The 113478-nt window shown below is 73.7% G+C and carries 99 protein-coding genes and 6 pseudogenes (1 of these 105 only partly in view); 46 read left to right on the plus strand and 59 right to left on the minus strand.

Annotation, left to right across the window (positions count from 1 at the left end; all coding sequences use genetic code 11):
* Window positions 1-116: 116 nt before the first annotated feature.
* Window positions 117-464, minus strand: coding sequence for a tetratricopeptide repeat protein (locus VKA29_RS24460; RefSeq protein WP_324788118.1), 348 nt, complete (start codon window positions 462-464; stop codon window positions 117-119).
* Window positions 465-612: 148 nt separating this feature from the next.
* Here VKA29_RS24460 and VKA29_RS24465 point away from each other — a divergent pair, with 148 nt between their 5' ends.
* Window positions 613-1578: a pirin family protein gene (locus tag VKA29_RS24465; RefSeq protein ID WP_324788119.1), complete on the plus strand. Its 966-nt coding sequence runs from the start codon at window positions 613-615 to the stop codon at window positions 1576-1578.
* A gap of 19 nt (window positions 1579-1597) precedes the next feature.
* Here VKA29_RS24465 and VKA29_RS24470 read toward each other — a convergent pair whose 3' ends face one another.
* Complete coding sequence (locus VKA29_RS24470; protein WP_324788120.1) at window positions 1598-2086, minus strand: hypothetical protein; 489 nt, start codon at window positions 2084-2086, stop codon at window positions 1598-1600.
* Between the two features lie 236 nt (window positions 2087-2322).
* Here VKA29_RS24470 and VKA29_RS24475 point away from each other — a divergent pair, with 236 nt between their 5' ends.
* Window positions 2323-3153 (plus strand): class II glutamine amidotransferase, encoded by an 831-nt coding sequence (locus VKA29_RS24475; RefSeq protein ID WP_324788121.1) that lies wholly within the window; start codon window positions 2323-2325, stop codon window positions 3151-3153.
* A 174-nt stretch (window positions 3154-3327) separates the two neighbouring features.
* On the opposite strand, the gene VKA29_RS24480 is transcribed toward VKA29_RS24475, so the two are convergent.
* The 3 genes from VKA29_RS24480 to VKA29_RS24490 form a co-directional block, all read right to left on the minus strand.
* The gene (locus VKA29_RS24480; RefSeq protein ID WP_324788122.1) at window positions 3328-3744 is read right to left on the minus strand and encodes a DUF7144 family membrane protein; all 417 of its coding nucleotides are present in this window, start codon (window positions 3742-3744) and stop codon (window positions 3328-3330) included.
* Between the two features lie 59 nt (window positions 3745-3803).
* Window positions 3804-4229, minus strand: a complete 426-nt coding sequence (locus VKA29_RS24485) for an SHOCT domain-containing protein (RefSeq protein WP_324788123.1) — start codon at window positions 4227-4229, stop codon at window positions 3804-3806.
* A gap of 133 nt (window positions 4230-4362) precedes the next feature.
* Complete coding sequence (locus tag VKA29_RS24490) at window positions 4363-5727, minus strand: hypothetical protein (protein WP_324788124.1); 1365 nt, start codon at window positions 5725-5727, stop codon at window positions 4363-4365.
* Between the two features lie 274 nt (window positions 5728-6001).
* On the opposite strand from VKA29_RS24490, the gene VKA29_RS24495 reads away from it, so the two are divergent.
* The gene (locus tag VKA29_RS24495; protein WP_324788125.1) at window positions 6002-6358 is read left to right on the plus strand and encodes a carboxymuconolactone decarboxylase; all 357 of its coding nucleotides are present in this window, start codon (window positions 6002-6004) and stop codon (window positions 6356-6358) included.
* A 138-nt stretch (window positions 6359-6496) separates the two neighbouring features.
* Here VKA29_RS24495 and VKA29_RS24500 read toward each other — a convergent pair whose 3' ends face one another.
* The 5 genes and pseudogenes from VKA29_RS24500 to VKA29_RS24520 form a co-directional block, all read right to left on the minus strand.
* Entirely contained in the window at window positions 6497-6694 is a 198-nt protein-coding gene (locus VKA29_RS24500; protein WP_324788126.1) for a hypothetical protein, read from the minus strand.
* Between the two features lie 156 nt (window positions 6695-6850).
* Window positions 6851-8494, minus strand: coding sequence for an MFS transporter (locus tag VKA29_RS24505; protein ID WP_324788127.1), 1644 nt, complete (start codon window positions 8492-8494; stop codon window positions 6851-6853).
* 181 nt (window positions 8495-8675) lie between these two features.
* Complete coding sequence (locus tag VKA29_RS24510) at window positions 8676-11348, minus strand: LuxR C-terminal-related transcriptional regulator (protein WP_420718554.1); 2673 nt, start codon at window positions 11346-11348, stop codon at window positions 8676-8678.
* Window positions 11349-11501: 153 nt separating this feature from the next.
* Window positions 11502-11822: a hypothetical protein gene (locus tag VKA29_RS24515; RefSeq protein WP_324788129.1), complete on the minus strand. Its 321-nt coding sequence runs from the start codon at window positions 11820-11822 to the stop codon at window positions 11502-11504.
* A 1006-nt stretch (window positions 11823-12828) separates the two neighbouring features.
* A pseudogene (locus VKA29_RS24520) lies at window positions 12829-13260 on the minus strand (MBL fold metallo-hydrolase); the annotation flags it as partial.
* Window positions 13261-13503: 243 nt separating this feature from the next.
* Between VKA29_RS24520 and VKA29_RS24525 the strand changes: the two are divergent.
* Together VKA29_RS24525 and VKA29_RS24530 are read left to right on the plus strand one after the other, a co-directional pair.
* Window positions 13504-14193, plus strand: a complete 690-nt coding sequence (locus tag VKA29_RS24525; protein WP_324788130.1) for a helix-turn-helix transcriptional regulator — start codon at window positions 13504-13506, stop codon at window positions 14191-14193.
* The gene (locus VKA29_RS24530; RefSeq protein WP_324788131.1) at window positions 14190-15176 is read left to right on the plus strand and encodes a pyridoxal-phosphate dependent enzyme; all 987 of its coding nucleotides are present in this window, start codon (window positions 14190-14192) and stop codon (window positions 15174-15176) included. The genes VKA29_RS24525 and VKA29_RS24530 overlap by 4 nt, the downstream gene beginning before the upstream one ends.
* Before the next feature lie 54 nt (window positions 15177-15230).
* On the opposite strand, the gene VKA29_RS24535 is transcribed toward VKA29_RS24530, so the two are convergent.
* From VKA29_RS24535 to VKA29_RS24560, 6 genes and pseudogenes are all read right to left on the minus strand, one after another.
* Window positions 15231-16523: a VWA domain-containing protein gene (locus VKA29_RS24535; RefSeq protein ID WP_324788278.1), complete on the minus strand. Its 1293-nt coding sequence runs from the start codon at window positions 16521-16523 to the stop codon at window positions 15231-15233.
* Between the two features lie 59 nt (window positions 16524-16582).
* Window positions 16583-17440 carry a MoxR family ATPase gene (locus VKA29_RS24540; RefSeq protein ID WP_324788279.1) on the minus strand — a complete coding sequence of 286 codons (858 nt, stop codon included), beginning with the start codon at window positions 17438-17440 and terminating at the stop codon, window positions 16583-16585.
* Between the two features lie 620 nt (window positions 17441-18060).
* Window positions 18061-18714 carry a lactate utilization protein C gene (locus tag VKA29_RS24545; protein ID WP_324788132.1) on the minus strand — a complete coding sequence of 218 codons (654 nt, stop codon included), beginning with the start codon at window positions 18712-18714 and terminating at the stop codon, window positions 18061-18063.
* Window positions 18711-20195, minus strand: coding sequence for a LutB/LldF family L-lactate oxidation iron-sulfur protein (locus tag VKA29_RS24550; RefSeq protein ID WP_324788133.1), 1485 nt, complete (start codon window positions 20193-20195; stop codon window positions 18711-18713). The genes VKA29_RS24545 and VKA29_RS24550 overlap by 4 nt, the downstream gene beginning before the upstream one ends.
* Window positions 20192-20947: a (Fe-S)-binding protein gene (locus VKA29_RS24555; protein WP_324788134.1), complete on the minus strand. Its 756-nt coding sequence runs from the start codon at window positions 20945-20947 to the stop codon at window positions 20192-20194. Before VKA29_RS24555 ends, VKA29_RS24550 begins: the two co-directional genes overlap by 4 nt.
* A gap of 70 nt (window positions 20948-21017) precedes the next feature.
* Window positions 21018-21920 (minus strand): annotated as a pseudogene (locus VKA29_RS24560) (FGGY-family carbohydrate kinase); the annotation flags it as partial.
* On the opposite strand from VKA29_RS24560, the pseudogene VKA29_RS24565 reads away from it, so the two are divergent.
* The 6 genes and pseudogenes from VKA29_RS24565 to VKA29_RS24590 form a co-directional block, all read left to right on the plus strand.
* Window positions 21906-22199, plus strand: a pseudogene (locus VKA29_RS24565) (L-rhamnose mutarotase); the annotation flags it as partial. The pseudogenes VKA29_RS24560 and VKA29_RS24565 overlap by 15 nt on opposite strands.
* Before the next feature lie 355 nt (window positions 22200-22554).
* Window positions 22555-22785, plus strand: a complete 231-nt coding sequence (locus tag VKA29_RS24570; RefSeq protein WP_324788292.1) for a hypothetical protein — start codon at window positions 22555-22557, stop codon at window positions 22783-22785.
* 113 nt (window positions 22786-22898) lie between these two features.
* Window positions 22899-23240 (plus strand): annotated as a pseudogene (locus VKA29_RS24575) (substrate-binding domain-containing protein); the annotation flags it as partial.
* A gap of 101 nt (window positions 23241-23341) precedes the next feature.
* Entirely contained in the window at window positions 23342-24643 is a 1302-nt protein-coding gene (locus VKA29_RS24580; RefSeq protein ID WP_324788135.1) for an alpha/beta fold hydrolase, read from the plus strand.
* Between the two features lie 34 nt (window positions 24644-24677).
* Window positions 24678-25421, plus strand: coding sequence for a PIG-L deacetylase family protein (locus tag VKA29_RS24585; protein WP_324788136.1), 744 nt, complete (start codon window positions 24678-24680; stop codon window positions 25419-25421).
* Window positions 25422-25486: 65 nt separating this feature from the next.
* Window positions 25487-26317 (plus strand): pentapeptide repeat-containing protein, encoded by an 831-nt coding sequence (locus VKA29_RS24590; protein WP_324788137.1) that lies wholly within the window; start codon window positions 25487-25489, stop codon window positions 26315-26317.
* Here VKA29_RS24590 and VKA29_RS24595 read toward each other — a convergent pair.
* The gene (locus VKA29_RS24595; RefSeq protein ID WP_324788138.1) at window positions 26279-27808 is read right to left on the minus strand and encodes a cytochrome P450; all 1530 of its coding nucleotides are present in this window, start codon (window positions 27806-27808) and stop codon (window positions 26279-26281) included. The genes VKA29_RS24590 and VKA29_RS24595 overlap by 39 nt on opposite strands.
* Window positions 27809-27916: 108 nt before the next feature.
* Between VKA29_RS24595 and VKA29_RS24600 the strand changes: the two genes are divergently transcribed.
* On the plus strand, window positions 27917-28525 hold the full coding sequence (locus tag VKA29_RS24600; protein WP_324788139.1) for a helix-turn-helix domain-containing protein: 609 nt from the start codon (window positions 27917-27919) through the stop codon (window positions 28523-28525).
* Between the two features lie 9 nt (window positions 28526-28534).
* Here VKA29_RS24600 and VKA29_RS24605 read toward each other — a convergent pair whose 3' ends face one another.
* The 4 genes from VKA29_RS24605 to VKA29_RS24620 all read right to left on the minus strand — a co-directional run bounded on the left by VKA29_RS24605 (window position 28535) and on the right by VKA29_RS24620 (window position 33519).
* Window positions 28535-29785: a lactonase family protein gene (locus VKA29_RS24605; RefSeq protein ID WP_324788140.1), complete on the minus strand. Its 1251-nt coding sequence runs from the start codon at window positions 29783-29785 to the stop codon at window positions 28535-28537.
* An 806-nt stretch (window positions 29786-30591) separates the two neighbouring features.
* A complete protein-coding gene (locus VKA29_RS24610; protein WP_324788141.1) occupies window positions 30592-31641 on the minus strand; it encodes a hypothetical protein in 1050 nt (349 codons plus the stop codon).
* 28 nt (window positions 31642-31669) lie between these two features.
* Complete coding sequence (locus tag VKA29_RS24615) at window positions 31670-32959, minus strand: FUSC family protein (protein ID WP_324788142.1); 1290 nt, start codon at window positions 32957-32959, stop codon at window positions 31670-31672.
* 65 nt (window positions 32960-33024) lie between these two features.
* Window positions 33025-33519: an FBP domain-containing protein gene (locus tag VKA29_RS24620; RefSeq protein ID WP_324788143.1), complete on the minus strand. Its 495-nt coding sequence runs from the start codon at window positions 33517-33519 to the stop codon at window positions 33025-33027.
* A gap of 212 nt (window positions 33520-33731) precedes the next feature.
* Between VKA29_RS24620 and VKA29_RS24625 the strand changes: the two genes are divergently transcribed.
* Entirely contained in the window at window positions 33732-35021 is a 1290-nt protein-coding gene (locus VKA29_RS24625) for an ROK family transcriptional regulator (RefSeq protein ID WP_324788144.1), read from the plus strand.
* Between the two features lie 114 nt (window positions 35022-35135).
* Window positions 35136-35333 carry a hypothetical protein gene (locus tag VKA29_RS24630; protein WP_324788145.1) on the plus strand — a complete coding sequence of 66 codons (198 nt, stop codon included), beginning with the start codon at window positions 35136-35138 and terminating at the stop codon, window positions 35331-35333.
* Between the two features lie 183 nt (window positions 35334-35516).
* Here the strand turns inward: VKA29_RS24630 and VKA29_RS24635 are convergent, their stop codons facing one another.
* The 3 genes from VKA29_RS24635 to VKA29_RS24645 form a co-directional block, all read right to left on the minus strand.
* Window positions 35517-36545 (minus strand): SDR family oxidoreductase, encoded by a 1029-nt coding sequence (locus tag VKA29_RS24635; protein ID WP_324788146.1) that lies wholly within the window; start codon window positions 36543-36545, stop codon window positions 35517-35519.
* A gap of 368 nt (window positions 36546-36913) precedes the next feature.
* The gene (locus tag VKA29_RS24640) at window positions 36914-37579 is read right to left on the minus strand and encodes an HAD family hydrolase (RefSeq protein ID WP_324788147.1); all 666 of its coding nucleotides are present in this window, start codon (window positions 37577-37579) and stop codon (window positions 36914-36916) included.
* Window positions 37580-37615: 36 nt separating this feature from the next.
* Window positions 37616-38653, minus strand: a complete 1038-nt coding sequence (locus VKA29_RS24645; protein WP_324788280.1) for a PHP domain-containing protein — start codon at window positions 38651-38653, stop codon at window positions 37616-37618.
* A gap of 126 nt (window positions 38654-38779) precedes the next feature.
* Here VKA29_RS24645 and VKA29_RS24650 point away from each other — a divergent pair, with 126 nt between their 5' ends.
* Window positions 38780-39583, plus strand: coding sequence for an SDR family oxidoreductase (locus tag VKA29_RS24650; protein WP_324788148.1), 804 nt, complete (start codon window positions 38780-38782; stop codon window positions 39581-39583).
* A gap of 136 nt (window positions 39584-39719) precedes the next feature.
* A complete protein-coding gene (locus VKA29_RS24655; RefSeq protein WP_324788149.1) occupies window positions 39720-39956 on the plus strand; it encodes a hypothetical protein in 237 nt (78 codons plus the stop codon).
* Between the two features lie 27 nt (window positions 39957-39983).
* On the opposite strand, the gene VKA29_RS24660 is transcribed toward VKA29_RS24655, so the two are convergent.
* The 5 genes from VKA29_RS24660 to VKA29_RS24680 form a co-directional block, all read right to left on the minus strand.
* The gene (locus VKA29_RS24660; protein ID WP_324788150.1) at window positions 39984-41231 is read right to left on the minus strand and encodes a ricin-type beta-trefoil lectin domain protein; all 1248 of its coding nucleotides are present in this window, start codon (window positions 41229-41231) and stop codon (window positions 39984-39986) included.
* A 183-nt stretch (window positions 41232-41414) separates the two neighbouring features.
* Window positions 41415-41978, minus strand: coding sequence for a VanZ family protein (locus tag VKA29_RS24665; RefSeq protein WP_324788151.1), 564 nt, complete (start codon window positions 41976-41978; stop codon window positions 41415-41417).
* A gap of 103 nt (window positions 41979-42081) precedes the next feature.
* Window positions 42082-42744: a DUF4230 domain-containing protein gene (locus tag VKA29_RS24670; protein WP_324788152.1), complete on the minus strand. Its 663-nt coding sequence runs from the start codon at window positions 42742-42744 to the stop codon at window positions 42082-42084.
* Between the two features lie 166 nt (window positions 42745-42910).
* Window positions 42911-43291, minus strand: a complete 381-nt coding sequence (locus VKA29_RS24675; protein ID WP_324788153.1) for an anti-sigma factor antagonist — start codon at window positions 43289-43291, stop codon at window positions 42911-42913.
* 289 nt (window positions 43292-43580) lie between these two features.
* Window positions 43581-44540, minus strand: a complete 960-nt coding sequence (locus VKA29_RS24680; protein WP_324788154.1) for an NADP-dependent oxidoreductase — start codon at window positions 44538-44540, stop codon at window positions 43581-43583.
* Window positions 44541-44611: 71 nt separating this feature from the next.
* On the opposite strand from VKA29_RS24680, the gene VKA29_RS24685 reads away from it, so the two are divergent.
* Together VKA29_RS24685 and VKA29_RS24690 are read left to right on the plus strand one after the other, a co-directional pair.
* On the plus strand, window positions 44612-45562 hold the full coding sequence (locus VKA29_RS24685) for a GlxA family transcriptional regulator (RefSeq protein ID WP_324788155.1): 951 nt from the start codon (window positions 44612-44614) through the stop codon (window positions 45560-45562).
* A 105-nt stretch (window positions 45563-45667) separates the two neighbouring features.
* Window positions 45668-46519, plus strand: coding sequence for a hypothetical protein (locus VKA29_RS24690; RefSeq protein ID WP_324788156.1), 852 nt, complete (start codon window positions 45668-45670; stop codon window positions 46517-46519).
* 4 nt (window positions 46520-46523) lie between these two features.
* Here the strand turns inward: VKA29_RS24690 and VKA29_RS24695 are convergent, their stop codons facing one another.
* A complete protein-coding gene (locus VKA29_RS24695; RefSeq protein ID WP_324788157.1) occupies window positions 46524-47087 on the minus strand; it encodes a TetR/AcrR family transcriptional regulator in 564 nt (187 codons plus the stop codon).
* Window positions 47084-47446: a DUF1304 domain-containing protein gene (locus VKA29_RS24700; RefSeq protein WP_324788158.1), complete on the minus strand. Its 363-nt coding sequence runs from the start codon at window positions 47444-47446 to the stop codon at window positions 47084-47086. Before VKA29_RS24700 ends, VKA29_RS24695 begins: the two co-directional genes overlap by 4 nt.
* Before the next feature lie 447 nt (window positions 47447-47893).
* On the opposite strand from VKA29_RS24700, the gene VKA29_RS24705 reads away from it, so the two are divergent.
* The 5 genes from VKA29_RS24705 to VKA29_RS24725 are packed head-to-tail and all read left to right on the plus strand — an operon-like array spanning window position 47894 to window position 52205.
* Window positions 47894-49579 carry an ATP-binding protein gene (locus VKA29_RS24705; RefSeq protein ID WP_324788159.1) on the plus strand — a complete coding sequence of 562 codons (1686 nt, stop codon included), beginning with the start codon at window positions 47894-47896 and terminating at the stop codon, window positions 49577-49579.
* A gap of 5 nt (window positions 49580-49584) precedes the next feature.
* Window positions 49585-49995, plus strand: a complete 411-nt coding sequence (locus VKA29_RS24710) for a roadblock/LC7 domain-containing protein (RefSeq protein ID WP_324788160.1) — start codon at window positions 49585-49587, stop codon at window positions 49993-49995.
* Window positions 49992-50363 (plus strand): DUF742 domain-containing protein, encoded by a 372-nt coding sequence (locus tag VKA29_RS24715; protein ID WP_324788161.1) that lies wholly within the window; start codon window positions 49992-49994, stop codon window positions 50361-50363. The genes VKA29_RS24710 and VKA29_RS24715 overlap by 4 nt, the downstream gene beginning before the upstream one ends.
* Entirely contained in the window at window positions 50344-50949 is a 606-nt protein-coding gene (locus VKA29_RS24720; RefSeq protein WP_324788162.1) for a GTP-binding protein, read from the plus strand. The genes VKA29_RS24715 and VKA29_RS24720 overlap by 20 nt, the downstream gene beginning before the upstream one ends.
* A complete protein-coding gene (locus VKA29_RS24725) occupies window positions 50946-52205 on the plus strand; it encodes a cytochrome P450 (RefSeq protein ID WP_324788163.1) in 1260 nt (419 codons plus the stop codon). The genes VKA29_RS24720 and VKA29_RS24725 overlap by 4 nt, the downstream gene beginning before the upstream one ends.
* A gap of 95 nt (window positions 52206-52300) precedes the next feature.
* On the opposite strand, the gene VKA29_RS24730 is transcribed toward VKA29_RS24725, so the two are convergent.
* A complete protein-coding gene (locus VKA29_RS24730; protein WP_324788164.1) occupies window positions 52301-53809 on the minus strand; it encodes a hypothetical protein in 1509 nt (502 codons plus the stop codon).
* 836 nt (window positions 53810-54645) lie between these two features.
* Here VKA29_RS24730 and VKA29_RS24735 point away from each other — a divergent pair.
* Window positions 54646-55038: a VOC family protein gene (locus VKA29_RS24735; protein WP_324788165.1), complete on the plus strand. Its 393-nt coding sequence runs from the start codon at window positions 54646-54648 to the stop codon at window positions 55036-55038.
* Between the two features lie 111 nt (window positions 55039-55149).
* Here the strand turns inward: VKA29_RS24735 and VKA29_RS24740 are convergent, their stop codons facing one another.
* On the minus strand, window positions 55150-55452 hold the full coding sequence (locus VKA29_RS24740) for a DUF4235 domain-containing protein (RefSeq protein WP_324788166.1): 303 nt from the start codon (window positions 55450-55452) through the stop codon (window positions 55150-55152).
* Between the two features lie 123 nt (window positions 55453-55575).
* The gene (locus VKA29_RS24745) at window positions 55576-56589 is read right to left on the minus strand and encodes a glutathione S-transferase family protein (protein ID WP_324788167.1); all 1014 of its coding nucleotides are present in this window, start codon (window positions 56587-56589) and stop codon (window positions 55576-55578) included.
* Between the two features lie 167 nt (window positions 56590-56756).
* Here VKA29_RS24745 and VKA29_RS24750 point away from each other — a divergent pair, with 167 nt between their 5' ends.
* A complete protein-coding gene (locus VKA29_RS24750; RefSeq protein ID WP_324788168.1) occupies window positions 56757-57725 on the plus strand; it encodes a cation diffusion facilitator family transporter in 969 nt (322 codons plus the stop codon).
* Between the two features lie 70 nt (window positions 57726-57795).
* Here the strand turns inward: VKA29_RS24750 and VKA29_RS24755 are convergent, their stop codons facing one another.
* The gene (locus VKA29_RS24755) at window positions 57796-58242 is read right to left on the minus strand and encodes a nitroreductase family deazaflavin-dependent oxidoreductase (RefSeq protein ID WP_324788169.1); all 447 of its coding nucleotides are present in this window, start codon (window positions 58240-58242) and stop codon (window positions 57796-57798) included.
* Between the two features lie 295 nt (window positions 58243-58537).
* Here VKA29_RS24755 and VKA29_RS24760 point away from each other — a divergent pair, with 295 nt between their 5' ends.
* Entirely contained in the window at window positions 58538-59737 is a 1200-nt protein-coding gene (locus tag VKA29_RS24760) for a cytochrome P450 (protein ID WP_324788170.1), read from the plus strand.
* A gap of 12 nt (window positions 59738-59749) precedes the next feature.
* A complete protein-coding gene (locus tag VKA29_RS24765; RefSeq protein ID WP_324788171.1) occupies window positions 59750-59944 on the plus strand; it encodes a ferredoxin in 195 nt (64 codons plus the stop codon).
* 2 nt (window positions 59945-59946) lie between these two features.
* On the opposite strand, the gene VKA29_RS24770 is transcribed toward VKA29_RS24765, so the two are convergent.
* The gene (locus tag VKA29_RS24770) at window positions 59947-60498 is read right to left on the minus strand and encodes a TetR/AcrR family transcriptional regulator (RefSeq protein ID WP_324788281.1); all 552 of its coding nucleotides are present in this window, start codon (window positions 60496-60498) and stop codon (window positions 59947-59949) included.
* 114 nt (window positions 60499-60612) lie between these two features.
* On the opposite strand from VKA29_RS24770, the gene VKA29_RS24775 reads away from it, so the two are divergent.
* Window positions 60613-61071, plus strand: coding sequence for a nuclear transport factor 2 family protein (locus tag VKA29_RS24775; protein ID WP_324788172.1), 459 nt, complete (start codon window positions 60613-60615; stop codon window positions 61069-61071).
* Window positions 61072-61080: 9 nt separating this feature from the next.
* Complete coding sequence (locus VKA29_RS24780) at window positions 61081-61626, plus strand: flavoprotein (RefSeq protein WP_324788173.1); 546 nt, start codon at window positions 61081-61083, stop codon at window positions 61624-61626.
* 22 nt (window positions 61627-61648) lie between these two features.
* On the opposite strand, the gene VKA29_RS24785 is transcribed toward VKA29_RS24780, so the two are convergent.
* Window positions 61649-62473, minus strand: a complete 825-nt coding sequence (locus VKA29_RS24785) for an endo alpha-1,4 polygalactosaminidase (RefSeq protein WP_324788174.1) — start codon at window positions 62471-62473, stop codon at window positions 61649-61651.
* A 591-nt stretch (window positions 62474-63064) separates the two neighbouring features.
* Here VKA29_RS24785 and VKA29_RS24790 point away from each other — a divergent pair.
* Window positions 63065-64951: a ricin-type beta-trefoil lectin domain protein gene (locus VKA29_RS24790; protein WP_324788175.1), complete on the plus strand. Its 1887-nt coding sequence runs from the start codon at window positions 63065-63067 to the stop codon at window positions 64949-64951.
* Between the two features lie 41 nt (window positions 64952-64992).
* Here VKA29_RS24790 and VKA29_RS24795 read toward each other — a convergent pair whose 3' ends face one another.
* The 3 genes from VKA29_RS24795 to VKA29_RS24805 form a co-directional block, all read right to left on the minus strand.
* Window positions 64993-66249, minus strand: coding sequence for an SLC13 family permease (locus VKA29_RS24795; protein ID WP_324788282.1), 1257 nt, complete (start codon window positions 66247-66249; stop codon window positions 64993-64995).
* A gap of 371 nt (window positions 66250-66620) precedes the next feature.
* Entirely contained in the window at window positions 66621-67325 is a 705-nt protein-coding gene (locus VKA29_RS24800) for a DUF4232 domain-containing protein (protein ID WP_324788176.1), read from the minus strand.
* A 271-nt stretch (window positions 67326-67596) separates the two neighbouring features.
* Entirely contained in the window at window positions 67597-69981 is a 2385-nt protein-coding gene (locus VKA29_RS24805) for a SpoIIE family protein phosphatase (RefSeq protein WP_324788177.1), read from the minus strand.
* A gap of 724 nt (window positions 69982-70705) precedes the next feature.
* Here VKA29_RS24805 and VKA29_RS24810 point away from each other — a divergent pair.
* The 4 genes from VKA29_RS24810 to VKA29_RS24825 all read left to right on the plus strand — a co-directional run bounded on the left by VKA29_RS24810 (window position 70706) and on the right by VKA29_RS24825 (window position 75884).
* A complete protein-coding gene (locus tag VKA29_RS24810; protein WP_324788178.1) occupies window positions 70706-72949 on the plus strand; it encodes a glycoside hydrolase family 9 protein in 2244 nt (747 codons plus the stop codon).
* A gap of 121 nt (window positions 72950-73070) precedes the next feature.
* Window positions 73071-73316, plus strand: a complete 246-nt coding sequence (locus VKA29_RS24815) for a hypothetical protein (RefSeq protein WP_324788179.1) — start codon at window positions 73071-73073, stop codon at window positions 73314-73316.
* 3 nt (window positions 73317-73319) lie between these two features.
* Entirely contained in the window at window positions 73320-73697 is a 378-nt protein-coding gene (locus VKA29_RS24820; protein ID WP_324788180.1) for a toxin Doc, read from the plus strand.
* 507 nt (window positions 73698-74204) lie between these two features.
* Window positions 74205-75884 (plus strand): RICIN domain-containing protein, encoded by a 1680-nt coding sequence (locus VKA29_RS24825; RefSeq protein ID WP_324788181.1) that lies wholly within the window; start codon window positions 74205-74207, stop codon window positions 75882-75884.
* 179 nt (window positions 75885-76063) lie between these two features.
* Here VKA29_RS24825 and VKA29_RS24830 read toward each other — a convergent pair whose 3' ends face one another.
* Window positions 76064-76168, minus strand: a complete 105-nt coding sequence (locus VKA29_RS24830) for a hypothetical protein (RefSeq protein ID WP_420718555.1) — start codon at window positions 76166-76168, stop codon at window positions 76064-76066.
* Window positions 76169-76706: 538 nt separating this feature from the next.
* Between VKA29_RS24830 and VKA29_RS24835 the strand changes: the two genes are divergently transcribed.
* The 3 genes from VKA29_RS24835 (at window position 76707) to VKA29_RS24845 (ending at window position 81073) form a co-directional block, all read left to right on the plus strand.
* Window positions 76707-76946, plus strand: coding sequence for a hypothetical protein (locus VKA29_RS24835; RefSeq protein ID WP_324788182.1), 240 nt, complete (start codon window positions 76707-76709; stop codon window positions 76944-76946).
* Window positions 76947-76995: 49 nt separating this feature from the next.
* Window positions 76996-77607, plus strand: a complete 612-nt coding sequence (wrbA, locus tag VKA29_RS24840; RefSeq protein ID WP_324788183.1) for an NAD(P)H:quinone oxidoreductase — start codon at window positions 76996-76998, stop codon at window positions 77605-77607.
* Between the two features lie 274 nt (window positions 77608-77881).
* Window positions 77882-81073, plus strand: a complete 3192-nt coding sequence (locus tag VKA29_RS24845) for an ATP-binding protein (protein ID WP_324788184.1) — start codon at window positions 77882-77884, stop codon at window positions 81071-81073.
* A gap of 105 nt (window positions 81074-81178) precedes the next feature.
* On the opposite strand, the gene VKA29_RS24850 is transcribed toward VKA29_RS24845, so the two are convergent.
* Window positions 81179-82348, minus strand: a complete 1170-nt coding sequence (locus VKA29_RS24850) for a lactate 2-monooxygenase (protein WP_324788283.1) — start codon at window positions 82346-82348, stop codon at window positions 81179-81181.
* Window positions 82349-82854: 506 nt separating this feature from the next.
* Here VKA29_RS24850 and VKA29_RS24855 point away from each other — a divergent pair.
* Window positions 82855-83132, plus strand: a pseudogene (locus tag VKA29_RS24855) (SSI family serine proteinase inhibitor).
* A 170-nt stretch (window positions 83133-83302) separates the two neighbouring features.
* On the opposite strand, the gene VKA29_RS24860 reads toward VKA29_RS24855, so the two are convergent.
* The 10 genes from VKA29_RS24860 to VKA29_RS24905 all read right to left on the minus strand — a co-directional run bounded on the left by VKA29_RS24860 (window position 83303) and on the right by VKA29_RS24905 (window position 94328).
* Window positions 83303-83500, minus strand: coding sequence for a CDGSH iron-sulfur domain-containing protein (locus VKA29_RS24860; protein WP_324788185.1), 198 nt, complete (start codon window positions 83498-83500; stop codon window positions 83303-83305).
* The gene (locus VKA29_RS24865; RefSeq protein WP_324788186.1) at window positions 83481-84155 is read right to left on the minus strand and encodes a HemK2/MTQ2 family protein methyltransferase; all 675 of its coding nucleotides are present in this window, start codon (window positions 84153-84155) and stop codon (window positions 83481-83483) included. Before VKA29_RS24865 ends, VKA29_RS24860 begins: the two co-directional genes overlap by 20 nt.
* Window positions 84156-85169 carry an iron-containing redox enzyme family protein gene (locus VKA29_RS24870; protein ID WP_324788187.1) on the minus strand — a complete coding sequence of 338 codons (1014 nt, stop codon included), beginning with the start codon at window positions 85167-85169 and terminating at the stop codon, window positions 84156-84158. It lies immediately after the preceding gene.
* Window positions 85170-85544: 375 nt separating this feature from the next.
* Entirely contained in the window at window positions 85545-85739 is a 195-nt protein-coding gene (locus tag VKA29_RS24875; RefSeq protein WP_324788188.1) for a hypothetical protein, read from the minus strand.
* Between the two features lie 25 nt (window positions 85740-85764).
* The gene (locus VKA29_RS24880; RefSeq protein ID WP_324788189.1) at window positions 85765-86772 is read right to left on the minus strand and encodes a Ppx/GppA family phosphatase; all 1008 of its coding nucleotides are present in this window, start codon (window positions 86770-86772) and stop codon (window positions 85765-85767) included.
* Between the two features lie 418 nt (window positions 86773-87190).
* Window positions 87191-90004 (minus strand): NHLP bacteriocin export ABC transporter permease/ATPase subunit, encoded by a 2814-nt coding sequence (locus tag VKA29_RS24885; protein WP_324788190.1) that lies wholly within the window; start codon window positions 90002-90004, stop codon window positions 87191-87193.
* 1 nt (window position 90005) lies between these two features.
* Window positions 90006-92228, minus strand: coding sequence for an NHLP family bacteriocin export ABC transporter peptidase/permease/ATPase subunit (locus VKA29_RS24890; RefSeq protein WP_324788191.1), 2223 nt, complete (start codon window positions 92226-92228; stop codon window positions 90006-90008).
* Window positions 92225-93031 carry an HlyD family efflux transporter periplasmic adaptor subunit gene (locus tag VKA29_RS24895; RefSeq protein WP_324788192.1) on the minus strand — a complete coding sequence of 269 codons (807 nt, stop codon included), beginning with the start codon at window positions 93029-93031 and terminating at the stop codon, window positions 92225-92227. The genes VKA29_RS24890 and VKA29_RS24895 overlap by 4 nt, the downstream gene beginning before the upstream one ends.
* 216 nt (window positions 93032-93247) lie before the next feature.
* Window positions 93248-93463 carry a type A2 lantipeptide gene (locus VKA29_RS24900; RefSeq protein ID WP_324788193.1) on the minus strand — a complete coding sequence of 72 codons (216 nt, stop codon included), beginning with the start codon at window positions 93461-93463 and terminating at the stop codon, window positions 93248-93250.
* A 451-nt stretch (window positions 93464-93914) separates the two neighbouring features.
* Window positions 93915-94328 (minus strand): PaaI family thioesterase, encoded by a 414-nt coding sequence (locus VKA29_RS24905; RefSeq protein ID WP_324788194.1) that lies wholly within the window; start codon window positions 94326-94328, stop codon window positions 93915-93917.
* 185 nt (window positions 94329-94513) lie between these two features.
* Here VKA29_RS24905 and VKA29_RS24910 point away from each other — a divergent pair, with 185 nt between their 5' ends.
* Window positions 94514-95794: a S1 family peptidase gene (locus VKA29_RS24910; protein WP_324788195.1), complete on the plus strand. Its 1281-nt coding sequence runs from the start codon at window positions 94514-94516 to the stop codon at window positions 95792-95794.
* A gap of 72 nt (window positions 95795-95866) precedes the next feature.
* Here VKA29_RS24910 and VKA29_RS24915 read toward each other — a convergent pair whose 3' ends face one another.
* Window positions 95867-98029 (minus strand): SpoIIE family protein phosphatase, encoded by a 2163-nt coding sequence (locus VKA29_RS24915; RefSeq protein WP_324788196.1) that lies wholly within the window; start codon window positions 98027-98029, stop codon window positions 95867-95869.
* Window positions 98030-98355: 326 nt separating this feature from the next.
* Between VKA29_RS24915 and VKA29_RS24920 the strand changes: the two genes are divergently transcribed.
* Complete coding sequence (locus VKA29_RS24920) at window positions 98356-98964, plus strand: LuxR C-terminal-related transcriptional regulator (protein WP_420718556.1); 609 nt, start codon at window positions 98356-98358, stop codon at window positions 98962-98964.
* A gap of 288 nt (window positions 98965-99252) precedes the next feature.
* Here VKA29_RS24920 and VKA29_RS24925 read toward each other — a convergent pair.
* From VKA29_RS24925 to lanKC, 4 genes and pseudogenes are all read right to left on the minus strand, one after another.
* A pseudogene (locus VKA29_RS24925) lies at window positions 99253-100980 on the minus strand (ATP-binding cassette domain-containing protein); the annotation flags it as partial.
* Window positions 100981-101065: 85 nt separating this feature from the next.
* Window positions 101066-102772: an ABC transporter ATP-binding protein gene (locus VKA29_RS24930; RefSeq protein WP_324788197.1), complete on the minus strand. Its 1707-nt coding sequence runs from the start codon at window positions 102770-102772 to the stop codon at window positions 101066-101068.
* Between the two features lie 104 nt (window positions 102773-102876).
* A complete protein-coding gene (locus VKA29_RS24935; RefSeq protein ID WP_324788198.1) occupies window positions 102877-102990 on the minus strand; it encodes a SapB/AmfS family lanthipeptide in 114 nt (37 codons plus the stop codon).
* Window positions 102991-103056: 66 nt separating this feature from the next.
* The gene (lanKC, locus tag VKA29_RS24940) at window positions 103057-105639 is read right to left on the minus strand and encodes a class III lanthionine synthetase LanKC (protein ID WP_324788199.1); all 2583 of its coding nucleotides are present in this window, start codon (window positions 105637-105639) and stop codon (window positions 103057-103059) included.
* 187 nt (window positions 105640-105826) lie between these two features.
* Here lanKC and VKA29_RS24945 point away from each other — a divergent pair, with 187 nt between their 5' ends.
* The 6 genes from VKA29_RS24945 to VKA29_RS24970 all read left to right on the plus strand — a co-directional run bounded on the left by VKA29_RS24945 (window position 105827) and on the right by VKA29_RS24970 (window position 112485).
* Window positions 105827-108289, plus strand: coding sequence for a SpoIIE family protein phosphatase (locus VKA29_RS24945; RefSeq protein WP_324788200.1), 2463 nt, complete (start codon window positions 105827-105829; stop codon window positions 108287-108289).
* A 181-nt stretch (window positions 108290-108470) separates the two neighbouring features.
* Window positions 108471-108650 (plus strand): hypothetical protein, encoded by a 180-nt coding sequence (locus tag VKA29_RS24950; protein WP_324788201.1) that lies wholly within the window; start codon window positions 108471-108473, stop codon window positions 108648-108650.
* Between the two features lie 119 nt (window positions 108651-108769).
* On the plus strand, window positions 108770-109837 hold the full coding sequence (locus tag VKA29_RS24955; protein ID WP_324788202.1) for a glucose-1-phosphate thymidylyltransferase: 1068 nt from the start codon (window positions 108770-108772) through the stop codon (window positions 109835-109837).
* Window positions 109834-110817, plus strand: a complete 984-nt coding sequence (gene rfbB / locus VKA29_RS24960; protein ID WP_324788203.1) for a dTDP-glucose 4,6-dehydratase — start codon at window positions 109834-109836, stop codon at window positions 110815-110817. Before VKA29_RS24955 ends, rfbB begins: the two co-directional genes overlap by 4 nt.
* Entirely contained in the window at window positions 110814-111695 is an 882-nt protein-coding gene (rfbD, locus tag VKA29_RS24965; RefSeq protein ID WP_324788204.1) for a dTDP-4-dehydrorhamnose reductase, read from the plus strand. Before rfbB ends, rfbD begins: the two co-directional genes overlap by 4 nt.
* Window positions 111682-112485 (plus strand): class I SAM-dependent methyltransferase, encoded by an 804-nt coding sequence (locus VKA29_RS24970; RefSeq protein ID WP_324788205.1) that lies wholly within the window; start codon window positions 111682-111684, stop codon window positions 112483-112485. Before rfbD ends, VKA29_RS24970 begins: the two co-directional genes overlap by 14 nt.
* Here VKA29_RS24970 and rfbC read toward each other — a convergent pair.
* Complete coding sequence (rfbC, locus tag VKA29_RS24975; RefSeq protein WP_324788206.1) at window positions 112475-113143, minus strand: dTDP-4-dehydrorhamnose 3,5-epimerase; 669 nt, start codon at window positions 113141-113143, stop codon at window positions 112475-112477. The genes VKA29_RS24970 and rfbC overlap by 11 nt on opposite strands.
* Before the next feature lie 4 nt (window positions 113144-113147).
* Window positions 113148-113478 carry the end of a glycosyltransferase family 2 protein gene (locus tag VKA29_RS24980; RefSeq protein ID WP_324788207.1) on the minus strand. 1625 nt of this gene lie beyond the right edge of the window, so only the last 331 of its 1956 coding nucleotides appear in the window; its start codon lies beyond the right edge, outside the window; its stop codon occupies window positions 113148-113150.

Genomic DNA, 113478 nt, shown 5'->3' on the forward strand with positions numbered 1-113478 from the left:
TACCCCCCGCTCCTGCTGGCCGGCCTCGGCACCCGCAGCCTCTTCACCGCCTCCACGGTCGACCAGATGCCCAAGCATCCGGGGAACCGCCCCCGCCCCGCCCTGCGATCCGCGGCTCAGATCTCTGTGAAGTCCCCCGCGAGCGCCGCGGCGACGCGCAGGTGCGACGCCGCCTCCTCGTGCCGCCCCTGCCGCTGCAGCGTCCGGCCGAGCATCAGCCGGGCGTAGTGCTCCACCGGGTCGCGTTCGACGATGACGCGCAACTCGGCCTCCGCGCGCCTGAGCTGGGCAGAGTGGTAGTAGGCCCGCGCCAGCAGCAGCCGCGGTCCGGTCTGCTCCGGCACCTCCTCGACCAGCGTGGCCAGCACGCGCGCCGCGGCGGTGTAGTTCCTGGCGTCGAAGAACATCCGGGCGCGCTCCCAGCGCTCCGCGGGTGTTCCGTGGCTGTAGTACGTCGTCTCCACCAGAGACCTCCTTCGACACGGCTGACAACGACACCCGGAGGTTGAATATTCCACCATCCGGCCCTGGCGGCCGCGCTCCGCCGGTCCGGCGCGGATCACCCCCGGTGGGGGACTGACGCGCGCCCGCGGACGGGGTTAGGTTGGCCGCATGAGCAATCTTGATCGCGAGGCGGTTCCCGCCCCGTGCGGTGGCCGGGGTTTCGTCGTGGCGGAGCCGGTGCGTGAACTCCTCAGCCCTCGCCGGGTCAAGCTCGGTGAGTCCTCCGAGGTCCGCCGCCTGCTGCCCAACCTGGGCCGCCGCATGGTCGGCGCCTGGTGCTTCGTCGATCACTACGGCCCCGACGACATCGCCGACGAGCCCGGCATGCAGGTGCCGCCGCACCCGCACATGGGCCTGCAGACCGTCAGCTGGCTGCACGAGGGGGAGGTGCTGCACCGCGACTCGACCGGCAGCCTGCAGACGATCCGCCCGCGCGAGCTGGGGCTGATGACCTCCGGCCGGGCCATCAGCCACTCCGAGGAGAGCCCCAAGGCGCACGCCCGCTTCCTGCACGGCGCGCAGTTGTGGGTCGCCCTGCCGGACGGCCACCGTCACACCGACCCCCGCTTCGAACATCACGCGGACCTGCCGGTCGTGACCGCGCCCGGCCTGACGGCCACGCTGATCCTCGGCGACCTCGACGGCGCGACCTCGCCCGGCACCACGTACACCCCGATCGTCGGCGCGGACCTGGCCCTCGCCCGCGGCGCCGAGGCACGCCTCCCGCTGGAGCCCGACTTCGAGTACGCCGTGCTGTCCATGTCCGGCGAGGCGCACGTCGACGGTGTGCCGGTCCTGCCGGGCTCGATGCTCTACCTCGGCTGCGGCCGCACCGAACTCCCGCTGCGCGCCGAGTCGGAGGCCGGCCTGATGCTGCTGGGGGGCGAGCCGTTCGAGGAGGAGCTGATCATGTTCTGGAACTGGATCGGGCGGTCCCAGGAGGAGATCGCACAGGCCCGCCGGGACTGGATGGAAGGCTCGAGATTCGGGGTGGTCAGGGGCTACGACGGCGACCCGCTGCCGGCCCCGCAACTGCCGACGACGCCGCTCAAGCCGCGAGGAAGGGTGCGCTGACCCGGGTGCCGTCCCGCCTCTAGTAGCGGAGTGCCACCGCGATCTCGGCCCGGAGCTGGCCGGAGAGTTTCCGGTTGCTGCGCGCGGTGCCCTCGGCGGACTTGCCGGCCACCACGTCGTCGATGGTCAGGACGACCGTGTCGAGCAGGTTGCCGCCGGTGTCCCTGAAGTTGACCTGTACGGCGAAGGACTTGGTGGCGTCGGCGGTGTTGTGCGCGGTCACGGTCGCCGTCGCGCGCCCCTCGCTGTCGGTGGTGACACGGCCGATCTTGACCTCGTCCCGCGCGTCGACACCGTTCTTGACCTCGTTCAGTTGCCGCTTCGCCTCCGCCGTGGCCGAGGCCAGCACGTCGGATGCCTCGGAAGCGAGTGAGGAGGCGGCCGAGACCGCGTCGCTCCCGGTGGACGAGGGGGTCCCGGAGTCGTCCGAGCACGCGGCCGTCGTGGTCAGGGCCAGCGCCGCCAGAGCCGCCCCCGCCGCGTCGCGCGTCCAGCGCCGCCCTGCCATGCCGCCTCCAGAGGGTCCGCGAAAACCGGAAGTGTCCGCCTCAGTCAAAGGCGTCTGTTCCCCACCCGCACGCCGGGCAGCGGGCACGGGCCGGTCGTTCACCCGAACAGATCAAGGGGCGCTCACGCAGCGCGGGCCGCGGAAAATACACGGCGGCGAGCCGCGTGCATACTGGTGGGTGGGCGCCCCTGGCCCGACTCGCGATCTCCTATTTCCTTTCGGGAGGGCGGAGCATCATGTGCCGCTGGATCGCCTATTCGGGAACACCCGTCCTTCTCAGCAGAATCCTGTTCGAACCGAAACACAATCTGATCGATCAGAGCCTCCGCTCCCGTCTCGGGGTGGAGACCACCAATGGTGACGGATTCGGAATCGGCTGGTACGCCCAGGATCTGCCCACGCCGGGGGTTCTGCGGGACGTGGGTCCGGCCTGGAACAACCAGAATCTGCAAGAGGTCGCCCATCACGTGTGTTCGGGTCTTTTCTTCGCTCATATCCGGGCCACCACCGGCACGGCCGTGCAGCAGAGCAATTGCCATCCTTTCCGAAAGGGGCGCTGGCTCTGGATGCACAACGGATCCATCGGTGAATTCGCCCGGCTCCGGCGTGATCTGGCTCTGGCCGTCGATCCCGCCCTCTACAGCGATATCGAGGGTTCCACCGACTCCGAGCTGATGTTCTTCCTCTCCCTCACGTTCGGTCTCACGGACGATCCGCCCGGCGCCGTGGAGCGCATGGCAGGTTTCATCGAGCGGACCGGGCACGCGTACGGGGTGCGCCACCCCCTGCAGATGACCGTGGCGGTGGCGGACGGTGAGCGGCTGTGGGCCTTCCGGTACTCGAGCGAGGGCGCCTCGCGCTCGCTGTACTACAGCACCAGGGTGGGTGCCCTGCGGTCGCGCCGTCCGGAGACCGAGTACCTGAGGGACCTCCCGGACACGGCCCGCCTCATCGTCTCCGAGCCTCTCGGAGACTTCCCCGGCGCCTGGAACGAGGTGCCCGAGAGCACCTACGGCATCGTCCAGCCGGGCGGAGACGAACTCCGGGCGTTCCGGCCGCAGCCGTGACGGCCGCCCGCCGGACGCCTTCCGGTGCTGCCGGGGCGGCCGCCGGACGCCTTCCGGGCTGCCGGGGTGGCCGCCGGACGCCGGACACCTTCCGGGGGCGGGGTTTCACCCGCCCGGAAAGCGTCCGGCGCTGTGTGACCTGTCTGTCGCCCCGAGGCGCGCGGTCGAGGGGGATCAGGCGAAATCTTCCTTCCGTGCCACGCACAGGGCCCAGATGATGAACCCGGACATCGCGATCATGATGACGGACCACACCGGGTAGTACGGCAGGGACAGGAAGTTGGAGATGATGACCAGCCCGGCGATGGCCACGCCGGCCACCCTCGCCCAGGTCGCCGCCGTGTACAGCCCGATGCTGACGATCACGGCGACCGCGCCCAGGATCAGGTGGACCCAGCCCCAGCCGGTGAGGTCGAACTCGAAGACGTAGTTGCGGGTGGCGAGGAAGACGTCGTCCTGGGCGATCGCCATGATGCCGCGGAAGACGTCGAGTACGCCCAGGATCGTGAGCATCACGGCAGCGAACACCATCAGGCCCGCGGCCCACGCGTACTTCGTGCTGTGCGCCTGCGGCGCATGAGTGGCGGTCATCGTTCTGCCTCGTTTCCTTGACTGTGCTCGGTGACGGGACGCGGCGGTGCCGGAAGGCGTCAGGAGCTGTGCCCGGTCAGTACGAGGTCCTTGGCCCGGCGGAACTCCTCGTCGGAGATGTCACCGCGGGCCCGGATCTCGGAGAGCTTGGCGAGTTCGTCGGCCTTGCTCGGCTGGCCGCCGGCCGCGGTCTCACGGACGTAGGCGTTGAAGGCCTCCTGCTGTTTCTGGACGTGCTCGATCTCTCGCCGGCCCATCGTCTTCCCCCGGGCGATGACGTACACCAGCACGCCGAGGAACGGCAGCACGATGGCGAACACCAGCCAGCCGGCCTTGCCCCAGCCGCCGAGGGTGTCGTCGCGGAAGATGTCGACGATGATCCGGAAGAGCAGGACGAACCACATGATCCACAGGAAGAACCACAGGAGGGTCCAGAACGCGCTCAGCAGCGGATAGTCGTAGGCGAGATACGTCGTTGTGCCCATTTCTCTGCTCCGTCCCGGGCTCGGTTGCCCCGTATGCCCCAAGCCGTTCCCTTTTCACCTTCAGCGTGCGCACGCCAGTCCCCGGGGGCCTCACCCGGGACGGGTGAGCGTGCCGCCGGGAGGACGTGTCGGCTCACGGCCCGGCCCGGCCCGGTTCACCGGCCGGCGACGGCGCGCCCGGGGCGGTCTCCGCCGTGGCGGCGAGCACGGCCAGGACGGTCATGGCCACCAGGACCAGGCCGAGGACCAGGGCCACGGCCCCGACGGTGGGGTGGTTCCACAACACCAGCACCAGGACTCCGGCCGTGACGACCGCGCCGGTGGTCCACGCCCGGTGGGCGTCCAGCCACCGCCCGGCCGGGCCGGTCCGCAGCCCGGTGCGGCGCAGCGCACGGCCGGCGCCGGTGGTGCCGCGCCCCGCCACGGAGCGCACGGCACGGGCCGCGCGCCCCGGGCCGTACAGGTATGCGGCCAGCGCCGTGATCACGGCGACGACCAGCAGGGTGCGGGTGCTGTCGCGCAGGAAGCGGACGAAGGTGTCGTAGATCGTCGCGGCCGCGTCGGGGGGAAGCGCCGTCGGGGGTACGGCGTCCAGGTAGACGCGGCGGAAGACGGCCAGCGCGACGAGCAGCAGGACCATCATGACGCCGACGCCCGTCGCGGTCACCAGCAGCATCAGCCGGTGGGCCGGGGCGGTCCAGACGGCGAGGGCGGCGAGCACGACGGTGAGCACGGGAAGCCAGCTGCCGACGACGTCCAGCAGCCGCATGCCGGCCTGCGCCTCGGACAGTCTGTCGGCCTGGAAGAGGACGATCTGCCGGTCGGGCGCGGGGATCGCGGTGGCCTTCTCGAAGCCCGCGTCGACGAGACGCTGTTTGACCTGGTCGACCACCGTGCCGAGGTCGAGCACGACCGTGTCGCCCTGGGCGCGGAGGGCGCCCTTGTTCTCGCCGGTGAGCATGTTCACCACCGCCGCGTGGGCGCGCCGGTTGGACACCTCCCACGCCTGCTGGAAGGCGTCGCTGGTGACGACGCGGCTGACGGTGCGGTGCACGACGTCGGTGACGGCGGCGCGCAGCGGCCCGGCGAGGGCCTTCGAACGGTCCACCACGGCCGGCGGGGCCCCGGCGTCGGCCAGCGCGTTGCTCAGCGACGCCGTCACCGCCTCCACGTCCACATTGGCGACCACCCGTTCGGTCAGCCGGTCGGTGACCGCCTTCTGCACGGCCGGATCGGACGCCAGCGGTGCGACCGTCTGCACGTACCGGTCGGTGTCGGTGACCTCGTCGTGCACCCAGGCCGCGACGACCGCCACCGGGGCCAGCAACAGAGCCAGCAGGAGCAGGACCGAGGCCCCGGCCCGGCGCGCCACGCGGTGGCGTGCGGCGGCGGCTCGGCGGAGCCGTTCGTATTCGGCGTGTTCGTCGCCGGTCATGACGTACCGGCCGCCCTCGTCACCGCCGGGGCCCGGGGATGCGGAAGCGTTGGTCGTCCCCATGGAGTCTCCTCGGTCGCTGGTGGCCGCAGCCGCCGGGGTCCGTGCGGGAGTCCGGCCCGCCGGGCCGGGGACCACACCGGGCCAGCGTCACCGCGCCCCGCTCGGGTGCGGGTCACCCCCTGCGGGTGAAAAGCGTCGCGGCCGGCGCCGGCCGGTTCCGCGCGCGGGGCCCGGCGGGTGCGCCTAGGCTGAGACCGGATCGCCGGGGCACCGGGGACCCGCGTCAGGCGGGTGGCGGTTCGCCCTCCCCTACAGCACCGAGAGGCGGTTCACCATGGCCACTGCATCCGACGCCCCCGTTCTCGACACGCTCGCCGCCATGACCATCGACGCCATGGAGCGCTGCAACATGGACGAGCGGTCGGTCGTCCTCACCCGCATCGCCGCTCTGGTCGCCATGGACGCGCCGGCCATCTCGTACCTGGCCCACGTCGACCCGGCGTTCAAGGCGGACTTCACGATCGAGCAGTTGCAGGACCTGCTCGTCGCGATCGCGCCTGTGGTGGGGACCGCGCGCGTCATGTCGGCCGCGGGCCACATCGCCCAGGCGTACGGTGTCGCGATCGGGCTGGCCGAGGGCGAGGCCGAGACCATCGCGCGAGCCGAGGCCCAGAGCCGGAGCGGTTCCTGATCCGACCGGCGGACGGGGCCGTCACCCTGGGGCGTGACCGTCCCGACGGCCGATCACCGCGCCGGTGTCACGAGGTCCCCTCGTGACACCGGCGCTCCGCTGCACCGTTCCGCTGCGCTGGTCCGCTCCGCGCCCGCGTCACTCCGGCAGCCGCCGCAGTTCCACCACGTGCAGCCCCAGCGACTGGAAACGGGCCAGCAGACCGTACAGGTGCGCCTCGTCCACGAGCGGCCCGAACAGCACCGTCTGGCCGGAGATCACCACGTGCTCCAGCTCGGGAAAAGCGCTGGTCAACGTCTCCGACATATGCCCGTCGACGCGGATCTCATACTGCATGGGCTGCTCTCCCGCGGGCGACTTTCCGCCAGGCCAACCGCCTATGTACCGATGGTCCGCCGCGGGGGCGCAGCGCGGCCTCACCCTGCGGAGGTGAGCAGGGCGCCCGGCCGGTGGAACGAACACCGTCGAGGGAGCGCCGCGCCGGCCGGGACATCACCGCCTCCGTCCCCGCTCCGAGCGCTCACCGACGGCGTCCTCGGAGGCAGCCGGCTCCGCTGCGCCCCGGGCCGTGCCGCCGGTGGGCAGGTCCCGGGTGATCAGGAAGCTGGCGAGGGTGATGCCCCCGGTCGCGAGGACGGCCGCCCGCAGGCCGTCGAGCTGGGCCGAGGCGTAGGAGTCGGTGACGGCCTTCACCTCGGAAGGGGGCAGTCCGACCTGCTCGGCAGCCGAACGGACCTGGTCGGTGGAGACGAAACTGACCCCGGCCTCAAGGGCGATGCCGGTGTGCCGGCGTGCCTCGTCCGACACACGGGGGTCGTCCTCGACATGCGTGGTGAAGGCCTGGGCCAGGGCACCGATCAGGAGGGACCCGATGAGAGCGGTGCCCAGCGCGGAGCCCAGGTTCTGGGCGGTGAACTGCAGCCCGCCGACTTCGCTGCGCTCCTCCTCACCGGCGCTGGACTGCACGACGTTGCCGAGTTGCGAGGCGAGCAGACCCATGCCGATGCCGAGGAGCGCCATGGCCCCGAAGAACTGCGCGTCGTCGATGACCGGGTCGATGGTGGCCAGCAGCCACACGACAGCCGCCATCAGCGTCAGCAGCGCCAGGCGGACCACCCGTCGGGGTCCCATCGACCTCCCGAGCCGGGCGGCGCCGAGGGAGGCCACCAGCATCGTCGCGGAGACCGGCAGCAGCCGCAGTCCCGTCTGGAAGGCGTCGAATCCCTGCACCACCTGCAGATACAGCGGAATGGTGAAGAACAGGCCCAGGAGGATGAGGTTCTGGCTCAGCAGCGTCATCAGCCCCGAACGCAGCGGCGGTCTGCCGAACAGGGACAGGTGCACCAGCGGGTCGGCACCGCGGGCCTCCCGGCGCCTTTCCCAGGCCCGGAAGAGGGCGAGGAGGATCACCCCGGCCGTGATCACGAAGAGCGTGGGGGCGAAGCCGAGGACCGTGAACGGCGGATTGCGGGGCTGCAGCCACCCCCACGAACTGCTCTGCAACACGCCGAGCACGCCCAGCCCGAGCCCGGCCGCCGACAGCACGGCGCCGACGACGTCCAGTCCGGGGCGCCGGCCGCTGGGGGCGCCTTCCGCGATCGCCTTCCGGAAGCACAGCACGGCGACCACCACCAGCACCTCGCCCGCGAACACCAGACGCCAGGTGAGATAGGTCGTCACCCAGCCGCCCAGCAGCGGACCCACCGCGATGCCGGCACCGGCCAGACCACCGATGACGCCGTAGGCGACGGAGCGGTCCCGGTCGCGGTAGGACTCGGCGACGAGAGCCGCCATGGACGGCAGCACCAGGGCGGCGCCGAGCCCTTCGACGATCGACCAGCCCAGTGCCAGCACCCACAGGGTGGGCGCGACGGCGGTCACGGCCGAACCGGTTCCGTAGACGGCCATACCCAGCAGGAAGACGCGACGGCGTCCCAGGATGTCCCCGAAACGGCCGCCCACGATCATGAAGGCGGCCATGACCAGCGCGTACAGCGTGATGACGGCCTGGATGGCGGTGACCTCGGTGTCGAAGTCGTGGACCAGCTGACTGATGGAGACGTTCATGACGGAGGTGTCGAGCACCATCAGGAACTGGGCCGTCCCCAGGACGATCAGAGCGCGCCAGTGTTTCACGGTGTCCACCTCGCCGAGTCGGCCCTGCCCGCCGGCATCCGCACCCGGGCCGCGGCCCTCGAGCTCGCCGCCGCCTCCATGGCACCGCGCCCGTCGCCCCTGGCACCTCACCCGCCACGGGGGAGAGCGCCGGGGGCGACGGGCCCTGAGCCGGGCGGCGGCCGTGGCGCCCCGCGGACGGTCACAGCAGGCGCAGTTCGCGTGCCCGTCGTACGGCGTCGCCGCGCCGGTTCACCGACAGCTTCCGGTAGACGCTCTTGAGGTGCGTCTTGACCGTGTTCACCGACACGTACAGGTCGGCGGCGATCTCCTCGGCCGACATCGTCTGGGCGAGCCGCCGGAGGACATCACGCTCCCGTGCGCTCAGCTGCTCCACCAGCACCGGAGCGGCTCCGGTCTCCGGGGGGAGCGACCGGTCTCGGGCGGCGGCTGCCGGCAGGAGCCAGCCCGCTGCCAGGGCGTGCAGCGGAGCCCCGGCGAGCAGGGGACCGGCCCAGGCTCCGGCCTCCACGAAGGGACGCCGCAGCTTCTCACGCCGGGCTTCCGTGAGCGCCCGGGCGACAAGGCGGCGGGCGGTGGCGACGTCGCCTGCCGCGTTCGCGGCCTGAGCCCGCACCAGCGTGGCGCGGACGAGCACCGCCGGTCCGCTGCTCCCTCGGGCCGTCACGTCGTCGAGGAGGCGGAGGGCCGCGTGCCGGTCGCCCGCGGCGAGACGGGCCCGCGCCGCGCCCACGGCGCACGTCGGCTGCCCGGCGGCCACCTGTTCCAGTGTTTCGGCGGCCGCCTGCGGGCGTCCTTCGGCCAGTTGGACGGACGAGGCGATCAGCGCGGCCTGGCTCCTCGCCCAGGGCGAGTCCACGTCGGCGGGAACGGCCGCGTCCGTGGCAGCCAGCGCGGCGCGCGCCCGGCCCCGGGCGAGAAGCAGGCGGGCCGTCGCGATGGACCGGCCCGCGGCCGTGACGGGGTCCGGTGCCGCCGACTCGGACGCCTGCCCGAGGAGGGCCTCGGCCTGGCCCAGGTCGTTCCGGTCGACGGCCACCGCGGCCAGCACGAGCTGTCCGAGTCCGCAGCCGGACGGCTGGGGCAGGCCGAACCGCTCCGTCTCGGTCATCGCCGTGAAGACCTTGCGTTCCGCCCTGCCCGGCCACCCGTCGAGGTAGTCCATGAGCGCGAGGTGCTCCAGCGACTCCTTGCGCGCGAGTGCCGTGGCGGCGCCGCCCGGACTGCGGGCCGCCGCGTCGAGCGCGGTTCGTGCCTCGGCGAAACGTCCGGCCCACAGCCGGGCGGAGCCCAGGTGGGTCAGCAGCAGCGCGGGAAGTTCCGGGTGCCTGTCCAGCAGATCGGCGGGGACCTCCCGCTGCAGTTCCCGGGCCACGTCGGCGGCCTGTTCGGCACGGTCCGGGGAACCGGCCAGCCGCGCCGCCAGGGCCTCCAGCAGGGCGCAGCTCAGCCGGGCGGGCGCGGGCTCGGACGTCCCGGCGGGCAGCCGCCGCTCGGCGTGCCGGAGGTGGACCAGACCCCGGTCCAGGTCGGACCGGGACAGGTCACGCGCCGCACGGACCAGGTCCGTGGCGAGGCTCGTCGTCCCGGGCTCCAGCCCGGCGAACAGCGCGGCCAGGTCCTCGGAGCGCAGGCCGGTGAACAACTGCCCGATCGCCAGATCGTCGACCAGCGCGCGGGAGGTGAACTCCCAGTCCCCGGCGGCGGCGCCGTGGGACAGCATCTCCGGAAGGGAACCGGACCGCCGCAGCCAGTGCGCGGCCCGCCGGTGCAGCTCCGGCTCCAGTCCCGGCGATCGCTCGCGGAGGTGGGCCCCGAGGATCTCCCGGAACAGCGGGTGCAGCCGGTACCAGCCGTGCCCGAGGTCCTCGACGAAGGCGTTCTCGCGGTGCAGTCCGGCGAGGATCGGCTCGGCGTCGTCCCGTCCGGTCAGGGCGTTCGCCAGATCGGCCCGGAAGCGGTTCAGGACACTGACGCGCAGCAGGAGGTCCTGGGTCTGGTCCGGCTGCCGCTTGAGCACCTCGGCCAGCAGGAAGTCGGCGACCGTGCTGTGGCCGGCCTCGAACTCCTTGAGGTAGGCCTCCGGGTCCGGGCTGCGCTGCGCGGCCAGGGCACACAGCCGCACACCGGCCGCCCACCCCCGGGTGCGGTCCACCAGGTCGCGTGCCGCCCGCACGGACAGGCGCAGACCGTGCAGTTCCAGCAACGCGGCCGCCTCCTCCGGTGTGAAGGCCAGCTCGGCGTCCCGGATCTCGGTCATCTCACCGGCTGCCCGGTAGCGGTGCAGCGGCAGCAGCGGCTCGGTCCGCGTGACGAGGACCAGACGCAGCCCCGGCCCGGCATGGCGCAGGACGAACTCCAGCTGCTGCGAGATCTCCGGCGCGGTCATCCGGTCGAACTCGTCGAGCACCACGGTCACCGGCCGGTCCCGGGTGCCGAGCTCCGCGGCCAGCCGGGTCAGCAGTGTGTGGTTCACCTGACCGGCGTCGGCGGGGAAGCCGATCTCACCGGGCACCGGCGCACCGGCCGTGCGCAGCGCCTGGAGCAGATGCGCCCAGAACATCCCGGGGCTCTGGACGGCCGCGTCGAGGGTCAGCCAGGCGACCGGCTGCCCGAGGCCCGAGGCCCAGTCCGCGACCGACAGGGTCTTGCCGGCCCCGGCGGAACCGTTGACCATCGTCAGCGGTGTCAGCAGTGCTTGCCCGAGATGCCTGACCAGCCGCTCCCGCCGCAGGAACGTCGCGGGTCGCACCGGCAGCGCGAAACGTGTCCGCAGAAATGGATCGCCCAGTGGATCGACGCACGGGGCGGCAGATTCGTGCAGGGTTCCGTCGCTTGCTGTCACGACGCTCACCACCGTCTTGCCGGGTCGGGCCCTCCCCTCAAGGACTCAATTCCCCTGGGGCCGCTTGTCACACCGGGCCCATCGGCCCCTGCCGGGTACCCGGGGGGCCCGGCCGGGCGCATCCGCGGCGGCTCCGGCCCCGTCGGCCGGCCTCGGCCGGGCTCAGGAGACCGACGGTGCCGTCCCGGCGGTCGTGGTGATCCGCGCGCGCTGTCCGTGCCGGCAGTGGACCAGGCGGTCGCTCAGGCCGACCGCGTCGATCTCGGCGAGGAACGCCTCCAGCGGGGAGCGCATCACCGTGTAGTCGCCGTAGTGGACCGGCAGGATCGCCCGGGGGTCCAGGCGCCGGGCCAGTGCCGCTCCCTGCGCGCCGTCCATGGTCACCACGAAGCCGCCGGGCAGGCGGGTGCCCCCGAGGTGGAGCACGGCCAGGTCGGCGGCGGGAAAGCGCCGGGCGATCTCGTCGAGACCGTCGTACACCACGGTGTCGCCCGAAACGTACAGCCGGGTCCTGGCCGGGGCCCAAACGGTTGTCCGACCCTCTGGAAGCCGCCGGTCGGGCGTCTGGCGTCATGCGCCCTCGTAGGCGTCGTACCAAGCGATTGGTCTTCGGCCGGCCGGGGGTACGTGCAAGGGGGACTGCACACGCAGGTGAGATCAGAGGCTCGTTGCCGGATGCCGTCGTCGAGGCCGCCGCAACTACACAGGCATGGGACCCCTGTGGCGATTTCTGCAGTGTGCTCCCGCTGGCCGCCGATGACCGTGGTCATGGACGCGGTTGAGCGTCCCGTCCCGTGCGTCTTGATGCCCGTTCATGACTTCCGTGCGACAGGCCGGGCCGGCCCACCCACGCGTTTCCGGACGGTGTGAGATCCCCTTGGTACGCGTTCCGATTGAGGCGATAGGGTCGTGCGCTGTGGCAGAGGGGCTGTGCCGAGGGGTTGGACGGCCCGGCCGGTTGTGGGACTGGGGGATGTCGGTGTGCCGGGCGATGCAGGTGTTTGTCGCGGTGGCTCTGATGATGAGCGTGGCCGGGTACGTCGCGACAGAGGCTCTCAATGCCGATACGCGGCATGCACCGGACCCGATTCCGACGGCGGACCAGGCCGAGGTTCGTCCCTCGCTGCCATGCGATTGGACACCTACTGCCGCGCCCCCGACCGACTCTGTGCCGCGCACGGCTGTCGCAGTCGCGTGTGATCCCTCGTACCACGGGGCGGATGGATAGGGCGGGGTCGCTCAACGCTTCCGAGGGAGCAGGAGTGACGGCATCGCATGAGTGAGCAGGTTCGAGCGGAGGCGGCGTGGCGGCGCATTGAGGGGTGGCTTCAGAAGTACGCGCCGCGGTCGCACGGTTTGCTGCGCGCGCCCGCCACATTTGAGCAGATCGCGCAGAGCGAGCGTGTCCTTGGCTGTGTCCTGCCGCCGGAGCTGAGGGCGCTCTACTTGACGCATGACGGCGTGCACGGGGCGGACCTGGACGAGTTCGGCGAGCAGCCGTTCGCCCGCCGTCCGGCATGGTGCCCATCACCGGCGGCAGCAGCCCGCGAACCAGGGGGTGCCCGGCGTGCCGGCCCGGCAGCGCCGTCACCCGGACCTGTACGTCGCCGTGCCGGAGGGTGAACCCCTGCCAGGTGCGCAGCCCCGCGGTGCGGGGAAGGCGGTGCACGACCCTGAGACGGCGTGCCGCGTGCGGCGTGGTCAGCACCGGCACGCAACGGTCCAGGTGCCTGCGGCCGCGGCGGTCCCAGTGGTCGCCGTGCAGATGCGACAGGACGATCCCGTCGGGCCGCGGCAGGTCGCCGACGTCGACGGCCGGTTCGGTCAGACGGCGGCTGACCAGACCGTGACCGAGGTAGGCGTACTGGCCGCGGTGCGGGACGTTGGGGTCGGTGAGCAGGGTGAGCCCGCCGTACCGCATCAGGACGGTACGCGAGGGGTCGGAGGACGCCCCGTCCGCCGCTGGAGTGTGCTTGGAACGTCCTTCCTGTGAGGTGTCCTGCTCTTCCTCCGGTCCTACGAGGCGTACCCGCGAGGCCCGTGATCACTACGGGCGGGGACGGCGAGGGGAATTGGACTTTTCGTCCAAAGGTTGGACGTGTAGTCTGAAGAGGTGTCCGGGCGGTGGAGGGCCGGCCGGAGCGTCGACGGACGGGGAGCGTTCATGGCGGCCGACCAGGCCCTCGATGCGGAGCGTGACGCGGTCCTCGCCGCGCTGCGCCCGGTCGTCGCCGGGCTGGCGGCGACGTTCGGGCCGGTGTGCGAGGCGGTCCTGCACGACTACCGGCGGCCGGAGCGGTCGGTCGTCGCGCTGGCCGGTGAGGTGACCGGACGCCGGGTGGGCGGTGCGATGAGCGAGATCGGGCTGCGCATGATCGCGCGCGGCGACGACGCGCGGGACGAACTGAACTACGTCACCCGTACCCCGACCGGAGCGCTCGTCAAGTCGTCCACGATCCTGCTGCGCGACTCCACGCGAGCCGTCTTCGGCGCGCTGTGCCTCAACGTCGACATCACCGCAGTGCGGCAGGCCCACGCGCTGCTCGGCGCGCTGGCCGGTGCGGGCGGCGGCGCGCCGGAACCACCGGTCACCACCTTCGCGGGCGACATCGACTCCGTCGTGGAGGCCGTCCTGGACGCCCACCGCCCCGCCGGCGGCGGCGCCTGGGCGGGCCTCGACCGCGCCGGGCGGCTGGACCTCTTCCACAGCCTGGACGAGCACGGCGTCTTCGCCGTGCGCCACTCGGTCGAGCAGGTCGCCACCCGCCTCGGCATCTCCCGCGCGTCCGCCTACAGCTACCTCTCCCAGGCGCGCGCCGCCCACGCCCCGACCACCGATGGAGGACACGCGTGACGACCACCACCCCGCCGGTCACCTTCGACGACGTCCGCGAAGCCGCCGCCCGGCTCAGCGGCGTCGCCCACCGCACCCCCGTGCTGCGCTCGCGCACCCTCGACGCGCTCGTCGGCGCCGAGGTCCACCTCAAGTGCGAGAACTTCCAGCGGGTGGGCGCCTTCAAGTTCCGCGGTGCCTACAACGCGGCCTCCCGGCTCACCCCCGGGCAACTGGCCCGGGGCATCGCCGCGTACTCCTCGGGCAACCACGCCCAGGCCGTCGCCCTGGCCGCCCGCGAACTCGGCACCACCGCCGTCATCGTCATGCCCGAGGACGCGCCGCGCTCGAAGCGGGACGCCACCGAGGGCTACGGCGCCGAGGTCGTGACCTACGACCGCTACACCGAGGACCGTGCCGCCGTCGCCGAGGCCCTGGCCGCCGAGCGGGGCCTCGCCCTCATCCCGCCCTACGACCACCCCCACGTGATGGCGGGGCAGGGCACGGCCGCGCTGGAACTCCTTGACGAATCAGGGGAGTTGGACGAGCTGATCGTGCCCGTCGGCGGCGGGGGACTGATCGCCGGGAGCGCCACGGCCGCCAAGGGGCGGTACCCCGGCATCCGCGTCGTCGGCGTCGAACCGGAGGCCGGGGACGACACCAGGCGGTCCCTGGAGGCCGGTCGGCGCGTCCGGATCCCGATGCCCCGCACGATCGCCGACGGGCAGGTCCTCGACACCCCCGGTGAGCTGACGTTCTCGGTGAACCGGCGCCTCGTCGACGCCGTCGTCCTGGTGTCCGACGACGAGATCCGGGACGCGATGCGGTTCGCGTTCGAACGCCTGAAGATCGTCCTCGAACCCAGCGGCGCCACCCCGCTGGCCGCCCTGCTGACCGGACGCGCGGACCCCCTGCCGCGCCGGGTCGGGGTGGTCCTCTCCGGCGGCAACGTCGCCGCGGACCGCTTCTCCCTGCTGTGCGGCGGCGGCTCCCTGCCCGGCTAGGCGCGCGGTGACGCCCGTCGCCGGGCACCGTCCGGCGCCGTCCTCGCCGCCGGGTCAGACCGGCAGCAGACGGGCGACGATCGCGCCGAGCTGCCGCGCGTTGCGGCACTCGTGCATCTCCACCAGCTCCGCGTACTCGGGCGCGGCGGAGTCGCCCGTGCCCCACAGGGCGCGCGGCTCGGGGTTCAGCCAGTGGAGGCGGCGGGCCCGTCCGGCGATCTGCCGGACGGCCGCCAGGTTCGGGTCGCTCAGGTTCGTCCGGGCGTCGCCGAGCACGAACACCGTCGTGCGGGGGCCGACCGCGTCGCCGTACCGCTGCGCGAACTCGCCCAGTGCGACGCCGTAGTCGCTGCTGCCGTGCCAGCCGGTGAGCGTCGCCTCCGCGCGGATGCGGGCGCCGAGCCCCTCCGGATCGGCCGTGCCGCGCACCAGCAGCCCGGTCACCTCGTCGATCCGGTTGACGAAGGCGAACACCCGCACCTTGCTGAACTGCTCGTGCAGCGCCTGCACCAGCAGCATCGTGAAGTCCGAGAAGCCGGACACCGACCCCGAGACATCGCACAGCAGCACCAGTTCGGGCCGCACCGGACGGCGCCTGCGCAGCACCGGCTTCATCGGCACCCCGCCGGTCGACAGCGATCCGCGCAGGGTGCGCCGCAGGTCGATGCTGCCCCGGGAGGCCCGGCGCCGGCGGGCCGCCAGCCGGGTGGCGAGCTTGCGGGCCAGCGGCTGCACCGTCCTGCGGAGCTCGGCGAGCTGGAGCCGGCCCGCGTAGAGGAAGTCGACCCGGTCCGGGGTCGTCGCCACCGCGCGCCGGGCGATCTCGTCCCGGTCCCGCCGCTCGGCGACCCGGCGCCGCGCCTCCGCCGCCACCATGGCGCGGAACGTCTCGATGCGCCGCCGGATCTCGTCCTCCAGCAACCGGTCCGCGAAGCCGGACCCGGCACCCTGCGCGCGGACCCCGTCCCGTACGCGCGCGAGCAGCGTCTGCGGGCGCAGCCTCTCCAGCGTCTGGTGCGCCGACCAGCCGCCCGACGCCGGCGAGGAGCCGTATGCGCCGAACCCCTCCACCGCCTCCGCCGCCAGCCGTTCCATCAGCGCCCGGTCGTCCGCGGCGAGCGTGGCCGCCAGCCGGTCGCGCAGGTCGTCCCGGCCGGCCGGCTCGTCCAGCGGTCCGCCGACACCGCGCGGGAAGTACAGGTCGAAGACCGGGTCGAACACCTGCCGGCCGGCCGGGTCGTGCAGCAGCGTCGCGGCCAGCCCCTCCCGCAGCAGCTCACGGTCGTCCAGCCCCAGCGCCGCGACCGCCCGGCCCGCGTCCACGGTCTCGCCGGTGCCGATGCGCATGCCGTGCGCGCGCAGCGCGTCCACCAGGGAGGTCAGCCGCTCGGCGACGCCGGGGGCGGTCACACGGCGTCCAGATCGAGCTTGGCGGCCGCCTTGAGCACGTCGTCCTGGTGCTTGAGCAGCACGCCCAGGGTGGCCTGCACGACGCTCTCGTCGAGCGTGCCGGCGCCGAGCGCGAGCAGGGTGCGCGCCCAGTCCACGGTCTCGGCGACCGAGGGGACCTTGCGCAGGTCCATGGCGCGCAGCGCCCCGACCACCCGGACGACGGACGCGGCCAGCGTCTCGTCCAGCTCCGGCACCTTCAGCCGTACGATCCGGCGCTCCAGCTCCTGGTCGGGAAACCCGATGTGCAGGAAGAGGCAGCGGCGGCGCAGCGCCTCGGACAGTTCGCGGCTCGCGTTGGAGGTGAGGACGACGAAGGGGCGGCGGGCCGCGGTGATCGTGCCCAGTTCGGGGACGGTGACCTGGAAGTCGCTGAGGACCTCCAGGAGCAGCCCCTCGATCTCGACGTCCGCCTTGTCCGTCTCGTCGATCAGCAGCACCTTGGGGTCGTCGCCGCGGATGGCGGTCAGCAGGGGGCGGGTGAGCAGGAACTCCTCGCTGAAGATGTCCGTGCGCGCCTCGTCCCACGTCTCGTCGCGGCCGGCGCTGATGCGCAGCAGCTGCTTGGCGTGGTTCCACTCGTACAGGGCCCGGGACTCGTCGACGCCCTCGTAGCACTGCAGGCGGACCAGGCGCGCCCCGGCGACCTGGGCGACGGCCTTGGCGAGCTCCGTCTTGCCGACCCCGGCGGGGCCCTCCACGAGCAGCGGCTTGCCGAGCCGGTCGGCCAGGAAGACGGTCGTGGCGACCGCGGGCGAGGCGAGGTAGCCGGCCTCGGCAAGACGTGCGGAGACGTCGTCGACGGATGTGAACAACGGGGCCTCCCGGTCGGTGCTGGTGTCGCGGGGACTATCTAAGCGCTTGTTCATGGCGTATGTCACCAGGGATGCCGGACAGAACCCCGCGACGGGCCGGCGCCCCGGCGTGACGGCCGGCGCCGTCCGCCCTGTCGACACGGCGGTCGAGGCCACTGCGGCCGTCCCCGACGGGGCGAGCGCCGGTAACCGGCCCACGCCAGGCCACGGCAGGCCCCCGCCGGTGGCGGCCCACGCCAGGACCGGCAGCCGGTCACCGGCCCACGCCAGGAAACCGCCGGCGGCGGCCCACGTCGGGTCGCGGCGACGGTGCCGCCGGTGGCGGCCGGTGGCGGCCGGTGGCGGCCGGTGCGGGGCCGGCGGCGGGCCTGGGCCGATACCCCGCGGGCCTACTCGGCGGCCGGTGACGGCGACGGTGCTGCCGGTTGCGCCGACATGGCGCCGGACGCAGCGACGGTGCTGCCGGTCGTGTCCGGCGAAGGGCGGGCGCGGGCCGGCGGTGAGGCGCGGGGGCCGTTCGCCCGGGCGGGCGGTCGCGGGCGGCGTGGGGCGGAGGAGCGGGGCGGAGGGGCAGCCGGCCGAGCGGCCGCCCCCTCCGGGGTGGTCTCCGGCGGCCCTTCTCAGTCCGTCGGGCCGGTGACCAGCACCACTTCCAGGGTGCGTGGGCCGTGCACGCCCTCGACGCGGTCCAGTTCGATGTCGCTGGTCGCCGACGGGCCGGAGATCCAGGTGAGCGGCCGCGCCGGTTCGAGGCGGTCGAGCGCCTGGGGCACCGAGCCGACGACCTGGTCGGGGACGCGGACGACGCAGACGTGGTGGTCGGGGACGAGCGTGATCCTCCGGCGGCCCTGCTCCGGACCCCCGTCCAGCACGATCGTCCCGGTCTCGGCGACGGCCACCGCGCAGCCCGTGACCACGCTGTCGACGCGGTCCAGCTCGTGCGCGGTGCTCTCCGCCCGGTCCGGCACCCGTTCGGCCTCCGTCGCCGCGAGCCACCGCGGATCCAGACCCGGGGGCACCAGCACCGTCCGGGAACCGTGAGCGGAGAGCAGCCGGCCGATCGTCGCCGCCAGCTCGTCCGCCGCGCAGCGGTGCACGACCGCCCGGTAGTCCGCCAGGTTCTCGGCCAGCAGTTCCACCGTCTGCCCGACGCTCCGGTCGCCGTGCTCGCGCAGGTAGTCCCGGGGGACGGCCTGCTCGTACGGCGTCTCGTCCTGCCCCGCGGCGGCGAGCGCGCGCCGCACCCGCCCCAGGACCCGTTCCCTGCCGCTCACTTCGCGTCCTTCCCGCCGTGCGTACGCTGCCACCAGTCGCGGAACGGTTCCGCCGGCACCGGCGGAAGATCCCGGGTGCCGCTCCACGCCCGGCCCGGACCGGGCAGCGTCCGCGGATGCAGGCGGCGGGTGCGCGAGGCCAGCCGCTGGCCGGTGCGCAGCACGCCGGGGCGGGTCAGCGCCCAGCGGGCCGCGCGCATCGCCGCACGCTCGGCCGCGTGCCCCTTCGCCGGCCTTAGCACCACCTTGTTGCCCTCACGCGTCACCGGCCCGCCCTCCACGACCCGCTCCCGCAGGTGCACCAGCACCTCCGGGATGTCGATCGCGACCGGGCACACCTCGTAGCAGGCGCCGCACAGCGACGACGCGTACGGCAGCGAGGCGTCGATCTCGCTGGCGGTGCCCCGCAACTGCGGGCTGAGGATGGCGCCGATCGGACCCGGGTAGACCGAGCCGTACGCGTGCCCCCCGGCCCGCTCGTAGACCGGGCAGACGTTGAGGCAGGCCGAGCAGCGGATGCAGCGCAGGGCCTGGCGGCCGACCTCGTCGGCGAGGGTGTCGCTGCGGCCGTTGTCGAGCAGGACCAGGTGGAAAACCCGCGGGCCGTCGGCCGTCTCGGAGTCCGTGGTGCCCGTCCAGGTCGACGTGTACGGGTTCATGCGCTCCGCGGTGGAGGACCGGGGCAGGGTCTGCAGGAACACCTCCAGGTCACGCCAGGTCGGCACGATCTTCTCGATGCCGACGACCGAGATCAGCGTCTCGGGCAGGGTCAGGCACATGCGTCCGTTGCCCTCGGACTCCACGACCACCAGCGTGCCGGTCTCCGCCACCATGAAGTTGGCGCCCGAGACGCCGACCTTGGCCCGCAGGAACTTCTCCCGCAGGTGCAGCCGGGCGGCCTCGGCGAGTTCGGCGGGCGAGTCGGTCAGACCGTCCGGCGCCGGACGGCCCCACTCGCTCATCTCCGAGCGGAAGATGTCCCGGATCTCGCCGCGGTTGCGGTGGATGGCGGGGACCAGGATGTGCGAGGGCCGGTCCTTGCCCAACTGCACGATCAGCTCGGCGAGATCGGTCTCGTAGGCGCGGATGCCCTCGGCCTCCAGGGCCTCGTTGAGCCCGATCTCCTGCGTCGCCATCGACTTGACCTTGACGACCTCCGTCTCCCCGGTCTCCTTGACCAGGCCGGCGACGATCCGGTTGGCCTCGTCGGCGTCCGCGGCCCAGTGGACGGTGCCGCCCGCCGCCGTGACCGCCTCCTCCAACTGCACCAGGTAACGGTCCAGGTGACGCAGCGTGTGATCCTTGATCCGCTTGCCGGCCTCCCGCAGCGCCGCCCAGTCCGACACCTCGGCGACGGCCTTCGCCCGCTTGGCGCGGATGGTGTGCGTGGCGTGCCGCAGATTGCCGCGCAGCGTCTGGTCGCGCACGGCCTCGTGGGCCGCCCGGGGAAACGCCGGCATCCCCACGAACGTCCCGCTCATGCCGCCGGCTCCTCTTCCGTGCTCGCCAGGATCTCCGCGATGTGCACCGGCCGCATGCCGGTGCTCAGCCGCGCCATCGTGCCGCCGATGTGCATCAGGCACGAGTTGTCGGCGGCGCACAGCACCTCCGCGCCGGTCGACTCGGCGTTGCGGACCTTGTCCAGGCCCATCGCCGCCGACACGTCCGAGTTCTTCAGCGCGAAGGTGCCGCCGAAGCCGCAGCACTCCTCGGCACCCGGCAGTTCCACCAGCTCCAGGCCCCTGACCGCCTCCAGCAGCCGGCGCGGCCGGTCGCCGAGCCCCAGCCCGCGCAGCCCGTGACAGGTCGGGTGGTACGTCACCTTGTGCGGGTAGTACGCCCCGACGTCCGTCACCCCCAGCACGTCCACCAGGAACTGCGTCAGCTCGTACGTCTTGGGCACCACGGGCGCCAGCGTCGCCGCGAGACCGCTCCCGCGCCCCTCGGCCCGTGCCCGATCGCCCATGCGCGGATACAGCTCCCGCACCATCGCCCCGCACGAGCCCGACGGTGTGACGATCGCCTCGTACTCCCCGAAGACATCGGAGAAATGCCGGGCCATCGGCTCCGCCTCGTGCCGGTAGCCGGTGTTGTAGTGGGCCTGCCCGCAGCAGGTCTGAGCCATCGGGAAATCGACCTCGACGCCCAGCCTGGTCAGCAGTTTCACCACCGCGCGCCCGGTGTCCGGATACAGCGTGTCGTTGACACAGGTCAGGAACAGAGCGACACGCATCGCGGCTCCTTACGATCGATCATCGGATGAGTGCAGGTTAGCTCCGCTGAGCGCCCCCGGCTATACCGGGTCACTTCCCGGCCAGCCGGGCCTGCGCCTCCCGCCACCGCCGGGTGTCGCCGCGGGGCTCGTAGCGGGTGAGCGGCTGGGTCCGGGTGAGCAGCTGCCGCATCCCGGCGAGGTCGCCGACCGGCCCGTGGGCGCGGGCCTGGACGAGCACGTTGCCGAGCGCCGCCGCCTCCGTCGGGCCCGCCACCACCGGCAGTCCGCAGGCGTCGGCGGTCAGCTGGCACAGCAGGGAGTTGCGGGTGCCGCCGCCGACGACGTGCACCACGTCGACCGGGTGGCCGGCCAGGCGCTGCGCGTCCGCCACGGCCCGCCGGTGGGCGAGCGCGAGGGAGTCGAGGATGCAGCGCGTGGTCTCGGCGGGCGACCCGGGCACCGGCTGCCCCGAGGCGCGGCACGCCTCGGCGATCCGCTCCGGCATCCGGCCCGGCGCGAGGAACGCCGCGTCGCCCGCGTCCACCACCGACCGCAGCGCCGGCACCTCGGCCGCCTGCCGCAGCAACTCGCCCAGGTCCGGCTCGCCCCAGGCCCACACGCACTCCTGCAGCAGCCACAGACCCATGATGTTGCGCAGGTAGCGGACCGTGCCGTCCAGCCCCAGCTCGTTGGTGAAGTTGGCGGCCCGGCTCTCCTCGGTGAGCACGGGCGCGGCCAGTTCCAGGCCGGCCAGCGACCAGGTGCCGGTGCAGATGTAGGCGAACCGCTCGCCCCCGGCGGCCGGAACGGCGGCCACGGCGGAGGCCGTGTCGTGCGAGCCGACCGTCGTCACCCGCACCGGGCCGGTCAGCCCGGTCTCCTCCAGCACCTCGGGACGCACGCTGCCGGCCGGGTCGCCCGGCTGGCGCAGCGGAGCGAACAGACCGAGGTCGATACCGAGCCGGCCGGCGACCTCGTGCGACCAGTCGCGCGCCTCGACGAGTACCGCGAGCGGCACGCCGCCGTGTGGCCGGAGATGCTCGACGCTCTCCGGGAGACCGGCTGGCACAACTACTCGCTCTTCCTGCGTGCGGACGGCCTGCTCGTCGGCTACCTGGAGACCGAGGACTTCGCCGCCGCCCGGGCCGGCATGGAGGCCACCGACGTCAACGCCCGCTGGCAGGCGGAGATGGCGCCGTTCTTCGAATCGCTGGACGGCGCCAGACCCGACGAGGCGATGAAACCCCTCACCGAGGTCGTCCACCTCGCCCGATCCGGAAGTCCCGCTCGAAAGTCCCGTCCGAAAGTTCTCCTCGGCAATCCTGCTCGAAAGTCCTGACCCCTCTCAGGAGCCGCAGTCATGAGAAGACGTACCGTGCTCGCGTCCGCCGTCCTGGCCGCGATGACCGCACCGGGCATCGCACGGGCCGCATCCCCGGGCCCCTCGGTGACCAGGAAGGGCACCACCCTGCTCGACGCCACGGCCGTCCACTTCGTCTCCTGCGACGGGCCGGTCGACAACAACTCGTTCCAGAAGAACGGCCCGTCGGCCTACCGGGACTACCGGAACACGGACTCGCACAGCGACGGCTTCTTCCACCTGAAGCCGGCGGCCGGCCTGCTCGATGGCCCCGCGACCGCCACCACCGAGCCGGACCGCGGGCGCGTCGAAGTCCTCCGGGTACACCGGCCGGGCGCTGCTGTACGACCGTGCCGGGCCGAACGCCTTCGGCGAGGCCGTCGTCGACGAGACGCGGGTGGGGCAGGACGGCGTCCCGTCGTTCATGTACCGGGAGAAGTCGAGCGGCACCACGTCCTCGGCGCTCCACGCCGTCGGCTTCGCCCTGCCCGCGTGACCGGGGCTGACGTGCGCGGCGTTGCCGGTAGTGGGAGGGCCCTCTCGCCCTCCCACCTCGTCCTTGACATGGGCAACCCGTTCTTCGTCGACGTGGCGCGCGGGGCGGAGCGCGCCGCCCGCGACGCCGGCGCCCGCCTGCTCGGCCTCGCCGACCGACCGACCGCCGTGTTCTGCGCCAACGACCTGCTCGCCCTCGGCGTCCTGCAGGCCATGTACGCGGCCGGCGTAAAGGTCCCCGACGACCTCGCCATCGTCGGCTACGACGACATCGAGTTCGCCGCCGCCGCGGCCGTCCCGCTCACCTCCGTGCGGCAGCCCGCCGTCACCATGGGCGCGATGGCCGCGGAACTGCTGCTGGAGGAGACCGAGGCGGACGGCGAACGGCACGAGCACCGGCGCGTCGTGCTCCAGCCGGAACTGGTCGTCAGGCGCTCCAGCCTGTCCGCCCGCTGAACGGGTGTTCGCCACGCTGTCACGATCCCGGGTGGTGGTGGCCGGACGGGCATGTGCTGGACTGGTACCCGGTCCGCCATCCGTCCGTCCCGGGAGACCCGTTGACCGTCACGTACCGCCAGCCCGGCGTCGTCCTGACCGACCGCCACTTCACCGTGCCCCTCGACCACGACGACCCGGCGGGAGAGACGATCACGCTCTACGCCCGCGAGGTCGTCGCCGGCGACCAGGCCCACCGGGAACTGCCCTGGCTGGTCTACCTGCAAGGCGGCCCGGGCTTCGGGGCGAACCGTTTCGTCGGTAAGCAGGCGTGGCTCGGGCGCGCGCTGAAGGAGTACCGGGTGCTGCTGCTCGACCAGCGCGGCACCGGCCACTCCACGCCCGCCAACCGCCAGACGCTCCCGCTGCGCGGCGGGCCCGCCGCGCAGGCCGACTACCTCGCCCTCTTCCGCGCCGACGCGATCGTCCGCGACTGCGAGGCGATCCGCGCCGAGGTCACCGGCGGCGCCCCCTGGACCGTCCTCGGCCAGAGCTTCGGCGGATTCTGCACGGTCAGCTACCTCTCCCACGCGCCCGAGGGCCTGACCGCCGCCCTGATCACGGGCGGCCTGCCGTCCCTCGACGCGCACGCCGACGACGTCTACCGCGCCGCCTACCCCCGCATCGAACGCAAGGTCACCGCCCACTACGCCCGCTACCCGCAGGACGTCGAACGCGCCCGCCGCATCGCCGACCACCTCCTCACCCACGAGGTGACCCTGCCGAACGGCTACCGGCTCACCGTCGAGGCGTTCCAGTCCCTCGGCATCATCCTCGGCGGCGGCGAGGGCAGCCACCGGCTGCACTACCTCCTGGAGCACGCCTTCGTCCGCACCCCGAGCGGCCCCGCGCTGTCCGACGCCTTCCAGGAGGAGGTCCAGGGCCTGCTGTCGTACGCGGGCCACCCCCTGTACGCCCTCGTCCACGAGGCGATCTACGGCCAGGACGACCGCCCCACCGACTGGTCCGCCGAGCGGGTGCGGGCCGAGTTCCCGCAGTTCGACGCGGCCAAGGCCCTCTCGGGCGACGACCCGCTGCTGTTCACCGGCGAGTCGGTCCACCCCTGGACGTTCGACTGCGACCCGGCGCTGCGCCCGCTGCGCGAGACCGCCGACCTCCTCGCCGCCCGCACCGACTGGCGCCCCCTGTACGACCCCGCCCGCCTCGCCGCCAACGACGTCCCGGTCGCGGCGGCCGTCTACCACGACGACATGTACGTCGACACGGCCCACTCGCTGCGCACCGCACGCGCCGTCCGGGGCCTGCGCACCTGGGTGACGGACGAGTTCGAGCACGACGGCGTGCGGGCCGGGGGCCCGCGGGTGCTGGACCGCCTGCTCGCGCTCGCCCGTGACGAGGTGTGAGCCGACCGGCGCCGAGGACTACTAGTCTGCGGGCATGACGGAGCCGGAGAACACGCCTCTGCAGCCCATGCCGACCGACTGGCGGCGCGCGCTGGCGGTGGTGGCCCACCCCGACGACCTCGAATACGGGTGTGCCGCCGCGATCGCCGCCTGGACCGACGAAGGCCGCGAGGTCGCCTACGTGCTGGCGACCCGCGGCGAGGCCGGCATCGACTCGCTGGACCCGGAGACGTGCGGCCCGCTGCGCGAGCGGGAACAGCGCGCGAGCGCCGCGGTGGTCGGCGTGTCGGCGGTGGAGTTCCTCGGCCACCGGGACGGTGTGATCGAGTACGGCCTCCCGCTGCGCCGCGACATCGCCGCCGCGATCCGCCGGCACCGGCCCGAGCTGGTGATCACGCTCAACCACCGCGACACCTGGGGAGGCGTCGCCTGGAACACCCCGGACCACGTCGCCGTCGGCCGCGCCACCCTGGACGCGGCCGCGGACGCCGGCAACCGGTGGATCTTCCCCGAGCTCACCCGGCAGGGCCTGCGGCCGTGGAACGGCGTCCGCTGGGTCGCTGTCGCCGGTTCCGCCGCACCCACGCACGCCGTCGAGGCGTCGCCCGGCCTGGAGCGGGCGGTGGCGTCGCTGCTCGAACACCGCACCTACATAGAGGCCTTGACCGACGAGGACCCGGGGACGTACGCCCGCGACTTCCTGACCGGGCACGCCGCGGCGGCGGGGGAGCGGTTCGGCGGCAGGCCGGCCGTGGCGTTCGAACTGTTCCCGCGCTAGCGGGCCGGCGAGCGCGCCGGTCCGCCCGTCCGTCCGGGCGCGGGCGGCTGGATAGGCTGGGTGACATGCGAGAACGAACGCCGGAACCGTCCGGTCTGCGTGGGGACTGCGGACGCTGTTTCGGGTTGTGCTGCGTCGCCCTGCCCTTCGCCGCCTCCGCGGACTTCGCGGTCGACAAGGAGGCCGGGCGGCCCTGTTCGAACCTGCGCGGTGACCACCGCTGCGGCATCCACGCCCGGCTGCGGCAGGAGGGCTTCACCGGCTGCACGGTCTACGACTGCTTCGGCGCCGGCCAGAAGGTCTCCCAGGTCACCTTCGCCGGGCAGGACTGGCGCACGGGGTCGCGCGAGCACGCCCGGAGCATGTTCGAGATCTTCCCGGTCGTCCGGCAGCTGCACGAACTGCTCTGGTACCTCACCGAGGCGCTCACCCTGCCCGCCGCCCGCCCGGTCCACGCCGAGCTGCGCCGGACGCTCGACGAGACCGAGCGGCTCACTCGCCGCGGTCCGGCGGAACTGGCGGAGCTGGACGTCGCCGCGCACCGGCGGGAGGTCGACGTGCTGTTGCTCAGGACCAGCGAACTGGTGCGGGCCGGCACCCGCGGCCGGCGCAAGGACCGCCGCGGCGCGGACCTCATCGGCGCCCGCCTCAAGGGCGCCGACCTGCGCGGCGCGAACCTGCGCGGCGCCTACCTCATAGCTGCCGACCTGACCGGAGCCGATCTGCGCGGCGCGGATCTGATCGGCGCCGACCTGCGCGACACCGACCTCACGGACGCCGACCTGACCGGCGCCTTCTTCCTCACCCAGCCGCAGCTCGACGCGGCCCGCGGCGGCGTCGGCACCCGGCTGCCGGAGTCAGTCGCCCGCCCCGCGCACTGGACAGCGCGGCGCTGACGGCCCGTCCTGGGCGTCCGGCACCGGCGGGACCGGGGCGCCGGCCGCGCGCCGCTCCAGGCGCAGCCGCAGCCCGTCCGGCATCAGCGTGAGCCGCTCGGTCACCCGCAGCCGGTAGCCCGGGTCGGGGACGAGCAGGTAGCGGCGCAGCAGCAGACCGAGCACCAGCGTGGCCTCGTGCAGCGCGAACTGCCGGCCGATGCACGCCCGCGCGCCCGTGCCGAACGGCTTGAAGACGTGCGGGGGCCTGGACCGTACGGCCTTCGGGTCGAAGCGGTCCGGGTCGAACCGTTCGGCGTCCGGGCCCCAGGCCGCCGGGTCGCGGTGCAGCATCGGCGTGAGGATCAGCGCCCACGCTCCACGGCGCATCGGATGGACGCCGTCCAGCACCGTGTCGCACCGCGCCTCCCGGGCGAAGGCGGGCGCCGTCGGCCACAGCCGCAGGGCCTCGTCCAGCACCCGGCGCACGTACCGCAGCTTGGCCACCTGCTCGTAGCCGGGGACCGCCGTGTCACCCCAGACGGCGTCCACCTCGGCGCGGGCGCGGGCCGCGATCTCGGGATGGCGGGAGAGGTAGTGCAGGGCGAAGGACAGCGCGCCCGACGTCGTCTCGTGGCCGGCCACCAGGAACGTGATGACCTGGCGGCGCACGTTCCGGTCCGACAGCCGCTCCCCGGTCTCGGGATGGGCCGTGTGCAGCATCCGGTCCAGCAGGTCCCCGTCCCCGCTCGACGCGCGGCGGGCCCGGACGAGTTCGTCGACGGTGTGGTTGAGGAAGGCGATGTCGGCCTCGTTGCGCCGGGCCGCGCGCCGCATCAGGCGCGGGAAGGGCACGGTGTTCAGGCGCTGGGCGTAGCTGAGCGCGCCCACCATCGCGGTCACGAAGGGGTGCGGCCGGGCGCGCTCGAAGGAGTCGAAGTCGTGCCCGAAGCCGGTGCGCGCCATGGTCTCCAGCGTCAGCTTGGTCATGTCACCGGGCACGTCCACCGCCCGGCCCGCCGCCAGTTCGCGGTCCCAGTGGTCGGTGAGCCGGCCGGCCACGTCCAGCATCATCGGGTGGTAGGCCGCCATGGCCTCCCGGCTGAAGCCCGGCGCGAGGACGTCGTGGGCCAGCTGCCAGTTCGGCTCGTGGTTGTACGCCGTGAACAGCCCGTCCCCGGCGACCGGCCGCAGGTTGGCGACGCCCAGGCCGACGTGCTTGGCGAACCGCGACTCGTCCGCCATGTCGGCCACGACACCGGCACCCCACACGAACACGAACTCCCGGCCGAAGGCCGCGAGCCGGAAGACCGGCCCCAGCTGCCGACCGCGCCGCACGGCGTTCTGCAGGGGAGCGCTTCCGCTGGCGCCGAGCAGGTCGCCGAGCAGCGGCAGCCGGTACGGCGGACGCGGGATCCGGTGCAGCTCTGGCCAGCCCTGCTCCGCGCTGCGAAAGCCCCGGGGCAGGTCGGCCCCGGTCTCTGCCGCGGCCCCGGCCGTGGTCTCCGCCATGACGCGATCTCCCTTGCTGCAGCGGCATGCCGAGCGTGTTGTACGTGGGTTCAATAACGCGTCCCAGTCTGGTCCGGCTGTCGAACCGGCGTCAAGTAAGGTGCGGACATGGCCGCGAACCAGGGCGAGCGCGCGCGCCGCCGGCTCACCACCGAGGAACGCCGGGAACAACTGCTGGCGGTGGGGGCGCGGCTGTTCTCGGAGAGCCCGTACGACGATGTGTGGATCGAGCAGGTCGCCGAGATCGCCGGCGTCTCGCGGGGGCTCCTCTACCACTACTTCCCGACCAAACGGGACTTCTTCGCGGCGGTCGTGGAGCGCGAGAGCGAGCGGATGCTGCGCATGACCGCGGCCGTCCCCGGGGTTCCGGCACGTGACCAGCTCGCGGCGGGCCTGGACACCTTCCTCGCGTACGTCGAGACGCACGCCCACGGCTTCCGCGCCTTCCACCGCGCGGACGCGGCCGGGGACCAGGCCGTGCGCAGGGTCTACCAGCGGTCACTGGCCGCGCAGGAACGGCAGATCCTCGCCGTGCTGGCGGAGGACCCCGAACTGGGGCCCGTCGCGCAGGCCCGCCCCGATCTGCGGCTCGCCGTCCGGGGCTGGTTGGCGTTCACCACGGCCGTCTGCCTGGAGTGGCTGCGCGGCTCGGACCTGACCCGCCAGCAGGTCCGCGACCTGTGCGCGCGGGCCCTGCTGGGCGTCGTCGCACCCTGACCGGAGCGTCTACAGCGGCAGTGCGCAGACGGCGACGGGTGACGCGAACGGCCGCCCGGCCAGGCGCAGTCCGCCGGTGCCGGTGTCCACGTGGAAGACGCTGACCGTGCCGGACCGCTGGTTCGCCGCGAACAGCAGCGTCCCGTCCGGCGAGAAGGCGATCTGCCGCGGGAACCCGCCGGCCACCGGCACCGTGCCCAGCAGGCGCAGCCGCGCGCCGTCGGCCTCCACCGCGTAGCGCGCGATGCTGTCGTGGCCGCGGTTGGCCAGGTAGGCGTACGCGCCGTCGGACGTCACCAGGATCTGCGCCGGGTAGTTGGTGCCCGCGCCCGAGCCCGTGGACTGCGGCTCGCCGATCGTCAGACGGCCGCCTGCCCGGTCGTAGGCGCAGACCGTGACCGTGTCGTCGACCTCGTTGGCCAGGTAGGCGTACCGGCCGCCGGGGTGGAAGGTCAGGTGGCGCGGTCCGGCGCCGGGCCGGGTCCGCGCCCGCGCGGCCTCCGTGAGCCGGCCGGTGCGCGGGTCCAGCCGGTAGGTGTAGACGGTGTCGGTGCCCAGGTCGACGGCGAGCACATGGCCGCCGTCCGGGCTCGTGACGACCTGGTGGGCGTGCGGCCCCCGCTGACCGGGGCCGGGCGCGGGGCTGGAGTGCGTCACCAGGTCGGTGCGCTCGCCGAGCGCGCCGGAGGCGCCGACCGGATGCACGGCGACGCTGCCGGAGGCGTAGTTCGCGCTCAGCAGCCAGCGGCCGCTCGGATGCACGCAGAGGTGGCAGGGCCCGGCCCCGCCGGTGCTCCGGCTGCCCAGGATCCTGCGGTCGGCGAGGCGTACGGCGGTCACCGCGCCGTCCGCGCGCTCGTCGACCGCGTACAGCGTCCGGCCGTCCGGGTGCACGGCGAGGTACGACGGGTCGGCGACGCCGGTGAGGGTCCCGGTCCCGGTGATCGCGCCGGTCCCGGGATCGTAGACGGCCAGGCCGATGCCCTTGCCGCCGCCTTCGACGGAGGTGTAGGTGCCGATGTGGAGCGGGCGCGGGCCGGATGGCTCGCGGGCCGGCCGCCGTGCGGAGGGACGCTCGGCGGGCGGGGTGGCGGGCGGGGGCCCGGCCGCGTCCGGGGCCGACGGGGTGGTCCCCGCCGGTGCGGGCGCCCGTGGGGGCGCGGGCGCGGGCAGTGCCGTCGCCGCGGCCGCCCCCGCGAGAACGCCGACCAGACGGCGCCTGCTCCAGCCGCCGCCCGCCGCTCGTGTCCCACTGCCCATCGTGCACCTCAGGTGATCGGTCGCCCCGGTCGTGACAGCCACCTTCGCGCGGACCACCCGGCCCACGCAAACACCTGCCCTCCGCGCACCACCATGAGCACGCGGCTCCGCCGCCGCGGGCGCCGCCCGGACCTGCTCGCGGTGGCCGACTCGGGCGGCCGGCCGCGGGGCCCGGCCGGGGGCTCCGCCGTGAGGCGTGGGCAGGCGGACAGCCGGGCCCTGCGTGCCCCCGTGAGCTTGCCGTTCCGCCGCCGCGGGCGCCGCGCCTGGGCCTGCTCGCGGTGGCCGGCTCGGGCGGCCTGGCCGCGGGGCCCGGCCGGGGGCTCCGCCGTGCGGCGTGGGCAGGCGGACAGCAGGGCCCTGCGTGCCGCCGCGAGCTTGCCGTTCCGCCGCCGCGGGCGCCGCGCCTGGGCCTGCTCACCGGGCCGGCTCGGGCGGCCTGGCCGCGGGGCCCGGCCGGGGGCTCCGCCGTGCGGCGTGGGCAGGCGGACAGCCGGGCCCTGCGTGCCGCCGCGAGCTTGCCGTTTTGCCGCCGCGGGCGCTGCGCGTGGGCCTGCTCGCGGTGGCCGGCTCGGGCGGCCTGGCCGCGGGGCCCGGCCGGGGGCTCCGCCGTGCGGCGTGGGCAGGCGGACAGCCGGGCCCTGCGTGCCCCCGTGAGCTTGCCGTTCCGCCGCTGCGGGCGCCGCGCCTGGGCCTGCTCACCGGGCCGGCTCGGGCGGCCGGCCGCGGGGGCGGGCCGTGGGCCTCGCCGTGGGGTGTGGGTGCGTGTCCGCCCGGCGCGGCTCGGTCGGCGGTTCGGGCGGGGGCTACCAGTCGCCGTCCTCGACCGGCTTGCCCGGCGCGTCGCCGAGGGGCTGCACCTGGTGCGGGGAGGGAGCCTGCCAGGGCTCGTGGTCGTCCCCGATCCAGTCGCCCACCGGCTTGACCGCCCGCAGCGTGTCCGCCGGGGCGAGGTCCGCCGCGTCCTGGTCGTAGTGGTCGAACCAGGGCAGGCCCGCCCGGGTGTACGCCGCGCGGTCCACCGGCGACGGCGGCGGGGCCTCTCCGGTGATGCGGCGCCACTCCGGCGGCGTCACCAGATGCACGAACACCCGTCCGGCGGGCTCCTCGGCCCAGTCCCGCAGCGGCCGGTCGTCCCGGTAGACCTCCTGGCGCATCGAACCGCCGACGCCCAGCCCCATCGCCGCAGCGCGCGGGGCGCCGGCCATGGCGGGCGCCGGCATCGCGCCCGGCGCGGGCGGGGCGGCCATCGGCATCGCCGCCCCGAAGCCGCCCGACGGCGGCATCACGGCCCGCGCCCGCACGGCCCGCCGCCGTTGCGCCGCCCGCCACTCGGCCAGCTTCCCCTCCTTCAGCGGGAAGGACTGCAGCTGCACGCCGCCCCACACCTCCTCGCCGGTCACCTGGCCCTCGACGGTCGCGCCCATGCCCAGCGGCACCGCCACGAACTGGCGGACGGTGCCCTTGCCGGAGTTGATGCCGTCCAGCCACGGCTGGCGCGGCAGCACCAGATAGTTCTGCGGCTCACGCACCAGCCGGTCGCTCCAGGGCTTGCCCGAGACCGCGCACACCTTGCCCACGCCGACCTGCAGCGCGGCCGGCTCCGTCGTGCCCGAGAAGCTCAGCCACATCGCCTCGCGCAGATAGACCGGAAGCATCACACCACCCCGCGCACGCCACTGCTCGGGCACCGTGTCGGCATGGTCCGCCACCCGCCGGACCGGGAACTCGCCCAGTCCCGGCGGCAGCGGATGGGTGCCCGTCTCCGGCAGGCGCAGCGTGCGCACGAAGCGCACCGCCACACCGCCCGGCAGCCGCAGGGTGTTCCCGTCGATCCGCACCGTGCCGTCCGTCATGCGCCGCCCCTCGTCTCCGGTGACCTCGTCACCTGGGACGGCGCGCGGCGGCGGAGCGGTTCCTGCGCAGCCGCTCCGTGAACCGCAGCCGCTCCCCGATCCGCAGCCGCTTCCCGAGCCGCAGGCTTTCCCGCACCCGGGTGAGCCGCGGCAGGCGCGCGTGCTGCTCGCGGGTCGCACGGTCCAGCTCCTCCAGCAGCCTGCGCGAGCGGTGCTCGGTGTCCATCTCGTCCAGGATGCGGTTGACCTCGGTCAGCACGGCACCGTGCAGTTGCCACTGGCCCACGTCGCGCTGGACCTCCTCCAGCAGCAACTGGGCGAGTTTGTCGCGGGTGGCCGCCGCCTGGCGCAGCTCGGCGATGAGCCGTTCCTCAGCGGACTCGGCGCTCGCGCTGACGTCGGTGGTGACGAGCACCGCGAAGCTGACCACCGCGTCGGCGATCTCCGACAGCAGTTCCTGTACGGCGGCCCCGGTGCGGGGCGAGAACAGCGGATCGGGATCGCGCTCCTTGGCCAGGTCGGTGAGGGTGCGCGCCAGCACCCGCAGCACCACCGTGCAGATCTCCAGCGTGTCCAGACCGGTCCGCAGCACCACCCGGTGCAGCACGCCCTCGCGCACCCGCGGATTGAGCCGCAGACTGTCCTCGGCCTGCCGCAGGGCGGCGTCCACGTCGGCGATGTCGTGGTCCAGCCGGCGCGCCTCGTACAGCCGCTCGGTCGCCCGTTCGACGGGTGTGCGGCCCGCCGCCTCCTCGCCCATCCGGAGCATCAGCCGCCGCACCCGCCGGGCCAGGCCCTCGATCGACTCACCCGCCTTGTCCACCCACACCGGCGGTGCGAACAGCAGATTGCAGCCGAGCCCGACGACCGCGCCGATCAGGGTCTCCACCACCCTGGCCCAGGCCGTGTTGCCGACGGCCGTGACCCCGAGCACCAGCATCGCGCTGATCGCCACCTCGGGCACGTACTCGTCGACCCGCACCAGGTGTCCCACGGCCAGCGAGGCCACGATCAGCAGGGCGAGACTCCACCAGGTCAGGCCCACCAGCAGGCTGAAGGCGATGGCTACGAGCACCCCGGCGACCACCGCGTTGACCCGGCGGATGCCGTTGGTGAGCGTGGCGTACAGCGTGACCTGGACGACCAGCAGGGCGGTCAGCGGCGCGGTCAGCGGGGCGGCCTCGGGGCTCAGACGGAGCGCGACGACGTATGCGATCGACGCCGCGGCCGCCGATCGCAGCGCCTGGACGACCACGGGGTCCCGGCGCCGTTTCGCGAAACGCACCAGGGCCGCGGTCAGCTCATGTACCTCACCCATCCCTGGCCTTCTCCCCCGTCCACGGATGGCTTGAACCAGTCCTCCCCGCGCTTCGTCGCACGCCGTCAGGCGCAGAGCTTGTCGAGGAAGGCGGACAGGTTGTTCCGGGTGCGGGCGATCTGTTCCTCCAGGCTGAGGCTCTCCTCGAAGCGGGCGCCGCTGTCCGGGACCTTCTTGCCCCGCACGTAGAGGGAGCAGGCGAGGTCCGTGCACATGTACACACCGACGGAGTTGCCCTCGCGCCCCGCCGCGCCCGCCTTCCGGGCCGTCATCAGCGAGACACCGCCGCCCGGGTGGGTCGTCAGGCACAGTGAACACATGCTGCGGTGCAGAAAACCCCGCTGCGAGGGCGGGTAACGCAGCGTCAGGCCGACCGGCCGGCCCTCACGCTCGGTGATCAGGTAGCTGCGATCGGGCGCGCCCGGATCCCGCCAGCCCAGGAAGTCCAGGTCGTCCCAGGGGCGTCGGTCCAGGTCGCGGGGGACCGCCACGCGCTTGGCCTCGCCCTTGGAGCAGTTGACGAACGAGGTGCGGATCTCCTGCTCGGTGAGTGATCGCACGGGGAAGCCTCCTGGTCTCGATGCGCCTCGGCGCAAACCTAGGGGTCCTAGGTTCCGGCCAAGGGTAGGCAGGCCGAGGGGGTGTCGGCCACCGGATTTCCGGGGTGCCGGCCGCCTCTTCATTCACAGCGTGAACTAAGGGGCGGGGGAAAATCGCGGCGGGCTCGGGCCGAGGGTATGTTGCGGGTCGGGCAAGGTTCGAAAGGAGCCACATGGCGGGGCGGAACGGGCGCACGGTACGCGATCTCAGGCGGGCCAACCGGACGGCCCTGCTGCAACGGCTCTACTTCGACGGCCCCCTCAGCCGCTTCGAGCTGGGCCCGGCCACCGGCCTCAGCTCCGGCTCGGTCAGCAACGTGGTCGCGGACCTCGTCGCCGACGGCCTGGTCGAGGAGGCCGGCAGCGTCGACTCCGACGGCGGCCGCCCGCGCACCCTGCTGCGTGTCGCGCCGGGCAGCGGCCACATGATCGGCGTCGACGTCGGCGAGACGCGCGTGCGCATCGAACTGTTCGACCTCACCCTCACAGAACTCGCCCGGGCCGAGCGCGCCCTCACCCAGCGGCGCTACGAGGTCGAGGTCATCGTCGGCCACATCCGCGACGGCATCTCCGAAGTGCTCGACACCGCCGGCATCGCCCCGGAGCAGCTCCTCGGCGTCGGCATCGGCGTCCCCGGCATCGTCGAGCACACCGCCGACCACGGCGCCGTCGTGCACGGGCAGACCATCGGCTGGGACGCCGTACCGCTGGAGAGCCTGCTGCGCGCGGGCTCCCCGCTCCCGGACAGCGTGCGGTACTTCATCGACAACGGCGCCCAGACGCTCGGCCAGGCCGAGATGTGGTTCGGCGGCGGACGCGGCGCGCGCAACGCCGTCGTCGTGCTGTTCGGCTCCGGCGTCGGCGCCTGCCTGGTCACGCCCGAGGTGGAACAGGGCCGCGCGGTGGAGTGGGGGCATCTGACGGTACGGGTCAGGGGGCGCCGCTGCCGCTGCGGCGCGCTCGGCTGCCTGGAGGCCTACGCGGGCGCCGAGTCGCTGCTGGACCGGTGGCGCGAGGAGGGCGGACGTCCGCCGCGGGGCGCCGATGAGGAGACCGCGCTGACCGCGATGCTGACGGCCGCCTATCCGCCCGAGGGCACCGCCGCCGACCCGGTCGCCCTCGCGGTCCTGGAGGAGACCGCCGAGTACCTGGGAGCCGGCCTGTCCGACCTGATCAACCTGTTCCAGCCCGAGCGCATCCTCATCGGCGGCTGGGCCGGCCTCCAGCTCGGCTCCCGTTTCCTGCCCGCCGTGCGCCGGTACGCGGCCTCCTACGCGCTGCGCCACCCGGCCGAGAAGGTCACCGTCGACCTCGGCCGGCTCGGGCCGGACGCGGTGACCGTGGGCGCCGCGATCCTGCCCCTCGCGGACTTCTTCGCGCGCGGCGGCCGCCGCATCGAGCCCGCCCCCGAGGGCCCGGCCCCCGCCTGGCACACGGCACTGCGGGAGCGCGCGCCGCACTGATGTTTCGCCGGTCACCGGCGGAGGTACTCGCCGGGCGCCCGACGACACGAAAGGGGTGGGCACGTGGCCGACCGGCGAAGCACAGGGCAGGACGGCGATCCCGTTCCGCGGGACATGCCGGACCAATTGGCCCGTGAGGGCGAGGACCCGTGGGAGGTGGCACCCGGCGCCTCCGACGAGGAGAAGTCCGCCGCCGACCTCACGGACACCGACGAGGCGGGCACGGGCCGCCAGGACGGCCCGCGCTCGGCGACCGTTCATCAGGAAGACCCCATCGAGGAACACCCCGCTCCGGACGAGCCCACGGCCTGACCGGCGCCCGCGACCCGTCCGCGCCGGGGCCCGCGACCCGTCCGCGCCGGGGCCCGCGACCCGTCCGCGCCGGCGCCCGCGACCCGTCCGCGCCGCCGTCCGTCCGACAGCCCGGTCGTTCCGGAGGGCGCGCCCTGCGGGGGTGGGCTCCGGAGCCGGGGTGGCCGGTTCCGGGGGGCAGGGTCAGCTCGCCCTGCGGCCCCGCAGCGGCTCCGTAGGGCCGCCCTCCCCGTGCTGCAGACCCCGCAGGAGCTCCTCCAGCACCTCGCTCGCCGTGTGCTCCGGGTTCCACCCCAGCTCGGCACGCGCGCGCGTGCAGTCCATCAGCGGCAGCCGCAGCACCGCGTCGAACAGGTGGGGCGAGGCCGGCAGCAGATGCAGGCCCCACGCGGCGGCGATCGCCGAGCGGGCCGCGGCGCGCGGCAGCCGGACCGGGCGCGAGCCGAGCAACTCGGCCAGCAGCCCCGCGTCGACCGGTGGCTCGGCGGCCAGGTTGAAGGCGCCCCGCGCGTCGGAGCCCAGCGCCAGCACGTACGCCTTGGCGGCGTCGTCGGTGTGCAGCGCCTGCACCCGCAGCCCGGGGACGTCGGGCAGGAACGGCAGCAGTTCGGGACGCGTCAGCGGGCCCGGCAGGAACTTGCCGCCGAAGATGCGGCGCTGCTCGCTCGCCGACTCACGCTTGAAGAGGAACGCGGGCCGCATCCGGACCACGCGCACCTCGGGACGATCCCGCTCGAACGTGTCCAGGGCGCGCTCCAGGTACGCCTTCTCCCGGCAGTACGCGGCGTCCGGCCAGCCGTGCGTCGGCCACGACTCGTCCACCGCGTGGTCCTTGGGCCCCGGCGAGTACGCGCCGACCGAGGACGCGTGCACCAGCGTCGGCACCCCGGCCGCCGCCACCGCGTCGAACACGCGGAGGGAGCCGAGGACGTTCGTGCGCCAGGTCGTCGCCGGATCGTGCGTCGGCTGGAACGCCCACGCCAGGTGCACCACCGCGTCGGCTCCCGCGAACTCCGCGGCCAGATCCGCCCGTTCCGAGGACAGGTCGATGGCCGACCATTCCGTCCTCGGCGGCGACCAGTCGGGGATCCGCCGGGCCAGTCCCCGCACGGACTCCGTCCCCGGATCCTCGGAGAGGAGACGCACCACGCTGGTGCCGACGTTGCCCGTGGCGCCCGTGACGACGATCCTGCTGCCCGCTGCGCTGCTCACCTTCGGCTCCCTTCGGCTGTTCCCCGGCCCCGCGATGACCGGGGGGAGTGCCGAGTACCCGGCCGGGAAGGACGCACGCGGGCGGCCCGGCGGCCCGGTACAGCCCGCCGCGGGCGGACGGAAGGGGCCCCGACCGGACGGGGGGATCACGGTCGGGGCCGACAAAGGGTGGGCACGCACGGCGGTCGCCTCCCGGCGAAGGGGCTCCACAGGGCTTCAGCCGAACGATCGTCCCCGTGGGCGGACGGTGAGGCCCGGGGACCCTGTCCCGTCCGCACCCACGACCCGTCCAACGGGGGAGCCGCACCCGGTGTTCCCCGGCTTGTCCATGCTTGTAGTGATCTGGGTCACTGTGCCCGTCCGCCGCATCAGGCGAGCGGGCTGTCCTTCAGCCGGGCCAGCAGGTCGGCGACGTCGTCGTAGACGGCCTCCGCTCCCGCCTCCCGCAGGGCGTGGCGCGGGATGCCGCCGGACAGGACGCCCAGGCAGCGCACGCCCGCGCGGCGACCGGCCTGCATGTCCCACACGGTGTCGCCGACGAAGACGGCCCGTTCCGCGGGCACCCCGGCCAGCTCCAGGGCGTGTTCGACGGGCTCGGGCGCCGGTTTGCCCTGCTCGACGTCGTCGGCGCCGGCCATGGCGGTGATCGCGTCGTCGGCGTCGATCGCGCGGCGCAGCGCGGACAGTTCCGGACCGCTCGCCGAGGTCGCCAGGACCACCTTCCAGCCGTTGTGGTGCAGGTGCCGCAGCAGCCGGCCGGCGTCCCGCAGCGGCGGCAGCCGGTCGTAGTACTGCCCGTACAGCGTCTTGTGCGCGGCACTGAGCCGTGCTTCCAGCTCCTCGTCGTGCTCGTCGTGCTCGTCGTCGAGCAGCCGGGCGACGAGGTCCGCGGAGCTCAGTCCCACGGACCGGTGGACGGCGTGCATGGACACCCGGTGCCCCGCCTGGCGGAACGCCTCCCACCAGGTCACCACGTGCAGATGGTTGGTGTCGACGAGCGTCCCGTCGATGTCGAACACGGCTGCCCGGTCCATGCCGCTCCCTTCCTCGGTGGGCGCACGAGTACCACGTCAGGGGCCCGGCACTCCCGAGGGCGTGCGTCCCTCTCGGGTCCAGGCCAGCAGTTCCTTCGCGGTCCAGGTGGTGACCACCCGCTCGGCCGGCACCCCGCACTCCTCGGCCCGCTCGCAACCGAGGATCTGCCAGTCCAGCTGGCCGGGCGCGTGGGCGTCGGTGTCGACGGAGAACAGCACGCCCGCGTCCACGGCCCGGCGCAGCAGCCGCCGGGGCGGATCCAGCCGTTCGGGCCGGCTGTTGATCTCCACGGCCGTGCCGCTGTCCGCGCACGCGGCGAAGACCTCGTCGGCGTCGAACCGCGACTCCGGACGCCCCCGTCCGGTGACCAGCCTTCCGGTGCAGTGGCCGAGGACGTCGGCGTGCTCGTCGCGCACGGCCCGCACCAGGCGGCGGGTCATGGCGCGGGCGTCCATGCGCAGCTTGGAGTGTGCCGACACCACCACGACGTCGAGCCGCTCCAGCAGTTCCGGCTCCTGGTCCAGCGAGCCGTCCTCGAGGATGTCGCACTCGATCCCGGTGAGCAGCCGGAACGGCGCCCACGTCGCGTTCAGCCGCGCGACCACGTCCAACTGCTCGCGCAGCCGCTCGGCCGACAGCCCGCGTGCCACGGTCAGCCGCGGCGAGTGGTCGGTGAGGGCCGCCCACTCGTGCCCGAGCGCCGCAGCGGTCCGGCCCATCTCCTCGATCGGGCTGCCGCCGTCCGACCAGTCGGAGTGCAGATGGCAGTCCCCGCGCAGCAGGGCCCGCAGCCGCGCGCCGCCCCCGCCGCGGGGTGCTCCGGCCTCGTCCTCCAGCTTCCGCAGATAGCCGGGCACCTGCCCGGCCAGCGCCTCCCGCACCACCTGCGCGGTCTTCGGGCCCACGCCCCTGAGCGACTCCAGCGACCCGCTCGCGGCCCGTTCGCGCACCTCCTCGCCGGGCAGCGACGTCAGCACGCGGGCCGCGGTGCGGAAGGCGCGCACCCGGTACGTCGGCGCCAGCGAGCGCTCCAGCAGGAAGGCGATCCGCTCCAGTGCCTCGACGGGGTCCATCGTCACCTTCTTCCTCGCGGTCCTCCTCCAGGGTTCCCCAGCGGCGCCCGGCACGCACGGTTTGCCTGCCGCCCGCCCGGGTACTGCGATGGCTCGCCCACCTGCCACGATCCCGAGGAGGCCGTGATGTCCGAGCCCGCCCGCGGCAAGGCCGCCGTGATCACCGGCGCCGACTCCGGCATCGGCCGGGCCACGGCGGTGCGCCTGGCCCGGGCCGGGATGGACATCGGCATCACCTGGCACAGCGACCGCGAGGGGGCGGAGCGGACGGCGCGGGAGGTACGCGCCCACGGCCGGCGGGCCGCGGTGGCGCGGGCGGACCTGACCCGGCTGCCGGCCGCCGCGGACGTCGTCGACGAGCTGTGCGACCGGCTCGGCCGCGTCGACGTCCTGGTCAACAACGCCGGTACGGGCACCATGACGCCGTTCCTCGACCTGGAGCCCGACGACGTGCGCGAGGTGCTGGAGGTGGACCTGATCGGCCCCTTCCTGTGCGGGCAGAAGGCGGCCCGGCACATGATCCGGCAGGGTGACGGCGGCCGGATCGTCAACGTCACCTCCGTGCACGAGCACCAGCCGCGGGTGGGCGCCGCGCCGTACTGCGCGGCCAAGGGCGGACTCGGCCTGCTCACCCAGGTGATGGCGCTCGAACTCGCCGAGCACGGCATCACCGTCAACGCCGTGGCGCCGGGCGAGATCGCCACGCCGATGACCGGCCAGGAGGACACCGACGTGCGTACCGAACACCGCCCCGGGGTGCCGCTCGGGCGGCCCGGGGACGCCCGCGAGGTCGCCGCCGTGATCGCGTTCCTCGCCGGGCCCGGGGCCTCGTACGTCACCGGCGCGTCCTGGAGCGTGGACGGCGGCATGCTGCGGATGGGACCGCAGGCCGGCTCGCATCTGACCAGCGACGACTGGCGCCGTCCGTGAGACCTTCGTGAGACCTCCGGGCGTCCGGCCACGCGGCGGACGGGGGCGGCGGCGGTGCTCGACGTGGCGCGCGGGCGCCCCGGCCGGACCGGCATGGCCGAGCCGGGACGGCCGGATCCGGCCTACGCTCTATGGCATGACCGAAATCGGGAGCCCGCACATCGCCCGTCCGCGGATCGTGGTGCTCGGAGTGCAGCCGGGCACGCCGCCGTTCCGGATCGTGGAGATCGACGGCCAGATGGTCGCCGAGGCGACGACCCTCGTCGACGTACTGGAGGCCGCCGCAGCGTTCGGGATCCACGTGCACGACCTCGACGATCCGGACGTCGTGTGCTGGGTGGGCGGGGACAAGTTCACCTGGAAGCTGCACTGAGGGTCCGCCAGGACCGCGCGGAACCGGTCAGCCGACCGTCCATTTCTGGTTGGCGCCGCCCGTGCAGGTCCAGATCTGCAGCCGGGTGCCGTTGGCCGAGTCGTTGCCGGTCACGTCCAGGCACTTGTCGGCCCGCGGGTTGACGATGTCGTGCGCGGCGGTGACGGTCCACTTCTGGTTGGCGCCGCCGGTGCAGTCCCACAGTTGGACGGTGGAGCCGTCGGCGGTGCCGTTGTCGGTGACGTCCAGACACTTGCCGAGCGCGCGCAGGGTGCCGTCGGAGCCGACGGTCCACTGCTGGGCCGCGGTGCCGTTGCAGTCGTAGAGCTGGACGGGCGTGCCGTTGGCCGGGTTCGCCCCGGCGACGTCGACGCACTTGCCGGCCAGGCCCTTGATCGCGACCGCGGAGGCGGTGTCGCCGGTCGTCACCGACACCGAGTCGACGACCAGTTGTTGCGGGAAGGCCGTCGAGGCGTCGGGGTCGCCGGGCCAGTAGCCGCCCACGGCGAGGTTCAGGATCAGGAAGAACGGCTTGTCGAAGACCCAGGTCCGGCCGCCCAGGTCGGCGGGTGTGCGCCGCTGGTAGACGGTGCCGTCCACGGACCAGGTGATCGAGCCGGGCGCCCAGTCGACGGCGAAGGTGTGGAAGGCGTCCGCGAAGGCCTGCCCGCCGGGCAGGGTGTAGGCGGCGCCGATGCCCCCGGAACCGGAGTACCCGGGGCCGTGGATGGTGCCGTGCACGGTGGAGGGCTCGAAGCCGACGTTCTCCATGACGTCGATCTCGCCGGAGTCCGGCCAGTTGACGGGGGTGCCGAGCATCCAGAACGCCGGCCACATGCCCTGGCCCCGTGGGATCTTCATCCGGGCCTCGACATGACCGTACTGCGCGGTGAACTTCCCGGCGGTGTTGATCCGGGCCGAGGTGTACTGGCAGGTGCCGTACCAGCACTGGTAGCCGGCCGGGTTCTCGCGGCGGGCCGTGATGACCAGGTGGCCCTGACCGTCCAGCGCGGCGTTCCTGTTGCCGGACGTGTAGTACTGCCGCTCGTGGTTGTTGACGTTGTCGCCGGTCTCCACCTGCCACTTGGCGGAGTCGACCGCGGCCCCGGCGGGCCCGTCGAAGGTGTCGGAGAACGTCACCGCGGCCGCGGCGGTCGAGGCGGTCGCGGCCGACTCGGGCCGCGCCTGCGCCGGGCCGCCGGCGAGGGTGGCGATCAGCGCGGCGGCGGACAGGGCGGCGAACAGGAATCTGCGCGGCAGAAGGGGGGAGGCCACGGCACTTCCTTCCGTACGGCGGCGCGGCGGCGGGGCCGGCCGGCCGGGGTGGGGGTGAAAGGCGCTGTCAGTGCTGCCTCTTGATTTAAGGAGTGAGATAAGTGGGCGTCAAGAGGTTGGTGCGGACCAGGAGTCGACAGGGCCCCGGGTCGTCCGAGGACCCGGGGCCGAGGCGTGCCTCACTCACCGCTCGTCCGGCACCGGCCGGCGCTTGCGGGCGTGCACCGCCCGGCTCAGCCGCCGCCCCAGCAGCAGGTAGCCGAGCAGCGCGCCCGAGGTGTTGAGGATGACGTCGTCGATGTCGAAGGCGCGGCCGGTGACCAGCGCGCCCTGGGCGAACTCCACCAGCAGCATGACCACGGCGGTCAGCAGCAGCACGCGCAGCACGCCGCGGGTCCGCGGGGCGACGATCGGGACGAGGACGCCGAAGGGGATCCCCAGCAGCAGGTTCCCGCCGATCTGCTTGACCGCGTCGCGCAGCGCCGGCTGATCCAGGTAGGCCCGCAGCGACCGGCCCGGATGCAGGTTGGTGTGGGTCAGCGCCACCGACGCGGGGGAGGGCTCCAGGGTGAGCCGGGCCAGCACCACGGCGAACGCCACCATGAAGACGAACGCGCCCACCATGGCCAGCAGGCGGAACGGCAGCGGCACGGCGTGCCGCTCGGCGCGCGCCGGTGCCGGCTCGCGCCCCGGTTTGCCGGCGCGCGGGCGTAGCGCGATGCGAGAGCGTGAGGCTGCACGGGCCATTCGATCCTCCGGTCTTCAACTTCCCTGCGGTGCAAGGCGGTTACCCGGCGAACGGCCCACGATGCCCGCCGTGGGCGGCGGGTACCGTGCCGTTCGCGCCCGATCAGGTGCCGTAGGTGACGTGGACCACCTTGAAGCCGAGGGAGTGCAGCAGGCCCTCGAGCATGTCGGTGGTGTTGGACTCGGCCCGCGCGGTCAGCCCGCTCTGCCGGGCCGCCTCGCCGATGTGCCGGACCGCGAGTTTCTGCACGGCCTGTTCGCTGTTGGGGTTGTCGGAGAACAGATCGCCGAGCCGGTTGAGCAGGCCGCGCTGCTTGGAGACGGCGTAGGAGCGGTCCGGGTCGAGAGACGGCCTGCCCAGTGCCGCGTGCGGCAGGCGGAGCGTGGCGGACGTGCGGTCGTCGTCGACCGTCACGTCGTCCTTGCCGACCCTGCCCAGGTCGACGTAGGCGTCGACGGTGCCCGCGCCGACGTACAGGGTGCGGGAACCGCGGACCGCGTCCGGCAGGAACTTGGTGTCCTTCTCCAGGTCCACGACGACCTGGAAGTTGCCGGAGGCGGCGTCGTAGCGGCTCATGTCCTGGATGGACTGCAGCAGTGCGGGGCCGGAGCGGTCGTGCGTCTCCGTTGCGAACAGGTCCTTCAGACCCGGGAGCACGCTCAGCCGGATGCCGGCGAAGATCACCACGAGCACCAGCACGACGGCGCTCACCGCCTTCGCCCAGCCCGGCGTGCGCCTGGACATGCGTCTGATGGGAGTGGTCAAGGCGACGGCCCTCCTTCCTCCCCTTTCGCATGCCCGTCAATCGCCTTGGCAGACCGCTGCGTCGGCCGATCGCCGCCGTGGACGGGGGCAGTGGGGGCGCACGGGCGCGGCGGTCCGGGGCGCGGCGGACGCGGACCGGGCGACGACGAGCCTCGAGCGGCGCGCTTCACCACGACCCGGACGCGGCCTCGGGCCGGCCCAGGGCCGCGTCCAGTGTCGGATGCGGGGGCATCAGCCGGGACAGGCCGGTGACCCGGAGGACGCGCAGGGTCAGGGCGTGGGCGCACACCAGACTCAACTCCCCGCCCCGGCCGAGGACCTGACTGCGGGCCCGGTACAGCAGGCGAAGCCCTGAGCAGTCGAAGAACTCGATGTGCCGGAGGTCGATCACCAGGCGGACGCCAGGGCGTGTCGTCAGCCGGTCGAGGTGGGGAGCGATCTCCGCGGCGGCGGCGATGTCGATCTCGCCGTGGAACTCCAGCACCGTGTGTCCCCGGTCGTGGCGGATCCGCAGGTGCCGGGTGAGCGGCGCGGGGTCCTGCTGCACGACGACATCGCCTCCCACCTGCCGCGCCTGCGGCGGCACCGAGCGTTCGAGCGCAGCCGGGTCCCGGGGACCGGCCGACGGCAAAAGTGTTCCCCACCCTGCAAGTTACCCTCAACGAACTGAATTTGAGCATGTTCGATTGACATATGTCTTCGATTTGCGGTGGAGGTCTTGCGGGGAAGAGCGGGACAACGGCGCGGCGCGGGACGACATCGCACAAAACGACCACGACACGACACGACACGGCGCTGCCCGGCCACCGGCGGCCGGGCAGCGCTCGGGCCCCGGGTCAGTCCATGAGCAGGACCAGCTTGCCGGTGGTCCGTCCGGTCTCGCCGAGGGCGTGCGCCCGCGCGGCGTCGGCCAGCGGGAAGGTCTCGGCGACGGTGGCGCGGAGCTTGCCGGACTCCACCAGTTCCGCGATCGCCCGCATGCCGCTGTGCGAGGCGTCGACCAGCATCCTGAGCGCCCGGACGCCGAGCCGCTCGGCCTCCTCGTAGAACTCGTTCGAACCCACCGGCAGGATGGAGACGACCAGCCCGCCCGGACGCAGCACCCGCAGCGAGCGCGTGGAGGTGTCCCCACCGATCGTGTCCAGGACGACGTCGACGTCCTTCACGGCCTCGGCGAAGTCCGTCGACCGGTAGTCGATCGCCTCGTCCACGCCGATCCCGTGCAGGAACTCGTGCTTGCCCGCGCTCGCCGTGCCGATCACGTACGCGCCCCGCGCCTTGGCGATCTGCGTGGCCACGTGCCCCACCCCGCCGGCCGCCGCGTGGATCAGCACCCGTTGCCCCGGCCGCAGGTCCGCCGTCTCGACCAGGGCCTGCCAGGCGGTCAGGGAGACCAGCGGCAGGGCGCCGGCCTGGACGTGGTCGACGGAGGCCGGCTTGTGCGCGAAGACGCGGGCGGGAGCGGTGACGTACTCGGCGTGCGATCCGTGTCCGAAGGGGTAGGACAGCATGCCGAAGACCTCGTCGCCGGGCCGGAAGCGGGCGACGCCGATGCCGACCGCCTCCACCACGCCGCACACGTCCCAGCCCAGCACGAAGGGCGGCTCGCCGAGGAACCCGCCGGTCGCGCGGTGCTTCCAGTCGGTCGGGTTGACGCCGGCGGCGCGGACCCGGACCAGCACCTCGTTGGTGCGCGGCTCGGGCCGGGGCAGGCGCACCTCCTTCAGGACCTCGGGACCGCCGAGGACGTCCTGGCTGATGGCTCGCATGGTGTTCTCAGTGCTCACAGTGCTCATGGTGGACCAGCCTGGTGCGCTCCGCCCGTCAGGAAAATGGCACGATGGTCAATGTTCGATAGGATCGTGCCATGCGACGAGTGGAGCGGGTCGTGGTCCTGGCCCTCGACGGTGTGTATCCCTTCGAACTCGGCATCCCCAGCCGCATCTTCGGCGCCGCCGACGGCCGGTACGAGGTGCTGACCTGTTCCGTGGACGGACGTCCGGTGCGCACCGCCTCCGACTTCACCATCACCGTCGAGCACGGTCCGGAGGCACTGGCCACGGCGGACACGGTGGTGATCGCCTCCGTGGTGTCGTCCGAGATCCCGGCCGAACTGCCCGCCGAGGTCGCCTCCGCGCTCGCGCGGATCCGCCCCGACGCCCGGATCGTCTCGATCTGCACGGCCGCCTTCCTGCTCGCCGCGGCAGGGCTCCTCGACGGCCGGAAGGCCACCACCCACTGGCGGCTGGCCGGCCTGTTCCGGCGCCGGTACCCGCACATCGACCTCGACCCGGACGTCCTCTTCGTCCACGACGGCCGCGTCCTCACCTCCGCCGGCGCCGCCTCCGGCGTCGACGTGTGCCTGCACGTGGTGCGCAGCGACCACGGCAGCGAACTGGCCAACTCGGTGGCCCGCAACTGCGTGGTGCCGCCGTTCCGGGACGGCGGCCAGGCCCAGTACATCGAGCAGCCGGTCCCCGCCGGCGAGGCCACCGGCACGGCCGCCACCCGCGCGTGGGCGCTGGAGAACCTGGACCGGCCGCTCACCCTGACCGAGCTGGCCGGCCACGCCCGGATGAGCCTGCGCACCTTCGCCCGCCGCTTCCACGACGAGGTCGGCCTCAGCCCCGGCCGCTGGCTCATCCAGCAGCGCGTCGCCCGCGCCCGCCACCTGCTGGAGTCCAGCGACCTGTCCGTCGACCAGATCGCCGGCCGCGTCGGCTTCGCCACCGGCGCCTCCCTGCGCCAGCACCTGCACGCCGCGATCGGGGTCTCCCCGCAGGCCTACCGGCGGACCTTCCGGGCGATCCCCCGATAGCCCCGCCGCCCCGCGCCGCCGCGTCCCACCCCGGCCCGCCGCGAACGTTCCGCCCGGCCGCCGCGTCGTAGGAGCAGGCAGCGGCGAAAGGACACCGGGGTGGGGATGCGTGCGGGACTCGTGACGGTGGTGGTGCTGGCCGCGTCGGCGGCCGTGGCGTGCGGCGACGGCCGGCCGGACCTCGTCGTCGACGGCACTGCGCCGGCGACGCCGTACGGCGGGCCCCTGCACCTGCCCGCGGAGCGGCACGACGAGGAGGGTGTGCGCGGCCTGCCCGGCCGGGCGGGCGCCGCCGGCCGGGCGCTGGAGTGCGACGGGGAGATCTACTCGGGCGGTGCCGCGGAGCCGTGGGGACGGGGCGACGGAGGAACCACGCCGGAGGAGGGCCTGCGGGCCTACTTCGACATGGACCAGCCCGGCGTTCCCCGCCACGGTTACCGCGTGGAGCGCCGGGAGAAGGGCCGCGTGCTGTACTCGTTCGACGTGGACGGCAGGACCAAGGTCGCCGTCGTCGTCGCCGAGGACCGGCCCGGCAGGCCGGGCTGGGGACCGGAGACCAGTGCCTCCTGCGATCCGGCCGAACTGCCGGCGAGCTTCACCGACACCCAGGAGTACGAGGTCTGGACCGATGGCGACGGCGATCGGGTGCCGGTCGCCCGGCTCAGCAGTTCGGCCGGCGCCGCCCACTGCGACTGGCAGAAGGCCCATTTCCTGTCGCTGGGACAGGGCGCGGACGGCAGGACGTACGCCCGGGACCCGGACCGGGTGCTGCCGCGGCAGATGCTCACCACCCCCTACGACGGTGACGTACCCCTGCCCGCCGGCGCCCACGACACCGGATACCGCCTGGGCGAGCGGCGGTTGTGGCTGACGGACGATCCGTCCCGGGCGTACGTGCGCACCTCCCGGGGCGTCGAGGCATGGCCCCTCGTCAAGCCGGACATGGGCTGCAGGTGAGCCGTCAGCGACTGGCGTGCAGCGCGACGAGCAACTGCCACACCTGGTCGGCGATCTCTCCGGCGTCGGCCGCCAGCAGCCCGTGCAGCCAGTCGGCCAGCACCCCGGCGAAGGTGGCGGCCACCGCGGAGGCGACCAGCGGGGCGTCCGCCGCGCCCGCCAGCTCCCGTTCGCGCAGACTGTAGGCCCGCAGGTCCCGGTGCAGCACATGGCCGAGCGGGCCGCCGCCGCCCGGGCTGAGCAGCGTCCGGTACAGGCCGGCGAGCGGGGCGAGCGAGGCGAAGAACTCGCCCAGCGCAGGCGGCGCGTGCACGGGGTCGGGCCTGCCCCGCCAGGAGTGCAGCGCCTCCACCGCCTCCCGTACGACGTCCGCGCAGGCGTCCACGGCCAGCGCCTCCAGGTCGGCGTAGTGGAGGTAGAACGTGGCCCGTCCGACGCCCGCCCGGCGCACCAGCGCGGCCACGCCCAGGTCGGCCAGCGGCCGCTCGGCGCACTCCGCCAGCAGGGCCGCCCGCAGCCGTGCCCGGGTACGCGCCGCGCGCGGGTCCAGGGACGTGGGGCGGGTCATCCCGCGACGAGCACGGCGGCCAGGGCCAGGGCTCCGGGCAGGGCCTGGGCGACCAGGATGCGGCGGTTGGCCGTGGCGGCGCCGAAGACGCCGGCGACCACGACGCAGCACAGGAAGAAGACCTGGGCGCGGAATCCGGTCGGATCCGCGGCGATGAGTCCCCAGACCAGCCCGGCGGCGAGGAAACCGTTGTAAAGCCCCTGGTTGGCGGCGAGCGGGGCGGTCGCCCGCGCCAGCTCGGGGTCGAATCCGTGCAGCGCCCGGCCGGGCCTGCGCTGCCACAGGAACATCTCCATGACCAGGATGTATGCGTGCAGCGCGGCCACCAGACCGACCAGCACGCGGGCGAGCGTCTCCACACCGGGCTCCTTTTCTGGACAGGTGTCCATCCTAGCTGGGCAGGTGTCCAGGAAAGCGCGAGGGGGTGGATCGGCGCCGCGCACGCCGGCAGACCGCGCTGACCGGCGCATATGCCCCCGCCAACCGCCACGTGCGACTGCTCCAGCGGCAGCGGTCTAGACCCGACAACGACGGTCGGAGGCGGGCGTGGTGATGGTTACTCTCCGGCAACGACGCAGGTCCGCATAGGTATTTGTCGACCGTTGGAACCTGTCCGAGAGTGACGGAACCCTCACTTCCGTCGGACCGCCAGTTTGATCCTTTCGGGTTCTTACCCGATAAGCTCCCCTGGGTCACGACGAGTTGATGCGGCTTCCTGCCGCCCATCTCGTGGTGCGTACTTATGAGTGCGGTCCCCCACGCCTTGCACGCCCCCCTGTTCGATCGTGTTGCTTCGAAGGATGCAGATGGAACTCGCCACTCCGCCGCCGGCGGCGCGGGCCCCTGTCGCCTGGTACAGCTGGTGGCTCATGCCGCTGGCTTTAGGCGGTGGGACGGTTGCCGCCACTTTCATGAGCTCCGAGCAGATCGGTGCGGCCGTCGCCGGAGCGGCGGCGACCACCGCCAGCGCCGTGTGCGTACGGCTGCTGCTGCGTACCCGGAGCCAGCTGGGCCGCGCGGAGGGCTCCTTCCGCTCCGCCCAGGCCGAGCACTCGCAGCAGTGGCAGCAGCATGTGGCCGGCCTGGAGCGGAAGTTCGCCGCCGAGCGTGCCGCCCAGGAGGCGCAGGCCGCCGACCGCGCCGGCGCCTACCAGGCGCAACTCGACGAGCAGGCCCAGCAGTACCAGGCACGCCTCGCCGAGCAGGCCCAGTCCTACGAGGCGCAGCTCGCCGAGCAGGCAGAGGTCTGGAAGGAGCGGCTGGCCGATCAGCGGGCCGCGGTCTCCCGGCTCGCCGTCGAGCAGCTGCCCGAGGCGCTCCAGCGGCTGCGCGCCGGTGACGCCGTCGAGGACCTGCTGCCGGCCCGTGACCAGCACGCCAAGATCGGCGCCGATCTCCAGGCCGACCTGCGCAAGGTGCTGCGCACCGCCCTCATCGGCATGGAGGAGGAGTTCAACCGCTCCACCGCCGCCGAGCAGGCCGTCATCAGCATCGGCAACCGTATCCACGTGCTGACCAGCAAGCTGCGCGGCCGGCTGCACGAGATGCAGGGCGAGCACGGACGACTGCCCTCGGTGGCCCGCGGTCTGATGGAGCTCGACCAGGAGATCGGCCCCGCCGACTGTCTCGCCGCCAGCATCGGCGTGCTGGGCGGATCCGACCGGCCGGGCAGGCAGTGGCAGGAGCCGCAGCGGCTGCTGAGCGTGGTCCGCGGCGGCATCGGCCGGATCAAGGACTTCCACCGGGTCGAGGTGCGTCATCTGCCCGAACTCGGCGTCGACGGCGGCCTGGTGGACCACCTCACCCTGATCTTCGCCCACCTCCTGGACAACGCGGCCCGCTACTCGCCGCCCACCGAGCCGGTCGTCGTGTCCGGCAAGGAGGTGCCGAACGGTGTCGGCATCGAGATCCAGGACTCGGGCAAGGGCCTGAGCGAGGAGAAGCGGCGCGAGGCCGAACAGGCCCTGGCCGGCACCGGGGAGGGGCCGGGACTCGGCGGCGTCTCCGAGGACGCCACCATCGGTCTGCGTGTCGTCGGCGCCCTCGCCCGCCGCTACGGCGTCCGCGTCACCTTCGCGGATTCGCCCTGGCTCGGCACGTCGGTAGTGGTCGTGGTCCCGCACAAGTACTTCAGCCCGCTGTCGGCGGCCGTCACGGCCACTCCCGCTCCGGCCGCCCAGCCCGCGCAGTCCGCCACGGCCCCGCCGTCCGAGGAGGCGCCCGTCGTCACGGCCGCGGCGGCGACCGCCGAGGCCGTGGAGACCACGCCCGGCGGACTGCCCCGTCGCCGCAGCAGGCGGAACGACGCACCGGCGCAGTCGGCTCAGCGCGCCGAACGGACCGACGACACCGACGTCGCCGCCGTTCCGCCGGACGCGTCCTTCGCCGGCCTCGCCGCCTTCGCCACCGCAGGACGCGAGTTCGCCGAGGCCGGTGAAGGGCCGACCGCCGGACGTGAGTCCACCGAGCACCGCACTGAAGAGAGCGACTAGTCCACATGACGAAACAGGGAACCGACGTGAGCTGGGCGCTCCGTGATCTCGTGGAGTCCATCCCGGAGATCCGCTTCGCCCTCGTGGCCTCCAGCGACGGCAAGGCCATCACCTCTTTTGGCGCCGACGACCCCGACGACGTCGACCGCTTCGCCGCCGTCGTGGCCGGCCTGCAGGCACTGGCCCAGCCGGTCGCCGAGCAGTTCCCCAAGTACGCGGGGCAACTGCGGCTGGCCATGATCGAGGTCGACGGCGGGCACCTCTTCGTCGTACGCGCCGGTGTGGAGACGTATCTGGGCGTCCTTGCCAGGGAGGGCCTCGACCAGGGCCTCCTCGGACACCAGATGAGGGATCTGGCCCGCAGGATGGGTGAGCTCCTCGGCACCACTCCGCGCCTGGAGGAGCACTCTGGATGAGTGCTCCCCGCCGGCCCACGGACCCGTCCGGTCTCGAGCGCTACTACGTCCTCACCCGAGGACGTAGCGGACCGGGCGGTTCGGCGTCGAGCCTCGACGTGGCGACCCTCATCGTCTCCCGCACCGCCCCCGTACCGGGCATGCAGCACGAGCACGAGGAGATACTCCGGCGCTGCCGCGATCCGCTGTCGGTCGCCGAACTCGGCGCCCACCTCGGATTGCCCTTCAACATTCTCGCGGTGCTGCTGGCCGATCTGCTCGAGGCAGGCCGTGTCGAAGCCCGTGACCCCATCCCGGCGCACGCCGTCGGCCGCGGGCCCGACCTCGCGCTCCTTGAGGAGGTACTCAGTGGACTTCAAAGGCTTTGACCACCCCGGCCGACCGGACGCCGGGGGCACCCGCTCGGTGAAGGTGATGATCGCCGGCGGCTTCGGCACCGGGAAGACCACGATGGTCCGCTCGGTCAGCGACATCAAGCCGCTGACCACCGAGGAGACCCTCACCCAGGCGAGCGCCGACGTCGACCACCTCATCGGTGTCGCCGACAAGACGCAGACCACCGTCAGCCTGGACTTCGGCAAGATCAGCCTCAACGACAGCCTGATGCTGTACCTGTTCGGCACCCCCGGGCAGGAGCGCTTCTGGTTCCTGTGGAACGGCCTGTTCAAGGGCGCGCTCGGCGCGGTCGTCCTGGTCGACACCCGGCGCCTGGCCTCCAGCTTCCGGGCGATCGAGGAGATGGAGCGCCAGAACGTCCCCTTCGTGGTGGCCCTGAACGTCTTCCCGGACTCCAAGGACTACCCGGTCGACGAGATACGGGACGCCCTGGACATCCCTCCGCACACCCCGGTCGTGTCCTGCGACGCCCGTGACCGGGCCTCCAGCCGTGACGTGCTCGTCGCGCTGATCCGTCACCTGAAGGACCGCTCCGCCGTCGCACTGGAGCCCCGATGAACGATCAGACCTTAAACGGCCCCGACACCCCCCGCGGCTGCCCCGTCGCACACGGCGGGGCCGAACTCATCCGCCTGTACGGCCCGGAAGCGGCCACCGACCCGCAGGCCATCTACGAGCGGCTGCGCAAGGAGCACGGCTCCGTCGCGCCGGTGCTGCTGGAGGGCGACGTGCCGGCCTGGCTGGTGCTCGGCTACCGCGACAACCGGCGGGTGCTGGACAACCCGCGTCAGTTCAGCCGGGACGCCCGCATCTGGCGGGACTGGCGGGAGGGCCGTGTCCCGGAGACCTCGCCGCTGGTGCCGATGGTGGGCTGGCGCCCCGACTGCGTCTCGCAGGACGGGGAGCCGCACCGCAGGCTGCGCGGGGCGGTCACCGACGGGCTCCTGGCCGCCTCCAGCCGTGGCGTCCGGCGGCACGCCACGTACTTCGCGAACAAGCAGATCGACGCGTTCGCCGACGCGGGACGCGCCGACCTGGTGGCGGACTACGCCGACCACCTGCCGATGCTCGTGCTCACCCGGATCCTGGGCCTTCCCGCGGGGGAGGGCCGGCGTCTGGTCGAGTCCTGCGCCCAGGTCTTCAAGGGCGGCGAGGACGGCCTGTTGCACAACGAGCGCATCATGCAGATCCTCGGCGAACTCGCCCAGCGCAAGCGGACCGAACCGGGTTCGGACTTCACCACCGCCCTGCTGGAGCACCCGGCGGGCCTGGACGACGACGAGATCGTCAGCCATCTGCGCCTGGTGCTGATCGCCGCGCACACCACGACCAGCAACCTGCTGGCCCGGGTGCTGGAGCTGGTGCTGACCGACACCGCGCGGCTGTCCGGGCTGATCGGCGGTCAGCTGACCGTGTCGGCCGTGGTGGAGGAGGTCATGTGGGACACCCCGCCGCTGGCCGTCCTGCCGGGGCGGTTCGCCGCCAGCGACCTGGAGCTCGGCGGGCACCACATCGAGGAGGGCGACCTGCTCCTGCTCGGCCTCGCCCCCGGCAACGTCGACCCGGAGATCCGGCCCGCCGACGGCGTCGCGCTCCAGGGCAACCAGTCGCACCTGGCGTTCAGTTCCGGTCCGCACGAGTGCCCCGGGCAGAGCATCGGCCAGTCCATCATCGAGATCGCGGTGGACGTCCTGCTGCACCGGCTGACGGGGCTGCGACTGGCCGTACCGCCGGAGGAGCTCAGCTCGACCGCCTCCACGTGGGAGTCCCGACTGGACAGCCTGCCGGTCGAGTTCGCCGTCCAGGACACGTGACGGGACCGCTGCCCGGCCGGTGACCGGCCGGGCAGCGCCCGTGCGGGGCGCGGACGGTGGCTGACCTGCTCAGCGGCCGGAGCAGGACCGAGGCGTCAGCCGTCGAGCCAGTCGCCTTCGACGCCCGAGGGGCGGTACCCCGTGGCGTTCCAGAGGAAATGTGGGTGGGCGCAGGCGAACATGTAGGCGAGCAGCGTGGTGTCCTCCCTCCCGGTCCCGGGGTCGTGCAGGGCGTGGAACCTTTCGGCTCCCACCGCGCCGGCGTCCTCCTGCACTTGACGAGCGCGCTCCTTGGACGGCGCGGCGATGGATGCCTCCACGGCGGCGATGTAGGTGCGGCGCAGGATCTCCCAGGTGCTGTCGATGTTGCCGTACCAGGGGCCGTGCACTGCCTCGAAGGCATGGAGCTCGGCGTCGAAGAGGGCCCATGCCCGGGGGTACTGGGCTCGGCAGCGCGCGGACAGCTCGGCGGTCCGGGGGCTCAGTGCCGGTGCGGTGGGCCGCGGGCTCATGGTGAGGGTGGTGCCGTCGGTGAGGATGCCGGCGCACGAGTTGGGCTGCAGGTCGCACAGCGGGCACCCGTCGGCCGCGGGGAGGCCCTGGGTGATGCCGTCGAACCACAGGGCGTGGCGGCCCGTGAGCCCCATCCAGACGATGGTGGTGGTCATCAGCCAGGTGTTCCACATCGAGGGATGCGCCTCGGGCGTGCAGCCGTACTTGACGAGGGCTATCGCGCAGGCGGCGTAGAGGGCCTTGGTGTGGGTCGGCATGTCGGCGAGCCAGAAGTTGCTGATCTCGCCGGTCAGGGCGTCGGCCCGCACGTCGGCCATGTCGTCGATGACGCGGCACAGCAGCAGCGAGGCGAGATGTTCCTCCTGCCAGAGCTCCGTGTCGGGTGAGACGTGCCAGAACAGGCAGTCCAGCATCTGCAGGAGTGAGTAGGTGTTCTGGTCGAGCGGATTGCTCTGGGGGAGCGTGACACTGCCCGTGTGGTGCTGCTGGAGCCAGTACTCGTCGACGGACCGCTTGTGGGCTGCGAAGAGTCCGCAGATCAGGGCCCGTGCGCTGTTGGTGCTGAAACTCTCGGACAAGCGGCCTTCGACGAGCTGCGTGAGGCTGGTGGTGTCGATGGTGTCGATCACGCGCTTGTACTCGTGGAAGACGAGGATGTCGTCCTCGAAGCGGTGGCGGTGGCCGAGGTCTCGTTCGAGGTCGTTCATCTGCCGGGTCCAGGACCATCCGCCGGTCAGGACGCTGTCGAGTTCCCGGCGGTACGGCCAGGTCTTCACGGTGAGGGGACGGCCGGCGCTCTGCCGCCAGTCGTAGTCGTCCAGCGTGCGTGCGGGGGGCGACGGCAGCCAACTGCACAGAGGACAGGCACAGGCGGTCGCCCGTTCCTCCTCGCGCGGCGGGACGAGTGCCCGGCTCCGCCAAGCCCCTTCCAGCATCATGCAGGTCAGCCGGCAGATCTCTACATCGGTGCCGACCTGGGGGAAGGACGCCTCGATCATGCGCAGGCCGGCATCGAGCCGCCTCAGCCGGGCGTAGCCCTCCTCATCGGGCGGGAGGAACGCGCGCGGCGCCAGACGGAGGGCTCCCTCCACCCGCACCGTTGTGCTGGACCGGGGGGACCCGGGTGATCCGAGTGCCTCCAACCGCCGCTGAAGGGCGTTCTGATAGCTCCGGTACTGCTCCGTGCTCCCGTTGATGCGGTTGACCAAGAGTCGGGCCAGGGCGTTCCCCGCCTCCGCGGGCTGGAGCGGGGCGCTCGGCTGCGCCGGGAGCAGGCTGTCGGCGGACGCCTTCGGAACAGCACCAACGACTCGAGGTTTCACACCGGTGTCCCTTCGAACTGTGTTTCTGGCAACGGAGTCGACCGGCCGCTGTCGGTCGGCCGGTCGTGTCCGAGAAGCTCCCCCCGGTCGTGCGCGCGGACGGTCCCGTGACCACCCCCGCACTCGAACTGGGCTTCGCGATACGAAAGTTGAATCGACAAACGGTACGAGGCTGCCCAGCGCGCAAATGATCAACACGTTACCCAGCGGTGATGTTCGTTACTGCCCGAGCCTCCCGAGTTGCGTAAACTCCCGCCCTCCCGAAGGTGGAGGAGGGGGCGAGGAGCAAACCGCCGGCCGCGTCAGGCACCCGGCGAGGCTCGACCCGCGGTCGGCTCACCGTCCGCACGGTCCTTGAAACAGCGCATGCAAGACACCGCGCACCGGCCGGAACACGACGTCGACGCCCGGGTCGTCACCGCCGCCGAGGGCGGGGGAGCGCTGAACCTCGTCCCGCGCACGTCGTCCCCGTCGACTGGGAGGGCGCGAACCGATGTGCGGCGGACGGCGGTTGACCGCCGACTGAATCAACCGCGCCGGGATATCCGCAAGGTACCGGCGGCGGGACAGCGGACGCCCGCGCCCCGAGACCTTTCGGAGGAGACATGGCACTGGTGAAAGCGGGCGTCGTGGTGCTCGACTGCGCCGAACCCGAGCGGCTCGCCGTGTTCTACCAGGAACTCCTGGCGGGCGAGCAGACGGACGCCACCGCCAACCGCGTGGAGATCAGGAGCGCCGACGGCTTCCGGCTCGCGTTCCGCCGCGACGTCAACGCGACACCGCCGAGCTGGCCGCGCCCGGAGAACTCCCTCCAGGCCCATCTCGACTTCGTGGTGGAGGATCTGGACACGGTCGAGCGCAAGGTCGTCGAGCTCGGCGGCCGCCCGCTGGAGACGCGGGACGCGTCCGGCCCGTTCGAGGAGCGCGGCTACGCCGACCCGGCCGGCCACACCTTCACCCTGCGGCGCGTCCCGTCGACCGCGCCGAAGCAGGGCTGACGCCTGTCGCGGAGGCGTCGTCGCGGCGGATGCCACTTGCGCGACGGGCCCCGAGCCGCGGGCACGTACGGCCCGCGGCGCCGGGGGGAGGCCGCGCTCAGTCCCGGCCGCTCAGTCCCGGCCGCCCTTGTCGGTGGCCGGCCAGACGCCGGTCGAGCGTTCGACGGCCTTGGCGCCCGCGCGGTCGGCGGCGCTGCGCACCACGGCGAACAGCGCGCCCTGGACCGCGGCGGCGAGCAGCACCTCTCCCCAGCCCCGGTCGCGGTCCAGCGCGTCGGGCGCGTCCTCCTCGTGCCGGACCGCCATCCACACCTTGCGGAAGGCGACCCCGGCGAGGGCGCCGCTCGCCCAGCCCAGGGCGAAGCCGAGCGGCTTGTAGGCGAGGGGCAGTTTGAGCTTCTTCTTCTTGGCCACGTGTCTCTCCTTTTCGTGAATCCGGGACTTGTCGTGGATCAGGACCTGTCATGGGTCAGGACCTGTCATGGGTCAGGGCCTGTCATGGGTCAGGTCCTGTCGTGGGTCAGGTCCTGTCGTGGGTCAGGGCCGCCCCCGTGCCGGAACCTCCTCGTCGGTCGGCACGGGGCCCGGCGGGGTGCCGTCGCCGAACGGCCGGCCGCCGAGTTCCTCCCGGTGATGCGGGGCGAGCCAGCCGGACAGATCCGGCCCCAGGGGCACGATCCCGGTCGGGTTGATGCCGGTGTGCACCTGGTGGTAGTGCCGCTTGATGTGGTCGAAGTCGACGGTGTCGCCGAAACCGGGGGTCTGGTAGAGGTCGCGGGCGTACGCCCACAGCACCGGGTTCTCCGACAGCTTCCAGCGGTTGCACTTGAAGTGACCGTGGTAGACGGCGTCGAAACGGACCAGGGTGGTGAACAGCCGGATGTCCGCCTCGGTGATCGTGTCGCCGACCAGGTAGCGCTGCCGGGCCAGCCGGTCCGCCAGCGCCTCCAGCCGCCTGAAGACGCCGGCGCACGCCGCCTCGTACTCCGTCTGGCCGGTCGCGAAGCCCGCTCGGTACACGCCGTTGTTGACGTCCTCGTAGACCTCCGCCATGACCGCGTCGATCTCGTCGCGCCGGGCCCGCGGGTACAGGTCGGGCGCTCCCTCGCGGTGCAGGGCCGTCCACTCGGTGGCGAGGTCGAGGGTGATCCGCTGGTAGTCGTTGGTCACCAGCTTCCCGCCGGTCACCTCCACGATCGCGGGCACGCTCACGCCGCCCGGGTAGCCGGTCTCCCGCCGGTCGTAGGCCTCGCTCAGGAAGCGGATGCCGAGGACCGGGTCGCGTCCGTCCGGGTCCAGGGTGAATCGCCAGCTGCGGTCGTCCTGGATCGGGTCGGCGACGGCGAGCGAGAGCGCCTTCTCCAGGCCGAGCAGGCGCCGCGAGACCAGTGCCCGGCTCGCCCACGGGCAGGCCCGGCTCACCACCAGCCGGTAGCGTCCCGCCCGCACCGGCCAGCCGTCCCGGCCGTCGGCGGTGATCCGGTCGGCGAAGTGGCTCCGGGACCGTTTGAACGGCTTGCTGCCGTAGGCGCTGTTGCCGTCGCCTGCCATGGATGCCTCCTCGTGGCGCACGCGCCGCCGATGATCGTGTTTCCCGCAGTTCTCCGTAGTTCTCCGTAGTTCCCCGAGGTTCCCCGAACTTCTCCCAAGTTCCCCGCGGTTTCCCGAATCGTGCCGCCCCGCGGTATGCGCGGCGCGGAGCGGGGCAGTCGGCGAAGGTGAGCGGGACATCATCGGACAAGAAGGCAGACCGCCGGACACGCGTCACCGTACTGGTGGCGCTCGTGGCGAACCTGGTGATCGCCGTCGCCAAAGCCGTGGGGGGACTGCTCGCCGGATCGCCGGCCCTGCTGTCGGAGGCGGCGCACTCGGTGGCCGACAGCCTGAACGAGGTCTTCCTGCTGGCCGCGCTGCGGCGCAGCCGCCGCCCGGCCGACGAGCGCCACCCCTTCGGCTACGGCAAGGAGCGGTTCTTCTGGTCGCTCCTCGCGGCCGTCGGGATCTTCGTGATGGGCGGCTGCTTCTCCGTCTTCCAGGGCTTCGAGGCGCTGCACAACGGCGCCGAGGAGAAGCTGAGCGGTTACGTGGCCGGGCTGATCGTGCTGGGGGTCGCCTTCCTCGCGGAGGGCGTCTCCCTGCTGCGGGCCCTGCACCAGGTGCGGCGGCAGGGCGGCGAGAGCGGGCTGCGCGACCCGGCGCTGCGCACCGTGGTCGCCGAGGACGGCACGGCGGTGGTCGGCGTGACGCTGGCCGCCGTGGGCATGGCGCTGCACATGGTGACCGGGCAGGTCGTGTGGGAGGCGTCCGCCTCGTTCGCCATCGGTGCGCTGCTCGTCTTCGTCGCCTACCACCTGGGCCGGGAGGCACGCGACCAGCTGATCGGGGAGGCCGCCGACCCCGAGGCGGCGGACCGTATCCGGACCCTGCTGGAGGCGGAGCCCGAAATCGACAGCGTGGAGGCGCTGTTCACGATGAAGACGGGCCTCGACACGGCCCTGGTGGCCGCCCGCGTCGACCTGATGCCCGGGCTGGACAGCGAGCGGGTGGAGGAGGTCGCCGTACGGATCAAGCGCTCCCTCGCACGGGCCGTGGCGGAGGCCGACCAGATCTTTCTCGACATCACCGACCGGACGGCGCAGGAGGCACGCGAAAGCCCCGCCGCGACGGGGGAACGCGGCGGGGCCTGACAGCCACGTGCCCGGCGGCCGGGGATTCATGCGGTCCCCGCGGAAGATTCTTCCGCGGGGACCGCTCCCGTCACGCGTCGGCCGGTTCCAGCACGAAGACCGGGATCTCGCGTTCGGTCTTCCGCTGGTACTCGGCGTACGGCGGGAAGGCCGCCACGGCCCGCTCCCACCACTCGGCCTTCTCCGCGCCGCGGACCTCACGGGCCACCATGTCACGCTTCACCGGCCCGTCCTGGAGCTCCACGTGCGGGTCGTTCGTGACGTTGTGGTACCAGACCGGATGCGTGGGCGCGCCGCCCCTCGAGGCGACCGCCGCGTAGCGCCCCTGGTGCTCCACGCGCATCAGCGGCGTCTTGCGGATCTTGCCGCTCCTGGCGCCGCGGGTGGTGAGCACGATCACGGGCAGTCCGGTGTCGAGCAGGGTCGTCCCCTCGGTGCCGCCGGAGCTCTCGTACAGCTCCACCTGCTCGCGCACCCACTGTGTCGGGCTGGGTTCGTACTCGCCCTCAAGAGGCATGGCATCCGTCCCATCGTCCGGTCCTACGGCTGACTCGCACCGGGTCTCGACACCGGTGCGTGCGGTGTTTATCCTGGTTTACTGCTCTTTGTCCTGATTAATTCATTCAGCACCTTTCGTTCTTGTCGATTCTCTCCGACGCACCGCCGACGGGCGCGCGGACGCGGCGGGGGACCGGCGATCCCCGGCCAGAATGCGCGCGCCGGTGATCTGGCCGAACTTCTCGTGGCCCCTTGGATGCCCGGGGCATCTAATGAGGGCCTGCACGACGCGCCCATCGTCTGCGAGGTCTTCCATGACGGAAACGGAACCCGTCGTCTTCCCCCAGGACCGGACCTGCCCCTACCACCCGCCCGCCGCCTACGAGCCCCTGCGCGCCGCGCGCCCGCTGGCCCGGGTGACACTCTACGACGGCCGGCCGGCCTGGCTGGTGACGGGACACGCGCTGGCCCGCGAACTCCTGTCCGACCAGCGCCTGTCGTCGGAACGCACCCACCCCGACTTCCCGTCCCCCACCGAGCGTTTCGCGGCCGCCGCGAAGCGGAGGATCGCGCTGCTCGGCGTCGACGACCCCGAACACCGCACCCAGCGGCGCAGGATGATCCCGGACTTCACCCTCCGGCGGGCCGCCGCGCTGCGCCCACGCATCCAGCGGATCGTCGACGAACGGATCGACGTGCTGATCGCCCAGGGGCCGCCCGCCGAACTGGTGAACGCCTTCGCGCTCCCGGTGCCGTCCATGGTGATCTGCGCGCTGCTCGGAGTGCCCTACGCCGACCACGAGTTCTTCGAGGGGCAGGCACGGCGCCTGCTGCGCGGCCCGACCTCCGCCGACATAACGGATGCACGTGACCAACTGGACGCTTACTTCAATGAGTTGATCGACCGCAAGCAGCAACAGTCCCAGCCCGGCGACGGCGTGCTCGACGAACTCGTGCACCAGCGGCTGCGCGCGGGGGAGATGGACCGCGAGGAGGTCGTCTCCCTGGCGACCGTCCTGCTGGTCGCCGGTCACGAGACGACCGCCAACATGATCTCCCTCGGCACCTTCACGCTGCTGCGGCACCCGCGGCGGCTGGCCGAGCTGCGCGCGGACCCCGGGCTGCTGCCCGCCGCGGTGGAGGAGCTGCTGCGCCTGCTGTCGATCGCCGACGGGCTGGTGCGCCGGGCGACGCGGGACATCGAGGCGGCCGGGACGACGATCCGGGCGGGCGACGCGGTGCTCTTCTCGACCGCGGTCGTCAACCGCGACGAGGACGTCTACGACGATCCCGACGTCCTCGACTTCCACCGCCCGGCCCGCCACCACGTCGCGTTCGGCTTCGGCATCCACCAGTGCCTCGGCCAGAACCTGGCCCGCGCGGAGATGGAGATCGCCTACGGCGCCCTGCTGACCCGGCTGCCCGGCCTCCGTCTCGCCGCCCCGCCCGAGGAGATCCCCTTCAAGCCCGGCGACACCATCCAGGGGATGCTGGAACTCCCCGTGACCTGGTGAGGGGCTGAGGCCATGCGCATCGACATCGACAAGGACGTCTGCATCGGCGCGGGCCAGTGCGCCCTGGCCGCCCCGGAGGTGTTCACCCAGGACGACGACGGGCTCAGCGCCCTGCGGCCGGGACGCGAGGACGGCGGCGGCGACCCGATGGTGCGGGAGGCGGCGCGGGCCTGCCCGGTGGGCGCCGTCACGGTGTCCGGAGACTGAGTTCAGCGGGCCCGCAGCAGCAGGCGTGCCGTCTCGCGCGCCTCCCGGGCGGGCCGCGCGCTGCCCGTGATGCCGGCGGTCACCATGGCTCCCTCGGCCAGCAGGAACAGCTGCCCGGCCAGCGTGCCGGGCAGTCCCGCGTCCGCCACCAGCCCGGCCAGGTAGGCGCGGAACGCCCGCTTGTGGGCGCGGACCTGGGCGGCCACCCGGGGTGACGTGGCGCCCAGTTCACCGTAGGAGTTGATCCACGCGCAGCCGCGGAAGCCGTCCTCGCCGAACCATTCGTGGAGCCGGTCGAAGACCGCCAGGATCCGCTCCTCGGGGTCGTCGTGGCGCTCGACGTACGCGGCCAGCCGCCCGCGCCAGCGCTCGTCCCGCCGCTCCAGGTACGCCTCGACCAGCTGCTCCTTCGCCGGGAAGAGCTGGTAGAGCCGCTTCAGCGACAGGCCGCAGGCGCCGCGTATCTCGTCCATGCCGACGCACTGCACGCCCCGCCCGTAGAAGAGCCGCTCCGCGGCGTCCAGCGCCTGCTCCCGGGCGGCTGCGCTGTCCATGACGGCCATGTCCGTACGACCTCTCCTTGACGTGAGAACGAGCGTTCTCCTACGGTAGCAGCCAGGCGTGAGAACGAGCGTTCTCCGCTGTCGCCCGCCGAGGAGGAGAGCCCCATGGCCGACCGGCCGCCCCTGCCCCCGTTCACCCGCGAGACCGCCGCGCAGAAGGTCCAGGCCGCCGAGGACGCCTGGAACACCCGTGACCCGCACCGGGTCGCGCTCGCCTACTCGGAGGACTCGGTGTGGCGCAACCGCGACACCTTCCTCACCGGCCGCGCCCGGATCGTCGAGTTCCTGACCCGCAAGTGGGAGCGCGAACGGGACTACGCGCTGCGCAAGGACCTGTGGGCGTTCGACGGCAACCGCATCGCCGTCCGCTTCCAGTACGAGTCCCGGGACGCCGACGGCCGCTGGTGGCGCTCGTACGGCAACGAACTGTGGGAGTTCGACGAGCACGGCCTGATGACCCGGCGCGAGGCGAGCATCGACGACGTGCCCATCGCGGAGGAGGAGCGCCGCATCCGCGGCCCGCGGCCCGAGGCCGAGCGCGGGACGTCCTTCCCGCTTCAGTAGGGTTCCGGGGTGATCGAACAGGACGCGAAGCCGGACGAGAAGCCCTTCCTCTACGTCGTCGTGTGTGCCGCCGGGATCGCCGCCGGCGTCGGCGGGCTGATCGCCGCCGCGCAGCGACGGGGCTGGGAGGTCGGGGTGATCGCGACGCCGGTCGCGATGAACGGCTTCTTCGACACGGCGGCCGTCGAGACCCTCACGGGCCGTCCGATCCGCTCCGCCTGGCGCACCCCCGGCGATCCGCGCCCCTTCCCGCCGCCGGACGCGGTCGTGGTCGCACCCGCCACCTTCAACACCGTCAACAAGTGGGCGGCGGGCCTCGCCGACACCCTCGCCGTCGCCACTCTCTGCGAGACCCGCGGTCTCGGCGTCCCCGTCGCCGTACTGCCGTGCGTGTCCGACGCGTTGGCCGCCCACCCCGCCTATCAGGACAGCCTGATCCGGCTGCGCGCCATGGGCGTCCGGTTCGGTGAACCGTACTCCGGCGAGCCGGACCGGGACGGCGTGCGGCCGGAGTTCGGCTGGGAACAGGCCCTGGACCTGGTCGGGCGGGGGTGACGGCGGCGCCCGGGAGCCGTTCTCACCGCACCTCGCGGACGTAGCCGGCGCTGCCCGGCGTGGACACCTCCATGTCCCGGCGCACGATGCTCAGCCGGCCGCCGAAGCCCGCGAGGGCCTTGCGCAGCCCGCTGTCGGTGTACTCGACGACCACCACCCGGTCGTCGAAGGCGCGCGCGTAGGCGCCGCACTCGTCCTGGGCGCCGCACTCCTCCGCCACCGCGAAGTCCAGCCCGGCCTTCTTCCGTACCCCGGCCAGCTCCACCGTGTTCTTCTGCGCGACCGCCAGGTGCCGGGCGTGCGCGTGCCGCGACAGCAGGGCGATGAAGGCGACGGCGTCGTTCGCCGTCAGCAGGTGGCGGGAGCGGGTGTAGCTGTCGTAGTTGTCCGGCTCCACCGCGTCGAAGCCCTTGTCGGCGCAGCCGTCGACGAACCGGTTGATCCGCGCGGCCACCCGCCGGCGCTTGGCCGAGGTGCGGATGTCCAGCAGCGCCTCGTCCCAGTCCCGGTCGACGACCACCCGGCCCCGGCCGTCCCGCAACAGCAGGTCGGCGGGCCAGGTCCCGCGCTCCCCGGGCTGGGCCTGGAAGGCGTTGACGTAACAGACGTTGTAGAGGCCGGGTGCCGGGGACGCCGTGCGGTCCCGGGTGACGATCCGCACGCCGGACGGCGGGGGATAGGCGCCGCCGATCTGGTAGTCGAAGCCGGCGTGGCGCGGCGGGAGGCGGACCGACGCGTCCTCGGCCTCCCCGCCGGAGCCGCACGCCGTCAGCCCGGCGAGAAGAAGGAAACAAGCGCCGACGGCCGTCCCGGCCGCTCCGGCGCGCAAGACCCCCACGGTGGGCATGTCCGCTCCCACGGTCGCGGGTACGACCCCGCCTCGGACCCGCGGGGCGGCGATCCTGGCGACTCGGGCCGGACTTGGAACTCGTCCGCTACCGGCTGGGCGCACCTCTGCGTGCCGCACCGCGGCACGCGGACGATCAAAGCGCGGACACCGGCGGCGGGTCAAGGAGCGCCGGGCGCGGGCGCGAACCCGACCCGGATCGCCGTGACGTCGGCCGAACACGAAATGAACGGCGCGGAGTCGGGGAAACTTTGCTGGTCGTACACCCGGTATCCGGTCTACGGACACGGACACGGACCCGCTTGTCGACGTTTTGTTGAATACCGGCCGGGAGACCGGAGCGTGAAAGCAGGCGCTCTCTTGTTACATATTGCTGAACTGTGCAAAGGTGTGTTCTGTCGGCGCACGGACGGCAGCCGTTCCGCTGTGCGCGCGAGGCCGCTCCCGCGTTCGCCTTCCGCTTCAAGAGAGCTTCTGCGGGCGTGCGTTCGAGAAGCCGAAGCCCGTATGTGCGGAGCGGTCGCGGTGTCGGCGGCTCCCGTGCCGTGTGGTACGCACTCGATGCCGCACGCCCTCGAGAGGAATGCAGCCGTGAAAGACGTCGGTCTGTCGAATTCCCCCGCAGCCGCGCGCGAGTTCGAAGCGACGGACGAACAACTGAGCGCCGAACTCAAGAAGTGGACGGGTACGGCACCCGCGCTTCAGCCCGTGCGGGAACTCCTCGACCGGCACTGGGAAGCCGCGTTCGCCTACGCCCGGTTGTGCACCGACGGCGCCCGCAATGCGGGAATGCTCACGTCCGCCGCGTTCACCAGACTTTTCGGCGAATCCCTCCGGCAGAACGGACCGACCTCCGCCTGGCGGCCCGCGCTTCTGGTCACCGTGGGCCGGGTCGCCGCGGAGTGGGACGGCGACGGCAGACGCGAGATGCTCCATCCGGACCTGCGCTCCGCGGCGGGCGAGGACGAACGCCTGGCGGCCCGCCTGCTGCCGCCGCCCCACCGGCGGTTGCTGGCCGAGGCGTTCCAGCGGCTGCCCCAGCCGGCGCGCTGCCTGGTGTGGCACACGGAGGTCGAGTCGGAGCCCCTAGGCGTGCCCGCCCGGCTGCTCGGCCTGGACGTAGAGAGCGCCGACGTCGAACTGGCCCGGGCGCGCGAGCGGCTGCGCGAGGAGTGCCTCCAGGTCCACCGCGAACTCGCGCCGGAACAGGAGTGCCGGCGCTATCTGCGGATGCTCGACGTGACCTACCGGCGCGGCGGCGTCCACATCGACGTCGACCTCGCCGGCCACCTGAGCCGCTGCACTCACTGCCGTGACACCGCCGAGCAGTTGAGCCGGTTCGAGGAGGGGCTCGGCCTGTCACTGGCCGAGGCGGTGCTCGGCTGGGGCGCACCGGGTTACGTCGATTCCCGGGCCGAACGTGACGTGCGCGCCGCCGCCGAGGAGTCCCTGCCCCCGGAGTTCCCGGGCGAGTCCTTCACCTCGCCGGAGTCCGCCGTGCCCGCGCCACCGTCCGCGCCGCCGGCGCGGTCCGGACCGCCCGCGCGGCCCGGTCCCGCGCCCGGCCCCCGCACCGGCAGGCGGGCCGCCGCCCGCCGTGCGACGCGCCGGGCCGCCCGGCGTGCGGCCGCCCGCCGCCGCAACCTCGCCGTCGCCGTCGTGACGGTCAGCGGGCTGGTCGCCCTCCCGCTGGTCCTGTGGTCCGTGCTCGGCTCCTGGGACCGCACCGCCCCGTCCGGCGGCGTCCGGCCGTCCCGGAGCCCCGGCACCGGGGGCAAGAGCGCGACCGAGGCCCCGTCCTGGGCGGGCGCGGGCCCGTCCGCCGACGGCACCGTGCGCGGCCGCCTGCACAACGTCGGCTCCGGGCTGTGCGTCGCCGTCGTCGGCGCGAAGACCGTCGCGGGCGCCGAGACGCGACTGGCCGAGTGCTCCTCGGCGCCCGGCCAGCAGTGGTCGTACGCGACCGACGGACTGCTGCGCAGCGGCGCCGACCCCGGCCTGTGCCTCGACTCCCGCCTCGGCTACTCGGTGCGGCTGACGCCGTGCACGGGCGAATCCGCGGAGAGCGGCCGGGACATCCGCTACGACTTCACCCTGCGCGGGACGATCGTGCCGCGCTGGGACCAGGATCTGGCCCTGGTGCCCGCCGCCACCGACGGGTCGGGCGCCCTGGTCGTCAAGACCCGGGAGGACAGCGACGTGCAGCGCTGGGCGTTCGACACCGCCAAGACCGACCTGCAGATGGAGGCCGTCAACTGGGACGCCGACGGCAGCCCCGGGCCGGTGCGCACACCCGCCCCCCGCACCTCCCCGGCGCCCGCCCCCGCGCCGGCGCCGTCCACCACGCCGTCCGCCTCGCCGACGACCGCGCAGCCGTCGCCCTCGGCGCCGCCGTCGGCCCCCGTCCCCGGCGGGCCGGGGGGCCGGGGAGGCTGGGGCTCCGGCGGGGGATACGGAGGCGGCGGGGGCCGTCACTGACCGGCCCGGTCAGGCCCCGGCGACGTCACTGACCGGCTCGGTCAGGCCCCGGCGACCCGCAGCGACAGCCACAGCGCCGCCACCGCCGGGACGAGCGCGGCCGGCACGGTGAGCAGGCCGAGCCGGGTGAACTCGCCGAGCTCCGCCTCATGGCCGTGCCGGCGCGCGACGCGCCGCCACAGCAGTGTCGCGAGCGATCCCGCGTACGTCAGGTTCGGCCCGATGTTCACCCCGAGCAGCACCGCGAGGACCGCACCCGGCCCGGCCGGGGCGGTCAGCGGCAGCAGGACCAGCACCGCCGGCAGGTTGTTGATCAGGTTCGCCAGTACGGCGGCCAGCGCGGCGATGCCGAGCAGCGCGGGCAGCCCCGGACCGTGGGGCAGCAGACCGCCGAGCGCCCCGGCGAGCCCGTTGTCGACCACCGCCCGCACCACGATCCCGAGCGCGAGGACGAACGCCAGGAACGCCGGGGCCGCCGCCCGCACCACCGACAGCGGCGTGGCCCGCCGCCGTAGGACCGCGCGGCCGGCCAGCACCAGCGCTCCCGCCGACGCGACCCACGCCGGTTCCACACCGGCCGCCGGGGCCACGACGAACCCGGCCAGCGTGCAGCCCACGGTGACCAGCGCGAACAGCGGCAGCCGGGGCGTTTCACCGGGCTCGGGCGAGTGGGCGGGCGCGCTCAGGTCGGCGGCGAAGAAGCGACGCAGGACCAGGTACTCCGCGCCGATCGCCACCAGCCACGGCAGCGCCATCAGCGCCGCGAAGCGCGTGAAGCTCAGCCCGCTCGCCGCGAAGGCCAGCAGGTTGGTCAGGTTCGACACCGGCAGCAGCAGCGAGGCGGTGTTCGATAGGTGCGCGCACGCGTAGAGGTGCGGTTTGGCGCGAACGCCGGCCCGGGCCGCGGTGGCGAACACCACCGGCGTCAGCAGCACCACCGTGGCGTCCAGGCTGAGCACCGCCGTGATCACCGAGGCCAGCGCGAACACCGCCACCAGCAGCCGCCGGGGCGACCCGGCGGCGTACCGCGCCGTCCACGCCCCGCACGCCCGGAACAGGCCCTCCACGTCGCAGAAGTGGGCCAGCACCAGCACCGCCGCGAGGAAGCCGACGACGGGTCCCAGCCGCTCGGCCTCGGCCCGGGCGTGCCCCAGCGAGATCGCTCCGGTGACGACGGCCACCCCGGCGGCGGGGACGGCCGCCGCGGCCTCGGGCAGCCCCTTGGGACGCAGTACGGCGAAGGCCAGCACGGCGACGAGCAGGGCGACGGACAGGGTCTCGGCGAGCGGGGTGTTCAGGGCGGTTCCTTCGGGCGGGCGGTGCGGGGGCGTCCATCAAAACAGGCCGAGGTAAGCGGATTCCCCCGCACCCCCCCGCACCCTCCGGGTCCCCCGGCCCCTCCGGGTCCCCCGGCCCCTCCGGGTCCCCCGGCCCCTCCGGGTCCCCCGGCCCCTCCGGGATCTCCGGCCCCTCCGGGATCTCCGGCCCCTCCGGGATCTCCGGACCCGCCGGGATCTCCGGACCCGCCGGGATCTCCGGACCCGCCGGGATCTCCGGACCCGCCGGGATCTCCGGACCCTCCGGGACCCCGGCCCGCCCGGCCCCCACCGGTCTCCTGGCCCCCGGGCCGCCGCCGGACTCCGTCGGATTCCAGACGCGCCCCCGTCGCTCAGAGGCCGCTGCCGGGACGGAGCACCGTCAGGTACACCGTGGAGGAGTTGCCGGACACCGGGACCTGGCCGCCCGTCCACGTCACGGTGAGCGGGTCCAGCTCGTTCGGCGGAGTGACCAGCAGGGACGCGGGAGTGGCCGGGTCGGCGCCGCTGACGTCGGGGTTGGAGAAGGACAGCCCCGCCCAGGCGCTCCCGCCCGGGGCGAGCGTCACGGTCGTCGGCGTGCCCGGCGAGCGCTTCGGGTCCGGGCCGAGCTGATGCCCCGACGCGTCGACGAACGCGGCGCCCGGGTAGCCGCGCACGGTGCAGGTGCGGGAGGAGGTGTTGGTCAGGACGACCGGGAAGTGCTCCTGCCCGGCGCCGGGGTCGTTGGGGCCGACGGTCGCCCGCAGCTCGGAGGTGTGGCAGCGGCCCCCGGAGGCCGCCGTGGCGTGGGACGCGGTGGCGCCGGACGTGACGGCCGTGGCGGTGGCGGTCGCGTCCGGGGCGGTCGTCGCGGAGCCGGTCGCCGAACCGGTCGCGGAGCCGGTCGCGGAGCCGGCGGTCCGGCCGCCGGAGACCGGCGTGGCCGAGCCGGTCGGCGTCCGCGTACCGCTCGCGGTGCCGTCGCCGCCGGCGCCGCAGGCCGTCAGCAGTCCCAGTACGGCGACCGCGCTCGCGAGCAGGGCTGCCCGGTGGGTGGAGCGGGACGTTTCAGTCATGTTCCTCAGCACTCCAGGAGATTCCTCGCACACGCCCGGCATGTGCGTTCGGGGCGCTTTGCGCGCCGTCACGAGTGTGGATGCAGGCCCCACCGGAAGAGTTCGCGGTCCGGTCCCGATTCCGTCTCACTTTCCGGCACTTCGGGAGCCGAGCCGGAGCCGGGCCGGAGCCGGGCCGGAGCCGGGGACGCGGCCGTTCGCCGGGGCCTGCGCGGGGGACGGGTACCCGGCCCCGGCCGGGACGGACGCACCGGCCGGCCCGGCCGTCGTCTCACTCCTCCTCGAGCAGCCCGATCTCCGCCCAGATCGTCTTGCCGTCCGCCGTGTGCCGGCTGCCCCAGCGCTGGGTGAGCTGGGCGACCAGGAGCAGCCCGCGGCCGCCCTCGTCCCAGGTCTTGGCGCGGCGCAGGTGCGGGGCCGTGTGGCTGGTGTCGGAGACCTCGCAGATCAGCGTGGTGGCGTCGTGGATCAGCCGGAGCCGGATGGGGCGGGCTCCGTACCGGATGGCGTTGGTGACGAGTTCGCTGACCACGAGCTCGGCGGTGAACGTCGCTTCCTGGAGTCCCCAGGTGTCGAGCTGCTCGACCACCTGTTTGCGGACGGGGGCGACCAGCGCGGGGTCGGCGAGGATGTCCCACGTCGAGACCTGGGAGGGGGGCAGCCCCCGGGTGCGGGCCAGCAGCAGCGCCACGTCGTCGGCGGCGCCGCCCGCGGGCAGCAGGGCGTGCAGGATCCGGTCGCAGGTCTCGTCCAGCGAGTCGGTGTACGTCGCCAGGGCCTCGCACAGCAGCCGGTGACCGGCGTCCGCCTCCCGGTCGCGGGACTCGATCAGTCCGTCCGTGTAGAACGACAGCACGCTGCCCTCGCTCAGGTAGAGGTCGGCGGCCTCGAACGGCGGCCCGCCCAGGCCCAGCGGCGGCCCGGCCGGCAGGCGGATCTGCCGGGGCTCGCCCCCGGGCGGCACCACCAACGGCGACGGGTGCCCGGCGCGGGCCATCGTGCAGTGCCGGGAGACCGGGTCGTAGACCGCGTACAGGCAGGTCGCGCCGACCTCGCCGGGACGGCCCTCGCCGCCGGTGTCCGCGGACAGCCGTACGACGAGGTCGTCGAGGTGGGTCAGCAGTTCCTCGGGGGCCAGGTCGATGTCGGCGAGGGTGCGCACGGCGGTGCGCAGCCGGCCCATGGTGGCCGAGGCCTGGACGCCGTGGCCGATGACATCGCCGACGACCATGGCGACCCGCATCCCGGACAGCGGGATCACGTCGAACCAGTCGCCGCCCACGCCGACCCGTGCGGCCGGCAGATAGCGGGAGGCGGCGTCCACCGCGGGCGTCGGCGGCAGCGAGCGGGGCAGCAGGCTGCGCTGCAGGGCGAGGGCGGTCTCGCGCTCGCGGGAGAAGCGGCGGGCGTTGTCGATGCAGACGGCGGCCCGGGCGGTGATCTCCTCCGCGAGCAGCACGTCGTCGGCGGTGAAGGGTTCCGGGTTCCGGTGCCGGGTGAGCACCGCCACGCCGAGGGTCAGACCGCGGGCCCGGATCGGCACGGACATCACGGAGTGCATGCCGAGTTCCCGCACCCGCTCGCGCCGCGGCAGGTTCCAGGCCAGCCAGTGGTCCAGTTCGCCGGAGCCGAGGGCGCCCACGATGGTGCGGCCCGCGGTGAGCGAGTCGGCCTGCGGGGAGGAGGCCGGGTAGTGCTCGACGTGGCCGACCTGGGTCACCACCTCGGGGATGCCCTCGAGCACCGACTGGTGCGCGGCCCGCCGCAGGCTGACCGGCGGGGTGATGCGGGCCGGGGGCTCACCGCCGTAGTCCTGCGGGTCGATCAGGTCGACGGTGGCGAAGTCGGTGAGCGCGGGCACGCACATGTCCGCGAGCTCCTGCGCCGTACGGGCCACGTCGAGGGTGGTGCCGATGCGTACGCTGGCTTCGTTGACCAGTTGCAGCCGCTGCCGGGAACGGTAGTTCTCGGAGAAGTCGTGGGCGGCCGTGCACACGCCGCGGACCCGTCCGTCCGGTGCCATGATCGGCGCCATTCGGATCAGCCACGCGTGCTCGCGGTCCTCGCCGCCGGCGCGCAGGTACGTCCGCACCTCTTGCGGCTCTCCGGTCGTGAGCACCCCGACCATGTGGCGCTCGAGCTCCTCGTTCTGCACCTTGCCGCCGATCTCGGGCATGCGCAGTCCCCGGATGCGTTCCTCGGGCAGCCCGATCACGTCGGCCATGGCGTCATTGACGCGGTACAGGCGCAGCCGTTCGTCGTAGACGGCGACGGCGCAGGGCGCCTGGGCCAGGGCCGCCCTGGAGAGCGTGTCGTCGGAGGGGACGGGCCGTTCACCCTCCAGCGGGGTGTACACGAGCCAGCGGTCCGGGCCGCCGTGCGGGGACTCACGCCGGTGCGCGAGCAGCCACACGCGGACCGTGCGCCCGTCACGGTGACGCAGGGCGACGGTGCCGTACCAGCGCGGTCCGACGGGCGGGAGCACGGCGTCCGCGGTGCCGCGGACCAGCAGGCGCCCGGCGGGACGTCCCACCGTCTCGGCGGCGGACCAGCCGAGCAGCCGCTGCGCGCCGGTGTTCCATTCGAGCAGGGTGCCGTATTCGTCGATGGCAGCCCGGGCCGTCGCCGCGTCGTCGAACGGGTAGACCGGGCTCATCGTCGCCACTCCATCGCGCACACTCACAGTGAACAGGCGCGTCACTTGTGTTCCAGCCTAGTGCGTCCCGGGCTCTCGTGGACGGTGACCCCCAGGGGTGAACCGCCCTGCATGGTCAAGGGGGATTTTCGGCCTTTGTGGCCCGTGGGGCAGGAGAGCGGTGTCGCGCCCTTGACCGTCACGCATGGCAGGCCGTCAGAACCTGTCCGATCGCGATCGGTTGTGAGTACCTCTGGTGCCCGATGAGGGAAACCGTCGTGGCGGTCGCGCGTGGATCTGTGCTGATCGCCTCCCGGCCGCGCCCGCGGCCGTGCCCGCGGCCGGGCGCCCTGCCGGGTGCCGGAGCGGCGCGGGCCGCCGAAGCCGCCGCGGGCCGGACCGGCCGCCGCGCCGTCGCCCTGCGTGACGGTCGGCACTTCGCGCCGGTCGGCCCGGGCCGGATCGCCGGCCCCGCCGGCCCGTGAGCGGGGCCGGCCGAACCCGGCCACGCCGACCCGGTGGGGCGCGAGGCCCGTCGGCCTCGGCCGGGCGCGCGGCCCGGGCCGGGTGGAGGCCGGCTGGAGGTGCAGGCCGGCTGGGCGCGCGTCGCGGTCCCGACGCAACAACCGGTCACGCGCGCACCGTTGACGAGGTGTCACGTCACCCACAAGCATGGCCTGACCCGCCGATGGGAGCGCTCCCATCCGCTCGCGGGCGTCACCCGCACCCCCCGAGGAGCCCAGACGTGGCAAGACGCAGAACCGCCCTGCTGACCCTCACGGCCCTGCTGGGAACGGCCCTGGCCGGGCTGCCGTCCGGCCCGGCCGCCGCCGACGAGGTCGAGCAGGTCAGGAACGGCACCTTCGACTCCACCACCGACCCGTGGTGGACCACCCCCGGCGTCACCGCCGGCCTGTCCGGCGGCAAGCTGTGCGCCGACGTGCCGGGCGGCACCGCGAACCGGTGGGACGCCGCGGTCGGACAGAACGACATCACCCTGGTCAAGGGGGAGGCGTACCGCTTCAGCTTCACCGCGGACGGATCGCCCGAGGGGCACGTGGTCCGCGCGCTCGTCGGCCTGGCGGCGGCGCCGTACGACACCTGGTTCGAGGTGAGTCCGCAGCTGAGCGTCTCCGGCGACACCTACTCCTACACGTTCACCTCGCCCGTCGACACCACCCAGGGCCAGGTCGCCTTCCAGGCCGGTGGCAGCGCGGACGGCTGGCGCCTGTGCATGGACGACGTCTCGCTGCTCGGCGGCGTCCCGCCCGAGGTCTACCAGCCGGACACCGGGCCGCGCGTCCGCGTCAACCAGGTCGCCTACCTGCCCGCCGGACCGAAGAACGCGACCCTCGTCACCGACGCCACGTCGAAGCTGCCCTGGCAGCTCAAGGACGGCTCCGGCGCCACCGTCGCACACGGCTGGTCCGTGCCGCGCGGCGTCGACGCCTCCTCCGGACAGAACGTCCACTCGATCGACTTCGGCGCCTGGCGCAAGGCCGGCCAGGACTACACGCTGGTCGCCGACGGGCAGACCAGCCGCCCGTTCGACATCGGCACCGGCGCCTACGAGCAACTGCGCCTGGACTCGGTGAAGTACTACTACACGCAGCGCAGCGGCACCGCGATCCGCGACGACCTGCGGCCGGGGTACGGCCGGGCCGCGGGCCACGTCGGCGTGGCACCCAACCAGGGCGACACCGACGTGCCGTGCCGGCCGGGCGTGTGCGACTACCGCCTCGACGTCTCCGGCGGCTGGTACGACGCCGGCGACCACGGCAAGTACGTCGTCAACGGCGGCATCGCCACCTGGGAGCTGCTGAGCACCTACGAACGCGAACTGCTCGCCCGCACCGGCGAGCCGCGGAAGCTGCGCGACGGCACCCTCGCCGTCCCGGAGAGCGGCAACAAGGTGCCGGACATCCTCGACGAGGCCCGCTGGGAGCTGGAGTTCCTGCTGAAGATGCAGGTGCCCGACGGGCAGCCGCTGGCCGGCATGGCCCACCACAAGATCCATGACGAGCAGTGGACCGGCCTGCCGCTGCTGCCGAGCGAGGACCCGCAGAAGCGCGAGCTGCACCCGCCGTCCACGCAGGCGACCCTGAACCTGGCGGCCACGGCGGCGCAGGCGGCCCGCCTGTACCGGCCCTACGACAAGGCGTTCGCGGCGCGCGCCCTCACGGCCGCCCGCAAGGCGTGGGCGGCGGCCCTCGCCCACCCGGACCTGTACGCCTCCGACAGCGACGGCACCGGCGGCGGCACCTACGCCGACTCCGACGCCACCGACGAGTTCTACTGGGCGGCCGCCGAGCTGTACCTCACCACGGGGGAGAGGCAGTTCGCCGACCACGTCCTGAACTCCCCGGTGCACACGGCCGACATCTTCGGCAGCCTCGGCTTCGACTGGGCCAGGACCGCCGCGGCGGGCCGCCTGGACCTGGCCACCGTGCCCAGCGCCCTGCCCGGCCGGGACAAGGTCCGCCGCTCCGTCGTCCAGGGCGCCGACCGCTACCTGGCCACGCTGAAGGCACAGCCGTACGGCATGCCGTACGCGCCGGACGGCAACCGCTACGACTGGGGCTCCAGCCACCAGGTGCTCAACAACGCGGTCGTCCTCGCCACCGCCTACGACATCACCGGAGGCGCCGAGTACCGCGACGGCGCCGTGCAGAGCATGGACTACATCCTCGGCCGCAACGCGCTGAACATCTCCTACGTCACCGGCTACGGCGAGGTCAGCTCCCACAACCAGCACAGCCGCTGGTACGCCCACGAACTCGACCCCGGCCTGCCGAACCCGCCGAAGGGCACGCTCGCCGGAGGAGCGAACTCGGGTATCCAGGACCCGTACGCGCAGAGCAAACTCACCGGCTGCGTCGGCCAGTTCTGCTACATCGACGACATCCAGTCGTGGTCGACGAACGAGACCGCGATCAACTGGAACGCCGCCCTCGCCCGCATGGCGTCCTTCGTGGCCGACCAGGGCTGAGGCCGCCCGGGGTGCGGGCGACGGGGCGCCGCCCGCCGCCCGCACCCCGGCCGGTACCGTCCGGTATCCACGGTGAGCAGCGAATATTTACGATTCAGTACCCCAGCGGTACCGTGAAGTCATGCCAGCTCTGAATGTGGAGTTCAGTGATCGTGAACTCGAGGACCTGCGGCAGATCGCCAAGGAACGCGGCACGTCCATGAAGGCCCTCGTCCGGGAGGCCGCCGCGGCCGACATAGCCCGGCACCGCGCGCTGCAGGAGGGCGCGGAGGCGTTCCGCAGGTTCTTCGCCTCCCACGCCGACGAGTTCGCCGCCGCCTTCCCGGACGACGAACCACCCGCCGGCGGCGAGGGACGGGCCGCCTGACCGATGGCATCCGTCATCCACATCGACGTCCCCTGGCTGCTGCAGCGCCACGAAGAGGTCCTGCCGGACCAGCCCACGATCAACGACTTCTCCGCCCTCGTGGCCGCCGTGGCCCGCCACCGAGTCGACCCGCCCCGCCTCGGCGTGGACTCCGACCCGGCCTGGCGGGCCGCCGCGCTGCTGCACACCCTCGCCCTGCTCCGGCCGCTGCCCTCGGCGAACGCCCGCTTCGCCAGTGCGACCGCCGTGGCGTACATGTTCGTCAGCGGCGTCGGCATCGACCCGCCCTACGGCGCGCTCGTCGACCTCACCCGCGACCTGATCGACGGCAAGACCGATGTCTACGGCGCGGCCGACCGGCTGCGCTCCTGGCAGATCTGAGCCCTCCCGGCCGCGCGCCGCACGCGCCGGGTCCCCTGGGCGCGCCACACGCGCCGGGCCCCCTGGGCCGCCGGCCGAGGGCGGGAGGAACAAGGCCGGCGGCCCGACGAGCGCAGGAGAGCCGCCGTCCCGCGCAGGGCCTCCGAGAAGGGCCGGGGCCAGTCCACTACGCGGTGCTGCGCTCCGGGAGCGTGCGCGGTGCTCCAGCGCGTGCGCACGGTTCACACGGGGCGCACAGAATCCACAAGGGCTTTGCCCGTGAGGGGAGTTGCCGCCGTATCCGAGCACGTCTCCACCGATGCGGATGTTGCCCGGGTGCCTTGTTGGCCGTGAGCGGCTGTGCCAGGGTGAAACTTCCGTGCGGGGGGTATGACCGGGTGGTCGCGTTCGCTTTGCGGGGGACCGGACCGGCCGGACACAGCGGAATTCACGCCTCTCGCGCCCGCCGCCGGAAGGTGCGCACCGAACGGGGGGCCGATTCCGGTGGCGACCACTGTCATTCGTCCCATGCGCGTGGGAAGGAATCCGCTCAGTGCTCACCCCCCACCCCCCTCGTCCCCCCACTCGCCGCCCGGCGCGCTTCCCGGCCCGTCCGACGAGCACCTCGCCGCCCGGCTCAGGGACCGGCTCGACGGCGAAGCGGCCCGCAGCGTCGCGCTGCTCATGGCGCGGCACTGGAGGCCGGCCCGCGAGTACGCCGCCGTCTGCCTCGCCTCCACTTCCTCGGGCCTCGCGTCCATGGTGACGGCGGCCGCCTTCCACCAGGTCCTGGACCGGCTGGCGCTGGGCGAGTCCGCTGTCGCGCTGCGGCCCCGGCTGCTGCTGGCGGTGCGGGACACCGCCCGCACCTGGGCCGCCGAGGACGAGGTGTCCGACGTGCTGCCGGAGTTGCGGAGATCCTCCGGCGGACGCGGCATGCGTGCCGCGAAGTCCATGACGCACGAAAACCGCAAGCTGGCCGAACGGGCGTTCCATGCCCTTCCCGGACTTTCCCGCTGCCTGCTCTGGCACACCGAGGTCGAGGCGGAGGCGATATCCGTACCGGCCGGTCTGTCGGGGGTGGACACCGCCGACGCGTCGGCCGCACTCGAACACGCGCGTGAAAGATTCCGTGCGGGATGTGTGCAGGCACATCGGGAACTCGCGCCCACCAAGGACTGCCGCTTCTACAACCGCCTCCTCGACGTTCCCATACGCCGGGGCGGCGCACTGCTGCCGGATGTCCGGCAGCATCTCGCGGAGTGCCGCTACTGCCGTTTCGCCGCCGAGCAACTGAGTCATTTCGAGGGCGGGCTGGGGGTGCTCCTCGCGGAGGCGGTGCTCGGCCGGGGCGCCCGCCGCTATCTCGAGTCGCGCCCGGGACACACCGGTCAGGCACTGCCCGAGCGGGTGGCGGGACGGCACGGCGGCGGACGCCACCGGGGCCTGCCCCGCCTTCCCCTGCCCGGCCGGCGCCCGCCCGGAGCGCCGCGCCCGGCCAGGCCGCTGCTGACCGGCGTGGGCGTCGCCTCGGCCGGTCTGCTGGTGGCGATGTTCACGGCGGGCCTGTGGTCGTCCGACCGGACGGCCGACCCGGCCGCCTCCACCGGCGCGCCCGGCGGCACGGCACCGGGCGTGGGCGGGCGGCCGACGTCCGGTACCGCCCGGCTGCCGGCCACGGCAGGCAGGTTCACGCTGCGCAACGCCGACGCCGGCCTGTGCCTCGCCGTCGAGGGCGAGCCGCGGGCCGGCGCCGGGACCGAGCTGGCGGCCTGCTCCGCCGGGCTCGCCCAGCAGTGGTCGTACGGGGACGACGGGTCGCTGCGCAGCGCCGCCGCTCCCGGCCTGTGCCTCGACTCGCGGCTGGACGCCGGCGTGGTCGTCCTCGGAGCGTGCGCCGGCCGGCGCGGCGAGCGCGGCGACGACGTGCGCTACGACCTCACCGTGTGGGGCGAGTTGCTGCCCCGCTGGGACGAACGGCTGGCGCTGGCGCCGGTCACCGGGGAGCCGGGCGCCGACATCGCCGTGAAGGCGCGCGACCGCTCCGCGGCGCAGCGCTGGCTGACCGTCCCGAGGGCGTCGGCCGGTCCGGGGTCACTGTCGATCACCGGGACGGACGGCCCGCCGGCCCGGCCGACCGGCCTGCCGGGGCGCACGGCTCAGGTGTCGTCTCCTGTGGAGCGGTGGGCAGTGCGCACCGTGTGGTGATGGCCGAGCGCATGATGCCGGACGAGTTGGGGGAGCTGTTCCGGCGGGTGGTTCGACCAGCTCCGTGACGGCCGCAGGGCCGGCGGCGCCGGTACCGGGGATCGCGAGGTCCCGGCCGCGAGCCGTCTTCGTGGCCACGACGGGCTGTCCCCGGAGGCAGCCGCCGGTGCGCAGGAACTTCACGGTGAGGTCCGTGGAGGTGTACCCGCCCCTTCCGGCAGGGCCGAGTGCACCGCGCAGCCGGCCACTGAGTCGAGCAGCGCGGCGCAGACGCCACCGTGCACCGTGCCGATGGGTCAACAGGGCCCGCGTGCTCATCGGGGCGAGAGGGCCCGCGTGCTCATCGGGTCGACGGCGCGACGCCGCGCCGCGCGAACCGCGCCGGGCCGCGCGAACCGCGCCGGGCCGCGCGAACCGCGCCGGGCCGCGCGAACCGCGCCGGGCCGCGCGAACCGCGCCGGGCCGCGCGAACCGCGCCGGGCCGCGCGAACCGCGCCGGGCCGCGCGAACCGCGCCGGGCCGCGCGAACCGCGCCGGGCCGCGCGAACCGCGCTGGCTGCTCGTGCGCGCGACCGGCGGCTGCCTCATCGTTCCGGCCACGAAGCGCCCGTCCAGCAGCTCCTGATCCGGTTCCCCGCGCCTCCGCTCCGTTCGCGACGGAGCCCCTCTGTCCGCGGCCTTTTCGCACCGGGCAGCGAGTGGACAGCCGGCCGCAAGCCCGCCTGACCACCGTGGTGTGCGTCCCCGAGACGGCTGGTGAACAGTCCCGCGGCGCTGCTCGTCGCCGGCTGGTCGCTCCGTCGATTGCCTCAAGGAAGTCGTGTGAAGAAGATCGTGATCCTGGGCGGTGGCTCCGCCGGCGTGCGGAGCGCAGCGGCCGCGGCCCCGGGCCACCCGGTGACCCCCGTCTTCACCACGGGCTTCGAGCGGACGGTCCTGCGCACCGGCGAAGTGGCCGAGGACGTCAAGGCCGAGATCAACACTGAGCGGATCCGTCCGCCGGTCGATGACGCGCAGACCCTGCCGACCCGGGCGGACCCGCGAAGCGCGCGGGCGTCCTGACGCAGGTCGCACCACCCCCCACACCCCATCCCCACCGAAAGGAATTCCTGTGACCACGAACGTGAAGCTTGCCGTCATCTACTACTCCTCCACCGGATTCAGCGCCGAGATCGCCAAGGAGATCGCCGCGGCGGGAGAGAAGGCCGGGGCGGAGGTAAGGCTGCGGAAGGTGGCGGAGCTGGCGCCCGAGGCCGCCATCGCGTCCAACGAGGCGTGGGCCGCCCACGCAGCGGCGAGCGCCGACATCCCGGTTGCCCAGCCCTCCGACGTCGAGTGGGCGGACGCCGTCATCTTCGGCACCCCGACCCGGTTCGGCAACGTCTCCTCCCAGCTGAAGCAGTTCATCGACACCCTGGGCGGCCTGTGGGCGGCCGGGAAGCTCGCGGACAAGGTGTACAGCGGGTTCGTCACCACCGCCACGGCTCACGGCGGCCAGGAGTCGACCCTGCTCGCGCTCTACAACTCGATCCACCACTTCGGCGGCCTCCTCGTCGTGCCCGGCTACACGGACCCGGTCAAGTTCGTCGACGGCAACCCCTACGGCACCTCCCACGTGGACGCTCAGGGAACCAACGCGGTCGACGAGACGGCCCGCAACTCCGCCCACCACCAGACCGAGCGGGCGATCCGGATAGCGTCGGCGCTCAAGTCCGGCCTGTGAGCCGCCCCGCGTCGACGCGGCGCCCGGGCCGGGCGCCGCCTTCGCCGGCTGGGTTCGCACGCTTCGTACAGCCGTCACCTGGACAGCGGGGCACCGTTCCCGGGCGACGGCTGAGTCCGTGGCCGTTCCCCGGCCGAAGGCCCGGGACGGGCAGGGGCCGGAGGCGTCCCCGCCCGACGATCCGGCAGAGTGACACAGTCTGGGCGGAATGGCACCATAGGGCCGAGCTGAAGAAGCTTTTCTCGCTCCGGCACGATTCGAGGAGAGAGACCAGGTGGAGATACGCCTCCTCGGCCCCCTGGCGCTGTTGGCCGACGGACAGCCCTGCGATCGCCCCGCGCGGGCCGAGTCCTCCGTCCTCGCCCGCCTCGCCGTGAGCGTCGGGAGGCTCGTCACGGCTGAGACCCTCATCGACGCACTGTGGACCGGGCGGCTGCCGGTCGACCCCGGCAACGCGCTGCAGATCCGGGTGTCCAAGCTGCGGCGTGCCCTGGCCGCGGCGGGCGCCCCGCCGGACCTGATCGTCACCCGGCCCCCCGGCTACCTGGCGCGGATGGACGCCGACGACGTCGACATCCACCGGTTCGCCCGGGTCGTCGCCGACGCGCGTCATCTCGCGATCCGGTCCCCCGCCGAGGCCGTCCGACGTTATGAGGAGGCTCTGGCCCTGTGGCGCGGACCCGCGCTGGCCGACTTCATCGACGAGCCCTGGGCGAAGTCCGAGGCCGCGCGGCTGGAAGAGCTGCGGCTCACCGCGCAAGAGGAACGCGTGGACCTGCTGCTGACCCTGGGGCGCCACACCGACCTGGTCGGCGAGCTGGAGTCCTCGACGGCGCGGCATCCGCTGCGGGAACGCATGCAGGGCCAGCTCATGCGAGCCCTGTACGGAGCGGGCCGGCAGGCCGAGGCTCTCGAGGTGTACCGGCGCACGCGCGCGGCGCTCGACGCCGAGCTGGGTCTCGAACCGTCCGTCGACCTGAGGGCCTTGGAACAGGCTGTTCTCCGGCAGGACCCGACCTTGCACACGGCCCGGCAGTCCGTCCGCTTCGAGGCCGGCAACCTCCCCGCTCGTCTCACCTCCTTCATCGGCAGGACCGACGAACTCGCAGGCGTCGGCAAGCTGCTCGGCGACCACCGTCTGGTGACGCTCACCGGACTGGGGGGAGTCGGCAAGACCGCACTGGCCCGAGAGGCGGCTCACGCGTGTCCGGTGAGCCCCGATGGGGCGTGGATGGTGAAGCTGGCCGGTGTCACGGACGCCGCTCACGTCGCGGCGGCCGTTGCGGACGCTCTCGGTGTCTCCCACGGGCGTGACGACGCGGAGGACACTCTCATCGGAATGCTCCGGACGACTTCGGCGCTGCTGGTGCTCGACAACTGTGAGCATCTGGTGGACGCCTGTGCCGCGTTCGTCGACAGACTCCTGGCTTCCTGCCCGGGCGTACGCGTTCTGGCCACCAGCAGGGAACCACTGGGACTGCCCGGGGAGGCGCAGTGTCCCGTGCAGCCCATGCAGGTGCCTCCGCAGGGCACCGAACTGGCGCGCGCCCAGGAGTACGACTCCGTTCGCCTCTTCGTCGAGCGTGCCCGCACCATAGATCCGGGCTTCGCGCTCGCCGGGTGCGACGTGGCGGCGGTCATCAGGATCTGCCGTGCTCTGGACGGCATCCCCCTCGCGCTGGAGCTCGCCGCCGCGTGGACCAGAAGCCTTCCCGCCGGTGAGATAGAGGCCCGCCTGGACAACCGGTTCGGTTTCCTGGTCAACGGCCCGCGAACGGCGGAGGCGCGCCAGCGCACCCTGCGCGCGGCTGTCGACTGGAGCCATCAACTGCTCACCCCACCGGAGCAGACGCTGCTGCGGAGGCTGTCCGTCTTCCGCGGCGGCTTCGAGCTGCGCGCCGCCGAGGAGATCTGTCAGGGCGGCCCGGTGCGACGCGAGGACGTCCTCGGCCTGCTGCGCCGCCTGGTCGACCACTCGCTGGTGGTGCCGGGCAGCGGTCTGTGCCCCCGCTTCCGTCTTCTCGAGACGCTGCGCCAGTACGCCGCGGACCGCCTGCGCCGGGCGGACGAGGAGGAGCAGACCCTCGAAGCCCACACCCGCTACTACCTGTCCGCGGCCGAGCGGGCGAGCCGTGAGATCCGGGGTACGGGCCAGCGCGCGTGGCTGACCTGGTTCTCCGAGGAGGGGGACAACCTGCGGCTCGCGACGGACCGGGCGCGCGCCGCGGCGGCGGCCGACCCGGACCGGGCTCTCCGCCTGGTGGCCGGAATCGGCTGGCTCTGGTACTTCGCCAGCCGTCGGGACGGCAGCGAGGAGATCGCCTCGGTGCTGAGGGAGGCGCACTCGGGCAGTGCCCGGGCGCGCGGTCTGGCGCTTCAGACGCAGGCCCTGGTCGGCCGGCCCACCGCGTGCCTGGTGCATCCCGACCCCGTGTGCGGGCGGGCGGCCGAGGAGTCCCTCGCCCTGCTCTCCCGAGCGGGTGCCGACCACGACGCCGCCTACTCCCGGCTCTTCGTGGCCGTGGAGGGCATCTGCGGTGCCGGAACCGAGCGGAGTCTGGCCCTGGTCGCGCAGGCTGCGGCCGCGCTCGAGGAACACGACGACGTGTGGGGCACCGCGCTGGCGGCGTTCGTCGAGATGGAACTGCGTTTCGTCGGCCACGCCTTCGACACCGCGGTCGAGTGCGGTGAACGTGCGCTGAGCGGCTTCCGCCGTGCCGGCGACCACTGGGGCAGCTCCGCCGTCCAGTACCACCTCGGTATGGCACTGCACCGCGCCGGGCGGCTCCATCCCGCGCTGGCCGCCTACCAGGGTGCCTGCGCCGACGGCAGGAAGATCGGGCCGGCGAACACCATCCAGTACGCGCTGGCCGGCATGGGGCACGTCGAGCTGTCCCTGGGCCACGTGCGCGCCGCGCGGTTGCACTTCGAGGAGTCCCACCAGACGGCACGGTCCCTCGGCGCGAAGGGCAACCCCCTGGCGGCACTCGGACAGGCATACCTGGCCCGACAGGAACGCGACCTCCCCACCGCCGCCCGCCACGCGCGGATGGCACTGACGTTCCTCGACGGGCAGGACAAGCCCGACTGGCTCGCCGCCGCGCTGACCTGTCTCGGCCACATCGCCGAACTGTCAGGCGATCTCGAAGCCGCTGAAGCCCATCACCGGTCGGCGCGGACCGCGGCCGCGAAGGCGGCCGGATCCGCCGCACCGGCCGCCGCGGCCGAGGGGCTCGCGAGCGTCCGGGCCGCGCTCGGGGACGGAACGGCCGCAGCACGTCTCCTCGGTGAGGCAGCACACCATCGTTCCGTCCACCACACGCCGCCCTCGCCGTCCGAGTCCGCGGACATCGAGCGGACCGTCCGCCGCGCCCAGTCCCTGGTCGGCGGCGAGGCGTACCGCCGGATCCACGCCGAGGCGTCGCGGGGCGTCGCCGTCGCCGCGGTGGAGGCCGCGGCCGGCTGACACCCGGCCCGGGTGCCCGGCCCCCGGGAACGGCCTGCCCGAGCCGTGACAGGCACTACGACGCTCGCGGTGCCCGAGCCGTGACAGGCACTACGACGCTCGCGGTCACACGGGGTCCTCGACGAGGTCGGCCGGGCCGACGGTGGCGGGGGAGGCGTGTCCGGACAGGGCGAGGGTGAGGTCCAACTCGGCGAGCAGGCAGCGCACGACGTGCTCCACGCCCGCCTGCCCGTCGAGGCCGAGCCCGTAGACGTACGGCCGTCCGAGGAGCACCGCCCGCGCGCCCAGGGCGAGCGCCTTGAACACGTCGTCGCCGGTGCGGACGCCGCTGTCGAACAGCACCGTCAGCCGGTCGCCGACCGCCTCGGCGACCCGGGGCAGCGCGTCCGCGGCCGCGACCGAACCGGCCACCTGGCGCCCGCCGTGGTTGGAGACGACCACGCCGTCCATCCCGGCGTCCGCGGCGAGCCGGGCGTCGTCGGGGTGCAGGACGCCCTTGAGCACGATCGGGCCGTCCCAGTTCGCCCGGAGGAACGCCAGGTCCGGCCAGGTCTTCGCGGGGTCGGCGAACATGCCGACGAAGTGCAGGACGGCCGCGTTCGGGTCCTCGTGCACCGGCTTGGCCAGACCCGACAGGAAGGCCGGGTCGGAGAAGTAGTTGGCGGTCCCCACACCGTGCAGGAACGGCAGGTAGGCCTGGTCGAGGTCGCGCGGGCGCCACGCCAGCAGCGGGGTGTCCAGCGTGACGACCAGCGCCGTGTACCCGGCGGCCTTCGCCCGGTTCAGGAAGGAGCGGGCCACCTCGACGTCCTTCGGCCAGTACAGCTGGAACCAGCGCTCGGCGTCCCCCATGGCCTCGGCCACCTGCTCCATGGGCGTGCTGGACGCCGAGGACAGCACGAAGGGCACGCCCTGGGCGGCGGCGGCCCGGGCGGCGGCGGACTCCGCGTCCGGATGCATGATCGACAGCACGCCGACCGGCGCCAGGGCCAGCGGGGCGGGCAGCGCGCGGCCGAGGACCTCGACGGACAGATCGCGCTCGTGCACGTCCCGCAGCATGCGCGGCACGATCCGCCGCCGCTGGAGGGCGGTCCGGTTGGCCCGCGCCGTGCTGCCGTCGCCCGCGCTGCCCGCCACGTATCCCACGGGTCCCGGACCGAGCCGCCGCTCGGTCAGTTCCTCCAGCCGGGTCAGGTCGGTGGGCAGCCGCGGGACGGCCCCCGACATCCCGTTGAGATATATCTCGTACTGGAAGTCCGCCCAGTGCTTGGCCATGCCGAGGTTCCGCCTCTCGTCGCTGAGAACGCGCTGCACCCCGACGATACTGGCGGGTAGCCGGAGGCGGGAACGTGCTCCGCACGCCGCCGCCCGCTCGGCCGCCGAGACCGTGCCGAGCCGCGGGCGCCGGGCCGCGGCCGGTTGCGGTGATCTGCGCGTCGGCGATGTGAACTGCCACCGCCGTCCCCCGGGCGCGGTCGGCGGCGACCCCCGTGACCAGGGCAAGCGCTTGTTGTGAGGGCTCGGTCGGAGTGTTTCAGGCCGATTGGCCAGGCGGGGGGATCAAGCCAGATGGCCGCTTCATTCGATCAGGAAGCGCTCAGTTGTGGGCCTTCGGCGATCCCGTTCCGTAACTTCACGCCACTGATTCAATACGCAAGGTTACCGAAACGCGTGGGGTCGAGGTGAGTTTCCGCCGCGGACTCGGCAGACTCACGCTCGCCGGTCCGGCACCACCACGACTCGGGCCGACGTCGCCCCCGTTCAGCGGAAGGATGCACACGATGCGGAACACCGCGCGCCGGGCGGCGACCCTCGCCCTCACGGCCACCGCCGTCTGCGGGCCCCTCGCCGGAGCCGCGCTCGCCGTTCCGGCGGCCGCCCCCGCCTCGCTCTACGCCCCTCGGCGCCGGCGACGACATGCTGCTGTGCACCCGGCACTACGACCCGGTCGTCGTCACCGTCGACGGCGTCTGGCAGGGCAGGCGCGTCTCCGGTGAACACCACCTTCGCCGACGAGTGCGTGAAGAACGCCCACGGGGTGAGCGTCTTCGCGTTCTGAGAGACCGGGATCGCGTGCGGTCCGCGCGCACCGAGGAGGCCCGTAGCTGGGGAGTGCGGGCACCTGTCGCGGGGACGCCGTGGTCTCGCACCAGGGGCCGGCCAGGCGGAGTGGGGCCGCCGGCCGGCCCCTGGCATCACACGGACGTGTGCCGGGGGGCGGGTTCGGGGTCACGCGCGCTTGCGATGGCTGGTGTCGCACCAGGGGAAGCGGCGGCTGCGCCGGCACGTGCACAGGGCCACGCGGAAGCGGTCGGAGGTGACGACGGTGCCGTCCTCCAGCTCCACCTCGACCGGCCCCTCCACCAGCAGTGGTCCCGGACGCTGGACCTTGATCCGGCGCGGGGTGTCAGACGGGTTGTTCGGCACGGACGACCACCAGTTCCTCTCCGTCGTCGCCGGCGGACAGCAGTCCCTGCCCGCGCAGCCAGGACTCCCGGCCCCGCAGCACCGGGCCGAAGGCGATCCGGCAGCGTCGTGTCACGCTCGCCTTGAGGCCCGCCGCACGCAGGTGACCGAGCGTCAGCTCGGGTCCGCTGAGGGCCGAGTGCACCAGCAGCAGCACGCCGCCGGGCCGCAGCAGGGCCGGCGCCTCCCGGCAGATGCGGTCCAGCACGAGTCGGCCGTCCCGGCCCGCGTCCCAGGCCCGGGCCGCCCCGGACGGCGGCTCGTGGTGGTCCGGTGACGGCACGTAGGGCGGGTTGGAGAGGATCACGTCGAAGGACCGGTCCCGCACCGGCGCGAAGAGGTTGCCGCGCCGGACCCGCACCGGCACCCCGGCCAGCAGCGCGTTCGCCCGCGCCGTGCACACCGCCCGCCAGGACACGTCCACCGCGGTGACCCGGTTGCCCAGCCGCGCCGCCGCGAGCGCGAGAGCCCCGCTCCCGGTACCCACGTCCAGCACCTCCGAGCCCGGCGGGAGCGGCTCGTCGGCCAGGGCCCCGGCCAGCAGGGCGGTGTCTTCGTCCGGCGGGTAGACGCCGGGCAGGATCAGAGGATTCACTGAACCCGTGTTCCCTGGCATTCAGGAAATATGGGAGGTTCCGGGAAGCCCCGGGGTGCGCAGGGACGACCTTCCGGCCCGCCAGTCCCGCAGCAGCCGGCCGGCGAGCAGGTCCTCGACATGACCGGTGGCGTCGATCCCGAAGACCACGTCGGGCGCCAGATGCGGCTCCGCCTCCAGCAGACCGCCGATCACCTCGTGGCGGACGACCTGCTCGTGCACGGCGTCGGCCTCGACGTGCTCGTCGTAGAAGTGCTCGGCCGCGGCTCCGGCGCCGGTGCGGCGCATCGCCTCCGCCAGGCGGCGGGATCCGGGGGAGGAGGTGACCTCCACCGCGGCGAAGTGGCCGACGAGCGCGCCCCGCAGCGACCGGTGCAGTCCGAAGAGGGACATCAGGTTGACGGTGACCAGCGCCTGCGCGCAGGCCGCGTCCAGGTAGCGGCCGTACGTGGTGTCCAGGCCGAGGTCCGCCATCAGGCCGGCGAACAGACGCGCGTGCAGGCGGTCGGCCCGGCCGCCGCCGTACTCGTCGAACTCCACCGCCGCCATGGCCGCCTTGGCCCGGCCGGTCAGCCGCGGCAGCACCCAGGCGTGCGGGTCCGCCTCCTTCAGGTGGTAGAGGGAGCGCTGCGCGGCGTACTCGCGCAGGTGCCACAACTCGCCCTCGTCACGCAGGTAGTGCGACACCCCCGTGCCGTCGACGGGTTCCACCAGCAGTTCCGCGAGCGCGTCGTCGACGCCGGCGTGGACCGGGACGTCCGCCCGCAGGGACGTGAGGAACCGCCGCTCCAGCGCCGCGCGGACGCGCAGCAGGCCGTGGTCCCACTCGCGGTCCGGGGAGACGCCCGCGAAGCCGCGGTAGTGCAGTTCGTAGCAGAGGTAGAGGGCGAGGTGCAGGTCGTCGCCGTACGGCTCGGCGTCGGCGGCGTCCTCGGGGCGCGGCAGCGGTCCGGCGCCCCGCAGGTACTCCCCGACGGCTGTAGAGAGCGGCCCGCGAGGGGACGGCAGCGGGGGCCCTTGGCGGTCGTGCGTCATGCGGGGCGGGTACCCGCCTGCGGCCCGGCCATCCGCCGGTGGCCGGTCACCGCCGGCGTGGGGCCTGCGCGGCCTGCGCGGCGGGTACGACGGTGCACGCCACCCCGAGCGGTCACAGGCGACGGGCCGGTCGGGCTGGCGCGCTCTCCGGCCGGGCGCACCGGCTGAGCCCTGCCCCCGGCTCGCGGTCCGGCCTCCGCGTCCGGCCTTGGCCACGGCGCCGGACCCCCGGTCCGGTGGGCCGGGCTCAGCTGTCGGGGTGGGGCAGGCCCGGAGGTCGGGCTCGGCCGTCGGGGCAGGCGGGTCCGGTGGGTCAGGCGGGGCGGGCTCAGCCGTCGGGGCTGCTCCGCCGGACCCGTCGGCAGGCGCGCCGTGTCAGTCGTCCTCGGCTTCCCGCTGGGCGTGCGCGTTGGGGGTGATCGCGTCGCCCGCCTCGCCGCTGTGGCGCCGGTCGGCGGCGGCCTGACCCCGGGGGGTGCGGGTCTCGGCGTCCTCGATCTCGCGCAGGACTTCCCCGAGCGCAGTCTCCTGGTGCTCCTGGTGCTTCTCGTGCTTCTCGGCTTCGGACATGGGGTGGTGCCTCCTTCTGCTCCGGTCAGTTCCTGGCGGTCGCGATGCGCAGGGGGACGGGCTCCGGGGGAGCGGGCGACTCGTTGAGACGGGTGATCTCCGCCCACCACGACGCCCCGTCCTCGATGTGCCGCAGCAGCACACCCTCGCGTATCGCCCACGGGCAGACGGTCACCGTCCTGATCCCGGTCAGCTTCATCGCCGTGTGCCCGACCACCGCGCCGGCCAGGCTCTGCGCCGCGCGCGGCGCGGAGATGCCGGGGAGCCGGGCACGTTCGGCGGCGGGCAGGGCCGCCAGCCTGCCGACCGCCTCCCGCAGCGCCGCGCGGTCCATGCGCCGCTCCTCGAACGGGCCGTGCCGCCCCGGCGCGGCCCCGCACAACCGCCCCAACTGCTGGAACGTGCGCGAGGTGACCACCGCGGTGCGCGGGCCCTCCCAGCGGATCCGGGCCGCCACGTCGCGCAGCTGGTGCCGGACCCTGCGCCGCAGCGCCCGCACCATCTCGGGCGACGGCGGGTCCTGGTCCTCGAAGAACTCGTGGGTCAGCCGTGCCGCGCCGAGCGGCAGCGAGGCCACGAAGTCGGGCAGCCGGCCGCGTCCGAAGGCCACCTCCAGCGAACCGCCGCCGATGTCCAGCAGCGCGAGCGGCCCCGACCGCCATCCCATCCAGCGCCGCGCGCCCAGGAACGTCAGCTCGGCCTCGACCTCCCCCGGCAGGGTGCACAGCGCGACACCGGTCCGGCCACGGACGGTGTGCAGCACCTCGTCGCGGTTGGGCGCGTTGCGCACGACCGCGGTCGCGAACGCCAGCGGGCCGGCCGCACCCCAGCGGGCAGCGGTCCGGCTCGCGTCGGCGACGGCCTCGGCCAGCCGCTCGACGGCCTCCCCGGGAATGGCGGCGCCCGGCTTCACCTGCTCGGCCAGCCGCAGACGCCATTTGGCGGTGTGGACCGGCAGCGGTACTCCGGCCTCCGCGTCCGCCACCACCAGCCGGACCGTGTTCGACCCCACATCCACCACGCTGATTCGCATGGGCCCGCGTGTACCCACTTCCCACCGGTCCCACGCGGGCCGGGCGCCGCGCCGGGGCCCCGGCCGCAGGAAACCGGCCGGGCCCCGCACGCGGGCGGCGCGGGCCGTGCCACCCGGACGGCGGGCCGCCGCGGACCCCGCCCACCCTGGGCGAACGCCCGCCCCGGTACCGCCGCGCGGCGGCCGCCGTAGCAGGACGACGACCGCGTGCGGGCCGGTGAAAAGAGGCCGAGACGCTTCCCGGCAGCGGCGGGGGCTGCCGTCCCCCCGCGGTCGGAGTCCCGTGCGGTCGGAGTCCGGTGCGGTCGGAGTCCCGTGCGGTCGGAGTCCGGTGCGGTCGGCCTCCCCCGCGGCCGGCCTCCCCCGCGGCCGGCGTCCCCTGCGGTCGACGTCCTCCGGACCCGGGCGGCTCACTTCCTCACGCCAGCTGGCGGCGCACCAGTTCGTGCAGCCGCCCGCCGGTGTCCGCGAGCAGCTGCGCGGGCGGACCCTGCTGGGCGACCTTGCCGTCCTCCAGCACGATGACCCGGTCGGCGTCCAGCACCGTCGACAGACGGTGCGCGATGACGATCCGGGTGGCGTCGAGGGCCTTGGTGGACTCGATCACCGTGCGCTGCGTCTCGTTGTCCAGGGCGCTGGTCGCCTCGTCGAAGAACAGGATGCGCGGCCGGCGGATCAACGCCTGCGCGATCATGAGGCGTTGACGCTGGCCGCCGGAGACGGCGCCGCTGCCGGAGACGATCGTGTGCAGGCCCATCGGCATCCGCTCGATGTCCTCCGCGAGCCCCGCCAGCGCGGCCGCCGCCATCGCCTCCTCCGGTGTGTACGACTCGGTGCCGCGGATGACGTCCAGGACCGAACCGATGAACGGCTGCGCGTGCTGGAGCACCACCCCGCACTGCCGGCGCACCGCCGACCGGTCGAGCGCCGCGAGGTCCTGGCCGTCGTACAGCACGCTGCCGGACACCGGCCTGTCGAAGCCGATCAGCAGCCTCAGCAGCGTCGACTTGCCGCACCCACTGGGGCCGACGATGGCCACGAACTCACCCGGACGCACCTCGAACGACACGTCGTCGAGGACCAGCGGCCCGTCGTCCGCGTACCGGAACGACAGCCGCCGGGCCTCGATCGCCCCCGACAGCGGGCCCGGGCGGGTGCTTCCCGAGCGCACCTCCGGCGCCGCCTCCAGCACCGGCCGGATCTCCTCGAACAACGGCAGTGCGCCCACCGCCGACACGAACGCGCCGGTCAGCTGCGTGACCGAGGTCAGCAGCATGGTCACCGAGGTGTTGAAGGAGAGGAACGCGGCCGCCGACATCGTCCCGCGCGCCGGACCCGCCAGCAGCATGAACATCAGCAGGCTGCACAGCGGCAGGTACACCGCGCCCAGCACGGCCGTCAGGTTCTTGATGCGGCCCACCCGCTGCTGCAGCTCGCGGCTGCGCGCGAACCGCTCGGCCCAGGCGGCGTAGGCGTAGTTCTCGGCCGCCGCCACCCGCAGCTTCGGCAGACCGCGCAGCGTCTGGAACGCCTGGTTGTTCAGCTTGTTGGTGAGCACCACCAGCCGCCGCTGCCAGCGCACCTGCCACAGCCCGAGTCCCAGGAACACGACGGCGATGACGGCCAGCATGCCGATCGCCGCCAGCGCCATCGGGACGCTGTACCACAGCAGCAGCGCCAGGTTCATCGCGCCGACGGTCACCGACTGGGCGACCACCGGACCGACGCCCGCCAGCAGCCTGCGCATCGCGCTGACGCCCATCGCCGCACTCGCCAGTTCACCGGTCGAGCGCTCGGTGAAGAACGTCGTCGGAAGTCTGAGCAGCCGGTCCCAGACGGCCGGTTGCAGGGTGGCCTCGATCCGGCCCTCCAGACGCAGCAGGGTGAGGTTCTCCAGCAGCATGAAGGCCGCCGCCACCACGCCGGCCACCATCACCGCCAGGCACACCTGCCCGATCGGACGCGTCTGCGCCTTCGGCACGAACTCGCCGAGCACCTTGCCCGTCGCGATGGGCACCAGCGCGCCGATCGCCACCGTCACCAGCCCGGCGACCAGCAGGTTCGCCAGATCGCGGCCGGTGCCGCGCAGGCCGAACCACAACAGCCGCAGCGGGCTCGGCGCCTGGTCGGGCAGCGGCCGGTAGAACATCACCGCACGCGGTTCGAACTCCGCCGGGCCGGCCTTCTCGACCGGCGTCTCCCGGCCGGTCGCCGGATGCACCGCGACATAGCCGCCGCGCCGCCACAGCAGCGCGACCGGCGCCCCGGACAGGGCGCGGTGGCCCACCAGCGGGCCGACGTCGTCCCGCCACCAGCGGCCGTCCAGCCGCACGGCCCGGGTGCGGACCCGGGAGGCCAGCGCGATCCGTTCGACCGGGTCGAGCCGCTCGCCGCCGGTGCCGGCCGGCGGCGGGTCGGCGAGCGTGATCCCGGCCGCCCGGGCGACCAGCGCGCACGCCGCGTAGGTGGCGTCCGCGTCGGCGGGCGTGACCCGTGTGGCCGGACGCCTGCCGATGGCGGCGAGCAGGGTCCGGTCGGCCCGCGCGCGCACGGCCTCACCGGCCCTGATACCGGCGGCCGTGCGCGTCTCGTGGGTGCGCTCCAGCTGCTCGATCCACCGGTCCAGCGTGGTCAGCAGCCGGTACTGCCGGTCCACCATGCTCTGCCACACCGCCGGATCGATCAGCAGGTCGGCGGCGGCCTCGGCACCGTACAGCGACCCGTACTGCACGCTGCCCGGCGGCACCTGCATCCAGAACACGTCGTCGTCGTCCGCCGGTGCGGCCGGCTCCGCCGCCGACGCCTGGAACAGGATCGACAGGACGCGGCCGACGCCCAGGGCGAGGGCGTACTCCAGCGGGCTCGAACGCGGCGGCACGTACTGGGGGTTGCCGTACCCGTCGTACGACCCTGTCTGCGGGTGCGCGGGCCGGTACAGCTCACGCAGCCCGATGCGGTGCACCACGCAGTCGCGCGACGGCCGCGCCACCAGCGTGTGCCGCGGACCGGCCACCGGTCCCAGCAGCAGCGAGCCCGCCTCCAGGCGGCCGAGGTGGTGCCAGTGGCCCTGCCGGTCCGCGTCCACCGCGAACAGGTCCAGGGCGCCCGCCGCCACCAGCCACAACACCTGCGGACCCGCGAGGTCGAGCCCGCCCGGCCCCGGGCAGTCGATCCGCGTGCCCGTGCTCCCGAGCGCGCCCAGAACCAGGTCGTCCTCGCCCACGGCCGTCATCTCACCGCTCCCTCACCAGCGCCGCGTACGCGCCGCCCCGCGCCACCAGCTCCTCGTGCCGGCCGCGCTCCACGACCGTGCCGTGCTGGAGCACGACGATCTCGTCGCTGTCACGCACGGTGCTCAGCCGGTGCGCGATCACCACGCAGGCACACCCGCGCCTGCGCAGGTTGTCCATCACCACCAGCTCGGTCTCCGCGTCCAGCGCGCTCGTCACCTCGTCCAGCACCAGGATGCTCGGCCCGCGCACCAGGGCCCGCGCGATCTCCAGGCGCTGGCGCTGCCCGCCGGAGAAGTTGCGGCCGTCCTGCTCGACCCGGCCGTGGATGCCGCCGGGGCGCCGCATGACCACGTCGTACAGCGCCGCGTCCCGCAGCGCCCGCACCACCGCCTCGTCGGGGATCGACGGGTCCCACAGCGCCACGTTGTCGCGGACCGAGCCCTCGAACAGGAACACGTCCTGGTCGACGAAGGACACCGAGGCGGCGAGCGCGCCGCGCGGAATGTCCTCCAGCCGCTGCCCGTCGATGCGGATGACACCGTCCCAGGGCGCGTACAGACCCGCGATCAGCCGGGACACCGTCGACTTGCCGCTGCCCGAGCCGCCGACCAGCGCCACCTGCCGCCCCGGGCCGACCGCCAGGTCGAAACCGGTCAGCAGCGGCTTGTCGAGCGGGCTGTAGCCGAAGCTGACGTTCTCCAGCTCGACGTGACCGTCCAGGCGGCGCGTCGACCCGCCCGCGCCGGGACGGCCGTAGAGCGGGTCGGCCCGGAAGTTCTCCACGTCCTTCAGCCGGGCCACGTCGGCGGCGAAGTCCTGGATGCGGCCCGCGACGCCGTTCAGCCGGGTGATCGGCGCGGTGAAGCGGGTCACCAGCGCCTGGAAGGCGACCAGCAGACCGATCGAGATGCCGCCCTCGACGGCCCGCAGACCGCCGATCCACAGGATCAGCGCGCTGTTCAGCGACGCCAGGGCCGGCGCGACCACGCCCAGCCAGGCACTCGGCACGCCGAGCCGCTGCTGCTCCTCCAACGTGGTCGCGTGCTGCCCCGCCCACCTGCGGAAGTAGCCGTCCTCACCGCCGGTCGCCTTCATCGTCTCGATCAACTGCAGGCCCGTGTAGGCGGTGTCGGTCAGCCGGGCGGTGTCGGCGCGCAGCTTCGCCGTGCGGGTGGCGCGCAGCCGTACGACCACGCGCAAGGCGACGACGTTCAGCAGCGCGACGCCGACGCCGACGTACGTCAGCTGCGGATCGTAGGTGTAGAGCAGCACCGCGTAGAGCACGACGACCACGGCGTCCACGCCCGCCGCCGCGAGGTCGCGGGCCAGGGTCTCCGCCACCTGGTCGTTGGACTGCAGGCGCTGCACCAGGTCGGCCGGGCTGCGCTGGGCGAAGAACGTCACCGGCAGCCGCAGCAGATGGCGCAGGAATCGGGCGCTGGACAGGGTGGAGGAGATGATCCGGCCGCGCAGCAGGTTCGCCTGCTGCAGCCAGGTGAGCACGACCGTGAGCAGTACGCACCCGCCCATCGACGCGAACAGCACGCCCAGCAGCGAGGTCTGACCACCGATCAGAAAGGTGTCGATGTAGGTGCGGCTCAGCGCGGGCACCGCCGCGCCGACCACGACCAGCAGCAGGCTGGCCAGGACCGCGGCCGGCATCGTGCCCGCCGTGCCGCGCAGCCGCGCCGGCACCGCGCCGAGGATGCCGGGCCTGCGGCCGCCCCGCGTGAATTCCGCGCCCGGCTCCATCACCAGCACGACGCCGGTGAAGCTGCCGTCGAAGTCCTCCATGGGCACGAAACGGCGGCCCCTGGCGGGGTCGTTGACGTACGCCCCGCGCCGGCCGAACCGGCGCCCCAGCCCCTCGAAGACCACGTAGTGGTTGAACTCCCAGAACAGGACGGCCGGGGTCCGCACCTCGGCGAGGGCGGCCGTGTCCATCTGCATGCCCTTGGCGGTCAGACCGTAACCGCGCGCCGCCTTCAGCAGGTTGCCGGCGCGCGAGCCGTCGCGGGAGACGCCGCAGGCGATGCGCAGTTCCTCCAGCGGCACGAACCTGCCGTAGTGGCCGAGCACCATCGCCAGGGAGGCCGCGCCGCATTCGACCGCCTCCATCTGCAGCACGGTCGGCGTTCGGACGGTCCTCGGCCCGCCCTTGGGCGCCGGGGGCCCGGGCGGGGCGGCCCGGCGTCCGCTCCGGGCCCGGTGCGCGGTGCTCACGGCAGCAGCCAGTCGACGGGACGCTGCGCGGCCAGCCGGATCGAACCGGAGGCCAGGGTCATGGAGTCGAGGCGGTACGGCGGCCCGTCCGCGGACGACCACCGGTAACCGCTCTTCGTGCCGGACGACGTGTCCAGCCGGACCAGCACGGCCACCGGCCGTCCCTTCCTGGTGAACTGCTCGCCCAGCTGGCTGTCCCCGAGGAACGCGGCGATCTGCCGCGCCGACTGCGCGGCGCGGCCGACCGATGCCACGTGGCCGCGCAGCACGCCGTACCGCTGGGCCGGCACGGACTGCACGGTGAGGTCGACGGGGGCGTTCGCCGGCACGGACGCCGCGTTCTCGGCGGGGACGTACACCGTGGCGTACAGCGGTTCGCCCGCGCGGGCGACCTTCTCCACGGCGGCGACGTCCGCCCCGGTCCGGACGATCCGGCCGATGGTGACGGCGAGCGCGGTGATCCGGCCCGCGGCGACCGTGCGGACGACGGTGTCGCCCCGGCCGGTGCGGACCTTCAGCACGGGGGAGCCGGCCGGCAGCCGTTCGCCCTGTTCGGCGAGGACGGCGGTGACCTGGCCGGCGACGGGGCTCTGCAGGACGTAGCCGCCCTCGCCGTGGGTGAGGACGCCGGGCGCGTCGACCGTGGAGGCGACCGAGCCGGTCACCGCCCACACGGAGGCGGCGGCCATCGCGGTCAGCGCCACGGACAGCGCGAGCCGGCCCTGCGGGCGGGCGAGGCGCACCGGGAGGTCGAGCTCCTCGGGCGACTGAAGTCTGGCGAGGGCCTGTCGGCGGAACTGCACGGGTCCTTTCCCTCACCTGGTCGGCGGTGAACGGTGGGTGTCGGCGGCGCACGGTGTCAGCCGCGCACGGTGTCGGCGGCGCGCGGTGTGAGCCGCGCGCGGTGTCAGCGGTGAATGGTGTCGGCGGCGCACGGTGTCGGCGGCGCACGGTTCAGGGTGTCCGAGAGCCCCGGAGCCGGGGAGTGGCTCCGGGACCCAGCGGCACGAAGGGCGCGGTCAGAGACCGGCGACCAGGTTCGTCACCGGGGCGGTGTTCAGGCCGGTGACCCCCTCCACGGTGCCGATGGCCGTGTCGGCCAGGCCGGAGACCGGGGCGATGCCGTTGACCGCACCGGTGACGGTGTCGACGGCGTGCAGGGACAGGCCGCCGGAGACGTTGTCGAGCTCGGCGTCGGAGATCTCGACGGTGTCGAACTGGGGGGTGGAGTTCATGATGGAACTTCCCTTCCTATGGACGGTTCACAAGGGGGAGCGGCCCCTCCGGGGACGGATGAACGGCCGCGACCGCGGGCGCCCGACGCCCGTTTCCGGAAGCCGTTCGCGGCCCCCGCGGTGCGATGGATCAAAGCACGCGGCGGCTCCGGGCCTCCAATCAACCACCCGTCCCACCAGGGCACTTGCCGCACAGGCGGCGCATTCCGTGACGGCGCGCGCACGGCTCGGTGGCGACTTCTTCACAGCCGTCACGTCATCGGCGCGCGCCAGGACTTGCGGCCCCCGAGCCGAATCCGGCACTCCGTACCAACGGCGTGCGGAGGACTGCCGGGGTGTGCAGATCCTCCGCACGCCGTGCCCTGCCCGGGCATTCGCTGTGCAGATTCGCCGAAGCCGTGATTCCGCCGTCGATGGCGGGCGGAGAGTGAGGTGTCGGGTGCGGAGCGTGTCAGCCGAGGAGGGCGTAGACCGTGCTCGCACGCGCCGCGAGTTCGCCGGACGCCTCGTCGGTCATCGTGATGTCGGCGAACGCCATGCGCCGTCCCAGCTTGGTGAGGACCGCCTCGATCAGGACGTCCGAGCCGGTCACCGCCCGCTGGAACGACGTCGACTGCTGGACTGTCGTCATCGGCACGAAGGCCCCTCGAGCGGCGGACACCGCGATCACGGTCGCCGTGTCCGCCGCCGCCATCAGCGCCTGCCCCGACAGGCCGCCGCCCTCCCGCGCCAGCCGCTGTGACCAGGGCAGCCGCAGGGTCGCCCGGTCGTCGCCCAACGCCTCCACGCTCAGTGCGAGTTCGAGGACCCATGGGGCGAAGTTGTCAGTGAGTATCTTGTCGGCCTCGGCCGTGCTCATCGTCATATGGGGGATTGTTCCCGACGCGGCCCGGCGGGATGAGGCCGGTGGCCGATTCGTCATGGTGCGCCGCGCGCCGGCAAACGGAATTGAACGCCCCGCTCGACCCGTGCGTACCAACAGCCATCCAGGCGCCCCGAAAAGCTGCCGCACGGCGGCACGGACTCCGGTCCCCCAGGAGGTCGAGAAGTTTGAGTCACAAGCGAATTCCGAAGCGCAAGGCCGCGATCGCGGCGGGCAGTGTCGTGGCGCTCGGCGCGGCCGCCGTCCTGCTGCCGAACGCCAACGCGTCCCAGGACGGCGCCTCGAACGCCGCCACCCCCAAGACCCTGAAGGCGGCGGACGCCTCGGATCTCGCCTCGCGGCTGCGGAGCATGCTCGGCGACGCCTTCGCGGGCTCCTACTACGACGCCGCCGGCCGGCAACTCGTCGTGAACGTCATGTCCGGCAACGGCGACAACGCGGTCGTCCAGGCGAAGAGGGCGGGCGCCACGGTCCGCGAGGTCGACAACAGCCTCGCCGAACTGCGGGCCGGGGCGCGGACGCTGAAGGCCGACGCGACCGTTCCGGGCACCGCCTGGGCCGTCGACCCGAAGACGAACAAGATCGTGGTCACCGCCGACAGCACGGTCACCGGCGCCACGTGGGACAAGCTCGGGTCGACCGTTCGGAGCCTCGGTTCGGGCATGGCGACGCTGAAGAAGTCCGCCGGCACGTTCAAGACCTTCGTGTCGGGCGGCGACGCGGTCTTCGCCCAGGCCGGCGGCGGCACCGTCCGCTGCTCCCTCGGTTTCAACGTCACCGCGAGCGACGGCAGCCCCGCCTTCCTGACCGCCGGTCACTGCGGTGTGGCGGCGGCACAGTGGTCCGACTCCCGGACCGGTCGGCCCATCGCCACCGTGGACCAGGCCACCTTCCCCGGCGAGGGCGACTTCTCCCTGGTGAAGTACGACGACCCGAACACCCAGGCCGCCGGCGAGGTCGACGTCGGCGGCGGGCGGACGGTCCGGATCGCCAAGGCCGCCGAGGCCACCGTCGGCGCGCAGGTCTTCCGGATGGGCAGCACCACCGGCCTGCACGACGGCACGGTCACCGGCCTCGACGCCACCGTCAACTTCCAGAGCGAGACCGACCCGAACAGCGTGGACACCGTCACCGGCCTGATCCAGACCGACGTCTGCGCCGAGCCCGGCGACAGCGGCGGCTCCCTGTTCACCCAGGACGGCAGCGCGATCGGCCTCACCTCCGGCGGCAGCGGCGACTGCACGACCGGCGGCGAGACCTTCTTCCAGCCCGTCACCACCGCACTCCAGGCGACCGGCGCGACCCTCGGCGACGCCGGTGCGGGCGCCGGTGACCAGGCGGGCGGCGGCGACGCGCTCGGCGGCGGGACGGCCGAGCCGTCCGCGACGGCCGCCGACCCGGCCGGCGCCGCGGCCGAGGACGGCTCGCGGCTCACCGAGACCCACTGATCGGCCTCAGCCGCGGTTCCGGCCGACAGTGGACGGTCCGGCCCTTCGGCGGGAGGGCCGGACCACGCCGTGTCACGCACCGTCCGGCGGCGCCGGCCGCCCCTTCGTCCGGATCAGCAGCAGCGCCACGTCGTCCAGCCGTTCCCGCGCCGCCGCGCTGTGCCGGAGCAGATGGTCGGCCAGCTCCTCCAGAGGCCGGCCGCCCGCCCGCGCCAGCTCCCGCCCCAGGGCGGTGAGGGCGGTGTCGAGGTCGACACCGGGCGACTCCACCAGACCGTCGGTGTACAGCACGAGCACCGAACCGGGGGCGAGGTCCACCTCCGTCGCCGGGTAGTCGGCCGAGCCGTCCACGCCCAGCAGCGGACCGCCGGCCAGGTCGAGCACCCGCACCCGGCCGCCCGGCTCCCGCAGCAGGGGCGGCGGATGGCCCGCGCGGGCCATCACGGCGCGCCCGTTCGCCGGATCGAGCCGGAGGTAGAGACAGCTGGCGAACAGGTCGGCGCCCAGGTCGATCAGCAGCCGGTCGGTGCTGCGCACGACCTCCCCGGGCGCCTGGCCGACGGTCGTGTACGCGCGTACGGCGGTCCGGATCTGCCCCATCAGCCCGGCCGCGGTGACGTTGTGCCCCTGTACGTCCCCGATCACCGCCGCCGCCCCGCCCGGGGTCGGCACCAGGTCGTAGAAGTCGCCGCCGATGTCCATGTCCTCGGTGGCGGGCAGGTAGCGCGCGGCGGCCTCGACGCCGGGCAGCGGCGGCAGTGAGCGCGGCAGCAGCGCCTGCTGCAGACCGTGCGCCAGCCGGTGCTTGGCGTCGTACAGCAGGGCGCGCTCCAGGGCATGCGCGATCAGCCCGCCCAGGCTGGTGAGGACCGCCCGCTCGTCCGGCGGGAACCGGTGCGGGCCGGCGTAGGAGAGCACGCAGACGCCCACCGGACGCCCGGAGGCGATCAGCGGCAGGTACGCCCACGCCCCGAACCCTTCGGGTGCCGCGTACCGGGCCGGGTACAGGCGTTCCAGGTGTTCCCGGGACTCGAAGAACACGGGCACACCGGTGCTGAGCGCCTGGGCGCCCGGCGCCCGCTCGCTCAGCGGCACTCCCTCGAACCGCTCCGCGAGATCCGCCGTCCGGTGACCGTGCTGCCCCAGCACGTGCAGGCGGCCCGCCCGGGGGCCGAGCACGGCCAGCGCCTGGCTGCCCACGGCGGGCGCGATCTCCTCCGCCACGACCCGCACCACGTCCCGCACGCCCGCCGCCTCGGTGAGCGCGCCGGCCAGCGAGAGCACCTGCGAGATGGTGACCAGCCGGGGCGGGGCGTCCCCGGTCCGCGGACCGGTCCGGTTCGTCTCCGCCACGGCCCGCGCCCGGGTGATGCGCAGGCTGAGCCCCGTCCCGTCGGGGTGGAGCCGGAACGAGAGCCAGTCGCCGGGCGGGCGCAGCGCCACGAACGACGTGCTCCGCCGGCTGAACAGCGCGGCCCGGTACCGGTCCTCGTACACCGGGTCGTCGAGCCAGGGCACCGCCGCCCACAACTGCGCGCCGAGCAGGGCGCCGACCGGGACGCCGAGCAGCTCGGCCGCCGCCGCGTTGGCGTAGCGGACCCGCCCGTGCAGGTCCAGGGAGCACAGCCCGAACGGCAGCCGCGCCGCCATCCGCGCCGCCTCCGCCGTGCCCAGCGTCTCGGCGACCGCGCTCGTCGGGGCGGCCGGCAGGTCGGGCTCCGCGGGCAGCGCGCGGCTCTCCTTCAGGGCCCGCTCCAGCCGAGCCGCCAGCCGCTCGCAGGCCGCGGTCAGGTGGTTGCGGTCCCGCTCGGTCAGCTCCGGTGCGCGCGAGCCGGGCCAGATCAGGAACAGCGCGCCGTAGGGCCTGGCCGCGGTGGCCACCGGCACCGCGGCGAGCGCGAAGGGATAGGGCAGCACCACGGAGATGCGGGGGTAGCGGCGCGCCATCTCCTCCTCGCTGCCCACCCAGACCAGCCGGCCCTCGCGCACGGCCTCGGCCATCGGGATCGGCGCGTTCAGCCCCACCCGCTCCCACGGCGCGGCGAACGCCCGGGGCAGCCCCGCCATCACCGCCATCTCCAGCACCGGCGCGTCGGCCGCCAGCAGGTACACCGCGCCGGAGTGCGCGTGGACCTCGTCCATCATCGACGCCAGCGCCAGGGAGAGCAGCGGCCGGCCCACCCGCGTCCTCGTCGACGCCGGCGCGGGCACCTGCCCGTCGGACACACCGACCACCTCCTCGCACTCGGCCGGGCGACCGGGTCCAGCCTCGGATCTCCCTCGCGACGGCCGGACGCGCACGGTGCGGGCGCCCCGGTCGGCAGGTGACGGGCAGGTTACCGGCACACGGGTGCCCGCCACGCGGTGAATCCGCCGCCGTACCCCGAAGGCCCGGACCCATGCCCCTCCAGTCGATGCGTGCCGAGACGCGCGCGCGCCATGTTCGCGCCCCCGCGCACCCCGATGGCCGGTTCTGCGTGCCGGAAGACTGTCATCAACGTCAACAATGGGGCACGCGCTCAACACCGCTGAACCGGCGACGGCAGGCTGAAGGGACGGCAGTGATCCGGGTACTTCTGGTGCACGACGCGTGTCTGGTGCGATCGATCCTTGCGGAGTGGTTACGGAGGGAACCCGACCTGACGGTGGAGGAAGCGCCGTGGCACAGCGCCCCGGGGCGGGTACGGGCCCTGCGGCCCGAGGTCTGCGCGGCGGACCTGGAATCCTCGGACTCCGCCGCTCCGCCGCAGCTCGGGGACCTGCGCCCGGAGCTGCCGGGCCGACCGGCCCCGAACCTGCTCGTGCTCGCCAGCGCGCACCGGCCCGGTCTGCTGAAGCGGGCGGCCGAGGCGGGCGCGCTCGGCTACGTCGACAAGGGCGGCTCGCCCCACCGCCTGGTGCACGGCATACGGCGGGTCGCCCGAGGGGAACGTTTCGTCGACGACTCGCTCGGCTTCGGCTTCCTCAAGGCCGCGGAGATGCCGCTGACCCGGCGGGAGCTGAGCGTGCTGTCACTCGCCGCCGCGGGGGCCTCCATCGCGGAGATCGCCGGAAGCCTCCACCTGTCGCACGGGACCGTGCGCAACTACATGGCGGCCATCACGCGCAAGACCGGCGCCCGCAACCGCATCGACGCCATCCGCATATCCCAGGGGGAGGGCTGGCTGTGACCGGCCGTCGGGCGCGGGCCCCCAGCTGCCGACCAGCTCGCGGTACGGCTCCGAGGAGCGCAGCAGCTCGTCATGGGTCCCGTACGCGGTCTCCCGGCCGTCCATCACGAGTACGCGGTCCGCGCGCCGGGCCGAGCTGATGCGGTGGGCCACCACGATCAGCGTGCCGCCCGGCCGGTCGGCGAAGGCGCGTTCCGCGCGTTCCTCGGCCGGCGGATCCAGATGGCAGGTGGCCTCGTCGAGCAGGGCGAGCGGGGCCCGCGACAGGTAGGCGCGGGTCAGCGCGATCAGCTGGCGCTGGCCGGCGGACAGCGCGGCCGGGTCCACCTCGGCGTCGGGGCCGCCGAGCGCCTCGACGAGCGGCATCAGCCCGACCGCGTCGGCCGCCGCGAGCAGCTCGCGCTCGGACACGGGCCGCGGGCGCAGGTGCCCGAGGTTGTCGGCCAGGGTGCCGGTGAACACGTACGCCTGCTGCGGGATGAGCACCCGGCGGGCCGCGGCCGCCGCCGAGGGCACCGGATGCCCGAGCACGCTGATCGTGCCGCGGCTCGGCTCCAGCACTCCCGCGACCAGGGCGGTGAGCGTGGACTTGCCGATTCCGCTCGGCCCGACGACGGCCAGGTGGGAGCCGGCGGGCAGCTCCAGGTCGAGGCCGTCGATCACCGGCGCGGCCCGGGGGCCGTAGGCGAAGGCGACGGAGGAGAGGGCGAGGGCGGGGACGGGAGCGGGGCCGGGGACGGTGCTGCCGGGGCGGCCGGAGCCCCTGGAACCGGCCTCGCTCCCGTCGGAGTCCGCGCGTGCGCCGGGGACGGCAGGGCCGTCGGGGGTGACACGGCCGTCGTCGGGGGCGATCCGGCCGTCGTCGGGGGTGACACGGCCGTCGTCGGGGGTGACACGGCCGTCGTCGGGGGCGATCGGGCCGTCGTCGGCGGTGATCCGGCCGTCGTCGGCGGTGATCGGGCCGTCATCGGGCGCGTCGCGGCTGTCGGGTGTCGTCAGCCGGCGCAGCACCACCGTCAGACGGGAGCCGCTGGTGCCCAGACCGTGGACCAGGTTGCGCAGGGCGGGCAGCAGGGACTGGGTGACGTAGGCGAGCGCGCCGACCAGGGCGCCCGTGGTCACGCCGTGCGCCAGCAGCCAGGGCGCCGCGGCGAGCAGCAGCACGATCGGCAGCTGCCCGCCGACCGCGAGGGACGCCACCCGCAGCACGCCGAAGCGGGCGAGGGAGCGGGCGGCCCGCAGCTCGGCCTCCACCCGGGTGCCGGTGTCGGCGGCGATCCGCGCCTGTGCTCCCGTCGCCGTGATGTCCCGCAGCCCGGGGCAGACCTCGCCCAGCCGGGCGGCGAGGGCCTCGTCGGCGGCCAGGAACGCCTCCTGCCGGCGAGCCAGCGGGCGCAGCGTCGCCGCGAACAGGGCCACGCCGGCCGCCAGTGGAGGACCTACGACCAGCAGCAGCACCGGGGCGAGCGAGAACAGGCCGACGAGCGCGCCCGCGGCCGTGAACACGAACGCCCGCGACACCATCACCAGCCCGGCGAAGGTGTCCCGCGCGATCTCCACCTGCTGGGTGAGTCCGGACAGCGCCGCGCCGTCCGCCCGGCGCACCCCGCGTTCGACGACCCGCCGCACCAGGCGGTCCCGCAGCGGCTCGACGAGCGCCGCCACGGCCGCGTAGACGCGTGCCGTGCCGTACGCGCCGAGGACGACGCCGAGCCCGGCCGCGCCGAGCCAGGCGAGCCCGACGTCCGCGCGCCCCCGCAGGAATCCCTCGTCGAGGGCGCGCGCCGGGGCGTAGCCGGTGAGGAAGGTCTGCGCCGTCTCCAGCGCCGACCACATGCCGAGCCGTGCCACGAGCCGCCGGCGAGCACGCAGGAACCGCAGCCCGCGCGCCCACACCCCGCCGCCCGCCGCCCGGCCGGTCGCCGTCTCGTGGCTGGTTGCTTTGCCGGTCGCTGTCCCGCAGTCCGTCACTCCGCCGTCCGTCGTCCCGTCGCCCCTCACCTGGCCGTCCCCCATCTGGCGGTCCGTCACCTGACCTCCCTCACCTGATCGCCAGTCAGCTGGACGTCCGTCATCTCGCCATCGGCCGCATCGCCGTTCGTCATTCCGTCGTCCCGTCCGCGAACACCGCCCGGTACTCCGGCAGTAGCCACAGCCGCGCGTGCGGGCCCACCGCTCGCACCCGGCCCGCGTCCAGCCAGGCCACCGTGTCCGCGCGGGCCGCGGTCGCGGCGCGGTGGGCGACCAGCAGCCGGGTACCGCCCGAGCCGCGGTCCAGCAACGCCCGGGTGATCCGGGCCTCGGTGACGGTGTCCAGGCTGGAGAGCGCGTCGTCGAGGATCAGCAGCCGCCCATCGTGCGCGAACGCCCTTGCCAGACCGAGGCGTTGGGACTCCCCGCCGGAGCGGGGCGCGTCGGCGCAGGCGGTGGCGTACCCGTTCGGCAGCCGGCGCACGAAGTCGTCGGCACAGGCCGCGCGGGCGGCCTCGCGGATACGCGCGGGGGAGGGGGCGGCGAGGCCGAGGCCGATCGCGTCCTCGACCGTGGCGCCCAGCAGCGCGGGCCGCTCGAAGGCGAAGCCGACGGCCCGGCGCAGCTCCTCGTGGGTCAGCTCGCGCAGCGGCACCCCGTCCAGGAGGACCTCGCCAGCCTCGGGATCGTCGAGGCGTCCGGCCAGGGCGGCGAGCAGCGACTTGCCCGCCCCCGAGCGGCCGACGACCGCGAGGGTCGTCCCGCCCGGCACGACCAGGTCGGCCCCGTCGAGCACGGTGCGCCCGCCGCGCCGGGCGGTCACGCCGCGCAGCTCCAGCCGGCCCGGCCCGTCCGGCAGCCGGCGCGAGCCGTGGACGGGGGCGGGCTGTGCGAGCACCTCGCCGAGGCGGTCGGCGGCCGCCCGGGCCCGGGCCAGGCTCGCGAACTGCCCGACGAGCATGCCGACGCCGGTCGCCAGCACCGCGTACCGGGAGGCGGCCAGCACCTCGCCGACCGACAGCCGGTGCCGCACGAGCAGCACCCCGGCCACGGCGACGACGCCGAGCTGCAGCAGCGGCGCCACGGCGACCGCCTGGGCGGCGGCCCGGCCCTGCACCCGCCACATGCGGTGTCCGGCGTCGGACAGTTCGGGCAGGGGTCGCAGCACCCGTGCCGCCTCCCTGTCCTCCGTGCCCGCCGCCCGGATCGTGCGGTGACCGGCGACGGCCTCCGCGAGCGCGGACGCGATCCGCCCCTGCACCCGCTGGTAGTCGGCCACACAGCGGGTGGTGTCCCGGGTGAACACCCGCAGCAGCAGCGTGAGCACGGGCGCCCCGGCGAGGAACACCACCACCAGCCACGGGTCGATCAGGCCGAGCGCCGCCATCCCCCCGAGGGGCCCGGCGAGCGCGGCGAGCAGCGCCGCCCGGGCGGCCGGAGCCGTCCCGGCCTGCGCCGCGTTGCCGACGAGCCGCGCCACCAGGTCGCCGGAGCCGAAACGGTCGGCGGCCCGCGGGCCCACCGCCAGCACATGGCCGGTCAGCCGGCGGCGCAGCCAGGCGGTGGTACGGGCGTCGACGGTGCCGGCGAGCACGCTCTGGCAGGCGTCGAGCAGCGCCAGCAGCAGCACCAGCCCGGCGCAGGCGAGCACCCAGCCGGTCGCCGGGGTGTGCGCCAGCAGCAGGTCCAGGGTCCGGCCGAGCGCGGCCGGCAGCAGCAGTCCGCCACCGGTGGCCGCCACGCTCACCAGGCACAGGGCCACGCAGCGGGCCGCGCTGTGGCGGGTGGCCGGGCGCGTCACGTCGGGGGCGTGCCCGTCCTCGGCACGAGTGGTCATACGGCCGCGGCCTCGCATCCGGGATCGCAGGAATGCGCGCAGGACCCCGGGCGGTCCCCTCCCCGCGGGAGCGGACCGCCCGGAGCCTCAGGCGCTGGGTCGCGTCAGAGGCAGAGCAGAACGCTCGCGGCGCTCACGCAGGAGAGCAGGCTCACCGTGCTCGCGCCGCCGTCGGTGCGCTCCTCGGACTCCATCGTCTGCAGGTCGAGCAGTGCCATGGGGTTTCCTTTCATCGGGTTGACCCTTGAATCCCTTGATGGGGACGGGGTTGTGTCACGACTCCGTCAGATCGCGGAGCCGCGTTCGGTGGGCCGCCGCAGGGGCGGCAGGAACGGCAGGTGTGCCTCGGTCTCGCCGTCGAGGGCCGCCGCGAGCGCGAGCAGACACCCTGCCGTTCCGGTGGCGAGGTCCATGGACAGCCGCATCATCTGGTTGCCGGGGAAGGCCAGTTGGCCCTCGTACGCCATCGCGTACCAGCCGAGTGCGTCGATCTGCTCGGCGCGGCGCCGGTCGGTGGCGTCCGGGTGCGTGGTGCGGCTGAGGTGCAGGATCATCCCGGCGCGGCCCTGGAAGAGTCCGGACTGCGCGTAGAAGCGGGACGTGGCCGCGGTCAGGATGCCGGCCCGGGCCTTGTCGAACCCGTCGTCGGCGGCGTGCGCGAGGTAGTCGTCGAGGACCATGCCGATGCCGGCACTGCCGTCTCCGAGGTACGGCAGCGTCCGCCAGCCCTCGTCGACCTCCAGGCCGCTGCCGTTCTTCTGTACGACGCACAGGTCCAGGTCCCGGCGCAGGGCGACGGCGGCCGCGTCCAGCAGGTCCCGCTCGCCGGTCCGCTCGTACTGCCGCAGCAGGAACAGAGCCTGGCCGCTCGCGCCGCGCAGCAGTCCCGCCCGCCGCCGTTCGGCGACCGGCTCGCCGAGCCGTCGCACCAGGATCCGCGCGGCCTCGGCCGCCCGTTCCCGCAGCTCCGGCTCGCCCGTGCGGCGGGCGAGTTCCCCGAGGACCAGCCCCAGCCCGGCGAGGCCGCCGTGCAGGTCGGAGGACAGGTTCTGCCACCGCTCGGCGAGGATGCCGTCGACGATGTCCAGGGCCCGCTGCCGGTGACCGAGCAGGTCCAGGACGTGGGCGACACCCGCGAGGCCGTCGTACAGGCCGAGCGGCGTGCCGGGCGGGGCCGGCTCGGTGCGGGCCAGGAGCCAGCGCTCGCCCTCCTCGTACCGCTCCGCACCGCCCCGGGCCAGCGCGTACAGCACACCGGCCGCGCCGTGCGCCAGCCCGAGCCCGCCGCCGTCGGAGAACTGGGCGATGTCTCCCGGGAACAGCCGGTCCTCGCGCTCCGGGGTGGCCGAGGCGAGGATCGCCTTCACCATCGAGTCCCGGCTGTGCGGCCAGTCGCCCGGCCGCACGAACGCCGGCGACCCCACGACCGCGCCCCGGGTGATCTCCGCGACGGCCTCGTCCAGGAAGCCGGCGGGCACGTCGGGGAACTGCTCCGCGATCACCTCGGCGAGGTGGGCCGCCTTCCCGCGGTCCACCACGAACAACGTCGTGACCGGCAGGAACAGGGCGAGCCGCAGGCACGCCAGCGCGTAACGGTCGATGTCGGTGCCGGTCCGGTCGGGCGGGGCGAAGAAGCCGGGGTGGGCGACGATCTGGCGGGCGCCCTCCGCCACCGGTGCGGCCGCCTCGAAGTCGATCAGGTGCACCGACTCCTCGTCCGGGGCGACCATGATGTTGAAGACGTGCAGGTCGTTGAAGGCGACCCCGCGCGCGTGCAGCGCCTCCACCGCCCGCTCCACCGCCCGGTGGGTACGCACCGCCCACCGCGTGTACGCGGCGACCGCGTCCGGGTCCGGTTCGGGCGAGAGCAGCGGATGGCGCAGGGCGAAGAAGGAGTTGAGCGGGCGCCCCTCCAGGAAGTCCATCACCAGGAACCGGTGGTCGCCCAGCATGAACCAGTCCCGCACCTCCGGGACCACGCCGGTGCCCGCCGCCTGCTCGAGCGCCTGCTTCTCCCGCTCCAGCCGGGCAATCGCGTCCGCCCCGTCGGCGGCCAGCCCCGCGTGCGGCCGGCCTTCCTTGAGCACGACCTTCCGGCCGTCCCGGGTGTCGGTGCCCACGTACACCCCGCCGCCGTTGGAGAAGTGCAGAGCCTTCTCTATCCGGTACGGAAGCTCGCCCACCGTCGTGGTGTTGCGGGCCTGAAGATGCGGCTCCAGGAACGACGGCAGCGTCACCCACTCCGGCACCTGGAACGACGGCGCCCGCCGGTCCGGCACCGTCCGTCCCGCGCCGTCCCGCACCGCCGGCACCAGCGATCCCCGCTCGTCGACGACGAAGGTGCGCGCGAAAGCGCCGTAGCGGACGTACAGCGGACCGTCGTACCAGCGCAGGTCGGTGAGGATGTACGGGCCCTCCAGGCCCTCCAGCAGCTTGCCCAGCTCGCGCAGCACGAGGTGCAGCTGCTCCTCGTCGGCCGGGTAGACGGTGACGAACTTGCCGCTCGTGTCGCGTCCCGCGTATTTGGCGTTGCGCAGGTGCAGCAGGTGCGGCCCCGGCACGAACTTGAAGGGGATCCGGCGCGGCACGCAGTAGTCCCACACGATGCCGGCGATCCGCTCCGCGTTCTCCCGGGTCGCCGAGGCGTGGATCTTCCAGCCCTGCGCCGGGCCCGCGAGCGGGCCCCCGTCCGCGGCCCGCGGCGTCAGTGTCAGCCAGTCGCCGATCCGCGCCGCGTCCCAGCCCTCGGGCACCTCGCGGCGGGCCGTCTCGTACAGCGCCGTGTCCTGCCCGGCCGCGGACAGCCGGTCCGGCGTCTCGTAGAAGTGCCTGTCGGCGAGCGCGTACACCTCGTACCGCTTGTCCATCGATCCCCCCTTGGTGGGCCGGTGTCGAGACTTCCAGCCGGCCGACGGGCCCGACAGTCACGCCTGTCACGAGTCCACGGTGCGATACGCACGGGTCAAGACGTGTTCGGTCTGTTCGAGCGCCGGGGGCGCGGGACGCCCTGCGGAACGTTCACGGGGGCTGCGCGGGCGCCGGATACGCGCTGTAATGACGAACGTGGTCAGTGAGGGCGCTGCGGAACGCAGAACCGGAAGCCTGCGTGCCGAAGGTGCCCTGAAGGTGCTCACCACCGGCCGGGACGTGCCCGAACGGGTACGCCGCGTACTGGAGCAGGCGCTCGTCTTCGCCGGGGCGGCGTTCGCCGCCGTGTACGCCCCGTCCGAGGACGGCGACCTGCTGTGCCTGGCCGAGTCGGTGGGCGTGCCCGGGACCCTGTTCGGGCTCCGCGACGGCTACCCCCGCGTCGGCCGCTCCCCGGTGGCCGACGTCCACCGCACCGGCCGCCCGGTGTTCCTCGGGCCCGTGGAACTCGCCGAGTGCGCCGACTTCCGGCGCACGCCGTCGCCCGAGTTCCACGCGGCGGTGCTGCCGGTGCCCGGCGACGGCGGGGGCGGCGGCTGCCTGGTCGCCGTCAGCGACCGGCCCGGGGGCTTCGGCGACGAGGACCGCCGCACCCTGGAGCTGGTCGCCGAGGCCGTCGCCCTGCCCGCCCCCGAGCAGGCCGCGGAGGCCGGGGCGCTGCCGCCGGGGGCGTTCGTCCTCGCCACGGACACCGGACGGATCGAGGTCGGCGACGGCATCCTGGAACTGGTCGGCCTGACCCGGGAGGAGTTCGACGGCAAGGCCGAGACGCTGCTCGGACTGACCGTGCCGGAGGACCTCCCGGCGCTGATGTCCGTGGTGGAGGCCGACCACCTGCCCGCCGTCGAGCGCGAGCTGGAGTTCCGGGTGCTGCAGCCCGAAGGCCCGCCGAAGTGGCTGCGGCTGCGCGGGCGGCTGCTGTCCGGCGGGGACGGCCGTCCGGTCCGGTTCGCCGGCACGGTCGTGGACGCCTCCACGCTGCGCTCCGACGTCACCGACGTCGCCCGGGTCCAGCGGCTGGCCGCCGCCCTGGCCACCGCCGGCACCGTCCGCGACGTCGGCCAGGCCGTGGTGGCCGCCCTGCGCAAGCCGCTGCGGGCCGACCGGATCGCGCTGGCCGAACTGGAGGGCGACCGGCTCGTGGTCACCGTCCTCGACCCGCCCGAACCGGAGTCCTGGCCGGAGCTGTGGCGGCTGGAGTGGCGTTCGGAATGGCCCGACGCCCCCGTGCGCGCCATGCCCACCCTGGCCGCCGCGCTGCGCGAGGGCCGCACCCGGATCTGGCCCGCGGGCACCGCCCTGGAGGCCGCCCTCGCCGGCATCGGACCCGGCGGCCTCGCCGTACTGCCGCTGCCCGCCGGCAACCGGATGGCCGGCGCCTGCCTGATCGGCTGGGACGCCCCGCACGACTTCAGCCCCGACGAACGCGCTCTGCTCACCGCCTCCGCCGGCCTCGCCGGGCAGGCCCTGCTGCGCGCCCACGCCTTCGACGCCGAACACGAACTCGTGGGCATGCTCCAGCGCCAGTTGCTGCCCCGCCGCCTGCCCCCGCTGCCCGGCGCGGTCGCGGTCGCCCGCTACCTGCCCGCCACGGCCGGCCTGGAGGTGGGCGGCGACTGGTACGACGTGATCCCGCTGCCCGACAACCACGTCGCCCTCGTCATCGGCGACGTCCAGGGCCACAGCACCGCCGCCGCGACCCTCATGGGCCAGATGCGCACCGCGCTGCGTGCCTACGCCGTCGAGGGCCACCCGCCGGACGTCGTCGTCTCGCACGCCAACCGCCTGCTGGCCGACCTGGAGACCGACCTCTTCGCCACCTGCGCCTACGTCGACATCGACCTGGAGGAGGGCGCCGCCTGGTACGTCCGCGCCGGACACCTGCCGCCGGTGCTGCGGCACCCGGACGGCCACGCCGAGGTCCCGGACGCCGAGGGAGGACCGCCGCTCGGGGTGCTCACGCAGGCCCGGTTCCCGATGAGCCCGCTCAGGCTGCAGCCCGGGACGGTGATCGCCCTGACCACGGACGGTCTCGTGGAGTCCGCCGACTCCGACATCGACGTGGGCCTCGCCCGCCTCGCCCGCGAACTCGCCGCCTGCGACCCCGGCGATCTCGGCCCCGTCGCCGACGCCCTGCTCGGCGGCGCCCACCGGGCCGACGACGTAGCCCTGCTCCTGCTGCGCTACGACGGCATGGCCCTGCGCCCGCTGCGCGAGACATGGACGGTCTGGCGCGTGCCGGAGGCCGCCGGACACGCCCGCCGCTTCACCCGGCGGACCCTGCGCGTCTGGGGCCTGTCGCGGGACGAGCTGGACACCGCCCTGCTGGTGGTCTCCGAACTCGTCACCAACGCCCTCGTGCACACCGACGGCCGTGTCCGCCTCGACCTGACGCTGCTCGGTGGGCGGCTGCGCGTCTCGGTCACCGACTCCTCCCCCCGCACCCCCGTCAAGCCGACCAGCATCGGCTGGGAGGCCACCGGCGGGCGCGGCATCCTCCTCGTCGAGGCGATGTCGCTGTCCTGGGGGACCGTGCCGGTCAGCGGCGGCAAACAGGTGTGGGCGGAACTCGCGGTCGGCGGTCCGTGACCCGGAGGCGGCCGCCGCCGTACCGGCGGCTGAAGGTCCCCACCTGGGGCCTGTGGGGTCCGTGTGCCGCGTTTGGCCGAATCCCTGCCGGGGACTCGTCAGGACACCGCGCACGAGCGGTGGGCCCCGGCCCCGTGCGGGCGGGGAGGCAGAACCCGCAGCAGAAGGAAGATGAAGTGCCGTGACGTCGCAGACCAGTGACAAGCCCGTCGACCGCGATCCCGAGACCGGCTGGCGCGAAGCCCGCCGCCTGCGCGGGAAGAGGGTCGTGCGGACCTGCGTCCCGGCCGTCGTGGACGGCAGTCCCACCCGGACGGCGCAACTCGGCCCGGACTGGAACATAGTGCGGGGCGAGGACTGAACACACCCCGGACGGCAGGCGTCACCGCCGCCGTAGGGCGCCCCGGCGCGGCACGGCCGTAACGAATCGGCCACACCTGCCGCGATCCGCTTGCCGGGATCGCGGCTATGGTGAAGCAGATGAAGGCTCTCGTGCTGTCAGGCGGTGCTGGTACACGACTCAGGCCGATCACGCATACGTCGGCCAAACAACTCGTGCCCGTGGCCAACAAGGCCGTGCTCTTCTACGGACTGGAGTCCATCGCGGACGCCGGGATCACCGAGGTCGGCGTCATCGTCGGGGACACCGCCGCCGAGATCCGGGAAGCGGTCGGCGACGGCTCCGAGTTCGGCCTGAAGGTCACCTACATCCCCCAGGAGAAGCCCCTGGGTCTGGCCCACGCGGTGCTCATCGCGCGGGACTGGCTCGGCGACGACGACTTCGTGATGTACCTGGGCGACAACTTCATCGTCGGCGGCATCACCGCCCTCGTCGACGAGTTCCGGGGGAACCGGCCGGACGCGCAGATCCTGCTGACCAAAGTGGCGGACCCCCGCTCCTTCGGCGTCGCCGAACTCGACGCCGACGGCCAGGTGGTGCGCCTGGAGGAGAAACCCCGACATCCCAAGAGCGACCTCGCGCTGGTCGGCGTCTACCTGTTCACGCCCGCGATCCACGACGCGGTGCGCGCCGTCCGTCCCTCCTGGCGCGGGGAGCTGGAGATCACCCACGCCATCCAGCACCTGATCGACCAGCACGCCGACGTGCGCAGCACCGTCATCGAGGGCTACTGGAAGGACACCGGGAACGTCGTCGACATGCTCGAGGTCAACCGGACGGTCCTGGAAGGCGTCGAGCGGCGCATCGACGGCGACGTCGACGAGGCGTCGGAGACGGTGGGGCGGGTGGTGGTCGAGGAGGGGGCACACGTGGTGAACTCACGCCTCGTCGGCCCCGTCGTCATCGGCGCCGGAACCGTCGTCGAGGACTCCTACGTCGGCCCCTTCACCTCCGTCGCGGAGAACTGCCGCATCACCGACAGCGAGCTGGAGTTCTCCATCGTGCTGCGCGACTCCTCGATCAGCGGGGTGGGCCGGATCGAGAACTCGCTGATCGGCCGACACGTCGAGGTGACGCCCGCCCCCAGCGTGCCCAGTGCCCACCGACTCGTCCTCGGCGACCACAGCAAGGTGCAGATCCACACATGAATCTCCTCGTCACCGGCGCCGCCGGCTTCATCGGCTCCCACTACGTGCGTTCCCTGCTCGACGACGACGGCCCGGGCGCGCCCGGGATCACCGTGCTGGACAAGCTCACATACGCCGGCACCCTCGACAACCTCGATCTCGACCACCCCCGTCTGCGGTTCGTGCAGGGCGACATCCGTGACGCCGAGCTCGTCGAAAAGCTCATGGCCGACGCGGACCAGGTCGTGCACTTCGCCGCCGAGTCCCACGTGGACCGCTCGATCACCGGGGCGCAGGACTTCGTGCTGACCAACGTGGTGGGCACCCAGACCCTGCTGGACGCGGCCCTGCGGCACGAGGTGGAGACCTTCGTGCACATCTCCACCGACGAGGTCTACGGATCCGTCGGGACGGGGGCCACGACGGAGGAGGCCCGACTGCGGCCCAACTCCCCCTACTCCGCCTCGAAGGCGTCCTCCGACCTGCTCGCGCTCGCCTACCACCGCACCCACGGCCTGGACGTGCGGGTCACCCGCTGCTCCAACAACTACGGCCCGCACCAGTTCCCCGAGAAAATCGTCCCGCTGTTCGTCACCAACCTCCTCGACGGCAGGAAGGTCCCCCTCTACGGCGACGGCCTCAACGTCCGCGACTGGCTGCACGTCGACGACCACTGCGCGGGCGTGGAACTGGTCCGCGCCGAGGGCCGCCCCGGCGAGGTCTACAACATCGGCGGCGGCACCGAACTGACCAACAGGGAACTCACCGGCCTGCTGCTCGAAGCGTGCGGCGCCGACTGGGACCGGGTCGAACACGTGGCGGACCGCAAGGGACACGACCTGCGCTACTCCGTCGACTGGAGCAAGGCCCGCGACGAACTCGGCTACCGCCCGCGCCGCGACTTCACCGCCGGTCTCGCCGAGACCGTCGCCTGGTACCGGGACAACCGCGCCTGGTGGGAACCGCTCAAACGGCGCGCGGCGCTGCGGGAGACGTCATGAGGTGGCTGGTCACGGGGGCCGGCGGCATGCTGGGCCGGGACATGACCGACGTGCTCGACCGGCGCGGCGAGCGGGTGGCGGGCCTGGACCGCGGCGCCCTCGACATCACCCGGTACGACGCCGTCGCCGACGCGATCGCCGCGCACCGGCCCGACGTCGTCGTCAACTGCGCCGCCTGCACGGCGGTCGACGACGCCGAGACGGACGAGGACCGCGCGCTGCGCGTCAACGGCGACGGCCCGCGCCACCTGGCCCGCGCCTGTGCCGCGGCCGGCGCCCGCCTGGTCCACGTCTCCACCGACTACGTCTTCCCCGGCGACGCGACCACCCCCTACCCCGAGGACCACCCGCCGGCCCCGCGCACCGCCTACGGCCGTACCAAGCTCGCGGGCGAACGCGCCGTGCTGGAGGAACTCCCGGACACCGGCGTGATCGTGCGGACCGCTTGGCTCTACGGGGTCCACGGCCGCAGTTTCGTGCGCACCATGATGGATCTCGAAGCCCGTAGCGCCACCGTCGACGTGGTCGACGACCAGCGTGGGCAGCCGACCTGGAGCGCGGACGTCGCCGCACGCGTGGCCGACCTCGGCCCGCTCGTGGGCCGCGGAGCGAGCGGTGTCCTGCACGCCACCAGCTCCGGCGAGACCACCTGGTACGACCTGGCCCGCGAGGTGTTCCACGGGCTCGGCGCCGACCCGGACCGGATCCACCCGGTCGGCAGCGCGGCCTGCCCGCGGCCCGCGCCCCGCCCCGCGTACAGCGTTCTCGCCCACGGCCGGTGGCGGGAACTCGGTCTGCCGCCGCTGCGCGACTGGCGCGCCGCCCTGCACGAAGCCCTGCCTCACATCCGCAAGGAGTCCCTTCGTGAAACGCCATGAGTTCCTGCGGGAACTGCACAAGGTCAGCGCGAACCGCAACTACCTGGAGATCGGTGTCAACGACGGCCGCAGCCTGAGGCTGTCGCGCGTCCCCAGCATCGCCGTCGACCCGGCCTTCAAGGTGGTCACCGAGATCCGGTGCGACGTCCACCTGGTCAAGGCCACCAGCGACGACTTCTTCGCCCGCGACAACCCCCTCGCGCACCTGCGCGGCGGCCGCCACCCGCTGCGCAACCTGCGCCGCGGCCGCACGCCGTTCGGCTACTGGCGGCGCACCACCCTGGACCTGTCGTTCATCGACGGCATGCACCTGTTCGAGTACGCCCTGCGCGACTTCATGAACGTCGAGAAGCACGCGGACTGGTCGAGCGTGATCGTCTTCGACGACATGCTGCCGCGCAGCGTCGACGAGGCGGCCCGCGACCGGCACACCACCGCCTGGACCGGCGACGTCTACAAGGTCACCGAGATCCTGGGCCGCTACCGGCCCGACCTGGTCACCGTCCTCGTCGACACGCGGCCCACCGGGCAGCTCGTCGTCTTCGGCGCCGATCCCCGCAACCGGGTGCTGCACGACAAGTACGACGAGATCATCGCCGAGTACGACGTCCCCGACCCGCAGAAGGTGCCGGAGGCGGTCCTGGAACGGGTGCAGGCGGTGCGGCCCGAGGCGCTGCTGGAAGCGGACTTCTGGCGCCCGCTGGTGCGGGCCCGCAACCGCGGCCTGCGGCGTTCCCGCGGCTGGGAGCCGCTGCGCACGGCCCTGGACCGGCTCGCCGTCAGCCGCTGAACCGCCTCGGCGCCGGCCGCCGGACCGGTTCGCCGTCAGCCGCGCGCCGTCGGTCGCCGAACGCCCTGCCGCGCAGCTCCTCGTACCGGGCGACGCATGCCTCGTAGGACGGCAGCAGCCCCGTCCGCTCGGCCTCGGCCAGCGACGGGGCCTCGGCGTCCTTCGGCGACAGCACCGGGGTGACGCCCTCGGGCCAGTCGATGCCGAGGTCCGCGTCGAGCGGGTGCACGCCGTGTTCCCGCTCGGGCGCGTAACCGGTCGAGCACAGGTACACCACGGTCGCGTCGTCGCTGAGGGCCATGAAGGCGTGCCCCAGCCCCTCCGCGAGGAACACCGCGTGGTGGGTGCCGTCGCCGAGGCGCACCGCGTCCCACCGCCCGAAGGTGGGGGAGCCGGTGCGCAGGTCGACGACCACGTCGAGGACGGTGCCGCGTACGCAGGTGACGTACTTGGCCTGTCCGGGCGGCACGTCGGCGAAGTGCACCCCGCGCAGCACGCCCCGCCGGGAGACGGAGCAGTTGGCCTGCGCGAGCGACAGGCCGTACCCGGTGGCCTCGCGGAACTCCTCGCCGCGGTACCACTCGTGGAAGGTGCCCCGCTCGTCCGGGAAGACCTTCGGCTCCAGCACCCACGCGCCGGTCATCTCCAGTGCTCGCACGCCGTCACGCCTTTCCCGCTCGGCGCCGGTCCGACTTCCTGCCCAGGGCGACGGCGAGCATGCGCCGCGCCCCGCGGACCAGCCGCCGTACCGTGCCGGGCCGGGGGGTGCGCACCACGCCGACCGACCGGCCGTCGCCGCTCAGGGACAGCGGAAGGGGCAGGAAGCGGGGTTCGGCGGCGCCGGGGGCCGGGCAGAGGGTGGTGCGCCAGGTGGCTCCGCCGAGGTCCGCGACCGGCAGCGCGGCCGCCAGCAGGGCCCCCTCCCCGGCCGGTGACAGGGTGCCGGGCGCGTCCACGGAGGCGTCCGGCGAGGTGAACCTCAGCAGCACCGCG

The organism is Streptomyces sp. H51, from assembly GCF_035656535.1.
Taxonomy (GTDB): Bacteria; Actinomycetota; Actinomycetes; order Streptomycetales; family Streptomycetaceae; genus Streptomyces.

What these genes read in the sequence shown, in the direction of transcription:
- VKA29_RS24650 (WP_324788148.1), top strand. Translation starts at nt 38,780, where the DNA reads ATGTCCGAGCCCGCCCGCGGCAAGGCCGCCGTGATCACCGGCGCCGAC.
- VKA29_RS24485 (WP_324788123.1), bottom strand. Translation starts at nt 4,229, where the DNA reads ATGGGCACAACGACGTATCTCGCCTACGACTATCCGCTGCTGAGCGCG.
- VKA29_RS24625 (WP_324788144.1), top strand. Translation starts at nt 33,732, where the DNA reads ATGGCGGGGCGGAACGGGCGCACGGTACGCGATCTCAGGCGGGCCAAC.
- VKA29_RS24645 (WP_324788280.1), bottom strand. Translation starts at nt 38,653, where the DNA reads ATGGACCCCGTCGAGGCACTGGAGCGGATCGCCTTCCTGCTGGAGCGC.
- VKA29_RS24710 (WP_324788160.1), top strand. Translation starts at nt 49,585, where the DNA reads ATGACGAAACAGGGAACCGACGTGAGCTGGGCGCTCCGTGATCTCGTG.
- VKA29_RS24495 (WP_324788125.1), top strand. Translation starts at nt 6,002, where the DNA reads ATGGCCACTGCATCCGACGCCCCCGTTCTCGACACGCTCGCCGCCATG.
- VKA29_RS24905 (WP_324788194.1), bottom strand. Translation starts at nt 94,328, where the DNA reads ATGACGATGAGCACGGCCGAGGCCGACAAGATACTCACTGACAACTTC.
- VKA29_RS24800 (WP_324788176.1), bottom strand. Translation starts at nt 67,325, where the DNA reads ATGACTGAAACGTCCCGCTCCACCCACCGGGCAGCCCTGCTCGCGAGC.
- VKA29_RS24805 (WP_324788177.1), bottom strand. Translation starts at nt 69,981, where the DNA reads ATGAGCCCGGTCTACCCGTTCGACGACGCGGCGACGGCCCGGGCTGCC.
- VKA29_RS24470 (WP_324788120.1), bottom strand. Translation starts at nt 2,086, where the DNA reads ATGGCAGGGCGGCGCTGGACGCGCGACGCGGCGGGGGCGGCTCTGGCG.
- VKA29_RS24465 (WP_324788119.1), top strand. Translation starts at nt 613, where the DNA reads ATGAGCAATCTTGATCGCGAGGCGGTTCCCGCCCCGTGCGGTGGCCGG.
- lanKC (WP_324788199.1), bottom strand. Translation starts at nt 105,639, where the DNA reads ATGGACAAGCGGTACGAGGTGTACGCGCTCGCCGACAGGCACTTCTAC.
- VKA29_RS24640 (WP_324788147.1), bottom strand. Translation starts at nt 37,579, where the DNA reads ATGGACCGGGCAGCCGTGTTCGACATCGACGGGACGCTCGTCGACACC.
- VKA29_RS24705 (WP_324788159.1), top strand. Translation starts at nt 47,894, where the DNA reads ATGGAACTCGCCACTCCGCCGCCGGCGGCGCGGGCCCCTGTCGCCTGG.
- VKA29_RS24770 (WP_324788281.1), bottom strand. Translation starts at nt 60,498, where the DNA reads ATGGACAGCGCAGCCGCCCGGGAGCAGGCGCTGGACGCCGCGGAGCGG.
- VKA29_RS24535 (WP_324788278.1), bottom strand. Translation starts at nt 16,523, where the DNA reads ATGCGCATCGGCACCGGCGAGACCGTGGACGCGGGCCGGGCGGTCGCG.
- VKA29_RS24550 (WP_324788133.1), bottom strand. Translation starts at nt 20,195, where the DNA reads ATGAGCGGGACGTTCGTGGGGATGCCGGCGTTTCCCCGGGCGGCCCAC.
- VKA29_RS24870 (WP_324788187.1), bottom strand. Translation starts at nt 85,169, where the DNA reads ATGACGCACGACCGCCAAGGGCCCCCGCTGCCGTCCCCTCGCGGGCCG.
- VKA29_RS24775 (WP_324788172.1), top strand. Translation starts at nt 60,613, where the DNA reads ATGGCCGACCGGCCGCCCCTGCCCCCGTTCACCCGCGAGACCGCCGCG.
- VKA29_RS24825 (WP_324788181.1), top strand. Translation starts at nt 74,205, where the DNA reads ATGCGCGTGGGAAGGAATCCGCTCAGTGCTCACCCCCCACCCCCCTCG.
- VKA29_RS24755 (WP_324788169.1), bottom strand. Translation starts at nt 58,242, where the DNA reads ATGCCTCTTGAGGGCGAGTACGAACCCAGCCCGACACAGTGGGTGCGC.
- VKA29_RS24715 (WP_324788161.1), top strand. Translation starts at nt 49,992, where the DNA reads ATGAGTGCTCCCCGCCGGCCCACGGACCCGTCCGGTCTCGAGCGCTAC.
- VKA29_RS24945 (WP_324788200.1), top strand. Translation starts at nt 105,827, where the DNA reads ATGACGAACGTGGTCAGTGAGGGCGCTGCGGAACGCAGAACCGGAAGC.
- VKA29_RS24655 (WP_324788149.1), top strand. Translation starts at nt 39,720, where the DNA reads ATGACCGAAATCGGGAGCCCGCACATCGCCCGTCCGCGGATCGTGGTG.
- VKA29_RS24875 (WP_324788188.1), bottom strand. Translation starts at nt 85,739, where the DNA reads ATGTCCGAAGCCGAGAAGCACGAGAAGCACCAGGAGCACCAGGAGACT.
- VKA29_RS24525 (WP_324788130.1), top strand. Translation starts at nt 13,504, where the DNA reads ATGGCGGCCGACCAGGCCCTCGATGCGGAGCGTGACGCGGTCCTCGCC.
- VKA29_RS24680 (WP_324788154.1), bottom strand. Translation starts at nt 44,540, where the DNA reads ATGAGCACTGTGAGCACTGAGAACACCATGCGAGCCATCAGCCAGGAC.
- VKA29_RS24665 (WP_324788151.1), bottom strand. Translation starts at nt 41,978, where the DNA reads ATGGCCCGTGCAGCCTCACGCTCTCGCATCGCGCTACGCCCGCGCGCC.
- rfbD (WP_324788204.1), top strand. Translation starts at nt 110,814, where the DNA reads ATGAGGTGGCTGGTCACGGGGGCCGGCGGCATGCTGGGCCGGGACATG.
- VKA29_RS24900 (WP_324788193.1), bottom strand. Translation starts at nt 93,463, where the DNA reads ATGAACTCCACCCCCCAGTTCGACACCGTCGAGATCTCCGACGCCGAG.
- VKA29_RS24955 (WP_324788202.1), top strand. Translation starts at nt 108,770, where the DNA reads ATGAAGGCTCTCGTGCTGTCAGGCGGTGCTGGTACACGACTCAGGCCG.
- VKA29_RS24570 (WP_324788292.1), top strand. Translation starts at nt 22,555, where the DNA reads ATGGCCCCGCGACCGCCACCACCGAGCCGGACCGCGGGCGCGTCGAAG.
- VKA29_RS24490 (WP_324788124.1), bottom strand. Translation starts at nt 5,727, where the DNA reads ATGGGGACGACCAACGCTTCCGCATCCCCGGGCCCCGGCGGTGACGAG.
- VKA29_RS24745 (WP_324788167.1), bottom strand. Translation starts at nt 56,589, where the DNA reads ATGGCAGGCGACGGCAACAGCGCCTACGGCAGCAAGCCGTTCAAACGG.
- VKA29_RS24765 (WP_324788171.1), top strand. Translation starts at nt 59,750, where the DNA reads ATGCGCATCGACATCGACAAGGACGTCTGCATCGGCGCGGGCCAGTGC.
- VKA29_RS24600 (WP_324788139.1), top strand. Translation starts at nt 27,917, where the DNA reads ATGGCCGCGAACCAGGGCGAGCGCGCGCGCCGCCGGCTCACCACCGAG.
- VKA29_RS24475 (WP_324788121.1), top strand. Translation starts at nt 2,323, where the DNA reads ATGTGCCGCTGGATCGCCTATTCGGGAACACCCGTCCTTCTCAGCAGA.
- VKA29_RS24885 (WP_324788190.1), bottom strand. Translation starts at nt 90,004, where the DNA reads ATGACGGCCGTGGGCGAGGACGACCTGGTTCTGGGCGCGCTCGGGAGC.
- VKA29_RS24815 (WP_324788179.1), top strand. Translation starts at nt 73,071, where the DNA reads ATGCCAGCTCTGAATGTGGAGTTCAGTGATCGTGAACTCGAGGACCTG.
- VKA29_RS24630 (WP_324788145.1), top strand. Translation starts at nt 35,136, where the DNA reads ATGCCGGACCAATTGGCCCGTGAGGGCGAGGACCCGTGGGAGGTGGCA.
- VKA29_RS24725 (WP_324788163.1), top strand. Translation starts at nt 50,946, where the DNA reads ATGAACGATCAGACCTTAAACGGCCCCGACACCCCCCGCGGCTGCCCC.
- VKA29_RS24685 (WP_324788155.1), top strand. Translation starts at nt 44,612, where the DNA reads ATGCGACGAGTGGAGCGGGTCGTGGTCCTGGCCCTCGACGGTGTGTAT.
- VKA29_RS24590 (WP_324788137.1), top strand. Translation starts at nt 25,487, where the DNA reads ATGCGAGAACGAACGCCGGAACCGTCCGGTCTGCGTGGGGACTGCGGA.
- VKA29_RS24615 (WP_324788142.1), bottom strand. Translation starts at nt 32,959, where the DNA reads ATGGGTGAGGTACATGAGCTGACCGCGGCCCTGGTGCGTTTCGCGAAA.
- VKA29_RS24760 (WP_324788170.1), top strand. Translation starts at nt 58,538, where the DNA reads ATGACGGAAACGGAACCCGTCGTCTTCCCCCAGGACCGGACCTGCCCC.
- VKA29_RS24935 (WP_324788198.1), bottom strand. Translation starts at nt 102,990, where the DNA reads ATGGCACTGCTCGACCTGCAGACGATGGAGTCCGAGGAGCGCACCGAC.
- VKA29_RS24585 (WP_324788136.1), top strand. Translation starts at nt 24,678, where the DNA reads ATGACGGAGCCGGAGAACACGCCTCTGCAGCCCATGCCGACCGACTGG.
- VKA29_RS24690 (WP_324788156.1), top strand. Translation starts at nt 45,668, where the DNA reads ATGCGTGCGGGACTCGTGACGGTGGTGGTGCTGGCCGCGTCGGCGGCC.
- VKA29_RS24850 (WP_324788283.1), bottom strand. Translation starts at nt 82,348, where the DNA reads ATGGCCAAGCACTGGGCGGACTTCCAGTACGAGATATATCTCAACGGG.
- rfbB (WP_324788203.1), top strand. Translation starts at nt 109,834, where the DNA reads ATGAATCTCCTCGTCACCGGCGCCGCCGGCTTCATCGGCTCCCACTAC.
- VKA29_RS24610 (WP_324788141.1), bottom strand. Translation starts at nt 31,641, where the DNA reads ATGACGGACGGCACGGTGCGGATCGACGGGAACACCCTGCGGCTGCCG.
- VKA29_RS24555 (WP_324788134.1), bottom strand. Translation starts at nt 20,947, where the DNA reads ATGCGTGTCGCTCTGTTCCTGACCTGTGTCAACGACACGCTGTATCCG.
- VKA29_RS24785 (WP_324788174.1), bottom strand. Translation starts at nt 62,473, where the DNA reads ATGCCCACCGTGGGGGTCTTGCGCGCCGGAGCGGCCGGGACGGCCGTC.
- VKA29_RS24695 (WP_324788157.1), bottom strand. Translation starts at nt 47,087, where the DNA reads ATGACCCGCCCCACGTCCCTGGACCCGCGCGCGGCGCGTACCCGGGCA.
- VKA29_RS24605 (WP_324788140.1), bottom strand. Translation starts at nt 29,785, where the DNA reads ATGGGCAGTGGGACACGAGCGGCGGGCGGCGGCTGGAGCAGGCGCCGT.
- VKA29_RS24880 (WP_324788189.1), bottom strand. Translation starts at nt 86,772, where the DNA reads ATGCGAATCAGCGTGGTGGATGTGGGGTCGAACACGGTCCGGCTGGTG.
- VKA29_RS24865 (WP_324788186.1), bottom strand. Translation starts at nt 84,155, where the DNA reads ATGCCAGGGAACACGGGTTCAGTGAATCCTCTGATCCTGCCCGGCGTC.
- VKA29_RS24930 (WP_324788197.1), bottom strand. Translation starts at nt 102,772, where the DNA reads ATGACCACTCGTGCCGAGGACGGGCACGCCCCCGACGTGACGCGCCCG.
- VKA29_RS24480 (WP_324788122.1), bottom strand. Translation starts at nt 3,744, where the DNA reads ATGACCGCCACTCATGCGCCGCAGGCGCACAGCACGAAGTACGCGTGG.
- VKA29_RS24500 (WP_324788126.1), bottom strand. Translation starts at nt 6,694, where the DNA reads ATGCAGTATGAGATCCGCGTCGACGGGCATATGTCGGAGACGTTGACC.
- VKA29_RS24595 (WP_324788138.1), bottom strand. Translation starts at nt 27,808, where the DNA reads ATGGCGGAGACCACGGCCGGGGCCGCGGCAGAGACCGGGGCCGACCTG.
- VKA29_RS24820 (WP_324788180.1), top strand. Translation starts at nt 73,320, where the DNA reads ATGGCATCCGTCATCCACATCGACGTCCCCTGGCTGCTGCAGCGCCAC.
- VKA29_RS24735 (WP_324788165.1), top strand. Translation starts at nt 54,646, where the DNA reads ATGGCACTGGTGAAAGCGGGCGTCGTGGTGCTCGACTGCGCCGAACCC.